At 59.2% G+C, this 107,039-nt stretch carries 97 protein-coding genes, 4 tRNA genes and 2 pseudogenes (1 of these 103 running past the window's edge); 24 read left to right on the top strand and 79 right to left on the bottom strand.

Annotated features, from left to right (window positions below; genetic code table 11):
• Positions 1 to 145 precede the first annotated feature (145 nt).
• Complete coding sequence (gene thrH / locus AFK24_RS18530) at positions 146 to 763, bottom strand: bifunctional phosphoserine phosphatase/homoserine phosphotransferase ThrH (RefSeq protein WP_065834598.1); 618 nt, start codon at positions 761 to 763, stop codon at positions 146 to 148.
• Positions 764 to 923: 160 nt separating this feature from the next.
• Between thrH and AFK24_RS18525 the strand changes: the two genes are divergently transcribed.
• A complete protein-coding gene (locus AFK24_RS18525; protein WP_065834597.1) occupies positions 924 to 1,658 on the top strand; it encodes a phosphoadenylyl-sulfate reductase in 735 nt (244 codons plus the stop codon).
• 112 nt (positions 1,659 to 1,770) lie between these two features.
• Here the strand turns inward: AFK24_RS18525 and cysB are convergent, their stop codons facing one another.
• The 5 genes from cysB to AFK24_RS18500 all read right to left on the bottom strand — a co-directional run bounded on the left by cysB (position 1,771) and on the right by AFK24_RS18500 (position 5,722).
• Positions 1,771 to 2,745, bottom strand: coding sequence for an HTH-type transcriptional regulator CysB (gene cysB, locus AFK24_RS18520; protein ID WP_065834596.1), 975 nt, complete (start codon positions 2,743 to 2,745; stop codon positions 1,771 to 1,773).
• 121 nt (positions 2,746 to 2,866) lie between these two features.
• Positions 2,867 to 3,379, bottom strand: a complete 513-nt coding sequence (locus AFK24_RS18515; RefSeq protein ID WP_065834595.1) for a universal stress protein — start codon at positions 3,377 to 3,379, stop codon at positions 2,867 to 2,869.
• Positions 3,380 to 3,473: 94 nt separating this feature from the next.
• Positions 3,474 to 4,379 (bottom strand): 5'-nucleotidase, encoded by a 906-nt coding sequence (locus AFK24_RS18510; protein ID WP_065834594.1) that lies wholly within the window; start codon positions 4,377 to 4,379, stop codon positions 3,474 to 3,476.
• Between the two features lie 20 nt (positions 4,380 to 4,399).
• Positions 4,400 to 5,356, bottom strand: coding sequence for a putative 2-dehydropantoate 2-reductase (locus AFK24_RS18505; protein WP_065834593.1), 957 nt, complete (start codon positions 5,354 to 5,356; stop codon positions 4,400 to 4,402).
• A gap of 30 nt (positions 5,357 to 5,386) precedes the next feature.
• Positions 5,387 to 5,722 carry a thioredoxin family protein gene (locus AFK24_RS18500; RefSeq protein WP_065834592.1) on the bottom strand — a complete coding sequence of 112 codons (336 nt, stop codon included), beginning with the start codon at positions 5,720 to 5,722 and terminating at the stop codon, positions 5,387 to 5,389.
• Positions 5,723 to 5,976: 254 nt separating this feature from the next.
• On the opposite strand from AFK24_RS18500, the gene AFK24_RS18495 reads away from it, so the two are divergent.
• On the top strand, positions 5,977 to 7,053 hold the full coding sequence (locus AFK24_RS18495) for a 3-deoxy-7-phosphoheptulonate synthase (protein ID WP_065834591.1): 1,077 nt from the start codon (positions 5,977 to 5,979) through the stop codon (positions 7,051 to 7,053).
• A gap of 72 nt (positions 7,054 to 7,125) precedes the next feature.
• Here the strand turns inward: AFK24_RS18495 and AFK24_RS18490 are convergent, their stop codons facing one another.
• Positions 7,126 to 7,407, bottom strand: a complete 282-nt coding sequence (locus AFK24_RS18490) for a GNAT family N-acetyltransferase (RefSeq protein WP_020289269.1) — start codon at positions 7,405 to 7,407, stop codon at positions 7,126 to 7,128.
• A gap of 607 nt (positions 7,408 to 8,014) precedes the next feature.
• Between AFK24_RS18490 and oprI the strand changes: the two genes are divergently transcribed.
• Positions 8,015 to 8,266: an outer membrane lipoprotei OprI gene (oprI, locus tag AFK24_RS18485; protein ID WP_002553018.1), complete on the top strand. Its 252-nt coding sequence runs from the start codon at positions 8,015 to 8,017 to the stop codon at positions 8,264 to 8,266.
• A 196-nt stretch (positions 8,267 to 8,462) separates the two neighbouring features.
• Here oprI and AFK24_RS18480 read toward each other — a convergent pair whose 3' ends face one another.
• From AFK24_RS18480 to AFK24_RS18470, 3 genes are all read right to left on the bottom strand, one after another.
• Entirely contained in the window at positions 8,463 to 9,425 is a 963-nt protein-coding gene (locus AFK24_RS18480) for a L,D-transpeptidase family protein (RefSeq protein ID WP_065834590.1), read from the bottom strand.
• Positions 9,426 to 9,507: 82 nt separating this feature from the next.
• Positions 9,508 to 9,801: a hypothetical protein gene (locus tag AFK24_RS18475; RefSeq protein ID WP_065834589.1), complete on the bottom strand. Its 294-nt coding sequence runs from the start codon at positions 9,799 to 9,801 to the stop codon at positions 9,508 to 9,510.
• Between the two features lie 56 nt (positions 9,802 to 9,857).
• Entirely contained in the window at positions 9,858 to 10,463 is a 606-nt protein-coding gene (locus tag AFK24_RS18470) for an arylesterase (RefSeq protein ID WP_065834588.1), read from the bottom strand.
• Positions 10,464 to 10,473: 10 nt separating this feature from the next.
• Between AFK24_RS18470 and AFK24_RS18465 the strand changes: the two genes are divergently transcribed.
• Positions 10,474 to 11,157 carry an ABC transporter ATP-binding protein gene (locus AFK24_RS18465; protein WP_065834587.1) on the top strand — a complete coding sequence of 228 codons (684 nt, stop codon included), beginning with the start codon at positions 10,474 to 10,476 and terminating at the stop codon, positions 11,155 to 11,157.
• Positions 11,157 to 13,670, top strand: coding sequence for an ABC transporter permease (locus tag AFK24_RS18460; protein WP_065834586.1), 2,514 nt, complete (start codon positions 11,157 to 11,159; stop codon positions 13,668 to 13,670). Before AFK24_RS18465 ends, AFK24_RS18460 begins: the two co-directional genes overlap by 1 nt.
• Positions 13,671 to 13,717: 47 nt before the next feature.
• On the opposite strand, the gene greB is transcribed toward AFK24_RS18460, so the two are convergent.
• The 5 genes from greB to AFK24_RS18435 all read right to left on the bottom strand — a co-directional run bounded on the left by greB (position 13,718) and on the right by AFK24_RS18435 (position 19,080).
• Positions 13,718 to 14,191, bottom strand: coding sequence for a transcription elongation factor GreB (greB, locus tag AFK24_RS18455; protein ID WP_065834585.1), 474 nt, complete (start codon positions 14,189 to 14,191; stop codon positions 13,718 to 13,720).
• 180 nt (positions 14,192 to 14,371) lie between these two features.
• Complete coding sequence (locus tag AFK24_RS18450; RefSeq protein ID WP_065834584.1) at positions 14,372 to 15,673, bottom strand: OprD family porin; 1,302 nt, start codon at positions 15,671 to 15,673, stop codon at positions 14,372 to 14,374.
• A gap of 269 nt (positions 15,674 to 15,942) precedes the next feature.
• On the bottom strand, positions 15,943 to 16,251 hold the full coding sequence (locus tag AFK24_RS18445; protein WP_065834583.1) for a hypothetical protein: 309 nt from the start codon (positions 16,249 to 16,251) through the stop codon (positions 15,943 to 15,945).
• Positions 16,252 to 17,124: 873 nt separating this feature from the next.
• Entirely contained in the window at positions 17,125 to 17,559 is a 435-nt protein-coding gene (locus AFK24_RS18440) for a DoxX family protein (RefSeq protein WP_065834582.1), read from the bottom strand.
• A gap of 96 nt (positions 17,560 to 17,655) precedes the next feature.
• A complete protein-coding gene (locus AFK24_RS18435) occupies positions 17,656 to 19,080 on the bottom strand; it encodes a transglycosylase SLT domain-containing protein (RefSeq protein ID WP_065834581.1) in 1,425 nt (474 codons plus the stop codon).
• Positions 19,081 to 19,271: 191 nt separating this feature from the next.
• Between AFK24_RS18435 and AFK24_RS18430 the strand changes: the two genes are divergently transcribed.
• From AFK24_RS18430 to AFK24_RS18420, 3 genes are all read left to right on the top strand, one after another.
• Positions 19,272 to 20,090 carry a TatD family hydrolase gene (locus tag AFK24_RS18430; RefSeq protein WP_065834580.1) on the top strand — a complete coding sequence of 273 codons (819 nt, stop codon included), beginning with the start codon at positions 19,272 to 19,274 and terminating at the stop codon, positions 20,088 to 20,090.
• Positions 20,091 to 20,188: 98 nt separating this feature from the next.
• Positions 20,189 to 21,670: a methyl-accepting chemotaxis protein gene (locus AFK24_RS18425; RefSeq protein WP_065834579.1), complete on the top strand. Its 1,482-nt coding sequence runs from the start codon at positions 20,189 to 20,191 to the stop codon at positions 21,668 to 21,670.
• 104 nt (positions 21,671 to 21,774) lie between these two features.
• Positions 21,775 to 21,990: a hypothetical protein gene (locus AFK24_RS18420; protein WP_065834578.1), complete on the top strand. Its 216-nt coding sequence runs from the start codon at positions 21,775 to 21,777 to the stop codon at positions 21,988 to 21,990.
• 179 nt (positions 21,991 to 22,169) lie between these two features.
• Here AFK24_RS18420 and AFK24_RS18415 read toward each other — a convergent pair whose 3' ends face one another.
• From AFK24_RS18415 to AFK24_RS18390, 6 genes are all read right to left on the bottom strand, one after another.
• Positions 22,170 to 22,964: an acyl-CoA thioesterase gene (locus AFK24_RS18415; RefSeq protein WP_065834577.1), complete on the bottom strand. Its 795-nt coding sequence runs from the start codon at positions 22,962 to 22,964 to the stop codon at positions 22,170 to 22,172.
• 124 nt (positions 22,965 to 23,088) lie between these two features.
• Positions 23,089 to 23,862: a CHAD domain-containing protein gene (locus tag AFK24_RS18410; RefSeq protein WP_065834576.1), complete on the bottom strand. Its 774-nt coding sequence runs from the start codon at positions 23,860 to 23,862 to the stop codon at positions 23,089 to 23,091.
• A gap of 19 nt (positions 23,863 to 23,881) precedes the next feature.
• Positions 23,882 to 25,885 carry a transglutaminase TgpA family protein gene (locus AFK24_RS18405; RefSeq protein WP_065834575.1) on the bottom strand — a complete coding sequence of 668 codons (2,004 nt, stop codon included), beginning with the start codon at positions 25,883 to 25,885 and terminating at the stop codon, positions 23,882 to 23,884.
• On the bottom strand, positions 25,882 to 26,865 hold the full coding sequence (locus tag AFK24_RS18400; RefSeq protein WP_080482202.1) for a DUF58 domain-containing protein: 984 nt from the start codon (positions 26,863 to 26,865) through the stop codon (positions 25,882 to 25,884). Before AFK24_RS18400 ends, AFK24_RS18405 begins: the two co-directional genes overlap by 4 nt.
• Positions 26,835 to 27,752: an AAA family ATPase gene (locus AFK24_RS18395; protein WP_047575775.1), complete on the bottom strand. Its 918-nt coding sequence runs from the start codon at positions 27,750 to 27,752 to the stop codon at positions 26,835 to 26,837. The genes AFK24_RS18400 and AFK24_RS18395 overlap by 31 nt, the downstream gene beginning before the upstream one ends.
• A 286-nt stretch (positions 27,753 to 28,038) precedes the next feature.
• Entirely contained in the window at positions 28,039 to 28,317 is a 279-nt protein-coding gene (locus AFK24_RS18390; RefSeq protein ID WP_020289290.1) for a hypothetical protein, read from the bottom strand.
• Between the two features lie 181 nt (positions 28,318 to 28,498).
• Between AFK24_RS18390 and AFK24_RS18385 the strand changes: the two genes are divergently transcribed.
• Positions 28,499 to 29,557 carry a patatin-like phospholipase family protein gene (locus AFK24_RS18385; protein WP_065834573.1) on the top strand — a complete coding sequence of 353 codons (1,059 nt, stop codon included), beginning with the start codon at positions 28,499 to 28,501 and terminating at the stop codon, positions 29,555 to 29,557.
• A 94-nt stretch (positions 29,558 to 29,651) separates the two neighbouring features.
• On the opposite strand, the gene AFK24_RS18380 is transcribed toward AFK24_RS18385, so the two are convergent.
• The 6 genes from AFK24_RS18380 to kdpF all read right to left on the bottom strand — a co-directional run bounded on the left by AFK24_RS18380 (position 29,652) and on the right by kdpF (position 37,665).
• The gene (locus AFK24_RS18380; protein ID WP_065834572.1) at positions 29,652 to 30,353 is read right to left on the bottom strand and encodes a response regulator; all 702 of its coding nucleotides are present in this window, start codon (positions 30,351 to 30,353) and stop codon (positions 29,652 to 29,654) included.
• The gene (locus AFK24_RS18375) at positions 30,350 to 33,052 is read right to left on the bottom strand and encodes a sensor histidine kinase (protein WP_065834571.1); all 2,703 of its coding nucleotides are present in this window, start codon (positions 33,050 to 33,052) and stop codon (positions 30,350 to 30,352) included. The genes AFK24_RS18380 and AFK24_RS18375 overlap by 4 nt, the downstream gene beginning before the upstream one ends.
• A 16-nt stretch (positions 33,053 to 33,068) precedes the next feature.
• The gene (kdpC, locus tag AFK24_RS18370) at positions 33,069 to 33,641 is read right to left on the bottom strand and encodes a potassium-transporting ATPase subunit KdpC (RefSeq protein ID WP_065834570.1); all 573 of its coding nucleotides are present in this window, start codon (positions 33,639 to 33,641) and stop codon (positions 33,069 to 33,071) included.
• A gap of 154 nt (positions 33,642 to 33,795) precedes the next feature.
• The gene (gene kdpB, locus AFK24_RS18365) at positions 33,796 to 35,856 is read right to left on the bottom strand and encodes a potassium-transporting ATPase subunit KdpB (RefSeq protein WP_080482208.1); all 2,061 of its coding nucleotides are present in this window, start codon (positions 35,854 to 35,856) and stop codon (positions 33,796 to 33,798) included.
• Positions 35,857 to 35,872: 16 nt separating this feature from the next.
• Positions 35,873 to 37,567, bottom strand: coding sequence for a potassium-transporting ATPase subunit KdpA (kdpA, locus tag AFK24_RS18360; protein ID WP_065834568.1), 1,695 nt, complete (start codon positions 37,565 to 37,567; stop codon positions 35,873 to 35,875).
• 8 nt (positions 37,568 to 37,575) lie between these two features.
• Positions 37,576 to 37,665: a K(+)-transporting ATPase subunit F gene (kdpF, locus tag AFK24_RS18355; protein ID WP_044901127.1), complete on the bottom strand. Its 90-nt coding sequence runs from the start codon at positions 37,663 to 37,665 to the stop codon at positions 37,576 to 37,578.
• Positions 37,666 to 38,042: 377 nt separating this feature from the next.
• Here kdpF and AFK24_RS18350 point away from each other — a divergent pair, with 377 nt between their 5' ends.
• The 4 genes and pseudogenes from AFK24_RS18350 to xopAW form a co-directional block, all read left to right on the top strand.
• Positions 38,043 to 38,258 (top strand): helix-turn-helix domain-containing protein, encoded by a 216-nt coding sequence (locus AFK24_RS18350; RefSeq protein WP_430962168.1) that lies wholly within the window; start codon positions 38,043 to 38,045, stop codon positions 38,256 to 38,258.
• Between the two features lie 163 nt (positions 38,259 to 38,421).
• Positions 38,422 to 39,174, top strand: coding sequence for a response regulator (locus AFK24_RS18345; protein ID WP_065834608.1), 753 nt, complete (start codon positions 38,422 to 38,424; stop codon positions 39,172 to 39,174).
• Positions 39,171 to 40,226, top strand: a complete 1,056-nt coding sequence (locus AFK24_RS18340) for a sensor histidine kinase (RefSeq protein ID WP_065834566.1) — start codon at positions 39,171 to 39,173, stop codon at positions 40,224 to 40,226. The genes AFK24_RS18345 and AFK24_RS18340 overlap by 4 nt, the downstream gene beginning before the upstream one ends.
• Before the next feature lie 117 nt (positions 40,227 to 40,343).
• Positions 40,344 to 41,051: pseudogene (gene xopAW / locus AFK24_RS18335) on the top strand (XopAW family type III secretion system calcium-binding effector); the annotation flags it as partial.
• A 343-nt stretch (positions 41,052 to 41,394) separates the two neighbouring features.
• Here xopAW and AFK24_RS18330 read toward each other — a convergent pair.
• The 9 genes and pseudogenes from AFK24_RS18330 to AFK24_RS18290 form a co-directional block, all read right to left on the bottom strand.
• Positions 41,395 to 42,441 carry an AI-2E family transporter gene (locus tag AFK24_RS18330; RefSeq protein WP_065834564.1) on the bottom strand — a complete coding sequence of 349 codons (1,047 nt, stop codon included), beginning with the start codon at positions 42,439 to 42,441 and terminating at the stop codon, positions 41,395 to 41,397.
• Between the two features lie 113 nt (positions 42,442 to 42,554).
• Complete coding sequence (locus AFK24_RS18325; RefSeq protein ID WP_065834563.1) at positions 42,555 to 43,373, bottom strand: DUF4892 domain-containing protein; 819 nt, start codon at positions 43,371 to 43,373, stop codon at positions 42,555 to 42,557.
• A 138-nt stretch (positions 43,374 to 43,511) separates the two neighbouring features.
• Complete coding sequence (locus tag AFK24_RS18320; RefSeq protein WP_065834562.1) at positions 43,512 to 44,366, bottom strand: alpha/beta hydrolase; 855 nt, start codon at positions 44,364 to 44,366, stop codon at positions 43,512 to 43,514.
• On the bottom strand, positions 44,363 to 45,172 hold the full coding sequence (locus tag AFK24_RS18315; RefSeq protein ID WP_065834561.1) for an alpha/beta fold hydrolase: 810 nt from the start codon (positions 45,170 to 45,172) through the stop codon (positions 44,363 to 44,365). The genes AFK24_RS18320 and AFK24_RS18315 overlap by 4 nt, the downstream gene beginning before the upstream one ends.
• 116 nt (positions 45,173 to 45,288) lie before the next feature.
• Complete coding sequence (locus AFK24_RS18310; protein ID WP_065834560.1) at positions 45,289 to 45,732, bottom strand: hotdog fold thioesterase; 444 nt, start codon at positions 45,730 to 45,732, stop codon at positions 45,289 to 45,291.
• A 117-nt stretch (positions 45,733 to 45,849) separates the two neighbouring features.
• Positions 45,850 to 47,118: pseudogene (locus tag AFK24_RS18305) on the bottom strand (AMP-binding protein); the annotation flags it as partial.
• Between the two features lie 195 nt (positions 47,119 to 47,313).
• On the bottom strand, positions 47,314 to 47,769 hold the full coding sequence (gene sixA, locus AFK24_RS18300) for a phosphohistidine phosphatase SixA (protein WP_065834558.1): 456 nt from the start codon (positions 47,767 to 47,769) through the stop codon (positions 47,314 to 47,316).
• Complete coding sequence (locus AFK24_RS18295; protein WP_065834557.1) at positions 47,766 to 48,110, bottom strand: DUF4389 domain-containing protein; 345 nt, start codon at positions 48,108 to 48,110, stop codon at positions 47,766 to 47,768. Before AFK24_RS18295 ends, sixA begins: the two co-directional genes overlap by 4 nt.
• Before the next feature lie 28 nt (positions 48,111 to 48,138).
• The gene (locus tag AFK24_RS18290; RefSeq protein WP_065834556.1) at positions 48,139 to 49,164 is read right to left on the bottom strand and encodes an NAD(P)H-dependent glycerol-3-phosphate dehydrogenase; all 1,026 of its coding nucleotides are present in this window, start codon (positions 49,162 to 49,164) and stop codon (positions 48,139 to 48,141) included.
• A gap of 249 nt (positions 49,165 to 49,413) precedes the next feature.
• Here AFK24_RS18290 and AFK24_RS18285 point away from each other — a divergent pair, with 249 nt between their 5' ends.
• The 5 genes from AFK24_RS18285 (at position 49,414) to AFK24_RS18265 (ending at position 55,198) form a co-directional block, all read left to right on the top strand.
• Complete coding sequence (locus AFK24_RS18285; protein WP_065834555.1) at positions 49,414 to 50,331, top strand: ABC transporter substrate-binding protein; 918 nt, start codon at positions 49,414 to 49,416, stop codon at positions 50,329 to 50,331.
• Positions 50,328 to 52,259, top strand: a complete 1,932-nt coding sequence (locus AFK24_RS18280; RefSeq protein WP_065834554.1) for a response regulator — start codon at positions 50,328 to 50,330, stop codon at positions 52,257 to 52,259. Before AFK24_RS18285 ends, AFK24_RS18280 begins: the two co-directional genes overlap by 4 nt.
• Positions 52,260 to 52,479: 220 nt before the next feature.
• Complete coding sequence (gene fabA / locus AFK24_RS18275) at positions 52,480 to 52,995, top strand: 3-hydroxyacyl-[acyl-carrier-protein] dehydratase FabA (RefSeq protein WP_020289312.1); 516 nt, start codon at positions 52,480 to 52,482, stop codon at positions 52,993 to 52,995.
• A gap of 11 nt (positions 52,996 to 53,006) precedes the next feature.
• Entirely contained in the window at positions 53,007 to 54,227 is a 1,221-nt protein-coding gene (gene fabB / locus AFK24_RS18270) for a beta-ketoacyl-ACP synthase I (RefSeq protein ID WP_020289313.1), read from the top strand.
• A 119-nt stretch (positions 54,228 to 54,346) separates the two neighbouring features.
• Positions 54,347 to 55,198, top strand: a complete 852-nt coding sequence (locus AFK24_RS18265; protein WP_065834553.1) for a pirin family protein — start codon at positions 54,347 to 54,349, stop codon at positions 55,196 to 55,198.
• A gap of 339 nt (positions 55,199 to 55,537) precedes the next feature.
• On the opposite strand, the gene AFK24_RS18260 is transcribed toward AFK24_RS18265, so the two are convergent.
• Positions 55,538 to 56,269, bottom strand: coding sequence for a dienelactone hydrolase family protein (locus AFK24_RS18260; protein WP_065834552.1), 732 nt, complete (start codon positions 56,267 to 56,269; stop codon positions 55,538 to 55,540).
• Positions 56,270 to 56,352: 83 nt separating this feature from the next.
• Complete coding sequence (gene htpG, locus AFK24_RS18255; RefSeq protein ID WP_065834551.1) at positions 56,353 to 58,257, bottom strand: molecular chaperone HtpG; 1,905 nt, start codon at positions 58,255 to 58,257, stop codon at positions 56,353 to 56,355.
• 480 nt (positions 58,258 to 58,737) lie between these two features.
• On the opposite strand from htpG, the gene AFK24_RS18245 reads away from it, so the two are divergent.
• Positions 58,738 to 58,995 (top strand): hypothetical protein, encoded by a 258-nt coding sequence (locus AFK24_RS18245; RefSeq protein WP_065834549.1) that lies wholly within the window; start codon positions 58,738 to 58,740, stop codon positions 58,993 to 58,995.
• A gap of 115 nt (positions 58,996 to 59,110) precedes the next feature.
• Here the strand turns inward: AFK24_RS18245 and brnQ are convergent, their stop codons facing one another.
• The 10 genes from brnQ to sdhC form a co-directional block, all read right to left on the bottom strand.
• The gene (gene brnQ, locus AFK24_RS18240) at positions 59,111 to 60,424 is read right to left on the bottom strand and encodes a branched-chain amino acid transport system II carrier protein (RefSeq protein ID WP_065834607.1); all 1,314 of its coding nucleotides are present in this window, start codon (positions 60,422 to 60,424) and stop codon (positions 59,111 to 59,113) included.
• A gap of 382 nt (positions 60,425 to 60,806) precedes the next feature.
• Positions 60,807 to 61,688, bottom strand: coding sequence for a succinate--CoA ligase subunit alpha (gene sucD, locus AFK24_RS18235; RefSeq protein WP_065834548.1), 882 nt, complete (start codon positions 61,686 to 61,688; stop codon positions 60,807 to 60,809).
• Positions 61,688 to 62,854 (bottom strand): ADP-forming succinate--CoA ligase subunit beta, encoded by a 1,167-nt coding sequence (gene sucC / locus AFK24_RS18230; RefSeq protein ID WP_020289320.1) that lies wholly within the window; start codon positions 62,852 to 62,854, stop codon positions 61,688 to 61,690. Before sucC ends, sucD begins: the two co-directional genes overlap by 1 nt.
• A gap of 221 nt (positions 62,855 to 63,075) precedes the next feature.
• Positions 63,076 to 64,512: a dihydrolipoyl dehydrogenase gene (gene lpdA / locus AFK24_RS18225; RefSeq protein ID WP_065834547.1), complete on the bottom strand. Its 1,437-nt coding sequence runs from the start codon at positions 64,510 to 64,512 to the stop codon at positions 63,076 to 63,078.
• A 173-nt stretch (positions 64,513 to 64,685) separates the two neighbouring features.
• A complete protein-coding gene (gene odhB / locus AFK24_RS18220) occupies positions 64,686 to 65,921 on the bottom strand; it encodes a 2-oxoglutarate dehydrogenase complex dihydrolipoyllysine-residue succinyltransferase (protein WP_065834546.1) in 1,236 nt (411 codons plus the stop codon).
• Between the two features lie 41 nt (positions 65,922 to 65,962).
• Positions 65,963 to 68,794 carry a 2-oxoglutarate dehydrogenase E1 component gene (locus AFK24_RS18215; protein WP_065834545.1) on the bottom strand — a complete coding sequence of 944 codons (2,832 nt, stop codon included), beginning with the start codon at positions 68,792 to 68,794 and terminating at the stop codon, positions 65,963 to 65,965.
• A 260-nt stretch (positions 68,795 to 69,054) separates the two neighbouring features.
• Positions 69,055 to 69,759: a succinate dehydrogenase iron-sulfur subunit gene (locus AFK24_RS18210; protein ID WP_065834544.1), complete on the bottom strand. Its 705-nt coding sequence runs from the start codon at positions 69,757 to 69,759 to the stop codon at positions 69,055 to 69,057.
• Between the two features lie 11 nt (positions 69,760 to 69,770).
• Positions 69,771 to 71,543, bottom strand: coding sequence for a succinate dehydrogenase flavoprotein subunit (sdhA, locus tag AFK24_RS18205; RefSeq protein WP_065834543.1), 1,773 nt, complete (start codon positions 71,541 to 71,543; stop codon positions 69,771 to 69,773).
• Between the two features lie 3 nt (positions 71,544 to 71,546).
• A complete protein-coding gene (gene sdhD / locus AFK24_RS18200; protein WP_065834542.1) occupies positions 71,547 to 71,915 on the bottom strand; it encodes a succinate dehydrogenase, hydrophobic membrane anchor protein in 369 nt (122 codons plus the stop codon).
• Positions 71,909 to 72,295, bottom strand: a complete 387-nt coding sequence (gene sdhC / locus AFK24_RS18195) for a succinate dehydrogenase, cytochrome b556 subunit (protein ID WP_020289327.1) — start codon at positions 72,293 to 72,295, stop codon at positions 71,909 to 71,911. The genes sdhD and sdhC overlap by 7 nt, the downstream gene beginning before the upstream one ends.
• Positions 72,296 to 72,647: 352 nt before the next feature.
• Between sdhC and gltA the strand changes: the two genes are divergently transcribed.
• Entirely contained in the window at positions 72,648 to 73,937 is a 1,290-nt protein-coding gene (gene gltA, locus AFK24_RS18190) for a citrate synthase (protein ID WP_020289328.1), read from the top strand.
• A 75-nt stretch (positions 73,938 to 74,012) separates the two neighbouring features.
• On the opposite strand, the gene AFK24_RS18185 is transcribed toward gltA, so the two are convergent.
• The 9 genes from AFK24_RS18185 to AFK24_RS18145 form a co-directional block, all read right to left on the bottom strand.
• Positions 74,013 to 74,621 carry an START domain-containing protein gene (locus AFK24_RS18185; protein WP_065834541.1) on the bottom strand — a complete coding sequence of 203 codons (609 nt, stop codon included), beginning with the start codon at positions 74,619 to 74,621 and terminating at the stop codon, positions 74,013 to 74,015.
• A 56-nt stretch (positions 74,622 to 74,677) separates the two neighbouring features.
• Positions 74,678 to 74,935, bottom strand: a complete 258-nt coding sequence (locus AFK24_RS18180) for a YkgJ family cysteine cluster protein (protein ID WP_065834540.1) — start codon at positions 74,933 to 74,935, stop codon at positions 74,678 to 74,680.
• 103 nt (positions 74,936 to 75,038) lie between these two features.
• Positions 75,039 to 75,758 (bottom strand): hypothetical protein, encoded by a 720-nt coding sequence (locus tag AFK24_RS18175; RefSeq protein WP_065834539.1) that lies wholly within the window; start codon positions 75,756 to 75,758, stop codon positions 75,039 to 75,041.
• A gap of 121 nt (positions 75,759 to 75,879) precedes the next feature.
• Positions 75,880 to 77,319, bottom strand: coding sequence for a PLP-dependent aminotransferase family protein (locus tag AFK24_RS18170; RefSeq protein ID WP_065834538.1), 1,440 nt, complete (start codon positions 77,317 to 77,319; stop codon positions 75,880 to 75,882).
• 205 nt (positions 77,320 to 77,524) lie between these two features.
• A complete protein-coding gene (locus tag AFK24_RS18165; protein ID WP_065834537.1) occupies positions 77,525 to 78,340 on the bottom strand; it encodes an OmpA family protein in 816 nt (271 codons plus the stop codon).
• The gene (locus AFK24_RS18160; RefSeq protein ID WP_065834536.1) at positions 78,337 to 78,690 is read right to left on the bottom strand and encodes a DUF4398 domain-containing protein; all 354 of its coding nucleotides are present in this window, start codon (positions 78,688 to 78,690) and stop codon (positions 78,337 to 78,339) included. The genes AFK24_RS18165 and AFK24_RS18160 overlap by 4 nt, the downstream gene beginning before the upstream one ends.
• A gap of 9 nt (positions 78,691 to 78,699) precedes the next feature.
• A complete protein-coding gene (locus AFK24_RS18155; RefSeq protein ID WP_065834535.1) occupies positions 78,700 to 79,530 on the bottom strand; it encodes a substrate-binding periplasmic protein in 831 nt (276 codons plus the stop codon).
• A gap of 124 nt (positions 79,531 to 79,654) precedes the next feature.
• Complete coding sequence (locus AFK24_RS18150; RefSeq protein ID WP_065834534.1) at positions 79,655 to 80,584, bottom strand: electron transfer flavoprotein subunit alpha/FixB family protein; 930 nt, start codon at positions 80,582 to 80,584, stop codon at positions 79,655 to 79,657.
• A 16-nt stretch (positions 80,585 to 80,600) separates the two neighbouring features.
• Complete coding sequence (locus AFK24_RS18145) at positions 80,601 to 81,350, bottom strand: electron transfer flavoprotein subunit beta/FixA family protein (RefSeq protein WP_065834533.1); 750 nt, start codon at positions 81,348 to 81,350, stop codon at positions 80,601 to 80,603.
• On the opposite strand from AFK24_RS18145, the gene AFK24_RS30840 reads away from it, so the two are divergent.
• Together AFK24_RS30840 and AFK24_RS18140 are read left to right on the top strand one after the other, a co-directional pair.
• On the top strand, positions 81,349 to 81,558 hold the full coding sequence (locus AFK24_RS30840; RefSeq protein ID WP_139110529.1) for a hypothetical protein: 210 nt from the start codon (positions 81,349 to 81,351) through the stop codon (positions 81,556 to 81,558). The two genes, AFK24_RS18145 and AFK24_RS30840, sit on opposite strands and share 2 nt — an antisense overlap.
• Positions 81,559 to 81,870: 312 nt before the next feature.
• Entirely contained in the window at positions 81,871 to 83,526 is a 1,656-nt protein-coding gene (locus tag AFK24_RS18140; RefSeq protein ID WP_065834532.1) for an electron transfer flavoprotein-ubiquinone oxidoreductase, read from the top strand.
• A 60-nt stretch (positions 83,527 to 83,586) separates the two neighbouring features.
• On the opposite strand, the gene AFK24_RS18135 is transcribed toward AFK24_RS18140, so the two are convergent.
• Positions 83,587 to 84,492, bottom strand: a complete 906-nt coding sequence (locus AFK24_RS18135) for an AraC family transcriptional regulator (protein WP_065834531.1) — start codon at positions 84,490 to 84,492, stop codon at positions 83,587 to 83,589.
• A 182-nt stretch (positions 84,493 to 84,674) separates the two neighbouring features.
• Here AFK24_RS18135 and AFK24_RS18130 point away from each other — a divergent pair, with 182 nt between their 5' ends.
• Positions 84,675 to 85,727 (top strand): NAD(P)-dependent alcohol dehydrogenase, encoded by a 1,053-nt coding sequence (locus AFK24_RS18130; RefSeq protein WP_065834530.1) that lies wholly within the window; start codon positions 84,675 to 84,677, stop codon positions 85,725 to 85,727.
• A 122-nt stretch (positions 85,728 to 85,849) separates the two neighbouring features.
• Here AFK24_RS18130 and AFK24_RS18125 read toward each other — a convergent pair whose 3' ends face one another.
• From AFK24_RS18125 to leuC, 10 genes are all read right to left on the bottom strand, one after another.
• Complete coding sequence (locus AFK24_RS18125) at positions 85,850 to 86,662, bottom strand: IclR family transcriptional regulator (RefSeq protein WP_065834529.1); 813 nt, start codon at positions 86,660 to 86,662, stop codon at positions 85,850 to 85,852.
• A gap of 65 nt (positions 86,663 to 86,727) precedes the next feature.
• Positions 86,728 to 88,038, bottom strand: a complete 1,311-nt coding sequence (locus AFK24_RS18120; RefSeq protein WP_065834528.1) for an MFS transporter — start codon at positions 88,036 to 88,038, stop codon at positions 86,728 to 86,730.
• A gap of 174 nt (positions 88,039 to 88,212) precedes the next feature.
• On the bottom strand, positions 88,213 to 89,361 hold the full coding sequence (gene dgoD / locus AFK24_RS18115) for a galactonate dehydratase (RefSeq protein WP_065834527.1): 1,149 nt from the start codon (positions 89,359 to 89,361) through the stop codon (positions 88,213 to 88,215).
• A gap of 64 nt (positions 89,362 to 89,425) precedes the next feature.
• A complete protein-coding gene (locus AFK24_RS18110; RefSeq protein WP_065834526.1) occupies positions 89,426 to 90,058 on the bottom strand; it encodes a 2-dehydro-3-deoxy-6-phosphogalactonate aldolase in 633 nt (210 codons plus the stop codon).
• A gap of 1 nt (position 90,059) precedes the next feature.
• On the bottom strand, positions 90,060 to 91,052 hold the full coding sequence (locus AFK24_RS18105) for a 2-dehydro-3-deoxygalactonokinase (RefSeq protein WP_065834525.1): 993 nt from the start codon (positions 91,050 to 91,052) through the stop codon (positions 90,060 to 90,062).
• A gap of 462 nt (positions 91,053 to 91,514) precedes the next feature.
• On the bottom strand, positions 91,515 to 92,627 hold the full coding sequence (gene asd, locus AFK24_RS18100; RefSeq protein ID WP_065834524.1) for an aspartate-semialdehyde dehydrogenase: 1,113 nt from the start codon (positions 92,625 to 92,627) through the stop codon (positions 91,515 to 91,517).
• Positions 92,628 to 92,696: 69 nt separating this feature from the next.
• Positions 92,697 to 93,779, bottom strand: a complete 1,083-nt coding sequence (gene leuB / locus AFK24_RS18095) for a 3-isopropylmalate dehydrogenase (RefSeq protein ID WP_065834523.1) — start codon at positions 93,777 to 93,779, stop codon at positions 92,697 to 92,699.
• A 51-nt stretch (positions 93,780 to 93,830) separates the two neighbouring features.
• Positions 93,831 to 94,595 carry a class I SAM-dependent methyltransferase gene (locus AFK24_RS18090; protein ID WP_065834522.1) on the bottom strand — a complete coding sequence of 255 codons (765 nt, stop codon included), beginning with the start codon at positions 94,593 to 94,595 and terminating at the stop codon, positions 93,831 to 93,833.
• Positions 94,596 to 94,747: 152 nt separating this feature from the next.
• Complete coding sequence (gene leuD, locus AFK24_RS18085) at positions 94,748 to 95,389, bottom strand: 3-isopropylmalate dehydratase small subunit (RefSeq protein WP_065834521.1); 642 nt, start codon at positions 95,387 to 95,389, stop codon at positions 94,748 to 94,750.
• 10 nt (positions 95,390 to 95,399) lie between these two features.
• Positions 95,400 to 96,824, bottom strand: coding sequence for a 3-isopropylmalate dehydratase large subunit (gene leuC, locus AFK24_RS18080; protein WP_065834520.1), 1,425 nt, complete (start codon positions 96,822 to 96,824; stop codon positions 95,400 to 95,402).
• Between the two features lie 142 nt (positions 96,825 to 96,966).
• Between leuC and AFK24_RS18075 the strand changes: the two genes are divergently transcribed.
• On the top strand, positions 96,967 to 97,845 hold the full coding sequence (locus AFK24_RS18075; protein WP_065834519.1) for a LysR family transcriptional regulator: 879 nt from the start codon (positions 96,967 to 96,969) through the stop codon (positions 97,843 to 97,845).
• 94 nt (positions 97,846 to 97,939) lie between these two features.
• Here AFK24_RS18075 and AFK24_RS18070 read toward each other — a convergent pair whose 3' ends face one another.
• The 11 genes from AFK24_RS18070 to uvrB all read right to left on the bottom strand — a co-directional run.
• A complete protein-coding gene (locus AFK24_RS18070) occupies positions 97,940 to 100,765 on the bottom strand; it encodes an Ig-like domain-containing protein (protein WP_065834518.1) in 2,826 nt (941 codons plus the stop codon).
• Positions 100,766 to 101,156: 391 nt separating this feature from the next.
• Complete coding sequence (locus AFK24_RS18065) at positions 101,157 to 101,624, bottom strand: Hsp20 family protein (RefSeq protein ID WP_065834517.1); 468 nt, start codon at positions 101,622 to 101,624, stop codon at positions 101,157 to 101,159.
• Between the two features lie 110 nt (positions 101,625 to 101,734).
• Positions 101,735 to 102,694 (bottom strand): tRNA dihydrouridine synthase, encoded by a 960-nt coding sequence (locus tag AFK24_RS18060; protein ID WP_065834516.1) that lies wholly within the window; start codon positions 102,692 to 102,694, stop codon positions 101,735 to 101,737.
• A gap of 28 nt (positions 102,695 to 102,722) precedes the next feature.
• Entirely contained in the window at positions 102,723 to 103,172 is a 450-nt protein-coding gene (locus AFK24_RS18055; protein WP_065834515.1) for an acyl-CoA thioesterase, read from the bottom strand.
• 83 nt (positions 103,173 to 103,255) lie between these two features.
• Complete coding sequence (locus AFK24_RS18050; RefSeq protein ID WP_065834514.1) at positions 103,256 to 103,795, bottom strand: TetR/AcrR family transcriptional regulator; 540 nt, start codon at positions 103,793 to 103,795, stop codon at positions 103,256 to 103,258.
• 192 nt (positions 103,796 to 103,987) lie between these two features.
• Positions 103,988 to 104,063: transfer RNA gene (locus AFK24_RS18045), tRNA-Glu, on the bottom strand.
• 76 nt (positions 104,064 to 104,139) lie between these two features.
• Positions 104,140 to 104,215: transfer RNA gene (locus tag AFK24_RS18040), tRNA-Ala, on the bottom strand.
• Positions 104,216 to 104,265: 50 nt separating this feature from the next.
• Positions 104,266 to 104,341, bottom strand: a tRNA-Glu gene (locus AFK24_RS18035).
• An 84-nt stretch (positions 104,342 to 104,425) separates the two neighbouring features.
• Positions 104,426 to 104,501: transfer RNA gene (locus AFK24_RS18030), tRNA-Ala, on the bottom strand.
• A gap of 172 nt (positions 104,502 to 104,673) precedes the next feature.
• Entirely contained in the window at positions 104,674 to 106,155 is a 1,482-nt protein-coding gene (gene gltX / locus AFK24_RS18025) for a glutamate--tRNA ligase (protein WP_065834513.1), read from the bottom strand.
• 167 nt (positions 106,156 to 106,322) lie between these two features.
• On the bottom strand, positions 106,323 to 107,039 hold the 3' end of the coding sequence (gene uvrB, locus AFK24_RS18020) for an excinuclease ABC subunit UvrB (protein ID WP_065834512.1). The gene runs 1,299 nt beyond the window's last position; 717 of the gene's 2,016 nt are visible here — the last part of the coding sequence; its start codon lies off the right edge, out of view — the gene reads right to left on this strand; its stop codon occupies positions 106,323 to 106,325.

The following is a 107,039-nucleotide window of genomic DNA, read 5'->3' as shown; positions in this document are numbered from 1 at the left end:
AAGTCCCCTCCTACCGGTTGTATGGCTCGGTAGGACCGGACTTGTCCGGGAAGGCGTCGGGTCTGCCGAGGAAGATCTTCAGCGTTCACACCGGCCTTTTCGGGGACAAGTCCCCTCCTACCGGTTGAGGTGTGAAGGGTGCTGCTTACACACTCAAATCCCGATTCGAGGCCTTGATGAATTCCTTTTTCAGGTCGTCAAAGGTATGCACCGCTGGGAACTGCGGGAATTCGCGGATCACGTTTTCCGGGGCGTGGAACAGAATGCCAGCATCGGCTTCGCCCAGCATCGTGGTGTCGTTGTATGAGTCGCCGGCCGCGATCACCCGGTAGTACAAGGTCTTGAACGCCAATACCGACTGACGCTTTGGATCTTTCTGACGCAGCTGATAGCTGACAACCCGGTCGGTCTCGTCGGTAATCAGGCGATGACAGAGCAAGGTCGGGAAGCCCAGTTGACGCATCAGCGGCTGGGAGAACTCATAGAACGTGTCCGACAGAATCACCACCTGAAAACGCTCGCGCAGCCAGTTGACGAACTCGATGGCGCCGTCCAGCGGCTTCAAGGTGCCGATCACTTCCTGAATATCCGAAAGCTTCAGGCCGTGCTCATCGAGGATGCGCAGGCGCTGCTTCATCAGCACGTCGTAGTCGGGAATATCCCGGGTGGTGGCACGCAACGATTCGATACCGGTTTTTTCAGCAAAGGCGATCCAGATTTCCGGGACCAGCACGCCTTCCAGGTCCAGACAGGCAATTTCCACAGGACACTCCTCGAGGGGACTTCATCGTCAAAAAGAACCGGCACTTTAGGGGCTGTTGCTGTTTCAGCGCAACAACAGCAAACCGGCCAACTCGGCGAAAGATTTTGTTAACATCCCCGTCATTACGAGCGCTTAAGCGCCAACTTTAGGAAACCGCCTGATGAGCCAACCCTTCGACGTCGTCGGTCTCGCCGCGACTTACGCCAACAAGTCCCCGCAGGACATCCTGAAACTGGCCTTTGAGCATTTCGGTGATGATCTGTGGATTTCCTTCAGCGGTGCCGAGGATGTGGTGCTGGTGGACATGGCCTGGAAGCTGAACAAGAACGTCAAGGTGTTCAGCCTGGACACTGGCCGTCTGCACCCGGAAACCTATCGTTTCATCGAGCAGGTGCGCGAGCACTACAAGATCGACATCGAGATCATGACCCCGGATCAGCAGAAGCTCGAACCCTTCGTCAAGGAAAAGGGCTTGTTCAGCTTTTATCGCGACGGTCATGGCGAGTGCTGCGGCATCCGCAAGATCGAACCCCTGCGGCGCAAGCTAGCGGGCGTAACCGCCTGGGCCACCGGGCAACGTCGCGACCAGAGCCCCGGCACACGCAGCCACGTCGCGGCACTGGAAATCGACAGCGCGTTTTCAACGCCGGAACGCACCCTGTACAAATTCAACCCGCTGGCGCAGATGACCAGCGAGGAAGTCTGGGGTTATATCCGCATGCTGGAACTGCCTTACAACAGCCTGCACGAACGCGGTTTCATCAGCATCGGTTGCGAGCCGTGCACGCGTCCGGTGCTGCCGAACCAGCATGAGCGTGAAGGCCGCTGGTGGTGGGAAGAAGCCACGCAGAAGGAATGCGGATTGCATTCGGGGAACCTGATCGCGAAGGTTTGAGTGCCACCAGCCCCGTTGGAGCGAGACTTGCTCGCGAAAGCAGTATTTCAGGTTAAAAACCTGCCTGATTTACTGACCTATTCGCGAGCAAGCTCGCTCCCACTTGATTAAATCAATGCACCGGCAATTCCACGCCGTCGAATAATTCTTCCAGCTCTTGCTTGTTGTGGCACTGAATCGCCTTGGCCATGACCTCACGGGTCAGGTGCGGGGCGAATTTCTCGATGAAGTCGCACATGAAGCCGCGCAGGAAAGTGCCGCGACGGAAGCCGATGCGGGTGATGCTGGCCTCGAACAGGTCACTGGCATCAAGCATCACCAGATCGCTGTCGAGTTTGGCATCCACGGCCATTTTCGCCACGATGCCGACACCCAGGCCCAGGCGCACGTAAGTCTTGATGACGTCGGCGTCGGCGGCGGTGAACACCACTTTAGGGGTCAGGCCGCGATGGCTGAAAGCCTCGTCAAGCTTGGAACGACCGGTGAAACCGAACACGTAAGTCACGATCGGGTACTCAGCCAGCACTTCCAGCGTCAGCTTCGGCACCTTGGCCAGCGGATGGCCTTGAGGCACGACGACGCAACGGTTCCAGCGATAGCACGGCATCATCACCAAATCGCCGAACAACTCCAGTGCCTCAGTGGCAATGGCGAAATCCACGGTGCCATCAGCGGCCATTTCCGCGATCTGCATCGGCGAGCCCTGATGCATGTGCAGCGCCACGTCCGGGTATTGCTTGATGAAATTGCTGATCACCGGCGGCAACGCATAACGCGCCTGGGTATGCGTGGTCGCAATCGACAGGGTGCCTTTCTTCTCGTTGGAGAACTCCTGAGCAATCTGTTTGATGCTCTCCACTTTGCGCAAGATCTCGCCGGCGGTGGTGATGATGCGTTCACCGGCCGGGGTGACGCGGGTCAGATGCTTGCCGCTGCGGGCGAACACTTCGACACCCAGTTCGTCCTCCAGCAGACGAATCTGCTTACTGATTCCGGGCTGAGAGGTATACAGACTCTGAGCCGTCGCTGAAACGTTGAGGTCGTGGTGCGCCACTTCCCAGATGTAGCGCAATTGTTGAAGCTTCATATGTATCCCTCAAAGCAGGAAGACGCCCAAGGCATCAGCGACGCTATATAACTGGATTAATGGTGAGAACAAGGCAACTAGAACTTTTTATCACTTTTGAGCGCCAAAGGCACGCTCGATTTTACGTCTGCGTCTCATCTCTCCGGCGCGCGCCCTTGCTCCACCCCGGCACCATGTAAACCGGAACCTCCGATAGCTGCAAAACCCTGGCCGCCGTGCGGCCAATCGGTGCAGTGGCTTCTGTTCCGTGACTGTGACTGCCCACTACCAGCAGGTCGACCTCAAGCTGTTGCGCCTGCTCCAGAATCACGTTGCATGGATCGCCCTGCACAACCCGCACGGTGCGGATCAAGGCCAGATCCTGATGCCCTTCCCCCAGTTCCTCCCGAAATCCGTCCAGTACCCGTTGCTCGATTCCATCCAGCACCGTGTTGAGCCCCTGGTGGTGCAGCTCTTTCAGCGCATCCTCGCTCAGATAACTTTGTAGTACAGATTCGGCAAACAACCCCATCGGCTCAACCACATGGATCACATAAAGCTCGGCGTTAAAGGTTCGAGCAAGTGCCAGCGCGTGCTGCATGACGTAGGGCGCATACAGACTCAGGTCAGTGGCATACAGCATCGAACGAATCATACGACCTCCCGAACAGCCAGAATGGCGGAGATGGATTCAGCTTAGCAGCGCGCCAAAAAGTGCGACGGTGATTACCCGTTCGAGCGGCAAAAGCTCAAAGTTTTATTTCGTTGCTGATGCCGTGCGGGACGTGGCCAGTGGCAACCACATCGCGGGCCTTTTCACAGTGACCGGGTTGATCATCGAAGAACACGTCGGCCGCGAAGGCTTCAAGAAACGCGGACTTCTCCAGCCCGCCCAGGAACAGTGATTCGTCCAGGCGAATGTCCCATTCGCGCAACGTACGAATGACCCGTTCATGAGCAGGCGCCGAGCGGGCCGTGACCAGCGCAGTGCGAATCGGACAGGCCTCTTCGGGGAACTCGCGCTGCAGCAGATTGAGCGCCGCCAGGAACGGTTTGAACGGGCCGCCGCGCAATGGCTCGCGGGCCGACTGGCGCTCACTGGCCTGAAAGGCTTCAAGACCGCCCGACTGGTAAACCCGCTCCGACTCGTCAGAAAACAGCACGGCATCGCCATCGAAGGCAATGCGCAGCTCCGCACTGGCCGCACGCCGTGCACCACCGGAGAGAATGGTCGCCGCCGCGAAACCGGCATCCAGCGCACTGCGCACATCCTCGGCGTGCGTCGAAAGAAACAGATGGCAACCGAAGGCAGCCAGATAAGGATAAGGGCTGCGACCGCCGACGAATGCCGCACGGGTAATGTCCAGGCCGTAATGCTGAATCGAATTGAAAATTCGCAGGCCGGTGTCGGCGCTGTTGCGGGAAACCAGAATGACCTCGACCCGCGCCTTGCTCATGCTCGCGTTGAGGCTCAACAGCTTCTGCACCAACAGAAACGCATCGCCGGGCTCAAGCATCTCGTCTTCATGAGCGATCTGATATTTGCGGTACGCCGCGACGCCGTCGGCCATGTAGATCGCATGACTGTCACGCAGGTCGAACAAGGCGCGGGAGGAAATCGCCAGGACCAGTTTGTTGCCTTGATCGTTTGCCATGATTTCGCCTTGCAGCCTGATCAGCTGTTTCGTGCATCGATAAAAGCCAGCGCCTGATACAGCATGCGCACACGCGGCATGTCACAACCCGCCTGCGCTGCCGCAGCCAGTGGTACGGCGTAGATAGCGTCAAGTTCGAGGGGGCGCTGCTCCCGAAAATCGTGATACATGCTGGGTCGATAATCCGGCATTTTCTCGGTGACCGCGAACAGATGGTCGGCGAAACCTTCGGGCAATACGTGACCGCACGCTTGAGCTCCCTGCACCACCTCGGCCATCAACGCCTGGATCAGCGCGCGACTCTGCGGGTCGGCCATCAGCGGTGTGGTGCTGGCTTGCAGCAACGCCGACAAACCGTTGTAGGGGATGTTCCAGACCAGCTTCTGCCAACGCGCCTGTTGCAGGTTGGGCATGGCGTGCGCTTCGAGGCCGGCGGACCGGAACAGGCTTGCCCCCTCCTCCACCAGCGCAAGTTGGCTGGCCGCATCGTCCGCCGCACCGCTGTGATAACCCAGATTCACTGCACCGAACGCCTGATGCGCGACGATTCCGGGTGCCGTGCGGTGCGCGCAGACGAAACACAGGCCGCCCAATAAATGCAGCGAATCAGGTAGCAGACTGCGCAGAGTGTCTTCGACGCCAAGCCCGTTCTGCAAGACCACCACCTTAGCGCCAGGCGCAGCGGTTTGAGCAATGGCGGGTGCCAGCGCGGCGTTGCTGGTGGCCTTGGCGCCCACCAGCAGCCAGTCGCAGCGCGGCATGTCTGCGGCAGAGGAATAGGCCTGAACCGGATTTAGCGTCAGTTCGCCAAACACCGCGCTGTCCACTCGCAAGCCGTGTTGCGTGACCGCAGCGAATTCACTGCGCAGCAAAAAATGCACATCGAAACCGGCCCGCGCCAGCATTACGCCATAAAAACCGCCGATGGCGCCGGTGCCGATAATTCCGATGCGGGGTCGCGTCACTTCATGGCTCATGCCGATCTCCTTGCTTGTTGATTGCCGGGCTCATGGCAGTTCATCGGGTTCACGGGTCAATCCCAGGTTCAAGGCGTCGCGTATTGCGCTGGCGGTGAGCGGCGTACGCAGCGCCCCGAAAAACTCGCCGTCGCGCACGATGAACAGTGCCGGCAAATGAAACACTTCATAACGCTCTACCGCCCCGCCGTTTTCCTCGGCATCGATCCAGCACAAGCGCTGCACGGGTAGATCCAGCCGGGGCAGCTGTTGCCGGGCATACCGGCAGCTTGCGCAACCGACGCTGGTGAAGATCAGCAGCGAAATACCCGCCAATTGCAGCAGTTGTTGGTCGACATCAAAGTCGCTCAGTTCAAGCTGATCCAAGAAAACGCCTCCTGTAAGGCAGCACACTATCCGTTTCCCCGCTGGCGCTTGCAAATATCCTTGTAACGCCCGCAGACGAAAAAACCTGCATTAACAGTGACCATCCAGCCATTACCAAGGGATAAAGCCGTGTTTGCCCATTGTCGAACAACGGCCTAACGCGCTAAGGTTCCGCTCCCCGCTGCGCTCCAATCATGCTGGCTTCGCCGCACGGGCTACGTTGGCGGCCAGCACCGTGACCTGATGAGAACACGATGGCTGATCTACCGATTGACGACCTCAACGTTTCTTCCAACGAGACTCTGATCACGCCGGATCAGCTCAAGCGTGAAATCCCGTTCACCGCTGCCGCCTTGCGCACCGTGAGCCAGGGCCGCGAAGTTATCCGCAACATCCTCGACGGCAAGGATCATCGCCTGTTCGTGGTGATCGGGCCGTGCTCGATCCACGACATCAAGGCTGCCCACGAATACGCCGAACGCCTCAAGGCACTGGCTGCGGAAGTGTCCGACACGCTGTATCTGGTCATGCGCGTCTATTTCGAGAAGCCGCGTACGACCGTCGGCTGGAAAGGTCTGATCAACGATCCGTATCTGGATGACTCGTTCAAGATTCAGGATGGCCTGCACATCGGTCGTCAACTGTTGCTGGACCTCGCTGAAATGGGTCTGCCGACCGCAACCGAAGCGCTCGACCCGATCTCCCCGCAATACCTGCAGGACCTGATCAGCTGGTCGGCCATCGGCGCACGCACCACCGAATCCCAGACTCACCGGGAAATGGCTTCGGGCCTGTCCTCGGCAGTCGGTTTCAAGAACGGCACCGACGGCGGCCTGACTGTGGCGATCAACGCCTTGCAGTCCGTTTCCAGCCCGCACCGGTTCCTCGGCATCAACCAGGAAGGCGGCGTCTCCATCGTGACCACCAAGGGCAACGCCTACGGTCACGTGGTGCTGCGTGGCGGTAACGGCAAGCCGAACTACGATTCGGTGAGCGTCGCGCTCTGCGAGCAGGCGCTGAACAAGGCCAACATCAAGCCGAACATCATGGTCGATTGCAGCCACGCCAACTCCAACAAGGATCCGGCCTTGCAGCCGCTGGTCATGGAAAACGTGGCCAACCAGATTCTGGAAGGCAACCAATCGATTATTGGCCTGATGGTTGAGAGTCATCTGAATTGGGGTTGTCAGGCAATTCCGAAAGATCTGTCGGAACTGCAATACGGCGTATCCGTGACCGATGCCTGCATCGATTGGGAAAGCACCGAAAAAACCCTGCGCAGCATGCACGCCAAACTCAAGGATGTGCTGCCCAAGCGCGAACGCGGTTAAGCCTGCACGCAAAACAAAAACGCCGAGCAAATGCTCGGCGTTTTTCATTGCACGGTCAGTCGAAGGCGTAAGTCAGATCTTGGCGGCCTGGCGCTGGTTACGTTCCATGTAACGCTCAACATAGGAACATGACGGAATCACGGTGTATCCCATTCTGTCGGCATAATCGAGCGCCTGCTCGGTAAGTGCCGCAGCAATGCCCCTGCCACGCAGGGCATTGGGTACGAAGGTCCGGTAAATATCCAGAGTCTGCTTACCCAGGTCCATATAGGTCAGGTAGGCACGGTGACCTTCAATATTGATCTCGAACTGGTGACCGTTCTGATCATGGTGGATGGACAACGCCTCGCTCATCACTACTCCTCGCGGGTCTTGGAATTGGACCCCTACCTTACCGATGTTTTTCCGGCGAAGGAACATCTACGCCACCCCGTGCCTGTTTTGGACACCGAGAAGAGCTTTGCTGATCCCAACAAAAGAGCACCTGCAAATAGTAGGCGTCATTGGGGAATATGCTCAAGCGTGTCGACCGCAAAAAATCGCGATTGAACATCTGATGACTCAGATAGTTATGCCGATCCTCACCGAACCTTGTCGATTGAGACGTGCGGGCCAATTGAAAGTCACCAGAACACTCGGTAAATACCGCGGAATTAGCCACAACCGTTAATGGCAAAACCCCAAGGCGTTGACTACCGTTGATTGAAGCACTTAGAGCGTGGTTTAAATTCTGCCGGCCCGGCGCCTTGGTCCGGGCTGAAGCCACGCCGAGTCGAACCTGGATATTTTTTAGACAAAAAACATGAGGAGTTGCCTCGAACACTTTCAAAGCCAAGAAATTTGTGTGGTTCTTGCGCTTGGTCAGTTTACTTACTACAAACAATGGGTAGTATGTACGCCGGTCATTTTCTCACTTTCGAGAGATGACTAAATTGAAAAAAAGTCCTTGAAGGGGAACACGATGAACAACGTTCTGAAATTCTCTGCTCTGGCTCTGGCTGCAGTTCTGGCCACCGGTTGCAGCAGCGTATCCAAAGAAACCGAAGCTCGTCTGACAGCTACCGAAGACGCAGCAGCTCGTTCGCAAGCTCGCGCTGATGAAGCCTATCGCAAGGCTGACGAAGCTCTGGCTGCCGCTCAAAAAGCTCAGCAAACTGCTGACGAAGCCAACGAGCGCGCTCTGCGTATGTTGGACAAAGCTAGCCGCAAGTAATAATCCCTCGGGATTATTGATAAGCCGACCCGGTTCCGGGTCGGCTTTTTTGTGGCTGCGATTTTGTCAACAAAGCCCATCCCCGTTGGAGCGAGGCTTGCCCGCGAAAAACGATAACGCGGTGCACTTGCTACACCGCGGCGCCTGGTTCGCGGGCTAGCCTCGCTCCAACGAGAGCCTGTAACCCGAGCCTGTTTTACTGCAACGGCACCGGATTGCTCGCAGCCACTGCCGAACCCGGCACCGCGATTTCTACCGGCATGCCATCTTCAGCGGCCACCACGTCGCGAACCAGATCCCAGTTCATGCGCAGGTTATTGGCGAGGTCTTCGCGCTTGAGCAAGGCGTTGATCACTGCCGTGTGCTTATCCACGATTGATGGATTGCCACTTTCGTCGAGGGGTGTATGCGCTTCGAGATAAACCTTGCCGCCGCTAATTCCAAATTTGTATGGCTCGCTCATGATCCGCACAGGCGTGCCAACGGGGGCCATGCCCGCCAGTTCGAGAACGTTGTTGTTGTACATGCGGAAGCAGCCATGGCTGGTGCGCATGCCAATCCCGAACTTCTTGTTGGACCCGTGAATCAGGTAGCCGGGCAAACCCAGGCCGAATTTGAAGGGTCCCAGCGGGTTGTCAGGCCCGGCTGGCACCACGCCCGGCAACGGATCGCCATCGGCGGCGTGCTCGGCACGGATCGAAGCCGGAGGCGTCCAGGTCGGGTTGGGCGTCTTGGCGATGATCTTGGTCAGTGCAATCGGTGAACCCCAACCCTCGCGGCCGATACCCAGCGGATAGGTGTGTACGACGTTCTGGCCTTTGGGATAGTAGTAAAGGCGGTACTCGGCGAGGTTGATGACGATACCTTCGCGCGGGCCCGGCGGCAGCACGAAGCGAGTCGGCAAGACGATTTGCCTGCCGGCGCCCGGCAGCCATGGATCTATGCCCGGGTTGGCCGCGATCATCTCCAGATAACCCAGATCGTACTGGGTACCCAGGTCGGCGAAGGTGTCTTCGTACCTGGCCGTAACCGTCTGCACCTGGCCGACGATATCTTCGCCAGGCGGAGGCAGAGGGAATTCCAAAGCGGAAACAGAGCCCGCCGCACACAGTGCAGCAAGCGACAGACAGCGGGTAACGGCTGGAATGCGCGACAACATCCGGGGAATCCTTGGCAACGACGGCGGGTAGAAAGAAGCGAATTGTACACCGCTGCCAAGGCAATCGGGAGGCGGCGTGCTATTACTCGTTGAAGCGCAATTCCGGCCAGATCGGCCGTGTCCCGCGCTTCTGCGCCTCGACGATGGCGCGGCACAAAGAGCACAGGCGCTCGTCGCGAAACACCGTCCGTTCCACCGCCGACCAGCGCGGCTGAGCCGGCAGCAACGTGCCGCACAACGTCCGGTCGATGGTGCCGCCCAGCTCAAGTTGCCGGGCAACCAGATGCACCTTTACTTCCTGGCACGCGAACAGGTCGAGCTGTTCATCAGGCTCGATCAGTTGATAGGCATACAGGGACCAGGCGGGACGGGGCATGGAGGGCTCCAGATAGGGGGCGCCACCTTAGCCGAAAGCCCCCCGCTAGAAAAGCCTCAAAGCAGCGGTTTTAGCGTCGGCCAGACATTTTCCAGCAACTTGCCCTGGGCTCCGGCAGCCGGATGCAGTCCATCGGCCTGCATCAACTCGGGAATGCCGCCCACGCCTTCTAGGAAAAACGGCACCAGCGGCACCTTTTTCTCTTCCGCCAGCGTGCTGTACACCGCTTTGAACGCATTGGTATAACGCGGCCCGTAGTTCGGCGGGATCTGCATGCCCAGCAGCAACACCTTGGCGCCCGCCTCCCGGGACTTGTCGATCATCGTTGCAAGATTTTGTTGCAAAGAAGCTGGCTGCTGGCCACGCAGGCCATCATTGCCGCCCAATTCGAGGATCACCAGTTCCGGCTTATGCTCTGCAAGCAGCGCAGGCAGCCGCGCCTGGCCTCCCGCACTGGTGTCGCCACTGATGGATGCGTTGACCACCTTGTCGGTAAAACCTTCCTGTTTCATGCGTTGTTCCAACAACGATACCCATCCCACGCGGGTATCCAGGCCGAAAGCCGCGCTGATACTATCCCCAACGATCAACACCGTGCCCGCCGCCGCTCCTTGTGACAGCAGCAGCAACCCCAGGCCAGCACTTAAAAACCACGCACGCATCGGATTCTCCATGAGTGAAAGTATTCTCAGTGCTCTGAGCCTCAGTAAAGTGGTCCCCAGCACCGAAGGTGACCTGACCATCCTGCACGAACTCTCTCTGGAACTAAACAAGGGCGACAGCCTGGCCATCGTCGGCGCCTCGGGTTCGGGCAAGTCCACACTGCTTGGTTTACTTGCCGGCCTCGACCTGCCCAGCGCGGGTGCCGTGGTTTTGGCCGGACGCAACCTCAGCGAACTGGACGAAGACCAGCGCGCCCGGGTGCGCTCCGAACACGTGGGTTTTGTGTTCCAGTCGTTCCAGCTGCTGGACAGCCTGAACGCGCTGGAAAACGTCATGCTGCCCATGGAACTCAAAGGCCGCAAGGACGCCCGCGAACAGGCCCGCGTGCTGCTTGAGCGGGTCGGCCTCGGCAAACGGCTGACCCACACGCCGCGCCAGCTTTCCGGCGGCGAGCAGCAACGGGTCGCCATTGCTCGGGCCTTCGCCGCCGATCCTGACGTGTTGTTCGCCGATGAACCGACCGGCAACCTGGACAGCCACACCGGCGAACGGATCAGCGATCTGCTGTTCGAACTGAACAAGGAGCGCGGCACGACCCTGGTTCTGGTTACCCACGACGAACGTCTGGCCCACCGCTGCCGACGCCTGATCCGTCTCGAAGGTGGCCGTCTGGTCGCCCCACTGGAGCCTTGATGGCACACCTGCCCTTTGCCCGCCTGCTGAACCTCGCTGTCCGCCAACTGCTGCGTGATGCCCGCGCCGGCGAATTGCGGGTGTTGTTCTTCGCCCTGTTGGTGGCCGTTGCCGCCAGCACCGCCATCGGTTATTTCGGCGCCCGCCTGAACGGCGCCATGCTGATGCGCGCCACGGAGTTTCTGGGCGCCGATCTGGTGCTCGAAGGATCAAGCCCGGCCAAGCCACAACAGATCGAGGCAGGCCAGGCGCTCAAGCTGGATCATTCCCAAGTGGTGATTTTCTCCAGCGTGATTGCCACTGATGCCGGCATCCAGCTATCCAGCGTCAAAGCCGTCGACACCGCTTACCCACTGCGCGGCGAACTGAAAAGCGCGGCCGATCTGTATCAACCCGAGCAAGTCAGCCAGGGCCCGAAGCCCGGCGAAGCCTGGGCTGAGTCGCGGATGTTTCCCGCCGTTGACCTGAAAATCGGCGACGACATTGATGTCGGTTCGAAAACCCTCAAGCTCACTCGGGTGCTGACCTACGAACCGGACCGTGCTGGCAATTTCTACAGCCTCACGCCGCGAGTGATGATCAATCTGGCGGATTTGCAGGCCACCGGCGTTGTGCAGCCGGGCAGCCGCGTCAGCTATCGGGAAATGTGGAGCGGCCCGCCCGAAGCCCTCGCCGCCTATCGCAAGGCCATCGAGCCGGGTATGGAACCCCATCAGGAAATCAAGGACGCTCGTGACGGCAGCCAACAGATCGGCGGCGCACTGGGCAAGGCCGAACGTTATCTGAACATGGCGAGTCTGGTGGCAGTCCTGCTGGCCGGAGTTGCCGTGGCATTGTCGGCATCACGCTTCGCCGTGCGGCGCTTCGATGCCAGCGCGCTGATGCGCTGCCTGGGCCTGTCGCGTAACGAAGCATTGCTGCTGTTCAGCCTGCAACTGGCGATGCTCGGGTTGCTGGCCAGCCTGAGCGGCGCATTGCTGGGCTGGGTCGCACAACTCGGTTTGTTTGCCCTGCTGCATGACTTGCTGCCTGCCGCCGTTCCACCGGGCGGCCTGATGCCCGCAGTGGCTGGCATCGGCACCGGACTGGTGGCACTGGCCGGCTTCGCCCTGCCGCCGCTCGCTGCTTTGGGTCGGGTTCCACCCCTGCGCGTATTGCGCCGCGACATGCTGCCGATTCCCGCCAGTTCCTGGCTGGTGTACGGCGCGGCGCTGTTGGCGCTGGGCTTGATCATGTGGCGGCTGAGCCTGGATCTGGTTCTGACGTTCGCCTTGCTCGGCGGCGGCGTGATTGCCGCCGTGGTCCTCGGCGGTCTGCTGTTGCTGGCCTTGAAAAGCCTGCGTCGCTTGCTGGCGGGCGCTTCGTTGCCGTGGCGTCTCGGCTTGGGTCAGTTACTGCGTTACCCACTGGCCGCAGCAGGACAATCCCTGGCCTTCGGCCTGATCCTGTTGTCGATGGGCTTGATTGCCCTGCTGCGCGGCGAGCTGCTCGACACCTGGCAAAATCAGTTGCCCAAGGACGCACCGAATTACTTCGTACTCAACGTGCTGCCCGATGACAAAGACCGCTTCAGCCAACAGTTGACGCAGATCTCGACCCATTCGGCACCGCTGTACCCCGTCGTGCCGGGCCGTTTGATGAACATCAATGACAAGCCGGTCAGCGATTTTGTCACCAAGGATTCCCGAGGCGAGAACGCCACGCGCAGGGACCTGAACCTGACCTGGGCCGCTGACTTGCCGGAAGGCAACAAGGTCACGGCCGGCAATTGGTGGCAGGCTCCGGCCGACGCCTCCGCCGCGACAACTCCAGGGGTTTCGGTCGAGGCCAGGCTGGCTGACAGCCTGAGCATCAAGCTGGGCGATCGCCTGAGTTTCAATGTCGGCGGGCTGACCCGTGACGCCGTGGTCACCAGCTTGCGGGACATCAACTGGGACACGTTCCAGCCCAACTTCTTCATCATCTTTGAACCCGGCACCCTGCAGGATCTGCCCACCACCTACATGACCAGTTTTTACCTGCCACCGGGCAAGGACAAACAGATTGTCGACCTGTCGCGCACGTTCCCGTCGATCAGCTTGCTGGGCGTCGAAGCGTTGCTGGCACAAGTGCGCAGCATCCTCGATCAGGTCACATTGGCGGTGCAGTTCGTCTTGCTGTTTGTGTTGGCAGCGGGCATCGCGGTGCTGTTCTCAGGCTTGCAGGCAACCCTCGACGAGCGCATCCGCCAAGGTGCGCTGGTCCGTGCGCTGGGCGCCGAGCGGGCATTGCTGGTCAAGGCGCGGCGTATCGAGTTCGGCCTGCTGGGCGCGGTGAGTGGTTTGCTGGCGGCGCTGGGTTGTGAACTGGTGAGCTTCGCGCTGTATCGCTACGCCTTCGATCTGGTCTGGTACCCGCACGCGTGGCTGCTGTTGCTGCCGGTGATTGGTGCGCTGCTGGTCGGTGGCGCGGGCGTGTTCGGTACGCGTCGGGCGCTGAATGTCAGCCCGCTGACGGTATTGCGCGAGGGTTGAATACTGAGGGGCTGCTTCGCTGATCGGGTTGATCAGCGAGGCAGCCATCAGCCGGGATAGGTGATGCTATTGATCCACCACACCATTTCGCCATTCGGCGTCTGCACCACGGCTTCATCGCCCTCTTCTTTCTTCAGCAGCGCGCGAGCCATCGGTGAGTCGATGGAAATGTAATCATTGCGACCGTAGATCTCGTCGTAACCCACCACGCGGAATTTCTTGATCTCCCCCGCTTCGTTCTCGATCTCGACCCAGGCACCGAAAAATATCCGGCCTTCCTGCTCCGGCGAATAGGCAACCACGCGCACGTCCTCAAGACGCTTGCGCAGGTACCGAACCCTGCGGTCGATTTCCCGCAGCAATTTCTTGTTGTATTGGTAGTCGGCGTTTTCACTGCGATCACCCAGCGACGCCGCCCACGTCACCTTGCGCGTGGTGTCCGGCCGCTTCTCCCGCCACAGGTAATCCAGCTCCTGCTTCAGCGCGTCATGCCCTTCCTTCGTGATGATGTTGGTGCTCAAGACGGTTTTCTCACTCTCGAAAATCTACAACCGGATCGGATCGCGATTCGGCAGCGAGTATAGATCACAGTCATCCTGCGGCAATGCAGTTGTCGCGTGGCTCGAGCAGGTTAAGAAAGTGCGCGAACGGATCAACGCAGACCGTCCCCCGCCCTTTTGCAGAGGACGACCTGCGACCGATCACAATACCGAGAAGTTGTAGCTCACAACCAAGCGTGTCTCATCCACATCCCGGGCAAACTTCTCGTAATTGGTGCGGTAGGTTGCATTACGCAAACGCAGACTGACATCCCTGAATGTTCCGCCTTGCACCACGTACTTGAGTTCGCTGTCGCGCTCCCACTCCTTACCCTCCTGCTCGCTACCCAGCACCTTGATGTGGTCACCGCTTACATAACGGGTCAGGAAACTCAGTCCTTTGATGCCGATGCCCTTGAAATCGTAGTCGTAGCGCAATTGCCAGGACCGTTCCTGAGCGGCAGCGAAGTCGTTGACCTGCACGTAATTGACCAGATACGGATTCGTCCCGTCCAGGTACGGCATGGAATTATCGCCGATCATGCGCTGCCAACCGGCGCTGAACGTGTGGCCGCTGATGGCATAGGCCAGCATGCCACTCAAGGCGCGGTTGTCGATGGAACCGGCGCGAGCATCGCCAATGTCGTCACTCTTGAGCACTCGCAAGTCAGCCTTGAGGGATCCTGCGCCCAGCGGCTGGGAAGCCAACAGGCCAACGAAATGCTGACGATAGATATCTTCCAGCTCCGCGTAATGGTACTGGGCAGTCAGTCGCTCGTTGATCTTGTAGTCGAAGCCGTACATGTCGAAATGATCGGCCGTGGTGTTGCAGGCATAGCGCTTATTCTTGCAGTGCACGCGGATGTCTTGGGAATCGGTGGAGTCCCGGGCAGTGTACTTGTCGAGGCGTGCGGCCATGACGGTCAGATTCGTCACCTCTCTGGACGTCAGCATTGCACCGTTGAACATCGTAGGCAGCAGGCGGCCGTCGTTGTACTTGAGCAAGGGAACATCCGGCAACAACGCGCCGTATTTCAGTACGCTGTCGGAGATGCGTAGTTTGCCGGTAAGCCCCAGTTTGGCGTACTGGTCTTTCGAGCCACGGGGGTTTTCACCCGAGGAAGGCAGTAAGCCGCTGTTGCTGCTGTCAGCGCTGGAATCAAGCTTGACCCCAAACATGCCCAACACATCAACACCAAAACCGACGGTGCCTTCTGTGTAGCCCGATTGCAGATTGAGAATGAAACCCTGAGCCGACTCTTCACGTTTGGAAGCGCCCTGCTCGGTGGACGTGTGCCCATCACGGAAATCGCGGTTGAAGTAAACAGTGCGCGATTCGACGTTCGCTGTTGTGTCGTCGATGAAGCCGCTTGCTTGAACCTGAGCGGAAAAACCGGCGTACAGAAACAAAGCGCCACAGCCGAGTGAACGGCGCGCTGTGATGAAAGAAAAAGGGGGACGCATTTAAAAGCTCCAACAATGCAGTGTTTGCGGCGAAGCGCAATAAACCAGATAAATAGCCTTCACCCGGACAACAAGTTGACCGGAATGAAGTGATTACACGAGGTGAGGCAGGATGATGGCAGAAGGCTTTTGGCCCTTACAGACGACTTTAGTCTGCAAGCGGCCCTCGGTCTTGATAGAGCCAAAACGCTCTATTCCGAGTGTTTCAGGAGGTCATGACACTGCACGCATCCAGTTCCAGAACTCGGCGCGCAATCGTCAAACGCCATTCAGCAACGGGTTATCAAACCCTGCCGCGCGATACGCGTCAGATGGCGAATCACCTCTTCGGCATGCTCTGCATCCGGCGCTTGCAACACCGCCAGATCGAATTGATCGTCCTTGAACTGCGCGAGGGACTGCAGGGTGTCGACGAACTGGATCAGGAATGCATGCGGCCCGCCATTACGTCGTGGCCAGCCATCCAGATAACGCAGCAATGTCGGCTGATGGGAACCGCCCAAGAGGATCTTTGGATTTTTACGCGCGAACTGAGTGGCAATGGGGGAAATGCGAACAACGGGATGCAGACGGGTCATGATGTTATGTCTCAGCCTCAATAAATCCGCTGGGCAGCGGTGAGAGGCAACACCGAACCAACGCTTTAGCGGTATTTCGAAGTCCTGAGACTTCTATCGGCAAGCATCATGCTCACCTGGCGCCCCGCAAGTAGTTGTTTAAATCGGCGCATGAGCAGCATCGTAGAGAAGCCGTCAGCTAATTGTCAAATGCCATCGTTCGGGGCGTCTCTGCCGGTTTTGTTGATCGGGATATATCTGTTGCTGAGGTAACGGCGGTTGGGGTTTCGATCAATAGCCGGCGCAAGCATGTTCCTGTGGAAGCGAGCTTGCTCGCGAAAAACGAATGGACACCGGGTTTATCCAGACAGCACGCGTCATCGTTGACGTCCTTCGCGAGCAAGCTCGCTCCCACAGGGGAAATGCGTACATATCCGTTGCTGCGGTAACGGCTACTCGGGGTTCCGCCCTTAAGCCTCGCGAATAAATTCGCTCCAGTTGAGATACGGTTCACACAGATTCAGCGCCGCTTTGGCTTTGGCTCTGTTTTTGATCTTGATCTTAAGCGCCCCGTCAAACCACGCTGGCCGAAATTCGATGTTGAGTTGGAGGGTAAACCGGCAGGACGCCGGTTTAGCCGCACTGGGCCAGGGATGGCCCTTTGCGGCGGCCCTCCAAATCAATGTCGGATTACGGGCATGCCGAGCCAAAGCGAGGGACCAAGTGGTGGGGCAAGAGCGCTTTGGTTACTTTCGCGCTTTTCGAAAGTGACGCGCCGTCAGGGCGCAACCATAGGCCGCCGTTACCATAGCAACGGATATGTACGCATTCCCCTGTAGGGGCGAATTTATCCGCGACACAGGTGGAATGCGATCCGCACAGGACGGGACCCAATCAGTCGCCGATGGCACGATCCACCGACACCTTGCCAGCACCCTCGATCAATACCGCAACAACCCCGCCCAGCAGCGCCAGGGCAAACTCATAACCATTGTTGGCCATGAACAACCCGTGGCTGATATGCACCGAGAAAATCGCCACCACCAGCGTCAGCGCAAGCACTACCGCAGCCGGGCGTGCCAACAGGCCGATCACCAGGCCCAGGCCGCCGAAGAACTCCGCGCTGCCCGACAGCAACGCCATCAGATAACCAGGGTTCAGACCCAGGCTGGACATGTATTGTCCGGTCCCTTCCAGGCCATAGCCGCCAAATGCGCCGAACAGCTTCTGGCTGCCGTGAGCGATAAAAATGATGCCGACCAGGATACGCACGATGGTCAGGCCGTAACCGGCACGGGTAGTGAAAACTGCTTTGATCAGAGGGCTCATGCTGTTCATTCCATTAGTGAAGTAATGGCGCCATCATGATCGGATATTCTCATATGATAAGCACATAAAACCCATCATACCTATCAGTAACTTCGATCACTTACTGACTGTCAGTTTTCCGGGTCGGGTGTCTTCCAAGGAGTCGCGCTCGCGATCAAACGCCAGATAATATTTGTTCACGCTATTAACGTAGCTCACCACGCCCATTCCAGCCTGTTCCATTGCCACCCGCTCGGTCTGGAAAAACCATTGATCCGGATTCAAGCCGCGCCGCTTGGCCTCGACACGCATGCCCTGCACACGCTCCGGGCCAAGGTTGTACGCCGCCAGGGTAAAAGCCATGCGTTCGCGCTCGTTGAAGCGGGGGCCGGCAAAAAACTTGCGGCGGATCAACGCGAGGTATTTGGCGCCGGCCTGAACATTGTTGTCCGCCGTCTGGATATTACCCACACCGACCCGCTGTGCCGCTGACGGGGTAATTTGCAGCAGGCCGGTGGCGCCGCCGCTGCCCTTGGCGCTCGGATCCAGCGCAGATTCCTTGAATGCCAGGGCCGCCAGATTCAGCCAATCCATCCCTTGAGCGTCAGCGTGGCGCTGCAACATCGGGCGCAATTCTTCCAGACGCTGACGATCTGCGCGAGCCAGAGGATTGTGTACTCGATAAAGATTTTTATAGGCCTTCTGGAACGCAACGTCCTGGTTGGCGGGCGCATGATAGGTCTTGAGAAAGCTGTCAATCGTGGCGTGCAACACCGACGCGTCCTGGCGCACGTACCAATTCATGTCGCTGCCGGTGCTCAGGGTCAACGCCCGGTCGACGCGCAGTTTCGGCATGACCCGCACCCAGCGCTCGGCAATCGGCTGCTCCACTACCGTCAGGTGAAAAATGCCCGCCTGGACCATTTCCAGCACATCTTCCACCGCCAGACTCGGATCAACCCACTCGATCTTCACCGGCGGCAGCTTGCGCAACGCCAGGCGCTGGTTCAATTGATGCACTGCTTCATCGGCCGCGCTGCCCGCAGACAGACTCAAGGTGCGGCCGGACAGTTGCTCCACATGTTTGAAGGCGCGCTCGCCCTTGACTCCGATCAGCACCAACGGCACCTGGCTGACGATGGGCGCGCTGGCCTCGATGCCCTTCACACCCGTGGCATCGAGCAGCTCACCCGGCGCAACCAGATCGCCCTCGCCGCGTCGCAATGCGCTGAGCAACTGAGTCTTGGCTTTGGGAATGATTTTGAAGGTGATCTGCTGGCCGTCACGGGAATGACTGTTGAGGTATTTCTCGAAGGCCTGGAGTCGGTGGTATTCGACGCCGATCTCTTCGCCCTGCACATCGCCGGAACTGTTGCGGCTCTGGTTGACCAGCACTCGCAAAACCTTGCTGCTGCGGATCGCGGCCAGATCCCGGACCTGGGTTTTGTGTTGCACCAGTTGCGGGCCAGCCTGACGCGCGCTCGCCGGGAACGGTGCCAACGCCAACAGAAAAACGACGGGGACAATCAAGGCTCGGATCATTCACTCTCCAGGGAAATGCCGGTCAATTAGCATGGAAAAAGCAGGGGAATTACAGACACGGGTTTAGCGCGACTGATGTCGAATCTATCAACCAGACTGAATAACAGTGCTCAATCAGTTGAATTGACTGGGTTTCTTATTAATTACCGAAGCTCTGATATCCTCAGCGGTCTCCGGCTTGAGGTAGCACCATGCAACTCATCGACATCGGCGTCAATCTGACAAATCCCAGCTTCGCCTCGCAACGACAGGCGGTTCTCGACCGCGCCTATGCTGCGGGCGTCTGCCAATTGGTCGTTACCGGCACCAGCATCGAGGGCAGCGAACAGGCTTTGCAGCTCTGTCACGAACTGGATGAAGATGCCCGGCACCTGTTCAGCACTGCGGGAATTCATCCCCATTCAGCGAGCGATTGGACCACCGATACCGAGCAACAGTTGCGTGCCCTGCTCAAAGAAAATCGCGTGCGCGCCGTGGGCGAATGCGGCCTGGATTTCAATCGCGATTTTTCTCCGCGTCCGCAGCAGGAAAAAGTCCTGGAGGCGCATCTGGCGCTGGCGGTCGAATTGCAATTGCCGGTATTTCTTCACGAACGCGACGCCAGTCAGCGTCTGCTGGAGATTCTGCGCGACTATCGCGATCGTCTGCCCGCCGCGGTCGTGCATTGTTTTACCGGCGAACAACGGGCATTGTTCAGCTACCTGGACCTGGACCTGCACATCGGTATCACCGGCTGGATCTGCGATGAGCGTCGTGGCACGCACCTGCATCCGCTGGTCCGCGACATTCCCCGTGGTCGTTTGATGCTGGAAAGCGATGCGCCGTATCTGCTGCCGCGTACCTTGCGGCCCAAGCCGAAAAACGGCCGCAACGAACCGGCCTATCTGCCCGAAGTGTTGCGCGAAGTGGCCCTGCATCGGGGCGAAACCGAGGAAGACCTGGCAGCACACAGCAGCCGCTGCGCACGCACTTTTTTCGACTTGCCCGAGCTTGCGGACGCTCACGTCTAACGTCCGCTTGACCCAAATCAACATATTCTCTGATCATTGGCTCATCATGGTGGCACCTTGCCGCACGTCTACCCACGACTAACCAAAGAAGACCTCTTATGGGCACCTGGCTTAGCAACCTTTCGCTGAAGTACAAGTTCTGGGCCGTGAACGCGGTCGCTTTCATTACCACGCTGTTGCTGGTGGTCTATGCCTCGCAACTCGAACAACAGGCACGCGTTGATGGCGCCCGCCAGTCCGCCCAGGCGCAAGCGCGACTGATCGGTTCGTGGCCCGCCGCGCAAGCGGTTCCCGCTGGCAACGATGTGTTGGTCATCCCTCAGGGCCAAACGCCGAAATTCAAGGATCAGTCACTGCCGCAGCTGGCCAGCGGCACAGGCTGGGTCGAGCTGAACCTGCAACCGTCGACGGATGAAAATACCCTGATCGGCGCTCAGGTCGTGGCGCGTGCCGACGGGCAGCGCATCGCGCTCCTGGCCTTCGCACCAAGCCTGACGCAAGTCCTGGAAGCTCGCTTCGTCAACTACGCCATTGCCGTGTTCGTCCTGATGCTGGCCATGCTCTGCGCGTCGCAGTTGCTGATTCGCTTCCTGCTCAGCCAGCTCAACACCCTCAAGGACGTCATGCTGCACGTGGAGAAAAGCGGCGATCTGTCGGCGCGCGTGCCGCTGACTGGCGATGATGAAGTGGGCCAGATGGCCAAGGCCTTCAACGCGATGCAGGCCGGTTATCAACGCGTGGTCAACACCGTTGCCCAGACCGCTGCACGTCTGGATCAGGGCGCTGCGCACCTGGCGGCCGGCATGAATGACGTGCGCCACGGCATGCTCGGCCAGCAGAGTGAAACCGATCAGGTCGCCACCGCGATCAACGAAATGTCCGCCACCGTTTATCACATTGCCCAACACGCCAGCACCACGCGTGACCAGTCGCAGACCGCCGATACCCTGGCGGGTGGCGGCAAGGCAGTGGTCGAACGGGTTCAATTGTCTATCGCTGGCTTGTCCACCGGCGTGCAGCAAACCGCCGAGATGATCCAGCGCCTGGCCGAAGACAGTCAGAAGATCAACGGCGTGGTCGGCGTGATTCACAGCATTGCCGAACAGACCAACCTGTTGGCGCTCAACGCGGCCATCGAGGCCGCACGGGCCGGTGAAATGGGCCGTGGCTTTGCCGTCGTCGCCGATGAAGTGCGCAACCTGGCCAAGCGCGTGCAGACCTCCACCGATGAAATCACCACCATGGTTTCTGCGTTGCAGGCCGGGACTCGCGACGCGGTGGATTTCATGCAGGACAGCTCGTTCAAGGCGGACGAATGCGTGCAGCAGGCTCAGGAAGCCGGCGATGCACTCGCCGCTATCGCCGGCGCGGTTGCGCAGATGCGCGAGAGCAACACGCAGATCGCCGTCGCCGCGCAGCAGCAAAGTCAGGTTGCCGAAGACATGAATCGCGCCGTGGTCAGCATTCGTGATGTGACTGAACGCACCGTGAACCAGACCGTGGATTCCGCCACCACCAGCAGCGAGCTCGCGACCCTGGCCGGTGAACTGAGCAAGGCCATCGGTCAACTCAAGCTGTAACGGCAACGACCCTATTGCACCGATAGTCAGGCTTGATTCGCTGCATTCGCGAGTCAGGCCTACTCTTCAGGTATCGATTTGATGCAGTGAAGAGGACAGCAGTAATGGCCAAGCGACTTTCCAATCTCCACACGTGGCAATGGCACGCCGATAATCACCGCCCTCCAGCCAACCTTGTGCTGAATGTCCTCGCACGGCCGCTGTTTATCCTTGCGGCGCTGCTGATCGTCGACGGCCTGATTTCCTGCAGCTTTTCGTCACTGGCAATTGGCGTGATCGGTTTGATTGCCGGGTTGGGGATTCAGCGGCACGGGGGTTGAATGGTTTGAATCCCGTGGGACCGGATTCATCCGGGAAGGTATTGGCAGCAGGCCCGTTGGAGCTAGGCTTGCCCGCGAAGGCTTTGTGGCAGGCGATCTATCTGCTGCGCCCGCTGCAACGCCTTCGGGAATAAATTCCCTCCTACACACGAGCGCGCGCCCTCGCCTCAACGAGTCTCCTACCCAAACACCGTCACCGTCTGCCGACTGATCGCCACCAGCTCCCCGGCTGGCGACCAGAGCATTGCGGCAGTGTGGCCGTAGCCATCGCGGGCATGTTCGATCACCGCGCGATACGTGCACCAGTCATGAATGCTCAACTGCGGTAGCGGCTGGACGAATTCGATGGTCCAGGTCAGCGAACTGCCCGGGGCCGGTTTGCTCAAATGCGGCAGCAGCGCTGGCGGCCAGGTGTCGACCAGGGCCAACAGATGCGCCTCGGTGAGCCGCCCTTCTTCGACCTCGCGAAAGCGCACATACCCGCCGATGGCAGGCGAAGGCGTGTTGCTGAATGGCATCCCGCCCAAGCCCCAACGCATGTCCATAAAGCGCAAATACTCAGGCATCACGCCGCTGATAAAGGGCAGCTGAGGGCATTCTGCGAAGGGTTTCAGGCTCGGTGCCGGATCGGCCTGCACGGCAATCACCGACTCCCGCGGCGCGCCGAAGCTGCCTTGCATCAGCGTCATGACCTGGCCGTTTTGCATGGCGCGACCCAGCACCTGGCTGACCGCCTTGCCTTCGCGCAGGACTTCGACTTCGAGCGAAATCGGCACATCCGGCTCCGCAGGCCCGACGAAGGTGATTGCCAGGGAGCGTACTGGCCGGTTTTCCGGGACCCTGGCGCGCATGGCTTCGTATTGCAAAGCGGCCATCAGGCCACCAAAACACGCCCTTCCCTGCCCCCACTCGGCCGGGATCGTGACAGACAGCGGGTTATCGTTGACTGCGTTGACCAACTCGGAAAAGTTCATGCGCACCACCAAAAATGAAGGATCTGAAAATCTGCAACGATCTTAACCAGCTGTTGATCGGCGTGCAGGCTCCATATCCGCCATTTCTGCGGGGTGATTGCAAAAGAGGTCAGTCAACAGCCATTCAAGACTTGCCGTTGAAGCACGCCTTCGCCAGACGTTTGAGTGATACGTCGGCCTTCTTCTCCGCGCGCACGATGCCCAGATGCCAACCGGCAATGCAGGGTGCCAGATCCCGTTGCTGCCCGGCCTGCGCGAGCCATTGCAGGTGATCGTGCCAGTTGCCCAATGTCCCTTGAGCATCCTTCAGGCGCGCCTGGGTCTTGGCCGATTGATGACTGAGTTGCGGGTAAGCTTCAGCGGCGTAGCGGACCCGTTTGATCAGCAAACGCAAACGATGTCGGTCATGGGCAGGATCGGCCATGGCTTCGCTGAGCTTTTTCCATTGTTTGTCGATGCGCTTTTCGATGCTTTGGCGCAAGCCACGCAACAGCTTCTGGCGCTGCTGGACGCGAATGAAACCCGGAAATTGATCAAGCATGCCAAACAGTCGATTGAGCTCCGTCGATTCAGCCACGCGCTGATAAGCCTGGCTGACTTGATCAGTACGCCAGCGCGCCGCTTCGGTCATGCCCAGTTCGGCGAGGTGTGCGGCCAGCACTTCCATGTCCCGCAGCGGCGTGGTCAATTGGCCTACCGCTCTGGCCGCCTCTTCCAGCTGCTCGACACCCGACAGTCCGCGCAACGGGCGCAGCAGGCTGCGTAGCCGACGCACCGTGGTACGCAAATCATGCAGCGCTTCGCTATCGGTGGAAGCCGTAAGTCGCGCATGGCAGGCAAGCAATTTGATGTCGAGGGTTAAAATCTCCGCGACCAGATGGTCGACCATCGATGACATATCTTGATCCTTATTCGGTTTACTCACTGATACCCTTGGCCGCCGACAGACGCCAGGGTAAACGACGCCGCAAACGTTTCAAACAGCGACGCAGCTCAGCGGACGAGGCCGTACGGCCCGCGTAGCGCAGCGCCTGAAACTCCTCGCAGAAGGCTTCGATCAGCTCCGCGTGTTCGGGAAGCGACAACCCGGCACGCCGCGCGAATTCCTGCACCCCTTCGCCGGGCATGCGCCGTAATCCACGCCGCGCCAGCAAGCGCTCGAACGCGTTGAACAGACGCAGTTGCGAGTCGCTTTCACGCTGCCATGGCTTGAAAATCCACAGCGCAGCCAACGCCAGCACCAATCCGGCCGCGCCAATAAACGCCGGAGCTTCCAGACCGGAGAACCAGCGATTGAACACTTGCAGCTGCTGTTGCCCTTGATACCCAAGGACCCAACGCTGCCAGCCGTAGTTCAAATTATCCCAACTCAAGCGCAGACCATTGATCCACGGCACGTTGCGATAGCGCAGCGCCGACATGGGCGAATCTTCGAGAAACGCCTCGTCGGCGGCCAGCGCCTGCTCAAGCCCCTGTTCGATACGTTGCGGCGCCACCGCTGCGGTCGGATCAACGCTGCGCCAGCCAATGCCCGGCTGCCAGTATTCGACCCACGCGTGCGCGTCGAACTGGCGCACGGTCAGGTAATTGCCGTCGGGATTCAGTTCGCCGCCCTGATAGCCCGCCACTACCCGCGCCGGAATCCCTGCCGCGCGCAGCACGAAGGTCATGGCACCGGCGTAATGGGCACAGAACCCACGGCGACTGTCGAACAGAAAACTGTCGATGCTCTCCGGCCCCAGCGTCGGCGGCTTGAGGGTGTAATGAAAAGACTCACGGCTGAAGTAACCGAGCATGGCGTCAACCAGCGCGTCGGGTTTGGGATGGTTGCGCAGCAGATCGCTGGCCCATTGCCGCGCCTGGGGATTGCCCTTGGGCGGAAGTTGCAAATCCTGCCGCTGGATATTTTCGCTGAGTTGCCCATCGCGGGTAGCGTCGGGCCAGGAACTGACGCTGTACAGCAACGACTGCTCCACCGGCCGCCGCCGTTGCAGGCGGAAGTCACTCATCTGGCGCACGTCCGGCAGGCTGGTCTCGCCGACGTCCAGGGTCGACAGCCAGGGACGCCCGCTGGGCTCCATGACGATGCTGTAATTTACGGTTTCGCCATGTTTTTGCCATTGCGGTAGCTGTACCGTTTGCGCGCGCCCGGCCTGGGACCAGCGCCGACCGTCGAACTGCTCAAGGGTCAACGAGCGCCAGTACAACTGATTGCGCGCCGGTATCGCGCCGTCGAAACTGGCACGAAAGACCAGCGCGGCGGATTTGCTCAGTTCGGCGATATCCCCCGGTGCCATGCTGTCGGAAAGCCCGGTCAGCGCCTTGTTGCTCGGTTGCGGCAACGACCACAGCGGCTCCAGCCGGGGGAAAAACAAAAACAACACCAGCATCAAGGGCACTGCTTGCAGTAACAACTTGAGCGCCAGCTTGAGGCTATTGGCGGGGTTGCCCGGCGCATCGGTCTGCTGCAAACCGATCAAGGCTGCCAGCAGCGTACTGACCGGCAACAGCGTAAATGCCGCCCACAGCAGGCTGTCTTCAAACAGATAACCCACCACCACGCAGAAAAAGCCGAGAAAGATCAGTACCAGCGCATCACGACGAGTGTGCATTTCCAGCATCTTCAGGATGAACGCGGCGATCAGCAGCGCCGCGCCGGCATCCAGTCCGACCAGACTGCCTCGGGCCAGATACACGCCGCCCGCCGTGCCCACCAGCAAGCCCGACTTGACCCAGGTGCCGGGAGGCCGGACACGCATGCGGAAAATCTGCACGCGCCACAGGCTGCACGCCAGCCACAACCCCAGAATCGACCAGGGCACGTGGGTAATGAACGGCACGATCACCAACGCCTGCGCCAGCAGCAACCACATCAGGCTGCCCCGAGGAATAGGCAGGCTCAGGCCGGAATCTGCGCTCATGACTGACTACCGTACAGCGCGAGGGCGCGCAGGCAGGTTTCGCGGTGCACTTCGCCACTGTCCGGCGGTGAGAAAAATCCCGGCAAGCGCAACGCAAACGGCTGATGACGTTGGGACAGGATCACCACCCAATAGCACAGCCGCGACAGACGATCTTCGATATCACCGCCCAGCGCCATGAAATCCAGGCACAGGTCGTGGCCGCTCAAGTCAGTGAAATCCTTGACCAGCAGACCTTGCCCACGGGACCAGGCTTTCCAGTGCATGCGCCGACGATTGTCGCCAGGCTGATAAGGCCGCAGGCCGTGATAATCATCCACGCCCGGCCGCTGGGTCGCTTCGCCCTCATCGTCGGCGTGAGGCTGAACGCCCTTGAGCAGCGGCATCGCCCCGCCAATCGGTCGAGGAAAAACCAACGCAGTCTGTTCCAGGTCAAGCCAGCTCCACGCGCGCAGCAGGCTCAAGGGGAATACGCTTTCGACCCGCAGTCGCGGCGCGCGCAACCAACCGCGATTTTCCGCAGGCAAGGTCAGCTCAATCTCGACAAGGCCGTCGGCCATGACATCGACTTTCTGCAACTGGCTGGCGTCCCAGCCCACGGCAATGGCCTGCCGGCTGTGCCCGGCGCTTTCCAGACGCAAGCGCAAATGCACGGCTTCACCGACGAACACCGAGCGTGCCACTCCGGCGCTGAGCATCAGCCCGCTGACGTTGCGGTAGGTGTGCAAAATACCCAGCACACTCATGGACATCAGCAGGAACGTCAGGCCATACGCCAGACTGTTCTGGTAGTTGATGGCGACCAGCAGCATCAAAAACAGCACCAGCGCGAACGTACCCCCGGTGCGCGTGGGCATGATGAAGATGCGCCGGTGATCAAGGGTGACGCGTGGCGCCGGGGGAATTCGCCGGGACAACCAGCGTTGCCAGATCGGTTTGAGCTGTTCGATCAAAGCACCGGCACCTCGCGCAATAGCCACTGGACCAGCGCCCCGCTGCCATGCCCGGTCGATTCGGATCGCTCGCGCAAACGGTGGCCAACGACCGAGGGCAGCACGGCCTGCACATCTTCGGGGATCACATAGTCGCGACCGATCAACAGCGCCCAGGCCCGTGCCGCCGACAGAATCGCCAGACTCGCGCGGGGAGAAAGCCCGTAGGCGAATTGCGGCTGACTGCGCGTGGCGTCCACCAGCCGCAGCACGTAATCCACCAACGCATCGCTGGCCCGTACTTGCCGCGCCTGAGCCTGCAACAACGCCAGCTCGGCATGGTTGAGCAGCGGTTGCAGGCGCGGCAGCAAATCACGACGCGATTCGCCCATAAGCAAGGCTTTTTCCGCCGATTTGGCGGGATAACCCAGGGAGAGCCGCATCAGGAAGCGATCGAGTTGCGATTCGGGCAAGGCGAAGGTGCCGCCCTGGCTGAACGGGTTCTGGGTCGCAATCACAAAAAAAGGATCGGGCAGCAGTCGCGTGGCGCCTTCGATGGTCACCTGCCCTTCTTCCATGGCTTCGAGCAAGGCGCTCTGGCTTTTTGGCGTGGCGCGATTGATTTCGTCGGCCAGCACCAGTTCGGCAAAGATCGGTCCTGGATGAAAGGTGAACTGCCCACTGTCGCGATCAAATACCGATGTGCCGAGAATATCGCCCGGCAGCAGATCAGAGGTGAATTGAATGCGCTGAAAGCTTAAGCCCAACACCTTGGCCAACGTATGGCTGAGCGTGGTCTTGCCCATGCCGGGCAAATCTTCGATCAATAAATGACCACCGCCGAGCAGGCACGTCATGGCCAGTCGGACTTGCGGTTCCTTGCCTAGCACCACCTCATTGATGGCGTTGAGGCACTCATCGAGTTTCCTGCCCATAGAAAAACACTCTCCAGGCGACTGCCTCTGACCCATTGGCTTGCGAACGACGCAACATATGTAGCCACTTTAAGGTCAGCGTAGGTCGTTTCGCCAGAGCGGGGAGGGAAAAGCTTGGAGATGAAGCGTTGGCAGGCCGTGCGGCGGGGAAAGCCAAGCGTGAAATCCCAATCCGTAGGAGCGAATTTATTCGCGAAGGGCCGATACATCCAACAGAGATTCAGCGCCTGAAACATTGCTTCGCGAATAAATTCGCTCCTACGGTGAAGGAGCGAACTGAAAAGACTTATCGCCCCGCGCGGGACTCACGGATGTAGAAGCGTGCTTTCTCGGCCTTGCTGGTGCAACCTTCGAAGGCTTCGAATTGCTGCTGGGTCTTGGCGCCGGTCAACAAGGACAGGGCTTTGGAATAGCTGACGGTTCCGGCGAAGCCTTCAGCCTTGGCCAGGTCCAGCTCGTGCCAGGCCGAGTCCAGCTGCGTGGCGCAGCTGTCGCGGTACCCGGTTTTGCCGGCGCAACCTGTTAAAACCAGAGCTAATAATGGCAGGCAGATCCAGGCTTTCATCGGTGTTACCTCGGGAATAATAATCGAATGTGCGACTTGGACGGTCCGGGCGTTTAAAAGTGCCGTGGCGCCGGGCAGCAAGAGTAACTGTTTTTTTGTCCGCAACAACGCTTCCCAGGCTGCCCATGAAGCCCGATCATGCCTATTTGCGCGTAAGACCCATCCTCTTCAGGAGCCCGACATGAAAAAACGCATCGCTTTGGTACTCGGCTCCGGCGGCGCGCGCGGCTACGCGCATATCGGCGTCATCGAAGAATTGGAGCGCCGTGGCTACGAGATCGGGTGTATTGCGGGATGTTCCATGGGTGCCGTGGTAGGCGGCATTTATGCGGCGGGCAAGTTGCAGCAATACCGCGCGTGGATCGAGAGCCTGGATTACCTGGATGTGTTACGACTGGTGGACGTCAGCTTTCGCCTCGGCGCCATTCGGGGTGAGAAGGTTTTCGGCCAGATCCGGGAAATCGTCGGCGAAATCAATATCGAAGACCTGCGCATTCCCTACACGGCGGTGGCCACCGACCTGACCAACCAGCAGGAAATCTGGTTTCAGGAAGGTTGCCTGCATCAGGCCATGCGCGCCTCGGCGGCTATCCCCAGTTTATTCACGCCGGTCATGCAGGATGGGCGCATGCTGGTCGACGGCGGCTTGCTTAACCCGCTGCCGATTGTGCCGGTGGTGTCCAGCCATTGTGATTTGATTGTCGCGGTGAACCTGAACTCCACTAATCAGGGGCATTACCAGTTGCCGGTCATCGAACGGGCGCCAGCGGTGAAAAAGCGTTTCGACAGCCTGATCAGCTCGCTTGGATCGCGCCTGCCGTTCCGCCGCAAGCTGGATACTGCGGGCGGTGATGTGCTGCGTCTGGAGCAGGACAGCCTCAAGGCCCGCGCCGCGACGATTGCCAACCCGTGGCTGGGCGAAGATTCGGCCGACCCGCAAGGGCAACAACCGGCGGCGGCTCCTCAAGGCGAGAGCGCGCCGAAATCTGCTACTGGTTCGATCATCATCGATAACGTCGGCCCGGCATCGCTGCTGGATCTGATCAACCAGAGTTTCGAAGTCATGCAGACCTCACTGGCGCAATACAAGATCGCCGGTTATCCGCCGGACATCCTGATCAACGTCCCCAAGCGGGTGTGCCGGTTCTTCGAGTTCTACAAAGCCCCGGAACTCATCGCGCTGGGCCGCGAGATCGCCAGCGATACGCTGGATCGGTATGAGGCCGAACGTAAGCGCTAATGAGTGACGTAGGACCGGCTTTAGCCGGGAGAGCGAAGGTTCTGACGACGGATCTGCTGCGGATGGACTGGCCTCCTCCCGGCTGAAGCCGGTCCTACGCAATACATCCTGGCATACGCAACCGATACCCAACCCCCGCCTCGGTGATGATAAACCTCGGCGCGGTCGGGTCGTCGGCGAGTTTCTGCCGCAGGTGGCCGACGACGATGCGCAGGTAGTGAGTGTCTTCGGTATGGGTCGGGCCCCAGATATCCTTGAGCAATTGCTGCTGAGTGATGACCCGGCCCGGATACCGCGCCAGTTGCGCCAGCACGGCGTATTCCTTGCGCGTCAGTCCCACCTCGACGCCGTCCAGCAACACCCGGCGATAGGCCAGATCCACGGTCAATGGCCCGAACTGCAACGCGGCGCTCTGTGGCTCGCCGCTGGGAGCCTGGCGCAGCAAGGCGCGAATGCGGGCGAGAAACTCCTGAATGCCGAAGGGCTTGGTCACGTAATCATTGGCGCCGCCATCCAGCGCCTCGACTTTCTGTGCTTCGCTGGCGCGCACCGAGAGCACCAGCACCGGCACACCGGACCACTCGCGAAACTCGCGCAGGACCTGCTGGCCATCCATGTCTGGCAAACCGAGATCCAGCACCAGCAAATCCGGTTTGTTCAAGGCCGCCTGGCTCAAACCTTCGGTGCCGGTCCCGGCCTCGATGACTTTGTAACCCTGTGACGCGAGGCTGATCCGCAGGAATTTGCGGATCTGCGGCTCGTCGTCAATTACCAGAATGGTTGCGGTCTGACTCATGAGTGCCTTGGCTGTGCAGTGGACGGAATGACGCCAAGACTATCAGACGGCGATTCTATTTCCGCTTCCGGTTGCGTCTGCAACGGCAAATGCAACGTGATGCAGGTGCCCTGCCCTTCGATGCCCGGTCCGACACTGATCCGCCCGCCATGGGCGCCGACCATGCCCTGACAGATTGCCAACCCCAGGCCGGTGCCCTGCCCGCCGCGATCACCACGGGCAGCGGTGTAGAACATGTCGAAGATCTTCGCCCGCTCGTCTTCGGGAATCCCCGGTCCTTCATCGCTGACCGAAAAAAACAGTTCGCTGTCGGTGGCACCGGCCTCCAGCTGCAAGCGGCCATTGACCGGCGAAAAGCGCGCGGCGTTTTCCAGCACATTGACCAGCGCCTGTTCGATCAAGGCCGCATGCACGTAGAGCAACGGCAGTTCGGCGGGCACCTGGACGCCGACTTGCAGCGATGCCAGCACCACGCGCAGCCGATTCAGCGCACTGCCGACAATATCGCCAGCCGATACCCAATCCCGCGCCAGTTTCAACGCGCCGTGGCCGAGCCGGGTCATGTCCAGCAGATTCTGGATGTAGCGATCCAGACGCTCGGCTTCGTCCCGGGTACCTTCCAGCAATTCGCGACGATCCTCCAGAGGAATGGCCTCGCCCAGCGACAACAGACTGTCGATGCTGCCGCGCATGGCAGTGAGGGGTGTGCGCAGGTCATGGGACACCGAGGCCAGCAAGGCGCTGCGCAATTGTTCGGTTTCGCCATGCAGACGCGCGGCTTCCAAATCCTCGGCAAGTTGTGCCCGGGCCAACGCCTGGGCCAGGGGCTGACTGAGGGCGGTCAGCAAACGACGACGCTGGGCGCTGAACGGCTGCCCTTCGCGAGGGCAAACGCCGAGCAACGCCAGCGGCCCTTGCTCCCCTGATAAAGGCCACCACCACCAGCGACTTGACGGCAAAGTGCCCGTGCCGTGGCCAGCCGCTTGGTCGTGCTGCCAGGCCCAGTCCGCCGCCGCCCGCTCCGGTTCAGACAATTGCACTTGAGTGCCGCTCGCCACTTTCCAGCCACCTTCGCCGTCGCGCTCGATCAGGCACACCTCCAACTCGCGCCAACCATTCAGGTGCTGGCCCGCCGCACTGAGTACCGCTTGCCGATCAGTGGCCGCTGTCAGTTTGCGCGACAGATCCAGCAGTTCGCTGGTTTCCTCCTGCGTGTCGCGCAGGGCCTGCAACTGCCGACGCTGACGCGCCGCGAGATTGCCGGTCAGGGCCGACATCAACAGGAAGAACAGCAAGGTCAGCACGTCTTCTTCGCGCTGAATGCTCAGGGAAAAATTCGGCGGAATGAATAAAAAGTCATAGGCCAGAAACGACAAAGCCGCGCAGGCCAACGCCGGCCCGACGCTGCTGCGCACCGCCACCAGCAAAACCGCAGCGAGAAACACCAGCGAAATATTCGGCAACGCCAGCACGCCAGACACCGCCCAGGCCAGCGCACTGGCCAACAGCGTGGCGAGTAATGCCAAGCCGTAATCGAACCAGAGGATTCTGCCTGGCGAGCGGATGCGCGGTTGATCGGCCAATGGTTCGCTGTCGAGCACGCTGACTTCCAGCCCGTGCGCTTCACGCAGCAGCCGCGCCGCAACGCCGCCACCGAATAATCGCCGACGCAAGCGAGGCCGCGACTGACCGACCAGCACCAGACTGGCGCGGCGCTCGGCGGCATGTTGAATCAAGGTTTTCGCGACTTCCCCCGCGCGCAGCAGCACCACTTCGCCACCCAGGCGCTCGGCCAGTTGCTGCGCGTTTTGCAAGCGTGTGCGGGTCTGTTCGTCGAAAGCCCGGCCGTTATCCACATGCACCAGACTCCAGGGCAGATGCCGCCGTTGCGCCACTCGGCTGGCGTGGCGCACCAGACGTTCGGCATGCATATCGCCGTCAATCCCCACCAGCAGACGGCCACGCACTGGCGGCGCGTCCCGGCCCAGTTGCCGATAGCCCTGGGTAAGGTCGTCGTCGACTTGCGCGGCGGCAGTCTGCATCGCCAGTTCGCGCAGCGCCGTGAGGTTGGTCTGGGTGAAAAACGCGTCGATGGCGGCCCGCGCCTGTTCCGGTACGTACACCTTGCCGTCGCGCAGCCGCTCCAGCAACTCACGGGGCGGCAGATCGATCAGCACCAGTTCGTAGGCTTCCTGCAAGACCCAATCCGGCAGGGTTTCCCGAACCTGCACGCCAGTGATGCCGCGCACCTGATCATTGAGACTTTCCAGATGCTGGACGTTGACCGTGGTGTAGACGTCGATGCCCGCGGCGAGCAGTTCCTGAATGTCCTGCCAGCGTTTGGTGTGACGACTGCCGGGGGCGTTGCTGTGAGCCAGTTCGTCGACCAGCACCAGTTTGGGCTTGAGCGCGAGCACACCGTCGAGGTCCATTTCCTCCAGGGTTACGCCCCGGTATTGCGAGCGCAGCGGCGGTTGTTGCGGCAGCCCGCCGAGCAAGGCTTCGGTTTCGGCGCGGCCGTGGGTTTCCACGACGCCGGCCAACACTGACACGCCTTGACGCAACTGGGTATGGGCGGCCTGGAGCATCGCGTAGGTCTTGCCCACTCCCGGCGCGGCGCCCAGAAATACTTTAAGTCGACCACGCCCGTCCTTGGGCATATCGGCTAATAACGCGTCGGCACGGCCGGAATCACTCATGGTTGCGGTTGCTCACTCAAAGCTGGGCATTACGTTGCGCAGACGGTAACTCATTCAACGCCTGATTCAAGGTCAATACGTTGACCACCGGCGGGCCGATCAGCGGCCGATAGGTGCTGGCTTCGATCAACCCCTGCACTTTATCCAGCGGCAACTGCCGGGCAGCGGCGACTCGCGCCGCCTGATAAGCCACGGCCGAGGGCGGCAGATGCGGATCAAGGCCGCTGCCGGACGTGGTCAGCAAGGCCAATGGCACCGGGCCTTGGCCTGGCACCGCTTCCTTGCCGACATCGTCAGTGATTCGGGCGGCCAGCGCCGGATTGCTCGGCGACAGGTTACTCGCACCACTGGCGACCGTGGCAAATGCCCCGGCCGAAGGGCGTGAATGGAACCATTCATCGCCAGTAAACGACTGAGCGATCAGTTGCGAACCGCGCACTTTGCCGGTCGCGTCATAAATCAGGCTGCCATTGGCCTGGGCCGGAAACGCCACCTGGGCAATCCCGGTAACCACCAGCGGATAGGCTGCGCCAGTGATGAGCGTCATCAAGACGAGCAGGCTCAGGGCGGGGCGGAAGAATGTGGACATGATGAAAATCCTCAAATGGAAAACGAAACATTTACCTGACTGGAAAAACGCGCCCTTGTGGGAGCGAATTTATTCGCGAAAAAGCCAGTACATCCACCACATATCTATTGGCTGACAAACCGTCTTCGGGAATGAGTTCCCTCCCACAGGCCCGTCAAACCAGGCCCAACCCCACCAACACCATGTCGATCGCCTTGATCCCCACAAACGGCACGACGATCCCGCCCAGCCCGTAGATCAGCAAGTTACGGCGCAGCAATTGCGCGGCGCTGGCGGCTTGCACGCGCACACCGCGCAGGGCCAGGGGGATGAGCACGACGATGATCAAGGCGTTGAAGACGATGGCCGACAGAATCGCGCTTTGCGGGCTGGCCAGTTGCATGATGTTCAGCACGCCCAGCTGCGGGTAAATCGAGGCGAACAGCGCCGGCAGGATAGCGAAATACTTGGCAATGTCGTTGGCGATGGAGAACGTTGTCAGCGCGCCACGGGTTACCAGCAATTCCTTACCGATCTGCACCACATCCAGCAGTTTGGTAGGGTCGCTGTCCAAATCGACCATGTTCGCCGCTTCCCGTGCCGCTTGGGTGCCATCGTTCATCGCCATGCCCACGTCGGCCTGAGCCAGGGCTGGCGCATCGTTGGCACCATCGCCGCACATCGCCACCAGACGGCCGTCGTTCTGCTCCATGCGAATACGTTCGAGTTTCTTCTCCGGCGTGGCTTCGGCCAGCACGTCATCGACGCCCGCCTCCGCCGCAATCGCCGCCGCGGTCAGCGGGTTGTCGCCGGTGACCATCACGGTGCGAATGCCCAGCTTGCGCAGTTCGGCAAAGCGTTCACGAATGCCCGGCTTGACCACGTCCTTGAGGTGAATCGCCCCCAGCAGCTTTTTATCGACGCAGACCAGCAACGGCGTGCCACCGGTCTTGGCGATCTTGTCTATTTCCCGCGCCAAGGCTTGCGGCAGATCACTGCGCTGCATGCCGACGAAGGCCAGCAGCGAATCCACCGCGCCCTTGCGATACACGCGCGCTTGAAAGTCCACGCCGGACAAGCGCGTCTCGGCGCTGAACGGCACGGCCGTCAGTTCGGTGGGCTGCGGCTCCAGCATCGGGTGCAGGTTGCGCAGGTATTCGACGATGGATTTGCCTTCCGCCGTATCGTCAGCCAATGAAGCCAGCAGCGCGCCCTCGCCGAGCTCTTTGGGCGAAACGCCCGGCGCGACGTACAGCGCGGTGCAACGACGGTTACCGAAGGTAATGGTGCCGGTCTTGTCCAGCAACAGCACATGCACGTCACCCGCCGCTTCCACGGCGCGCCCGGATTTGGCGATGACATTGAGGCGCACCAGCCGATCCATACCGGCAATACCGATGGCCGAGAGCAAGCCGCCAATGGTGGTCGGGATCAGTGTGACCAGCAGCGCCACCAGAAACACCAGCGGCAGGCTGCCACCGGCGAAGTGGGCGAACGGCTGCAAGGTCACCACCACCAGCAGGAAGATCAGCGTCAGGCCGATCAGCAGGATATCCAGCGCTACTTCGTTGGGCGTCTTCTGGCGTTTGGCGCCTTCGACCAGCGCGATCATCCGGTCCAGGGTCGATTCGCCGGGATTGGCGCTGATCCGCACCAGCAGCCAGTCCGAGACCAGCCGCGTGTTGCCGGTGACCGCTGAACGATCGCCGCCGGACTCGCGAATCACTGGCGCGGATTCCCCGGTAATCGCCGCCTCGTTGACGGCGGCGATGCCTTCGATCACCTCGCCGTCACCGGGAATCATTTCCCCGGCTTCGACCCGTACCACGTCGCCTTTGCGCAAGGCGCTGGCATTGACCATGCTGAACGCGCCCGCCTCGTCACGCCGCCGCGCCTTGAGCCCTTCGCTGCCAGCCTTGAGGCTGTCGGCGCGGGCCTTGCCGCGACCTTCGGCCAGGGCTTCGGCGAAGTTGGCAAACAACACGGTGAACCACAACCACAGGGCGATTTGCACCGCCACCGAAGTCGGCACCGCCGGATCGGGGATGACGCACAGAATCGTGGTCAGGATCGCGGTGAGCTCCACCACCAGCATCACCGGCGAGCGGACCAGCTGGCGTGGATCGAGTTTGACAAAGGCCTGAATCAGCGCCGGACGCCAGAGGGCGGAGAAGCGGGTTTTGCCCGGTTCGGTCGGCATGGATGATCCGACCGGTTTTGCAGCAGGAATGTGCATTGTCATGATCGGTTCCTCAGAAGCCCAGGCTCAAGTGTTCGGCAATCGGCCCCAGTGCCAGGGTCGGCAGGAAGGTCAAGCCGCCCACCAGCAAAATGGTCACGGTCAGCAAAGTGACAAACAGCGGGCCGTGGGTCGGGAAGCTGTTCAGGCCCAGCGGCGCGGTTTTTTTCATCGCAAGGCTCCCGGCCAGGGCCATGACCGGCAGGATGTAACCGAAGCGGCCGATAAACATCGCCAGGCTGAGCATCAGGTTATGGAACACGGTGTTGGCGCTGAAACCACCGAACGCCGAGCCGTTGTTGGCGGTGGCCGAGGTGTAGGCGTACAACAGTTGGCTGAAACCGTGCGGGCCGGGATTGCTCACCGACGCCAGCGGCCCGGGCAGACTGGCCGCCACTGCGCCGAGTACCAGCACGCCCACCGGCATGACCAGCAGCGTAGCGACCAGCAGCTTGACCTCAGGGGCCTGCAACTTTTTGCCGAGATATTCCGGGGTGCGGCCGATCATCAGGCCCGCCAGAAATACCGCGATCAACACGTTGAGCAGCATGCCGTTGAGGCCCACGCCGACGCCGCCGAAGATCACTTCGCCGACCATCATGTTGGCCAGGGCGACCATGCCGGTCAGCGGGTTAAGGCTGTCGTGCATGGCGTTCACCGAGCCGTTGGAAGCCGCCGTGGTAGCCGTCGCCCAGAGCACAGTCGCAGTGGTGCCGAAGCGACTTTCCTTGCCTTCAAGCGGCGCGGTCTGCTCCACGCTGGCGATGTTCAGCGTCGGGTTTGGCTGATATTCGGCCCACAGCGATACGCCGCCGCCGATCAACAGCAAGACCAGCATGCAGGCGACGATTGCCCGACTCTGCCGCAGGTCTTTCACGTAATGGCCAAAGGTGAATACCAGCGCCGCCGGAATCAACAGGATCGACACCAATTCGAACAGGTTGCTCCACGCCGTCGGGTTCTCGAACGGATGCGCCGAGTTGACGCCGAAGAAGCCGCCGCCATTAGTGCCCAATTGCTTGATCGCAATCTGGCTGGCAGCCGGGCCCATGGGCAGACTTTGATCGGCGCCTTGCAGGGTCACGGCATCAATGTAATGGGCGAAGCTCTGTGGCACACCCTGCCAGACCAGAAACAGCGCGAACACGATGCACAGCGGCAACAGCCCGTAGAGCGTGACACGGGTCATGTCCGCCCAGAAGTTGCCGAGGTTTTGCGTCGAGCGACGACTGATACCACGACAAAACGCGAGCAATACGGCGATGCCCGTCGCGGCACTGACGAAGTTCTGCACGGTCAGGCCGACCATCTGGCTCAAGTAGCTCAACGACGCTTCACCGCTGTAGCTCTGCCAGTTGGTGTTGGTGACGAAACTCATCGCTGTGTTGAACGCCAGCGACCATTCCATGCCCGGCAACTGTTGCGGGTTGAGTGGCAGCGCGCCCTGCCCGAGCAACATAGCAAACAACAGGACGAAACCGGCCAGGTTGAAGGCCAGCAGCGCGAGCAGATAGGTTTTCCAGTTCTGCTCGATCTTCGGATCAATGCCCGACAGGCGATAGCAGATGTTTTCCACTGGACGCAGCACCGGCGTCAGCCAGGTCCGCTCGCCTTCAACGACCCGATAATAGAAACGCCCCAGCAGCGGCGCGGGCAACAGCACCAGCGCCAGGAAAGCCAGGATCAATAGATAGTCATAACTGTGCATGGCTGCTCCTAAGTCCGGCCTGCGCGTAGCAGCGCAACCAGCAAGTAAATGAACAGCCCTGCCGCCAATAGCAGGGACACCCCATCCAGAACGCTCATCGAAATACTCCGTCGCTGCGGCGATTGCCGCGTGTGAGCCATTGTCGGGAGAGAGGGTGTAAAGGAACGAGATCGACGGGTGTGGTGCGGCGTAAAGAAGGCGTAAAAATGGGAGTGGAACGCTGCAAACCCGTTGGAGCGAGGCTTGCCCGCGAATCAGTCACCGCGGTGTGGCACATATACCGCGTTATCGTTCTTCGCGGGCAAGCCTCGCTCCAACGGATCTCTGGATTGCTGCCACCGTGCCACCTGTTACTTCTTACAGGTTCCAGATGCGGCACAAGGCGTTATCGTGACGAGGCGTAACACACGACATGGAGTCGACGATGAATCATTCAGCACAGAAAACCGCCCCCGCAGCGAACGCCCATTGGCACATGGGCACGCCGACCGTGCAATTGACCGCCAAGGAAATGGAAGTCCTGCAATGGGCGGCGCTGGGTAAATCCGCCTGGGAGATCTCGCGCATTCAGGATCGGACGGAAGCAGCGGTCAATTTCCACATGTGCAACATTCGCCGTAAATTCGGGGTTAATTCCCTCAGGGCCGCTTTGATCAAGGCCATTGAGCAGCGGGTAATTTTGCTGGAATGACACTCTGATGCGGGTCTTTGTACCATTCCCGATACATTCCAGACATTCCCCCGACATCCGATCACCCCACCCTTCCGCCGCGCCTCCCGGCGAAGTAGCATGCAGGGGCGTTGATCATCAATAGCGGCCAGTGATGGCGGCATCACCAGGCGGCAGTCGCATCATGCAAGCAAGCACCGACATTCCTACAGACAACGCGCCGATTGCAGATCAGCGCTGGAACACGCGCGCCTTGATCGTCGATGACGATGTACCCATCCGCGAACTGCTCTGCGACTACCTGGCACGCTTCAACATTCAGTGTCGGGGCGTGACCGATGGCACCGAAATGCGCAAGGCGTTGGAAGAAGAAACCTTCGACGTGGTCGTGCTGGACCTGATGCTGCCGGGCGAAGATGGCCTGTCGCTGTGTCGCTGGCTGCGCGGCACGTCGGACATCCCGATCCTGATGCTCACTGCCCGTTGCGAACCCACCGACCGCATTATCGGCCTGGAACTGGGCGCCGACGATTACATGGCCAAGCCGTTCGAACCTCGTGAGCTGGTGGCGCGAATTCAGACCGTGCTGCGCCGGGTACGCGACGACCGCAACGATCAGCGCTCCACCGTGCGTTTCGATGCCTGGCGCCTGAACAGCGTGCTGCGTCAGCTGACCGCCGCCGACGGCCTGGTCGTGCCGCTGTCCAACGCCGAATTCCGCTTGCTGCGGGTCTTTCTGGAACGTCCGCGCCGGGTGCTGAGTCGCGAACAGTTGCTGGATGCCGCACGCGGTCGTTCCATCGAAGCCTTTGATCGCAGCATCGACTTGCTGGTCTCGCGCCTGCGCCAGAAGCTCGGCGACGATCCGAAGAACCCGCAACTGATCAAGACCGTACGCGGCGAAGGCTATCTGTTCGACGCCAGGGACATTGGTTGATTCGCTCCGCAGATACCCTGTTCGCCCGCCTGTTCGGTGGGGCGTTGGTCGCTATTTTTCTGGCGCATCTGCTGGCGTTCACGTGGTTCACGATGTATGGCTTCCCGCCTCCGCCGCCTCTGGAGACTGCCAACCCTCAGCATCAATCTGCCGAATTTCAGGGTGAGCGCCCTGAGCCACGCACGCCCCAACGGAAACCACCGCTATTTGGTGGGCCTGTCGTGCCGCTGTTTTTTCAAACGATTACCCTGGTGATTGCTGCCTGGTACGGCGCCAAAGCGTTGAGCCGGCCGATCCAGCGCTTGAGCGAGGCCGCCGAGCGGCTCAGCGAAAATCTCGACAGTCCGCCACTGGAAGTCAGCGGCCCGCGCGAGGTGCGTCAGGCCGCGCAGACCTTCAACCTGATGCAGGAACGCATCCGCGATCAAGTGAAGCAGCGCGGCCGCATACTGGCGGCGGTGTCTCATGATTTGCGCACGCCGTTGTCGCGCCTGAAACTGCGAGTCGAGCAGATCGACGAACCGAAACTGCACACGCAGATGAGCCAGGACCTCAACGACATGATCGGCATGCTCGACGCTACGCTGACCTACCTCAATGAGCAGCGCAACAGCGAAGACCTGCAGCTGTTCGACCTGCAGGCGCTGATCGAATCCTTGACCGAAAACGCTCAGGACAATGGCGACGACGTGCAATGCAACGGCGGCTGCAAACCGTTGAAAATCCAGCCCATGGCTTTGCGTTCCTGCATCAACAACCTGATCGACAATGCCTTGCGCTATGCCGGGCAGGCGCGGGTCGATATTCAGGACCAGGACGATCACGTGACCGTTGCTGTGGTCGACAACGGGCCAGGCATTGCCGTCGAGCACCATGAGACGGTGTTCGAACCTTTCTATCGCCTGGAAGGCTCGCGCAATCGCAACTCCGGCGGCGTCGGCATGGGCATGACCATTGCCCGGGACGCCGCGCGGCGCATGGGTGGCGACCTGACCTTGGAACAAACACCCGGCGGCGGTCTGACTGTGCTCCTGGACCTGCCTCGTCGTTGATCCGCCCGTGTGTCTGGCGCGATACAAACCTTACATACCCTCGACAACTCCCGCCTTGAGTCTGCATAAGCCGGTGCACCGCCACCGGCCCAATCCAACCTGATGGGAGTTCGCCCGATGATCAGTGGCGTCAGTAATAGTTATTCGAGCTATACCAGCACGAGCGCGAGCGCAACCTCGAGCGCGAGCAGCAAGAAATTCCAGGAGCAGTTACTGGCCAAGCTCGACACCGACGGCGACGGCAGTATCAGCAAGGACGAACTGAGTTCGGCGGTATCGTCCTCCGACAGTAAAGACGGGATCACGGTCAGCCTGAGCAAAGCGTTCAGCGATCTGGACAGCAATGACGATGACAGTCTGGATGCCGACGAACTGGCCGCGATGGCACCACCGCCTCCACGGCAGATGGAACCGGACACTGACGTCGCCGAAAACCTGCTCAGTTCTCTGGACAGTGACGACGATGGCACGATCAGCAGCGATGAACTGACCGCCGGCCTGACCAGCGCCGGCAGCAGCGCCGACAGCTCCCAAGTGTTCGATGCGCTGGACACCAACGAGGACGGCACCGTCAGCCTCGACGAACTGACCGCCGCCCTGCAACCGCAGCAACCGCCACCGCCACCTCCGTCCGCCGCCGACACCAGTGCACAATTGATGAGCGCGCTGGACACCGACGGCAGCGGTGCCATCAGCGCCACCGAACTGACCAGCGCCCTGGACTCCGCAAGCAGCACGTCGAGCGATTCCAGCACTACGAGCACCAGCACGACCAATGCCAGCTCGCTGTTCAGCGCACTGGATTCAGACAGCAACGACAGTGTCAGCGTTGATGAACTGATGGCAGCGCTGTCGCCGCAGGACAGCAACCAGACCGGCAGCAAAGATGCAGCGGCTCAGGCATTGAGCAAGATGGTTGCGGCATTGAGCGAGCGTTATGACACTGAAGGTAGCAAGCCGGTTGGCAAATACCTGAACGTCGCGGCGTAAGGGGGGGATCACGGAAAAAACCAATCCCCGTAGATACCGTCTTGACCCTCATCACACAACCCGTAGGACCGGCTTTAGCCGGGAGGGCGGAGGGTCTGACGACGCAACTGCTGCGAATGTACCGGACTCCTCCCGGCTAAAGCCGGTCCTACGGGATCTATTCAACTTCGAACAGCGCTTAGCGCTGAACCGTCCGAGCCCCGCGTACCCAATCAGTCAACAAGCTATACGCCACCGCCAGCAACGTCGGGCCGATGAACAGGCCGATGAAACCAAAGGCCAGCAAGCCGCCAAAGACACCCAGCAACACGATCACCAACGGCAGGTTGCCGCCGCGACTGATCAGGTATGGCTTGAGCACGTTGTCCACGCCGCTGATGATGAACATGCCCCAAAGCCCGAGGAAAATCGCCATTCCGTATTCGCCATTCCACGCCAGCCAGGCGGTGGCCGGAATCCAGATCAGCGGCGGCCCCATGGGAATCAGGCTGAACAGGAACGTCATGATGCCCAGCACCAAGGCGCCCGGCACACCTGCGATCAAGAAGCCGATCAGCGCCAGGACCGCTTGCGCCGCCGCTGTCCCGATCACGCCATTGACCACGCGCTGTACCGTGCCCGCTACCAGTTCCAGGTAATACTCGGCGCGCTCGCCAATCAAGCGCTCCAGCAGGCTGAGCACGAATGCGGCCAATCGCGGCCCGTCGCGGTAGAAGAAGAACACGAAGACCAGACTCAAGGTCAGCTCCAGAATCCCTCCGCCAATCTGCGCGCTGCGTGCCAGCAACCAGTTACCTACCTGACCCAGATAAGGCCGTAGCGTGGTAATCATCGCCGCGCCCTGCTGATCGATGGTGTTCCAGAACGCCACCAGCCGCTCGCCCACGAACGGAACCCCGACCAGCCAGGTGGGTGGATCAGGTAAACCGTCGACCTGCACATCCTTGATGAAGGCCGTGGCGTCACGCACATGATCGGCCAGATTGAATCCCAGCCAGACCAGCGGCGCCGCGACCAGCAGCATCCAGCCCAGCGTCAGCACCAGCGCCGCCAGCGACTCGCGGCCCTTGAACCAGCGCGTCAACAGGCGCATCAGCGGCCAGCTGGCAAACGCCAGCACCGCGCCCCAGAACAACGCCGACCAGAACGGCGCCATCACCCAGACACACGCACTGAGCAACGCCAGGAGCAGGATCTGCACCAACAGGCGATCGTTATTGAGCATGGGTCTATCCAGTAAAAAGAAGATCAGAAGCGCAGAGCATAACGGCGAACACTGAACGCGTCAGTGTTCGCTGTGTGCAAAAGTGGATTCAGTGCCGGTTCAGGTGAGTTCGGTCAACGTATGACGTCGATGAACAGGCCCGGCTTGTCCCCCCCGCCCGCTTCGAGCCGCGCCGCGCGTACGCCTTTGGCAATCAATGCCTGACGCCACGCTTCGGCATCGGCGCCGCCAATGGTCACCCGCAATGAGCTGTCCAGATTCAGGCCTCTGGAAACCAGTGTCACCCAAATGTCCTGTGGCGCCCCGGCCAGCCGTGGCAGCGCCAGTTTGCCGGTGCTCTTGAGTTGCCGCAGCAGCGTCGCCGAGGTCGGCAACAGATCGCCTAACGGTGCGGCCGAATCGAACTGTTCGACATGCAGATACGCGCGGCGGTTGCCACGGGTGATGCTGTACAAGGCCACCAGCGTGTCACTTTTCGGCTCTGCCAGACGCAGCAGCAAGTAAGCTTGCTGTTCATCCGCCCCGTAGAGCTTGGAATTGCCGAATACTTCATTGGCCCACAGGCTGCTTTCGCCGCAATCGCGCGCCTGGCACCAGAACAGCAGTTCCGCGCCCTGGGCCTGGAGGGCTTCGCGAGCGGCGGTAAAGGCCTCATCGGAAGTGCGTTCGGCGGGCATTTGATAGGTCACGCCGGTGACATTGCCACGGGCGCTGACCTGACCATCAAAGCGCAGCTGACCGCTGATCTTGCGGATCGAGCCCATGGGATAGATACGTTCGAGCTCCGCAACCGGGCGGTAGTCGACAATTTCAGCGTCGGTCAGGCGCGGCACGATATCCAGATCGCGACTGCCCGGAACATCGGCAGCCCACACGCTCAGACTGAACGCCGAGGCACACAAGGTGAGTCCAAGAGCACTGGTAAAACCCATGACTGCTCTCATCGATGCGAGGTTAATTGAAGGAAATGGGCAGGTTTGCCAGGCAAGCGATCAGGTGAGGCGGTGCGGACATCCATCGATTTAACTCCTGTTTCAACCCGCCCAGCCTCGACAGTTGCCTGTCGCAAGTCAAGGAGCGGTAAAGAAGCGATTGAAACAGTCTGCGACAAGAACTGCACCGGCTTCGTCGTTCAAGTGCAAATGATGGCCGCCTGGCAGGCTCGTCACCTGAAAAGGCAGCGACGCCAGCAGCGCCTGATTTTTCGCCAGCATTCCCTCCTGCGCCACGATCAGTTGCGTCGGACAGCGGATTGCGGCAACGAACGCCAGCGCTTGCTCACGGGTGATGCGCACCGCCGAGGGTAAGGTCAGCCGGTTGTCACTGCGCCAGGTATAGCCACCCGGCACCGGCATCAAGCCGCGCTGGGCCAACAACTCGGCCGCCTCATGACTGACGGCAACCACGCCTTTCATGCGGGCGCGGATCGCGTGGTCCTGATCGGGATAGACCGGCTTGCGCTTGGCGCTCAGGTTTAATTGCGCCTGCAGCGATTTACCCAACTGTTCCGGGGCATTCTCGACCTCGCCGGTGGGCGGGATCAATCCATCGATGAGCGCCAGCCGCGTAACACGCTCGGGCAGCGCGGCGGCGAGAAATACCGAAATAATCGCTCCCAATGAATGCCCCAGCAGCGAGAACTGTTGCCAGCCGAGCTGCTCGGCAACCTGCAAGACATCGTGGGCGTAATCCGGTAATGAGTAGCCGGCGCCTTGCGGGCGATGCTCGGAATGGCCGTGACCGGCCAGATCCAGGGCGACGATGCGCAGGCCTTCAAGCCTGGGTGCCAGGCGGGCAAAGCTGTTGGCGTTGTCCAGCCAGCCATGCAGGGCGATGACCGGCTGGCCGTCTTCTGGGCCGAACAAATGCGCGGCCAGTTCGATATGCGGCAAGCTCAGCCGGACTTCTTCGACCGGACGGCTCATGCGCTGACCTGCACAGTGTCGAGCGCAGCCCAGCGGGCGAACAACGTCTTGAGCAGTTGCGCGGTGGCCTCGGGCTGTTCCAGCGGGAACATATGCCCACCGGGCATCGACAGATATTCACCTTGGGGCAAGCGCCGTACCGAACGCGCATGGTGACGCATCACCACCCGACTGTGCTCGCCGCGCACCATTGCCAAAGGGACCTTGAGCTGACGTGAACCGTCAGGCCGGGTATGCGGAACGCTGCGGTAGATACTGATTTCCGTGGCCGGGTCAAAACGCAGGCGCAGCTGTTCGCCATCTGTCTGCAACCCATGAACTAGATAGGCGTCGAAGCACTCGGGATCAAAACGCCGAAACAAGGTTTTGCTGGCGAAATAAAGGCGCGCGGCGTCAAGGTCGGCAAAGGCTTCGCGACGTCCCAGCGTACGGCCGGCAGGGGTAATACGGTCGATGAAACCAAAGCGTTTGGCAGCACGGATCATCCACTGATCGGCCAGGGTCAGCACCGGAGAATCCAGCATGACCACACCGCGATACAGCTCAGGACAGCGCAGCGCGGCATGAAAATGCAGCACGCCGCCCAAGGAATGACCGACTCCCCAGACCGGTTCGGGCTGTTCACGCAGGTGATGGATCAATTCGTCGACCAGATTCAGCCAGTTGTCATCGACCGGGAACCGCGGGTCATGGGCATGCTGCTCCAGATGGCTCACGACGTAATCCGGCGCCAGCGCCGTAAACAACTTGCCGTAAGTGGCCGACGGAAAACCGTTGGCGTGAGCGAAGAACACCTGTTGCGACATGCCGGCATATCCAGTGAGCAAACCAGTGATGATTGTGCGCAGTGGCTGTGCCTTCGGCAATGACTGGAAGTGCCATCGAAGATGACACTCCGGCCATGCACCGGCATAAAAGCGGCTTAGCGACTCGGCGCTTCCTGCCCCAGCGGCACCACGGCAATGGTCAGACGCGAAATGCAGCTGGTCTTGCCTTCGTCGCTGGTCAGGCGGATGTCCCACACGTGAGTGGTGCGGCCGATATGGACCGGGCGTGCCACGGCGGTGACCCGACCGCTGCGCAGGCCGCGCAGGTGGTTGGCGTTGACTTCAAGGCCTACGCAAAAGTATTTGCTGGTATCGATGCACAGATAGCTGGCCGTCGAACCGACGGATTCCGCCAATACCACCGACGCCCCACCATGCAGCAGGCCGTAAGGTTGGTGCGTGCGATGGTCGACCACCATGCTGGCGGTCAGCGAATCGTCGGTAAACGACTCGAAACGGATGTCCAGCCATTCGAGGATGGTGTTCTTGTTCAGGGCATTGAGTTGTTCGATGTTCGGTTTATCGCGCCACAGACCCATGTTCAATCCTTATTATTGGGCGCTCGTGGAAGCTGAGCGCCAGACGCCCAACTATCTTTCACCTCCATCCGCCTGCGCAAGCGCTGATGTTTTTTCAGGCTGGCGTTGACCCTGGGCTTCCTTGAGCCGCCCGGTCAGGCGCAGATTGCCCTGCTCGTCCAGCTCGCCCCTGTCCCCCGTGTGCAGGAAACCATCGGTCATGGTCTCGACGGTTTTCAGCGGTTGCTTGAAGTAACCGAGCATGGTCGCACCGCTACGCACCAGCAGCTCGCCATCTTCCGCCAGCCGCACTTCGACCTGCGGACACGGCTGGCCGATCCAGCCGCTCTTGTGCTGGCCTGGCCGGCAGATATGCGAGTAGCCGCAGTTTTCGGTCATACCGTACGCTTCGAGGACATCCAGCCCGAGCCGCTGATACCAATGCAGCAGGTTTTCTGACAGCGGCGCGGCGCCCGACACGGCAACCCGCAGCGCGTCCAGCCCAAGCCCCTTGCGAATCCTGCGTCCGACCAGTCTGCCGAGCAGCGGCACGCTTAACAGCACATCCAGGCGCGCAGCGGGAATCCTGCCGTGCACGCTCGTCTGGAGCTTGCTCCAGATCACCGGCACGCCAAACAGCGCCGTGGGCCGCGCGCGCTTCAGATCGTCGACAAAAGTGTCCTGGTTCTCGGCGAAAAATACCGTTTGCCCGGCATAGATCGACGCCATTTCCACGAACATTCGCTCGGCCACGCAGCACAGTGGCAGATAAGACAGCAGCCGGTCCTTTTCGCCCAGTCCGAAGAGGCGGCTACCATGGGTGACCGCAAAGGCCAGGGTGCCGAAGCTGTGCATGACACCCTTGGGTCGTCCGGTGCTGCCAGAGGTGTAGATAATGGTCGCCAACTGATCGTAGCGCCCAGTGGGGTTGTCCTGGATCGGCGACCAGGCCTGCAACTCATCCCAGCGAAAATCAAACGAACCTTCAGGGCTGAGAGGCAGCGCCACGGTCGGCAACCCGGCGCTGACACCGCAACTGACGCCCGGCCAGTCGTCCAGTCTGCCGACGAACACCATCGCCGCCTCCGAGTGCTCCAATACCTGAGCGACCGCTCCCGCGCTGAGGTGCGGATTCAACGGAACCGAGACATGCCCGGCCATCCAGATCGCCAGGTCGGCAATGATCCAGTGCGCGCAGTTTCTGGAAAGAATCGCGATGGAGCTGCCCTGCGGCAGTCCTTGCCGACGCAACCAGTGCGCAGCGCGGCGGGCCTGATTGCCGACCTCGGACCAGCTCAGCTTCTGAACCTGTCCTCCCGCCATCGGCTGGACCAGAAAACACTTGTCCGGATGACGATCCTCACGATCATAGAAACGGCTCAAGGGCAGACTAATGGCGGTAGTCATGGTTCATGTTCCTTATTGTTATTGGGCAAGCGTAGTCGACCAAGTATTTGCTCGGTGCTTGCGGGCCAATAAAACGGAGGAACGGTGCAGGGCCTGTTGGAGCGAGGCTTGCCCGCGAAGAACGATAACGCGGTGAATCAGGCCCACCAGGGCGTCTGGTTCGCGGGCAAGCCTCGCTCCAACGGGTTCAACGGTTCAAACGTGTCGAACGCTGTCCAGTTCCATGACCCCGGCCAACGGGAAATCACCCGAGAGTTCTGCCAGGCTTGCGGTGCTCATGGGCTGGGGCTGTTGAGTGCTGCCGTGAACAGCGAGGCCAATCAGTGCGCCCACCAGCGGCTGATGACTGACGAGCAGAACATCGTCGCTGGCATAAGCGTCCAGATGACTCAACACCTGGTGCGGATCATTGTCCGGTGTGAGCCAGGGCACGATAACGACCGGCTCGCTAAAACCCAGCGCTTGCCTGACCAGTTCGGCGGTTTGCCGGGCCCGCACATAAGGGCTGGCGAGAATGCGCTGCAAAGGCTGGCCCATCAAATGGGCCGCGCTGTGCAGCACTTGCTCACGACCGTTACGGGTCAGCTCGCGCTCGGCATCGCTGCGCGCCTGTGCCTGGGCCTCGCCGTGGCGCAGGACCCAGACCTTCATAACCTGGGCTCTTCGTCACGTACCGGGTGCGCAGCCGCCGGAACACTGTGCGGTGCTTCACCTTCGGGTGCGCGAGGCGCCGGCCAATCGGCAAACGGCCAGGGTTTCTGGTCGCTGTGAAAGGTGCCGTAACGACCGATCTGGGCCAGGAACTGGCTCAGACTGTCGCCGAAGTTCATCAGGCTGCCACTTGGCGCGCCGTAGATAAGCCGATAACACAATTGCACCAGCACCACGCCCGCCAGGACGACTTCGGCGACGTGCCAGACCAGCACAAACAGCACCATCCAGAGGACGCGCAGCAAAATCGACTCATGTTGCTTGAGTTTGAAATCGTTCAAGACACTCTCCCGCAAACAAAATAGGTATTCAGTTGAAACCGGTGGTGGAAATGAAGTCGACATCGGTCTTGGGTTCGGCACGCATAAGCTGCTCGATGACCTGTTTCAGGGTACGACCCTCGAAAAGGATAGCGTGCAACCCTGCGACCAGCGGCATATAGACCTGCAGCTCGTCCGCCTTGACCTTGAGCACCTTGAGGGTATTGACCCCTTCGGCCACTTCACCCAGACGGTTGACCGCTTCATCCAGACTCAATCCCTGCCCCAGGGCGAAACCGACCTGATAGTTGCGGCTTTTCGGCGATGAACAGGTAACGATCAGATCGCCGACGCCCGCAAGGCCGAGAAATGTCATGGGGTTCGCACCTTGATTGACCGCAAAACGGGTCATTTCCGCCAGCGCCCGGGTAATCAGCATGCTCTTGGTGTTTTCCCCCATTTCCAGCGCGACCGCCATGCCAGCGATAATCGCGTAGACGTTCTTGAGCGCACCGCCCAACTCCACGCCAAAGCGATCAGCGCTGGCATACACCCGGAATGTGCGACCGTGCAAGGCGGCCTGCACCTGCTGGCACAACTCCTCGTCTTCACTGGCAACCACGGTGGCGGTCAGCGCGTGCTCCGCGATTTCCCGGGCCAGATTCGGCCCCGACAACACGCCAATCCGCGCTTGCGGCGCGATTTCTTCGAGAATCTGGCTCATCAGTTTGAAGGTATGCGCCTCGATACCTTTGGTCAGGCTGACCAGCATCTTGCCGCTCAGGCGCTGCACATGAGGCACCAGGACCGAACGCAAGGCGCTGGAAGGCAACGCCACGAAGACCAGCTCGCTGCCGTCGAGCGTGGCGGCCAGGTCTGTGGTCGGCTCGACTTCAGGACGAACCTTGATGCCTTTGAGGTAGCGAGGATTCTCGCGGTTGACGCGAATCGCCTCGGCCTGTTCCGGATCGCGCATCCATTGACGGACCTGACGCCCGTTTTCTGCCAACAGGTTGGCAATGGCCGTACCGAAGCTGCCGCCGCCTAGAACCGCGACTGGTTGCTGTGTGGTCATAAAACCATCCATCTAGAGCCATCTGATTTTGGCGATGGCGGCATTATACGGAGCGTTGCAGTGTCAGCCAGCGACAAACTGTGTCATCGCGCCGCTCATTAGCTGTATTTCATCCCCGCCGCGCCGACGACCGGGGGCAAGTTCCATGGAAATAAGCCACGTCTCGGTTACCATGCCCGACTATTACTGGAATCATTACGACCACCGGCGATTGGAAAACTTCGCTGCACGACAGAAATCACCGGGCGGATGAGTATGGATACAGCGTTGGGCTTATGGATTGGACATCTGGGCTGCATCGTCACCGGCCTGCTGCTGGCGAACAGCGCTTGCGCAGCTGACGTCCTGTTGACGGCCACCGAAGACAGCCCCGAGGTGCAGGCCTTTGTCAGCGACCTGGCCCAGCGGCGACCCGAGGATTCCGTGCGTTTTGCCACGACTGGCAGGCTGCCCGTGCCCGGCAAAATCCCGGAACATACACGCCTGATCCTGCTTGATCCGGGCAGCCTGGACTGGCGCCTGCTGGACAGCCAGGGCCCGGCGACGCTGGTGCTGCGCATCAGTCGGATCGAGGCCCATCAGCGCCTCGCAGAAAAACGCCCGCCAAATCTGAGCCTGCTGTGGAGCGACCCGCCCGTCTCGCGGCAGCTCAAACTGATCCGGCAACTGTTGCCGCAAGCCAGACAAGTCGGCGTGCTGTTCGACAGTGACAGCCAGTTCCTGCTCAAGGAAACGCGCCACGCTGCCGCGCCGATGGGCTTGAAGATCGTTTCCCAATCCTGGCGATCTGTCGCCGACAACCGCCCACTGAGCGCATTGCTGAACCGCAGTGACGTATTGCTCGGGCTGGACGATACCGAGCTGTACAACGCCAGGACCGCCAAGAACCTGTTACTCAGCAGTTATGCGCAACAACTGGCGCTGCTCGGCCCCAACGCAGGTTTCGTCACGGCCGGCAGCCTGGCCAGCACCTACAGCGACCAGCACGATTGGCTCGACACCCTTGATGAACTGCTGGATATGCCTCCCGCCAGCTGGCCACGCGCGTTCTATCCCCCGTACTTCAAGGTCGTGAGCAATCCTCGGGTCGCACGCTCGCTCGGCATCGCCCCCATCAATGACGCGGCGCTGACCGCGAGCCTGACCGATGCGGAGCGCCAACCATGAATAAACCCCGCCAATGGGACATCAACACCCGCACCCAGATGATCAGCCTCGGGCCTGCGTTGCTGTTGACACTGTTGCTGATCAGCTTCTTCACCTTCGTGCGAATCCAGGACCTGCGCCAGGAGGTCAACCACACCGGCCAGCTAATCGCCAACCAGCTGGCCCCCGCGTCGGAATACGGGGTTATCGTCGGCAATGACGAGGTACTCAGGGGGCTGATGCGCGCCACCTTGTCCACGCCTCATGTTCGTTTCGTTGAAGTGCAGGACAGCGCCAACAATGTCCTGGTGTTCGTCGAGCAACCCGGCAGGAATGGCGGCAACCCCAAACAGGTGGAGATTTTCCAGGCGCCGATTCGCTCCCAGCGAATCAAACTCAGCAACGACTTCCTCGGTGCTCGTGCAGAAGCGGCGAAGCCTGTGGAAGATTATCTGGGCCGGGTATTGGTGGGCATGTCCAACGACGCGTTCAGCCAGCGGCAGCAGGAGATCCTCCTCAAGGCCGGCATTCTGGCGCTGTTCGCGCTGCTGTTCACCTTCCTGCTGGCCCGCCGCCTGGCCTCCAGCCTGTCACAGCCGATCAGTGACATGGGCGATGCGGTCAAGGCGATCCAGCAAGGCGATTACAACACCCCGCTGCCGGTGCCCGACGACGCCGAACTGGGTGACCTGGCGCGACATATCAACAACCTGGCTTTCAATCTGGAAAAAGCCAGCCGCGAACAACAGCAATCCATCGATCAGTTGATTCAGGCCCGGGAAGAAGCCGAACGGGCCAACCGGGCCAAATCCGATTTTCTGGCGATGATGAGCCACGAACTGCGCACCCCCATGAACGGCGTGCTGGGCATGTTGCAGTTGCTGGAAACCACACGCATGACCGAGGAGCAGGTCGAGTACGCGGCGCTGGCGACCGAGTCCACGGAACATTTGCTCAAGGTCATCAACGATATTCTCGACTTCTCGCGGATCGAACGTAATGCCCTGCAAATGGAGAACATCGCGTTCAATCTCGCCGAGGTAATGACCACTTCGACCCAGGCGTTCCAGCACAACGCCCAGCAACGGGGCCTGTCGCTACAACTGGACCTGCAGGCCGGACTTGGCTCTTTCAATGTGTCAGGCGACCCGACCCGGCTGCGCCAGATCCTGGTCAACCTGATTGGCAACGCCCTGAAATTCACTGAAACCGGCAGTGTCTGTATCCAGGCCGGTTGCCAGGAACTGGAAGCGCAGCGGGTGTTGTTCACCTGCACGGTTCGCGACAGCGGCATCGGGATTTCGGCAGATCGCCTGGAATCGATGTTCGATGCTTTTCAGCAAGCCGACAGTTCAATCTCCAGGCGCTACGGCGGCACGGGCCTGGGCCTGCCGATTGCGCGCACCCTGGCCGAACGCATGGGCGGCGTCCTCAGCGCCAGGAGCGAGGAAGGCCTGGGCTCGACCTTCACGCTGGAGCTCGCGCTGGCACGCTTGCCGGTGGAGGTCGCCGATACGGCCGGCGCGTTGGCTGGCCCGCAAGATGACGACGGCGAGGACCGTTGCGTGTTGCTGGTGGAAGACAATCAGGTCAATCGCACGGTGGTTCAGGCAATGTTGCACAGCCTAGGCTTTCAGGTGCACGCCGCTACCGATGGCGCCCAGGCCGTGAGCATGGCGGGCAGCGGCAATTACGCAGTGATTTTCATGGATTGCCGACTGCCGGTCATGGACGGCTACGAAGCAACTCGGCGGATTCGCCAGCTTCCGGGGCTGGAGCAGGTGCCGATTATCGCCCTGACCGCCAACGCATTGCAGGGTGATCGCGACGCCTGTTTACAGGCGGGGATGGACGATTACCTCGCAAAACCCTTCAAACGTACTGATTTACAGCAGGTTTTACAGCGCTGGCTGTCCTTTCGGACATCTGCGACTGGCGATAAATGCTAAATTGCGGCAGTCTTGGTAGCCGTATCGACAATCGAAGTCGGCCGGATGATAAATTTCAGTGCACAAGTGTGCTTTCATTTCCCTTGTGCTGTGACTTTCACTACAACGCAATAGTCTATGAGTAGGCTGCCGGCAGAGTCCTGGCGAGTCAGCCGGCCAGGACTGGATCCTGGGGCAAATGGCGCCCCACCCTGCCGCACCAGATTATTGAGGAGCTCGCATGACCAAACAAAACGCCTTTACCCGGGAAGACCTGCTGCGTTGCAGTCGCGGCGAGCTGTTCGGCCCAGGTAATGCGCAACTGCCCGCCCCCAACATGCTGATGGTTGATCGCATCACCCACATCAGCGAAGGCGGTGGCAAGTACGGCAAAGGTGAATTGGTCGCCGAGCTGGATATCAATCCAGACCTGTGGTTCTTTGCGTGTCACTTCGAAGGCGACCCGGTAATGCCAGGCTGCCTGGGCCTCGATGCCATGTGGCAGCTGGTCGGTTTCTTCCTCGGCTGGCAGGGTTTGCCGGGCCGCGGTCGTGCATTGGGCTCGGGCGAAGTGAAATTCTTCGGCCAGGTGCTGCCAACTGCAAAGAAAGTCACCTATAACATCCAGATCAAACGCGTCCTCAAAGGCAAGTTGAACCTGGCCATCGCTGATGGTTCGGTCACTGTCGACGGTCGCGAGATCTACACCGCCGAAGGCCTTCGGGTCGGCGTCTTTACCTCCACTGACAACTTCTAAGGGTTATCCGCATGCGCCGCGTCGTTATCACTGGTCTGGGCATCGTTTCGTGCTTGGGCAATGACAAAGAGACCGTCTCCGCCAACCTGCGTGCAAGCCGCCCTGGCATCCGTTTCAATCCGGAATATGCCGAAATGGGTCTGCGTAGCCAGGTTTCCGGCTCCATTGACCTCAACCTCGAAGAGCTGATCGATCGCAAGATCTATCGCTTCGTCGGCCATGCGGCAGCTTATGCCTACCTGGCCATGAAAGACGCCATCACCGATTCGGGCCTGACCGAGGAGCAAGTCTCCAATCCGCGCACCGGCCTGATCGCCGGCAGCGGCGGCGCTTCGACACTGAATCAGATGGAAGCGCTGGATATCCTGCGCGAAAAAGGCGTCAAGCGCGTAGGTCCGTATCGCGTTACGCGGACCATGAGCAGCACGGTTTCAGCCTGTCTGGCCACGCCGTTCAAGATCAAGGGCCTGAACTACTCCATCGCATCTGCCTGCGCCACCAGTGCTCACTGCATCGGCAACGCCATGGAACAGATTCAGATGGGCAAGCAGGACATCGTTTTTGCCGGCGGTGGCGAAGAAGAGCATTGGAGCCAGTCGTTCCTGTTCGACGCCATGGGCGCACTGTCCAGCCAGTACAACGAAACTCCGGAAAAAGCTTCCCGTGCCTACGACGCCAAGCGTGACGGTTTCGTCATCGCGGGCGGTGGCGGCATGGTCGTGGTCGAGGAGCTGGAACACGCTCTGGCGCGCGGCGCGAAGATCTACGCCGAAGTCGTTGGCTACGGCGCTACGTCCGATGGCTACGACATGGTTGCGCCAAGCGGCGAAGGCGCCATCCGCTGCATGCAGATGGCCCTGTCCACAGTGGAAGGCCCGATCGACTACATCAACACTCACGGCACTTCGACTCCGGTCGGTGACGCGAAAGAGATGGAAGGCGTGCGCGAAGTGTTCGGCACCAACGCTCCGGCGATCAGTTCCACCAAGAGCCTGTCCGGTCACTCCTTGGGCGCCGCCGGCGTTCACGAAGCGATCTACTGCATGCTGATGATGGAAGGCAACTTCATGGCCGGTTCCGCCAACATCGACGAACTGGACCCGGTTGTCGCTGATATGCCGATCCTGCTCAAGACCCGGGAAGATGCAAAAATCGACCAGGTCATGAGCAACAGCTTCGGCTTCGGCGGCACCAACGCCACGCTGGTGATGAAGCGCTGGCAGGGCAAGTAATTCGCCCCGCTTCGCAGCTGTCAGAAAGGCGCCTCTCGAGGCGCCTTTTTTATTGGGTCGATTCAGCCTATGCAGGTAGGATATTTCCTTTTGCATGCGCGCCCAGTCGAGAAACCCTGATGCTCACGATCAAACCCCGCGCCGAAGACGTCGAAGGCCAACCCATCCTGCGCCCCCTACCCTCGGCCAAATGCCGCAGCGTCGGGCCGTTCGTGTTTTTCGATCACATGCTGGAAACCGCCTACGCGCCGGGCACCGGCATGAACATTCGCCAGCACCCGCATATTGGTCTGTCGACCCTGACTTACCTGTTCGAAGGCCGCCTGTTGCACAAGGACAGTCTGGGCAGCGACCAACACGTTCATGCGGGCGAAGTCAGCTGGATGACTTCAGGCGCGGCCATTGCCCACATCGAACGCACGCCCGACGATCTGCTGGCCAGGGGCTCCAGGATGCACGGCCTGCAAATCTGGCTGGCGTCGCCCAAGGCTTTTGAATCAGGCGCAGGTCATTACAGTCATCATCCGGCCAGCAGCCTGCCGGTCAGTGATGAGATGGGCATCCGGATCCGCATGATTGCCGGCAGCGGTTTCTGCCTGACCTCGCCGGTGCCAGTATTGTCACCGACGCTCTATGCCGAACTGCACATGCAGACCGCCACGACGCTGCTGATCCCCACCGAACATGCAGAACGGGCGCTGTATGTGCTCAGTGGCGAAGCATCATTAGATGGCGAAGCTGTAGAAACCCGCAGCCTGATCGTGCTTGATGCTGGCCAGGAAGTGACGCTGTGCGCGGAGAGCGAATGTCACGCGGTACTCATCGGCGGCGCCCCGCTGGACGGCCCACGGCGCATGAACTGGAACTTTGTCGCCAGTGATCCGGCGTTGATTGAAGCAGCCCGCAAGCGTTGGGCGGCAGGAGATTGGCCAACGGTGCCGGGGGAAAGTGGCAGGATTGAATTGCCGTGAACGCCGAAGCGCCGTGGGAGATTTATTCGCGAAAGATTATAAGGCGCAAAGCGTTCCGTTAAAGCGAGGTTTGCCCGCGAAGAACGATAACGCGGTGTATCTGATTCACCGAGGCGCCTGATTCGCGGGCAAGCCTCGCTCCAACGGGTTCAGCGCCGTCCTCGTAGGAGCGAATGAATTCGCTCCTACGATTTCGAAATCGGCGCGATTCTGTAGGACCGGATTTATCCGGGAGGACATCGGCTCAGACAACTCATCGGCGGCGTCTGAGGGTTGCCGCCAAACATAGAATCCCCCTCAGGTTCGTCACCAGGCGTACACCATACCGGCGAAACTGAATCAGTCCTTGAACACTTCATCCAGCAGATTATGCATCGATGCGAACGCACGTTTCGCCGTCCTGGCGTCGTACATCATTTTGCCTGGAGTCTGAGCCTCGGGATCGGTGAACGAATGCACCGCGCCGCCGTAGCTGGTCAGCTGCCAATCGATGCCTGCTGCGTCCATCTCGGCTTCGAAGGCGGGCAGTTGCTCTTTTGGTACCAAGGGATCGGCAGCGCCGTGCAGAACCAGAACCGAGCCTTTGATGTTGTTCGCATCAGCCGGATTCGGCGTGTCCAGCGTGCCATGGAACGACACGGCGGCCTTCAGATTAGCGCCGGTGCGAGCCAGTTCCAGTGAGCAGCAACCACCGAAGCAGAAGCCGAACGTGGCGACTTTGTCGGCATCGACCGGCGCGTCGGTCTGGCTCAGCAGTTGCTCAAGAGCCGCCTGCATGCGCTTGCGCAGTTCAGCGCGATCATTCTTGAGAGGCATCATCGCGGCGCCCGCTTCATCAGCGTTCTGCGGGCGTGCGCCCTGCCCGTAGAGATCCACCAGCAATACCACATAACCTTGCTCGGCCACGGACTGGGCGATTTTCTCGGCACCTTCGCTGACACCCATCCAGTTGGGCGCCATCAACAGGCCCGGACGCGACGAAGCATCGCCGGAGTCAAATACGAGACGGCTTTCGTACGGCTGGCCATCAATCTGGTACACCACGGAACTGACAGTAACGTTGCTGCTCATCGCTGACTCCTCAATCATTGAAAGAAAAATGCACGGACCAAAATCAGAAAACCCGCCGAAGCGGGTTTTTGTAACACGTCGTGTTAAACCGACAGTTCAACGAGCAGCTTGTTCAGCCTGCGCACGTAAGCAGCCGGATCTTTCAGGCTGTCACCTGCGGCCAGTGCCGCCTGATCGAACAGGATGTGCGACAGATCGCCGAAGCGCTCTTCGCTCTGCTCGGCGTCCAGCTTGCCAATCAGTGGGTGCGCCGGGTTGAATTCGAAAATCGGCTTGGAGTCCGGAACCTTCTGCCCGCTGGCTTCGAGGATCTGGCGCATCTGCATGCCCAGATCAGCCTCGCCAATGGCCAGGATTGCCGGAGAGTCGGTCAGACGATGGGAAACCCGCACTTCACTGACGGACTCGCCCAGCGCGGCTTTCAAACGCTCGATAAGACCTTCCTTATCCTTGGCGATTTCTTCCTGAGCCTTCTTGTCCTCTTCGGAATCAAGCTTGCCCAGATCCAGATCACCACGCGCCACATCGACAAAACCCTTGCCGTCGAAGTCGCTGAGATAGCTCATCAGCCACTCGTCGATGCGATCGGTCAACAGCAGTACTTCGATGCCTTTCTTGCGGAAGACTTCAAGGTGCGGGCTGTTTTTGACCTGGGCGTAGGTCTCGCCGGTCAGGTAGTAAATCTTGTCCTGACCGTCCTTGGCGCGAGCCAGGTATTCGGCCAGGGCAACGACTTGCTCGCCGCTCTCTTCGTGAGTCGAAGCGAAACGCAGCAGGCCGGCGATTTTTTCCTTGTTGGCGAAATCTTCTGCCGGGCCTTCTTTCATGACCTGACCGAAGTTCTTCCAGAAACCCTTGTATTGCTCAGGCTCGTTCTTCGCCAGTTTTTCCAGCATGTCCAGCACACGCTTGGTCAGCGCGGACTTCATCGAATCGATGATCGGGTCTTTCTGCAGGATTTCCCGGGACACGTTCAGGGACAGGTCATTGGAGTCGACCACGCCCTTGATGAAGCGCATGTACAGCGGCAGGAACGACTCGGCCTGATCCATGACGAATACGCGCTGCACGTACAGCTTCAAGCCACGCGGCGCTTCACGTTGATACAGGTCGAACGGAGCACGGGCCGGCACGTAGAGCAGCGAGGTGTATTCCAGCTTGCCTTCAACCTTGTTATGGCTCCAGCTCAGCGGGTTCTCGAAGTCATGGGCAACGTGTTTGTAGAATTCCTGGTACTCCTCGTCCTTCACTTCAGTGCGCGAACGGGTCCAGAGTGCGCTGGCGCGGTTGACGGTTTCCCATTCAACGGCAGGCACTTCTTCACCTTCGGCAGCGGCCTGTTCTTTCGGCAGCTCGATCGGCAAAGCGATGTGATCGGAATATTTCTTGATGATGTTGCGCAGACGGTAACCGTCGGCGAATTCATCTTCAGCACTTTTCAGGTGCAGGACAATACGCGTACCGCGCTCGGCTTTTTCCAGGGTAGCGACTTCAAACTCGCCTTCGCCCTTGGAGGACCAATGCACGCCTTCGCTGGCAGGCGAGCCGGCACGGCGGCTGAACACTTCGACTTGATCGGCAACGATGAAGGCCGAATAGAAGCCCACGCCGAACTGACCGATCAGGTGTGAATCCTTTTTCTGATCGCCAGAAAGGTTTTTCATGAAATCTGCAGTGCCGGATTTGGCGATGGTACCCAGATGGGTGATCACATCTTCCCGGCTCATGCCAATGCCGTTGTCTTCGAGGGTGACGGTTTTCGCGTCCTTGTCGAAGCTCACACGGATTTTCAGCTCGGCGCCGCCTTCAAGCAGGTCCGGTTTGGACAGTGCTTCGAAGCGCAGTTTATCGACGGCGTCAGAGGCGTTCGAGATCAATTCGCGAAGGAAAATTTCCTTGTTGGAATACAGCGAATGGATCATGAGGTGCAGCAGCTGCTTTACCTCGGTCTGGAAGCCCAGGGTTTCCTTTTGAGTTTCCACACTCATGGTCATCAAACTCCAATCAGATGGCAAAGCCACCAGACAAGACATGAATCTGTGTCGGGCGGCGGGTAGTCATCAAAGTGGGGGCTGGGACCGGGATTTCAAGGGCGCGCAATTCAGCTTCGGCAATTCTTCGAGCGCAGCCCACGCAATGAACGGCAAGACGAGGCCAATCCCAATGATTTTCTCGGAATAAGCCAGCACCGGCGTCATGCCATTTGTGTCGGCACGCATGACGCCCGAACGGAAACCGGACAAGCGGGCAACGCCGCAGGGGAACGCTTGGCACGCTCAAGTACGACGGTTTCACGCATGTGCGACTTTCATTTCCCGGCTGCAGTAGTTGCAAAATGCTTCGGTGCCGTCGCGGACTCAACGCGAAGCCCTTGATACGCAAACACAATCTATCTGAACGATGGCTGGAACTTAATGAAAAGCCCAATGCTCGAAGGCTCGTAGATATTCAATAAGGAGAAATACCCCATGCGCAAATCTTTAGCTTATGCCTTGATGCTTTCTGCCACTTTGGGCCTTGCCGCCTGTGACAAGAAGTCCGAAAACACCCAGCAAGATGCCAACAAAGCTGCACAGGAATCCCAGGAGTCGATGGCGAAGGCTCAGGATAAAGTGAACGACGCCGCTAAAGAAAGCCAGGAAGCTGCACAGAAAAATGCAGAAGCCGCTCAACAGCGCGCAAAAGAAGCCAATGGTCAGGCCCCGGCGCCAACCACGACCAAGTAAGCTGAGAAGTCTTCAGATAATAAAGCCCGCAATTGCGGGCTTTATTAGTTTTTGGCAGATGACTTTCAGATCGCGTATTGGCTAAACATCAGCCTTCCGACCTTTGGAATACGTGTCATGCCAGCGCTTCGCTTCGCTTGCCCAGCGCACGATCGATCACGAACGCAACAACCAGCATCATCAAGGACGGCACCAGCCAGGCCAGGCCTTGATCGCTCAGCGGCAGATTTGCCAGGGTGTGCGGCATGCGGTCAGCAAAACCTGCGCCCTTTATCGCATCGATAACGCCAAACACCGCTGCCACCAGCATGACTGGCGCGACGATCCGGCTTTGGGATTGCCAGAAATCCTTGCAGAAGCTCAGGGCCACAAGAACGATGCAAGGCGGGTAAATAGCCGTCAGCACCGGGATCGAGAACATGATCAGCTTGGTCAGGCCCAGATTAGATACCAGCAACGAGAACAGCGCCAGAATCAAAACCAGGGCTTTATAGGACAACGGCAGCACCTGACTGAAATACTCGGCACAGGCGCAGGTCAGGCCCACGGCGGTCACCAGACACGCCAGGGAAATCAATACCGCCAGGAAGCCGCTGCCCAAGGAGCCGAAGGTGTGTTGCACGTAAGCATGCAGCACCGCCGCGCCGTTGCTCGCCCCGGCCGCCACCGCGTGACTCCCGGAACCGAGGCGGAACAGACTGATATAAACCAGCGCCAGCCCTACCCCGGCGATCAGGCCGGCGATGATTGCGTAACGGGTGATCAAGGCTGGCGACTCGACACCACGTGAGCGAATGGCATTGACGATGACGATCCCGAAGACCAGCGCGCCAAGCGTGTCCATGGTCAGGTAGCCGTTGATGAAACCTTGGGAGAACGGAGCCGCAGCATACGCAGGCTCGGCAATCCCGACATCCCCGGCAGGCAGCGCGAAGGCCGCAATGCCCAGCACCGCGAGAGCGATGATTTTCAAGGGCGCCAGAAAGCGGCCCACGGTATCCAGCAGACGCCCCGGATACAGCGAAACCCAGAACACCACCGCGAAATACACCAGACTGTACAGAAACAACGCCATCGGGCTGTCGCCTGTCAGAGGCGCGAGGCCTACTTCAAACGAGACAGTGGCCGTTCGCGGCGTGGCGAACAGCGGACCCACCGCCAGATAGCACACCGCTGCGAGAATCCCACCGGCGACCTTGCCAATCGGGCTGCTCAACGCATCCATGGCGCCGCCGACCTTGGCCAGAGCGATGATCGTGATCACCGGTAGACCTACCGCAGTGACCAGAAAGCCGAGCGCAGCCATCCACACATGGGGACCAGCCTGCAAACCAACGATCGGGGGGAAGATGATATTGCCAGCCCCGACAAACAGGGCAAACGTCATAAAACCAAGTGCCAGGATGTCCCGGCCTTTCAACACTTTCATCAGAAGGAAACCACACATTCAAATCGAAATTTAGAGGAGATTTCCCGGCGGATAAGGGAAATGCTGCCAGCCCTTTTAGGACCGACCTGACTGTGCGGTGACTCCTTGTGAGAACCACCCTGCACAAAATGGCCGCTAGCCTAACCAATTTGCGTGTGTTTTGCACTGATAGAGGGCGCACCGGGCGATGAACGCACCTTTTCTGAACGCTGGAAATCCGTTGGCGAGGCCTGCCCGCGAAGCGGTTCCCCTACCAGCATTGCGGTCGGCTGAACGAACGCCTTCGCGGGCAAGCCTCGCTCCAACAAGTGCTATATCCCATAACGCACAAAGGCCACCCGAAGGTGGCCTTTGTCGATTGCTCGATCAGGTAAGCAGAAGCTTACTTGACAGCCCAACCAGTCAGCTCGGCCAAAGCCTTACCGATGTCAGCCAGGGAACGCACGGTTTTCACGCCAGCGTCTTCCAGTGCTGCGAACTTCTCGTCTGCAGTACCTTTGCCGCCGGAGATGATTGCGCCAGCATGGCCCATGCGCTTGCCCGCAGGGGCAGTCACACCAGCGATGTAGGAAACAACCGGCTTGGTTACGTGTGCCTTGATGTAGGCAGCCGCTTCTTCTTCAGCCGAACCGCCGATCTCACCGATCATGACGATCGCTTCGGTCTTCGGGTCTTCCTGGAACAACTTCAGGATATCGATGAAGTTGGAACCAGGAATCGGGTCACCACCAATACCAACGCAAGTCGACTGACCGAAACCGGCGTCAGTAGTCTGCTTCACAGCTTCGTAAGTCAGGGTGCCGGAACGCGACACGATGCCTACTTTGCCTGGCAAGTGAATGTGACCTGGCATGATGCCGATCTTGCATTCGCCCGGAGTGATCACGCCTGGGCAGTTAGGGCCGATCAGGACCACGCCCAGCTCGTCGCACTTGACCTTGGCATCCAGCATGTCCAGGGTAGGAATGCCTTCGGTGATGCACACGATCAGCTTGATGCCGGCGAATGCTGCTTCAAGGATGGAATCCTTGCAGAAAGGAGCAGGAACGTAGATTACGCTGGCAGTAGCGCCAGTGGTTTCTACCGCTTCTTTCACAGTGTTGAACACTGGCAGGTTCAGGTGCGTGGTGCCGCCTTTGCCTGGAGTCACGCCGCCAACCATTTTGGTGCCGTAGGCAATGGCTTGCTCGGAGTGGAAAGTACCCTGCGAACCGGTGAAGCCCTGGCAGATTACTTTGGTGTCTTTATTGATCAGGACGCTCATTACTTGCCCTCCGCAGCTTTGACAACTTGTTGAGCAGCGTCGGTCAGGCTGGTAGCTGCGATGATGTTCAAACCGCTTTCTGCCAGTACTTTAGCGCCCAGTTCAGCGTTGTTGCCTTCAAGGCGAACAACAACCGGGATTTTAACGCCGACTTCTTTCACTGCACCGATGATGCCTTCGGCAATCATGTCGCAACGAACGATGCCGCCGAAGATGTTGACCAATACTGCGGCGACATTGCTGTCGGACAGGATGATCTTGAACGCTTCGGTAACGCGTTCCTTGGTTGCGCCGCCACCAACGTCGAGGAAGTTGGCAGGTTTGCCGCCATGCAGGTTGACGATGTCCATGGTACCCATGGCCAAGCCAGCACCGTTGACCATGCAACCGATGTTACCTTCCAGCGCCACGTAGTTCAGTTCGAACTTGGCAGCATGGGCTTCACGTGGATCATCTTGCGATGGATCGTGAAAAGCCTTCAGCTTTGGCTGACGGTACATGGCGTTGGCGTCAATGTTGATCTTGGCGTCCAGGCAGTGCAGATCGCCGTCAGCCTTGATAACCAGCGGGTTCACTTCCAGCAGAGCCAGGTCATGGTCCTGGAACAGTTTGGCCAGACCGGTGAAGATCTTGGCGAACTGAGTGACCTGCTTGCCTTCCAGACCCAGCTGGAAAGCCAGATCGCGACCCTGGAATGGCTGAGCGCCAACCAGTGGATCGATAGTGGCTTTGAGAATCTTCTCAGGAGTGTCGTGAGCGATTTTCTCGATGTCCACGCCACCTTCAGTGGAAGCCATGAACACGATACGACGGCTCGAACGATCCACTACAGCGCCGAGATACAGCTCTTTAGCGATGTCGGTGCAGGACTCAACCAGGATCTTGGTCACTGGCTGACCGTTGGCGTCGGTCTGGTAAGTCACCAGACGCTTGCCCAGCCATTGCTGTGCGAAGGCTGCCGCGTCTTCTTTGCTGCGAACCAGCTTGACGCCACCCGCTTTACCGCGACCACCAGCGTGAACCTGGGCTTTGACAACCCATTCAGTGCCGCCAATCTTGTCGCACGCTTCTGCTGCTGCTTCCGGGGTGTCTACTGCGTAGCCTTTGGATACTGGCAGGCCGTATTCAGCGAACAGCTGCTTACCCTGATACTCGTGAAGATTCATGCTTATTACCGTCTTCGTTAGGTACTGCGCATTCGGTGCTGCACGTCTGGCGTGCCGCACCACCTGTGACCGCTACTCCCGGCGGCCCCGAAACCTGGCAAACCGCGTGGGTCCGTCAGGTTTCAGAGAACACCTCAGAGGTCGAGTCCGGCGGACATTCCGCGGTGAGTCTTGCTCGCAAGGCTCACGACGGGCAGTCCGTCGTGGTTTCTCTTATTGTCTTAGCGTTTTTTGCGGTTCTGGATGTGGATGGCACCGCCATTCACAGCCAGAGCAGCTTCATGCAATGCTTCGGACAGCGTCGGATGGGAGAAAACCATCATGCCGATGTCTTCGGCACTGCTGCCGAATTCCATCGCGATCGCGCCCTGCTGTACCAATTCCGCAGCGCTCGGACCAATGACGTGAACGCCCAATACGCGATCAGTCTTGGCGTCAGCGATGATCTTGACGAAACCGCCAGTATCGTTGGCTGCCATTGCGCGGCCGCTGGCTGCGAATGGGAAGGTGCCGACGTTAACTTCAACGCCTTCAGCCTTCAAGGTCTGCTCGGTTTTACCAACCCATGCGATTTCCGGGTGGGTGTAGATAACCGAAGGAATCAAATTGTAGTTCATCTGAGCCTTGTGGCCCTTGATACGCTCGACAACCATGATGCCTTCTTCCGAGGCTTTGTGGGCCAGCATCAGACCACGAACCACGTCACCGATTGCATAAACGCCAGGAACGCTGGTGGTGCAGAAGTCGTCGACGTAGATGAAACCGCGCTCATCCAGGTCCACGCCGCTGTCCGCAGCCAGCAGGTCGGTGGTCACCGGACGACGACCAACGGCCACGATCAGGCGGTCGAAAGTGATCGATTGCTCGCCCGCTGCGTCGGTGTAGCTGACAACCACTTCTTCGCCGTTAACCTTGGAACCGGTCACGCGAGCGCCCAGCTTGATGTCCAGGCCTTGCTTGGTGAAGGTTTTCAAGGCTTCTTTGGAAACGGCTTCGTCAGCGGCCGGAATGAATTTCTCCAGCGCTTCCAGAACAGTGACCTGAGCGCCCAGACGAGCCCATACCGAGCCCAGCTCCAGACCGATAACGCCAGCGCCGATAACGCCCAGACGTTGTGGAACCTGTTGGAATTCCAGGGCACCGGTAGAGTCGACGATAACTTTCTGATCGACCGGAGCCGGTGGAATGTCGATCGGACGCGAACCCGAAGCCAGGATCACGTGGTCCGCTTCGATGATTTCAACGGTGCCGTCAGCGCCAGTCAGTTCGACTTTCTTGCCGGCCAGCAACTTGCCGTGGCCTTGCAGGGTGGTCACGCCATTGGCCTTGAACAGGCTGGCAACGCCGCCGGTCAAGCCTTTGACGATGGTGGACTTGCGACCAATCATGGCCGGAACGTCCATCGATACGTCGGAAGTCGAGATGCCGTGGATCGCGAAACCATTCTTGGCTTCGTAGAATTTCCAGGAGCTGTCCAGCAGCGCCTTGGAAGGAATGCACCCTACGTTCAGGCAAGTACCGCCGAGAGCCAGTTTGCCCTCCTTGTCCTGATATTTCTCGATGCAGGCAGTCTTGAGACCAAGTTGCGCAGCCTTGATGGCGGCTACATAACCGCCAGGGCCTGCGCCAATCACTACCACGTCGAATTTCTGGGACATAAAAAAGAGTTCCTCTTTAGCTGCGAGCTTCAAGCCACAAGCTGCAAGCCGGTCTGTGATGTTTTACAGACGAGCGTTGCAACCTGTTCATTAGATGTAATTTGCAAAACCCGAGCTGTACGCCTGGCTGCCTTTCTTTTGCAGCCAGCGGCTTGCAGCTAGGGGCTGCCTCATCAAATATCCAGCAGCAGACGAGCCGGATCTTCCAGCAGGTTCTTGATTGTCACCAGGAACGTCACGGCTTCTTTACCATCGATCAGACGGTGATCGTAGGACAGCGCCAGATACATCATCGGACGGATAACTACCTGACCGTTGATTGCCATCGGACGTTGCAGAATGTTGTGCATGCCCAGGATAGCCGCTTGCGGCGGGTTGACGATCGGGGTCGACATCATCGATCCGAAAGTACCACCGTTGGTGATGGTGAAGGTACCACCGATCATCTCTTCCATGGACAGCTTGCCGTCACGGGCTTTCTTGCCGAAAGCAGCGATGCCGCCTTCGATTTCAGCCAGGGTCATCTGTTCTGCGTTACGCAGCACAGGAACCACCAGACCACGATCGCTGGACACAGCAACACCAACGTCGGCATAGCCGTGGTAAACGATGTCGGAGCCGTCGATCGAGGCGTTGACAGCCGGGTAGCGTTTCAGCGCTTCGGTGGCAGCCTTGACGAAGAACGACATGAAGCCCAGACGTACGCCGTTGTGAGACTTCTCGAACAGATCCTTGTACTTCGAACGCAGCGCCATGACTTCAGTCATGTCGACTTCGTTGAACGTAGTCAGCATCGCCATGTTCGACTGAGCTTCAACCAGACGCTTGGCCACGGTGGCACGCACGCGGGTCATCGGCACACGCTTCTCGATGCGGTCGCCAGCAGCAAACACTGGAGCAGCAGGCGCGGCGGCAGGCTTGGCAGCCGGTGCAGCAGCAGGAGCGGATTTCTTCGCTTCAACCGCAGCAACCACGTCTTCCTTGGTGATACGGCCGTCTTTACCGGTGCCCTTGACGCTGGCCAGGTTGATGGCGTTTTCTTCAGCCAGTTTGCGCGCAGCCGGTGCAGCGATGGAATCTTCGTCGCCAGCAGCAGCGGCCGGAGCCGCCGCCTGGGCCGGTGCGCCAGCAGCTGGAGCAGCGGCGGCTGCAGGTGCTGCCGAAGCAGTACCACCCGCATCCAGCGTTGCAATCAGTTCGTTGGACAGGACAGTTTCACCCTCACCTTTCACGATCGATGCCAGCACGCCGTCAGCTTCTGCCAACACTTCGAGCACGACTTTGTCGGTCTCGATGTCGACCAGAAGCTCGTCACGTCTTACCGCTTCGCCCGGCTGCTTGTGCCATTTGGAAATGGTGCCATCGGCAACTGATTCCGGGAAAGAGGGGGCTTTGATCTCGATAGCCATTATCTGTAATTCCTTAATTCGGTTTCTAATGCGCGAAGGCGTTAAACAGTGAAGGCATCTTTGAGCAGTTTTTCCTGCTGCTCAGCGTGCATCGAAGCGTAGCCACAAGCGGGTGCTGCAGAGGCGTCACGACCGGCATACTCGAGCACGAGGTTGCGGTTGTGATTGCCAACGCTGCGACGCAGATGATGCTGGCTGCTGTACCAGGCGCCCTGGTTCATCGGCTCTTCCTGACACCACACTGCATTTTGCAGATTGGTATAAGGAGCAAGCGTTTCCATCAGGTCGTCTTCAGGGAACGGATACAGCTGTTCAAGACGCACGATGATGGTGTCTTCACGGCCTTCGGCACGGCGTTTTTCAAGCAGGTCGTAGTAGACCTTGCCGCTGCACATCACCAGACGCGTAACCTTGGCGGCATCGAGGGTATCGATTTCCGGGATAACGGTCTGGAACGAGCCTTCGGCGAGATCTTCCAGGGTCGACACGGCCAGTTTGTGACGCAGCAACGACTTCGGAGTCAGCACGATCAACGGCTTGCGCAGCGGACGAATCACCTGACGGCGAAGCAAGTGGTAGATCTGCGCAGGGGTAGTCGGCACGCACACCTGAATGTTGTGCTCGGCACACAATTGCAGGTAACGCTCGAGACGCGCGGAGGAGTGCTCCGGGCCCTGACCTTCATAACCGTGTGGCAACAGCATGGTCAGACCGCACAGACGGCCCCACTTGTGCTCGCCGCTGGTGATGAACTGGTCGACAACAACCTGTGCACCGTTGGCGAAGTCGCCGAACTGGGCTTCCCAGATAACCAGTGCATCTGGCTGGGTCGTCGAGTAGCCGTATTCGAAAGCCAGTACGGCTTCTTCCGACAGGAAGGAGTCATACAGGTCGAAACGTGGCTGACCGGCATACAGATTCTGCAGCGGGATGTAGGTCGTGGAGTCTTTCTGGTTGTGCAGCACGGCGTGACGGTGCGAGAACGTCCCGCGGCCGATGTCCTGGCCGGTCATGCGAATCGGGTGACCTTCGAACGCCAGGGTCGCGTACGCCATGGTTTCAGCGTAACCCCAGTTGATCGGCAGGCCGCCGGCTTGCATCTTCTGACGGTCTTCGTAGATCTTCTGCACCTGACGCTGAACCACGAAGCCTTCTGGCAGCTCCATGAGCTTGGCGGACAGTTCCTGCAGGGTTTTCAGATCAAAGCGGGTGTCATGACGCGCAGTCCAGGCGTGGCCCAGGTATGGACGCCAGTCCACGAACAACTCTTTGTTCGGCTCCTTGACCAGGCTTTTTACAACATGCAGACCGTTGTCCAGCGCGTTGCGATAGTCATCGATTTTCGCCTGCACGCGGGCGTCATCGAGTACACCGGCCTTGATCAGGTTTTCAGCGTACAGCTCGCGGGTGGTGCGCTGCTTGGCGATCTGCTGGTACATCAACGGCTGGGTGCCGCTCGGTTCGTCCGCTTCGTTGTGGCCGCGACGACGGTAGCAGACCAGATCGATTACCACGTCACGCTTGAACTGCATGCGGTAGTCGATAGCCAGCTGGGTCACGAACACGACGGCTTCAGGGTCATCGCCATTTACATGGAGAATCGGCGCCTGAATCATCTTGGCAACGTCGGTCGCGTACTCGGTGGAGCGCGAGTCTTCCGGGTTGCTGATGGTGAAACCAACCTGGTTGTTGATGACGATGTGGATCGTGCCGCCCGTCTTGAAGCCGCGAGTCTGCGACATCTGGAAGGTTTCCATGACCACGCCCTGCCCTGCAAAAGCAGCATCGCCGTGGAGGGAAATTGGCAGAACCTTGTCACCGTTCGGATCGTTACGACGATCCTGACGCGCGCGCACAGACCCTTCGACCACCGGAGAAACGATCTCCAGGTGAGACGGGTTGAATGCCATGGCCAGGTGAACTTCACCGCCTGCGGTCATCACGTTCGACGAGAAACCCTGGTGATACTTCACGTCACCGGAGCCCAGCTCGACTTTTTTCTTGCCTTCAAACTCGTCGAACAGGTCGCGCGGGTTCTTGCCGAAGGTGTTGACCAGGACGTTCAGGCGACCACGGTGGGCCATGCCGATCACGATTTCCTTGGTGCCATACGAACCGGAACGCTGGATCAACTCATCCAGCATCGGGATCAGGCTTTCCGCACCTTCCAGACCGAAACGCTTGGTACCCGGATATTTTGTACCCAGGTATTTTTCCAGACCTTCAGCCGCAGTTACGCGCTCAAGCAAGTGGCTCTTGATATCGGCGGAGAAATCCGGACGACCGCGAACACTCTCAAGGCGCTGCATGAACCAGTTGCGCTGCACGGAATCGACGATGTGCGTAAATTCAGAACCGATGGTGCGGCAATATGTCTGCTGCAACGTTTCGTGAATTTCGCGTAGGCTCGCTTCCTCTTTGCCGATGAACAAGTCGCCAGCACGGAAAGTGGTATCCAGATCAGCGTTGGTCAGCCCGTAGTGATTGATCGACAGATCGGCAATCACAGGACGCTGCCACAGGCCCAGCGGATCGAGCTGGGCTGCCTGATGGCCACGCATACGGTAAGCCTGGATAAGTCGCAGTACCTCGACCTGCTTCTTCTCGTGTTCGCTGCTCACGCTTCCGGCGGACACCGGTTGAGCGCGGCGCTGGTTTTTAGCCAGCAACACGAAATGATCGCGGATCGTAGAATGCGATACATCGGTGGCAGTGCTGCCGTCAGCGGGCAACTTCTGAAAGTAGGTGCGCCACTCTTCTGGCACAGCGTTAGGGTCGTGCAGGTAGAGCTCATAGAGCTCTTCCACATAGGCAGCGTTACCACCGGAAAGGTGGGCACTGTTCCACATGCGCTGCATCACGCTTTCTTGCATGCTTGGTCACCCTCGGTAAGGGGACACCACCGGCGAAGACACCACAGCAAACCTGAGATAGTCATGTGCAGCGACTGTATCAAGCCACTAAGGATCACGCAGATAGTCCGGGTACCAGCCCGGATGCCCCTGCTGGTCTCATTTCTTCAAAATAAGAGCCGCAGCATTACAAGCTGCTGCTCAGGTTAAAACTACGGCGCCGGTTGAAGCCTGCGCCGCAGCGATTTCGGTGAAGCAGTGTAACGGGTACAACAGTCGAATCAGACGCCGTTTTGCAGAAGCATGTTGCGAACGTGACCGATAGCCTTGGTTGGGTTAAGGCCTTTCGGACAGACGTTGACGCAGTTCATGATCCCGCGGCAGCGGAATACGCTGAACGGATCGTCCAGTGCCGCCAGACGTTCGGCGGTCTGGTTGTCACGGCTGTCAGCCAGGAAACGATAGGCTTGCAGCAATGCAGCCGGACCAAGGAACTTGTCCGGGTTCCACCAGAAGGATGGGCAGGAAGTCGAGCAGCAGGCGCACAGGATGCACTCGTACAAGCCGTCGAGCTTCTCACGTTCTTCCGGAGTCTGCAGACGCTCGATGGCCGGAGCCGGAGTGTCGTTGAGCAGATATGGCTTAACCTTCTCGTACTGCTTGTAGAAGATGCTCATATCGACGACCAGGTCACGAATCACCGGCAAACCAGGCAGTGGACGAACCACCAGCTTGTTCTTCTTGACCACGGCAGACAGCGGCGTGATGCACGCCAGGCCGTTCTTGCCGTTGATGTTCATGCCATCGGAACCGCAAACGCCTTCACGGCAAGAGCGACGATAGGAAAAGCCTTCGTCCTGCTCTTTGATCAGGGCCAGGACGTCCAGGACCATGATGTCTTTACCACCGGTATCGATCTGGAATTCCTGCATGAACGGCGCTGCGTCCCGATCCGGGTTGTAGCGATAAACACTGACTTGCAACATATCGGCCACCCTTAGTAAGTCCGAATCATGGGTTCGAAAGTCGGAACAGTCTTCGGCGAGAAGTTCACGGCACGCTTGGCTACGCGTTTTTCACCCGGGAAATACAGGGTGTGGCACAGCCAGTTCTGGTCGTCGCGATCTTCGTAGTCTTCACGGGCGTGAGCACCGCGGGACTCTTTACGAACTTCGGCGGCAATCGCCGTTGCTTCGGCCACTTCAAGCAGGTTTTGCAACTCAAGCGCTTCGATTCGAGCGGTGTTGAACGCCTGGCTCTTGTCGTTGATCTTGACGTTGGAAATGCGCTCGCGCAGGCCCGCCAGTTGAGCGATACCTTTCTGCATGTATTCACCAGTCCGGAATACACCGAAGTAGTTCTGCATGCAGCTTTGCAGTTCTTTACGCAGGGTAGCCACGTCTTCGCCGGTCTCACGAGCGTTGAGGCCCGCCAGACGCTCAAGGGCGAAGTCAACGTCGGTTTCGGTGGCCCGACGGTAGTCGACACCTTCACGCAGGCTTTGTTCCAGATGGATACCCGCAGCACGACCGAACACCACCAGGTCGAGGAGCGAGTTGCCGCCCAGACGGTTGGCGCCGTGAACCGATACGCAGGCCACTTCGCCTACAGCGAACAGACCCGGAATGATCTGGTCGACGCCAGCGGCGTCCTGGGTGATCGCCTGACCATGAATGTTGGTGGCAACGCCGCCCATCATGTAGTGGCAGGTTGGTACAACCGGGATCGGCGCAACGGCCGGATCGACGTGTGCGAAGGTCTTGGACAATTCCATGATGCCTGGCAGACGGCTGTGCAGTACTTCTTCGCCCAGGTGATCGAGCTTGAGCATCACGTGATCGCCATCAGGACCACAGCCGTTACCGGCAATGATTTCCTTGACCATCGAACGCGCTACAACGTCACGACCGGCAAGGTCCTTGGCGTTCGGAGCATAACGCTCCATGAAACGCTCGCCGTGCTTGTTGATCAGGTACCCACCTTCACCACGGCAACCTTCCGTGACCAGTACACCTGCACCGGCAATGCCGGTTGGGTGGAACTGCCACATTTCGATGTCCTGAACCGGAACACCTGCACGCAATGCCATGCCGACGCCGTCGCCGGTGTTGATCAGGGCGTTGGTCGTGGAGGAATAGATGCGGCCAGCGCCGCCGGTAGCCAGTACAGTCGCGTTAGCGCGGATGTAGGAGGTTTCACCGGTTTCGATGCAGATAGCGATGATGCCGACAAACACGCCATCCTGGTTCTTCACCAGATCCACTGCGTAGTATTCGTTGAGGAATACGGTGCCGGCTTTCAGGTTGGCCTGGTACAGAGTGTGCAACAAGGCGTGACCGGTACGGTCGGCTGCTGCGCATGTACGTGCTGCCTGACCGCCCTTGCCGAAATCCTTGGACTGACCGCCGAAAGGACGCTGATAGATGCGGCCTTGTTCGGTGCGCGAGAACGGCAGGCCCATGTGTTCGAGTTCGAACACGGCTTCCGGACCTACGGAACACATGTACTCGATAGCGTCCTGGTCACCGATATAGTCGGAACCCTTGACGGTATCGTACATGTGCCAGCGCCAGTCATCGTTTGGATCTGCCGAAGCGATGGCGCAGGTGATGCCACCCTGGGCAGAAACGGTGTGGGAGCGAGTCGGGAACACCTTGGTGACCACGGCGGTCTTGTGACCACCTTGTGCCAGCTGCAATGCCGCGCGCATGCCAGCACCGCCGCCACCGATGATGATGGCGTCAAAAGAAAGCGTATTAATGTTAGCCATGAATCAGATACCCCAAAGAATCTGCACGCCCCAGACGAAGTAAGCGAACATCGCAACGCCGCAGACCGCCTGGAAAAGGAAACGGATCGCAGTCGCCGGCTTGCCCAGCGCCATCGGCGTCAGGTAGTCGGTCGCAATGGTCCACATGCCGACCCAGGCGTGAGCGCCCAGGGCAACGAGGGCCAGCAGACTGAAGATACGCATCCCGTTATGCGCGAACAGACCATGCCATTGGGCATAGCTCAGACCTGGGTGCGCGATGATGTATCCGATCAGGAAAATGAAATAAGCCGCGAGCACGACCGCAGATACGCGCTGCGCCATCCAGTCATAGAGGCCCGAACGCGACAGGTTAGTGACGTTGGTTACCATATCCAAACTCCCGCCAGAACGATCAGCACCGCAGACACGGCGATAACGATTTTCGAGCCCAGCTTGCCGCCTTCCAGCGTTTCACCGACACCCATGTCCATAACCAGGTGGCGAATACCGGCCACGAGGTGATACAGCAAGGCGGAGAACAGACCCCAGGCGACGAACTTGGCCAGCGGACTGGTCATGCATGCCTTCACCTCGTCAAAACCCTCTTGCGAACCCAGCGATTTGCTCAATGCCCAAAGCATGATTGCAAGACCGAGGAAGAGAATGATGCCGGAAACACGATGAAGAAATGACGTAACGCCGGTGATGGGGAGTTTGATGGTCCTTAGATCTAGGTTTACAGGTCGTTGGCTATTCACGGCTTTTTTCACACTGAAGAGCCCCTAACAATCAGGGCAAGTTGTTGGGAAGTGCACTGGTCAGGTACCCACTACCCAGGAAGTGACGACCCCCAGTAAAACAGGCCCTAAAAGCCCCTGGCGGTCGGACGCCGAGTATAGACAGTTAGGTCGCTAATGACAACGCGAAGACCTACCGCTAATAGCGGATTGCTTTAGTAGGATAAAAGGCGTAAACGGCAGGTATTTTCGAGGAAAAAGTAGCCCTGTAAGCCTTCTGGAACACGACTTTAGGCAAATTGACTTTAGAATTTATCTCACTATAGTGGTGCGGGCCCTGCGTGGGGGGTCTGTCTGATGATTTGAAGCATAAATAGGAGGCCACATGGCTGACAAAAAAGCGCAGTTGATCATCGAGGGCGCAGCCCCCGTCGAGCTGCCCATTCTGACCGGCACCGTAGGTCCCGATGTAATCGACGTACGCGGTCTTACCGCCACCGGCCGCTTCACATTTGACCCTGGTTTCATGTCGACCGCCTCTTGCGAGTCGAAAATCACCTATATCGATGGTGACAACGGTATCTTGCTGCATCGGGGCTATCCGATCGAGCAACTCGCCGATCAGTCCGACTACCTGGAAACCTGCTACCTGCTGCTCAATGGCGAACTGCCAACCGCCGAGCAGAAGGCCCAGTTCGTGGTAATCGTCAAGAACCACACCATGGTTCACGAGCAGTTGAAGACCTTTTTCAACGGCTTCCGTCGCGACGCCCACCCGATGGCCGTCATGTGCGGCGTAGTCGGCGCACTGTCGGCGTTCTATCACGACTCTCTGGACATCAACAATCCACAGCACCGTGAAATTTCGGCGATCCGTCTGGTCGCGAAAATGCCGACCCTGGCAGCAATGGTTTACAAGTACTCCATGGGTCAACCCATGATGTACCCGCGCAATGACCTGAGCTACGCGGAAAACTTCCTGCACATGATGTTCAACACCCCGTGCGAGATAAAACCGATCAGCCCGGTATTGGCCAAGGCGATGGACAAGATTTTCATCCTCCACGCCGATCATGAGCAGAATGCCTCGACGTCCACCGTACGGATGGCAGGCTCCTCGGGTGCCAACCCGTTCGCCTGTATCGCTGCCGGTATCGCTGCGCTCTGGGGTCCGGCACACGGCGGCGCCAACGAAGCGGTATTGTCCATGCTTGACGAGATTGGCGATGTTTCGAACATCGACAAGTTCATCGCCAAGGCCAAGGACAAGAACGATCCGTTCAAGCTGATGGGCTTCGGTCACCGGGTTTACAAGAACCGCGACCCGCGCGCCACTGTGATGAAGCAGACCTGCGACGAAGTCCTCAAGGAACTGGGCATTACCAATGACCCACAACTTGAACTGGCCATGCGCCTGGAAGAGATCGCCCTGACCGACCCGTACTTCATCGAACGCTCGCTGTATCCGAACGTCGATTTCTACTCGGGCATCATCCTCAAGGCTATCGGCATCCCGACCAGCATGTTCACCGTGATCTTCGCCCTGGCGCGGACTGTCGGCTGGATTTCGCATTGGAAGGAAATGCTCTCCAGCCCGTACAAGATTGGCCGTCCACGCCAGCTGTACACCGGCTACGTATCACGCGATATCGTGCCTCTGGAAGAACGCAAGTAAGCTCACCGCCGAAAGTGAAAAAGGGCTGCCATTGGCAGCCCTTTTTGCATGTGCGCTATCGCCAATCAATCCAGATCATTTCTTCTCTGCGCGATCCTTCAACGCCTTCAAGGTATTGAAGGGCGCGTCGACCACGAACTTGTTTGCCAACCACGAAGGCACACTACCACCCGGTTCGGTGTGGACCTGGTAAGTGACTTGCGTCCTGTCAGCGCCCAGCGGCAGAAATTTCCAGAAACCCTCTACCTGAGCAACACGCACAAAGCCTTGCTCTTCGGGGATGTACTTGGGCTGTCCTTCCAGTTTGCGAGTCAGGCTGCCATCCGCGCCCTGCTCGGTCGTCACTTCAAGCACCGAGTCGCGCGGCGTCACCGGCCAGGGCGTATTGAACTGGGTGTAGGTCCAGGCCTTGTTGCCCTCATGCTTGAGCAGCTTCTGCGATTTGCACTCATGAACCCAGGCACAGGCGCCGACTACGTCTTCCTGTAACCCGCGCAGCTTGGCGATACTGGCATTGATCACGGTCTCGCCGCGATAAGCCTTGTATTTGGAGCCCGCCACGTCACTCAGGGAGACCTTGATCCCGCCCTCGTCCTTGGCGACTTGCCAGTCTTCAGCCTGGGCAGTTGCTGCCATCAGCACCGTAAATCCACAGACGACCGCTATTCGATGCAGCGAACCCATTGTTGTATTCCTTATTGTTGGAAATTCGATAAATCACTTCTGCCGAACAGCGCTTTTCATGCAACTGCTGTCGCCGCCTCCCACCAATTGATGATGCGAATGGCGTCAGCCTGATCAATCCCACAGACATCGGCTGCTGCCTTGAACTGGCTGCACACCGCAGGCCGCTCGGGCTTGCCAAACAAGCCACATAGCGCTTCGACCGATAAATGCAGGCAACGTTCTCCAGCGGGCTTACCTTCTGGCATGCCCGGAATGGGAGAACTGATGGAAGGAGCAATACAGCAGGCACCACAACCGGAGCGGCATTCCATGACTCATACACTTTGCAAAAATGACGAGCAGATAGTAACCGCTGAAACGACTGTTTGAAAATGATTGGATTCCGGGTGGCCCACGCAGGTGCGCGAAACCCGACTATTGCTTGAACTTGAAGTCCAGCGCGGCACCCTCGACATCGCGCCGATTGTCATTGCGCATCTGCAACTGCATTTCATTGCTCAACAGTCGGCCATTGAGCTCAAACGGTCCTCCACCCGAGGAGCCATCACCAAACATCTGCGGCAATACCGGCTTGCGCGTCGAAGTGATCACCGATTTAGGCGGCGTCATCTGCTTGACCAGCTCCGGGGGCAGACTCAGATCCAGCTTGGGTGAGTTCAGACGCGTATCTTTAGTCACTTCGTTCTTCGCCGTGACGGTTTTCTTACCCCCCTGCTCGCGCTTGAGGGTAAGCGTGGACTCAGCTTTGGTCTTGGCGATGGGAATGGTGGATGCAGGCGCTTTGGCGTTGCCATCCTTGGGCAACGCTGCCTGGATATCCACGGGCGCCTTGGCAGCGCGGGACCCGCCGCCTTTGGTGACGACTACCGGCACCACTCCAACGTTGGGTTTCAACTCATGCACCGCTGGCCGCGACGGTTCGGCCGGCGACACCGTCGCTTCGACAATCTTGGACTCGGGCTCGACGATAGCCGCCGGTGCTTCAAGAGCCGGAGTCAGATTCGGGGTCAGGACGGCAGACGTTTCGACTTTCTTTTCAGCAGCAACTTTCGGCTTGGGTACAGCAGCGTCCTGAGAATCACAGGCACTCAGCAGAAAAATGATCAACAATCCGACACAGCGAAAGGCATTCATAGGCAACGGCAGTCAAGGTTGAGAATCATATGCTGGCCTCTTGACTTGCCCGTGACAAGCCAAGAGATCCAAACGGACACAATTTGCGACGTTTACGCGAGCTAGAGCCTTGCGCGCCCCTTCAATACGGTTCGACCGCTTCCTGACAGAGTTGTTTCGCCAACATTCCCAAGGTCATCAAGGCGCGTTCAGCCTCACGATTCCAAGGGACGCCACAGTTAAGACGAATGCAGTGGTTAAACTGTTCTGTATTGCTGAAGATCAGCCCTGGAGCGATGCTGATGCCCTGCTCAAGCGCCCGGACATGGAGATCCTGGGTGTTCACCCGCCCCGGCAAACTCACCCAAAGGATAAATCCACCGGTTGGACGACTCATTTGCGTGCCTTCGGGGAAAAACTGCTGCACCGCCAACTGAAAGGCGCTGAGGTTTTTCCGGTATTCAAGGCGAATGAAGCGCAAATGCCGGTCATAACCGCCGTTTTCAAGGTACGCCGCTACACCCATCTGCGTGACACTGCAGGCTGAATGAGTACTGAATGTCTGGAGACGCTGAATTTCAGGCTGATATTTGCCGGCAATCATCCAGCCAATACGCACGCCCGGCGACAAGGTCTTGGAAAAGCTGGAGCAGTAAATCACCCTGCCCAACCGATCAAATGCTTTCAACGCCTTGGTCCGGCCCAGCTCGAACATCAGCTCGCCATAGATATCGTCTTCAACGATCTGGATATCAAAATCGGAGGCCAGGCGCAGCAGGTGTTTTTGCCGCTCTTCCGGAATGGTGCCACCCAATGGATTGCTCAGCCGGGAAGTCAGCACCAGCGCCTTGATCGACCACTGGTTGGCCGCCAACTGCAAGGCTTCCAGGCTGATTCCTGTGGCCGGGTCACTGGGAATTTCAATAACCTTCAGGCCCAACAGATCCGCCAACTGCAACAGGCCGTAATAGGTGGGTGACTCGGCGGCGATCAGATCGCCAGGACGCGTCAGAACCCGAAGCGACATCTGCAGGGCATCAACGCAACCGTGGGTGATAACCACTTCAGACGGATCGACTACGACACCAGCATCACGCATTCGAATTGCAACCTGACGGCGCAACGGCTCGAATCCGGGGCTGAACATATAGCTGAAGGCACGCGGGCTGTGAAAACGGGTGACCTTGGCGATCTGCTGGTGCAAGGCGCGGACCGGCAGATAATCGACGTGGGGCACTGCCGCTCCGAGAGGGAACACACCTTCGCGCCGCGATTCGACCAATACCTGTTGAATGATGCTGCTGCGGGTAACCAGACCCGGCCGCTCGACACGGGCAATATCAGGCGTCGGCGCGGTGAGCGCGGGCGTCTGGTGTACGTAATAGCCCGACTGCGGCCGCGCGCGAATCAAACCCTGGTCTTCCAGATTCGCATAGGCCTGCAGAACGGTTGCATGGCTGACGTTAAGCTGCGAACTCATCTTGCGCACCGATGGAACGCGCTCGCCGGGCTGATAAACACCACGACGAATGTCTTCGGCCAATTGCTGGGCGATTCTTTGGTAAAGCAGAAGATTGGTCATCGAACGGCCTCATTGCTGCCGGCGACTTATTTTTATAGAGGAATAAATCGAGTAGTCACCAGAACAGTTTCGAAGTGTACTGGGACAGTTTGCTTATCCGCCAGTCCTGAAGCGATTGAATTAAATAATGACCGGGTGTAGCGGCCAATTGAAACGCTGAATCGGACAGATATCCGCTGCCCGAATCTCGGGCAGCGGCTTTATTTCAGCGAGCAGCGCCTAAACGACCGTTGGCGTCGGAAAAAACGATTTCCACACGGCGGTTCTGCGCCCTGCCCCGCTCGGAGGCGTTCACTTCGACGGGATACTGAGCCCCATAGCCCTGAACTTCGACGCGTTTATCGTCGATTCCCAGGTCAGTCAGCACATCGGCGACCGATTGAGCCCGATCTTTGGAAAGTTGCAGGTTGGCCTGCTCGTCGCCGGTGTTATCCGCGTAACCCTCGATGCGCACCACACGCTGCGGATTGAGCAGCAGAAACTGCACGACCTTGAGTACGGTGCGATTTGCCGAGTTCTTGAGTTCCGCATGCCCGGTATCGAACAGAACATCGCCCAACGTCATGACCAGGCCGCGCTCGGTCTGGGTCGTGGCCAGACTGACGATTTGGTCTTCAAGCCACTTGCCCTGCTGTTGAGCGCTGGCCAGCTTGGCTTCACGCAACGCCAGTTGCAGACGCTGGCGGTCCATCTCCATCTTGGCCAGGCGCTCTTGATTGAGCAGCAGATTGCTGTTTTCCTGTGCTATTTCGCTGTAGCGACTGCTGAGATAGGCGTAATGCGCGACGTCATCACCACTGCCCACATAGCTGGAAAGCCGTTCGGCACGACCAAGCAATTCTCCGGCCCGGATCACATCTCTGGGTGCACTGCGCAACACGTCGGTATCTTCGCGAACCTTCTGAAAGTCAGCACTGGCTTGCTGTAATGACTGCCCACTGCTCGGATGACCGGCGCAGCCGTAAAGCCCGGCAGATCCCAGCAGCAGACACAGACTCAACAGACGTGGCAGACGATTCATTGCGTCACCCCCAACTGTTTGCGCAAACGATTGAGTCGGGTGTTGAGCTGAGTGATCTGTTCCTGGCTTTTCGCCGTCAGGACTCGCGCTTCGGCCAACCGCGCATCCAGCTCCGCCTGTTCAGCGCTCATGCGCGCCTGCTTGTAGGATTTGTTAGCCATGTCAGCGCGAACCTGGATCAGCTTCTCTTCCGCGGTTTGCAATTCGGGTTGCTCGTCGGTGGCGCCGACCGCCTTCGCTTGCTCGACGGCTTTTTCAGTCAGTTTCAGTTGTTCGATCGGCGCCGGATCGCTGGCGCAGCCAACTAACGTGGCGACCGCCAGAGCGGCAAATAATGGGCGAATACTCACAAAACATTCCTACTTGTTTGGGGCGCTGACGCTGGCCGGTTGCAGTAGCTGCGCTTTCCAGAGTTCCAGATTGCGCGTCACCGCTTCGCCCGACAGGTCGGAGGCGGCCGATTCTGTCATCTTTTTCGCCAGCTGTCCGCGCAGCCATGAATCGTTACAGGCCGAATTAAAAGAAAGCGCCAGGTATAGACCCGGCTTGTCCACGGCTGTCGGTTGGGCAATCAGGTCCTGGGAAAGCCCCAGAGTCTGGACCATCGCCATGCCGGCATAGCGCCCGGCGAGGACATAATCCACCTGCCCCAGCATCAGCTTTTGAAAAACCTCGGTCAGTCCTGGCAGGCGCTCAACGCTCAGGTGTTCCTTGACTGCCGCGCTGAACGGCGAGGTCAGGCGGATTCTTTCCGAGGCCGCGCCCCGATGACCCGCCAGATCGGTGAGAGCACTGAACGGCTGCGCCTGATCACGCCGATTCCAGATCATGATGTCGTTATGGCTGATAGGCGGATGAACGTAGTCCAGCGAGTCCAGCTCTGCGACATTCAACGGCGCATCCACCAGCAGATCCATGCGCCCGCTGCGCACTTCGTCCACCGCTTGGCTGCGTTTGCCGGCGTACAGCAGCTCGACTTTGATGCCAATATCCGCCGCTGCCCGCTTGAGCAAATCCGCGTTCGCACCGATCAGATGTTTCGGATCCTGCGGATCACGCCATAGGAATGGCGGTGCGTCCGGACTGCCGGTGGCGATCAGGCGCTCACATTTTCCTGCGGCAAAAGTCAGGCTCGGGCCGAGCAACAAGCCCAGAAGAAGCGATGACAGCAGCCACTTGGGCTGACCCATGAGAGCATCCTTTTTAAAATCCAATAAAAAACCCGCCTATCCAAACCGCACAAGCCCGCAGCAACCCGCCGCAGTGCTCATCCAGCCCGAATAGACGGGTCTCTTTATAAGTGAAGCGTCTGGATTAAACCAGCTTCTCCAGCTCAGGTATTGCTTCGAACAGATCAGCTACCAGACCGTAATCAGCCACCTGGAAAATCGGCGCTTCTTCGTCCTTGTTGATCGCAACGATCACCTTGGAGTCTTTCATGCCGGCCAGATGCTGGATCGCGCCGGAAATACCGACCGCAATGTATAGCTGTGGCGCGACGATCTTGCCGGTCTGACCGACCTGCATATCGTTGGGTACGAAGCCTGCATCAACCGCAGCGCGGGAAGCGCCGACAGCTGCGCCGAGTTTGTCCGCCAGAGCGTACAGGTGCTTGAAGTTGTCGCCATTCTGCATGCCGCGACCGCCGGAAACGACGATTTTGGCAGCGGTCAATTCAGGACGATCAGACTTGGCCAGCTCTTCGCCGACAAAGCTTGATTTTCCTGCATCGTGAGCCGCGGAAACCGCCTCAACGGTAGCCGAACCACCTTCAGCGGCAACCGGATCGAAACCGGTGGAACGCACGGTGATGACTTTTACCGCAGCGGAGGACTGAACCGTCGCAATGGCGTTACCGGCATAGATCGGACGCTTGAAGGTGTCCGGCGATTCTACCGAGATGATTTCGGAGATCTGATCCACATCCAGTTGCGCCGCAACGCGGGGCAGGATGTTTTTGCCGTTGGAAGTTGCCGCAGCCAGGATGTGGCTGTAGCCCGCAGCCAGCTCTACCACCAGCGGCGCGATGTTTTCCGGCAACTGGTGCGCGTAGGCTGCATTGTCGGCCGACAGCACTTTACTCACGCCAGCGATCTTTGCAGCGGCTTCAGCAACAGCGCCTGCGCCAAGACCGGCAACCAGCACGTGAATGTCGCCGCCGATTTTGGCCGCAGCGGCCACGGTGTTCAGGGTAGCCGGAGCCAGCGTCGCGTTGTCGTGTTCGGCGATTACTAGGATAGTCATAGTCAGGCTCTCCAATTCAAAGCACCTTCGCTTCGTTTTTCAGTTTCTCAACCAGTTCAGCAACCGACTTGACCTTGATGCCCGCGCTGCGTGCAGCCGGCGCTTCGACCTTGAGGGTCTTGGTCGTGGAGGCAGTGGAAACACCCAGGGCGTCCGGAGTCAGGACTTCCAGCGGCTTCTTCTTGGCCTTCATGATGTTCGGCAACGACGCATAACGCGGCTCGTTCAGACGCAGATCAGTGGTCACGATGGCAGGCAGGCTCAGGGAAACAGTCTGCGCGCCGCCGTCGATTTCACGGGTCACCGCAACCTTGTCGCCACTCACTTCGACTTTCGAAGCGAACGTGCCCTGACCATAACCGCTCAACGCCGCCAGCATCTGGCCGGTCTGGTTGTTGTCGCTGTCGATGGCTTGCTTACCCAGGATCACCAGCTGAGGCTGTTCCTTGGCAACAACGGCGTTCAGCAGCTTGGCCACGGCCAGGGAGTTCAGTTCGTCAGCGCACTCAACGAGGATGGCGCGATCGGCACCCAGTGCCAATGCGGTACGCAGTTGCTCCTGAGCGGTGGTCGGGCCGATGGAAACGACGACGATCTCGGTAGCAACGCCCTTCTCTTTCAGGCGAACAGCTTCTTCCACGGCGATTTCGCAGAAGGGGTTCATCGACATTTTGACGTTAGCGAGATCGACGCCGGAGTTGTCCGCTTTGACGCGAACCTTGACGTTGTAGTCGACCACTCGTTTGACAGCTACAAGAACCTTCATGGATTCCTCGTTTCTCTCCGGTGAAAAGAAAGTCGCCAGGGCAGACCTGGGACTGGCAGCAAAAGCATTCTCGAATACGCTGCGATCCAGCGCTATTCGTAAAGACCGAAGGGTGGGTTCACAAACCAAAACCACCAAAATCTGGGATAAACGCCCCGGGCCGTACATCTGGCGTACACGGGTGTGTAAACTGCGCACCGCGCAATGACTGACCGTTCCGGGCTTGCAGCGCTTTAGAGCGCGAAACAAGTCGAGGATTCGACCACGGCAAGTGCAAACCGCCCGTATCTTGACCGCAACGTGATTTCTGGTCAATACGACAAAACTGCCAGTGATAAGCCGCGCGACCATGATTTGTCTGGCCTGCGGATAATTCAAACAAACGTTTGTATTGGACCTGTCGGGTGGTGTAGATATAATGCGCCGCATTTGATGGCGAGCAGGCAGTGAATGCCTCCGCACGTCGGTTTGTACGCTGCCTATAAAAAAATACTGATGAGCCTTGAGTAGGAGATAGCCTGTGGAACGCGAATTTATGGAATTCGACGTAGTCATCGTCGGCGCCGGCCCGGCCGGGCTTTCTGCCGCGTGCCGCCTGAAGCAGAAGGCCGCCGAAGCCGGTCAGGAAATCAGCGTCTGCGTAGTCGAAAAAGGCTCCGAAGTGGGCGCGCACATTTTGTCCGGCGCGGTGTTCGAACCCCGCGCCCTGAACGAACTGTTCCCGGACTGGAAGGAACTCGGCGCACCGCTGAATACCCCGGTCACCCGCGATGATATTTATGTCCTGCGCAGCGCCGAAAATTCGGTCAAGGTCCCGAACTTCTTCGTGCCCAAGACCATGCACAACGATGGCAACTACATCATCTCCCTGGGTAATCTGTGCCGCTGGCTGGCCCAGCAGGCTGAAAATCTGGGCGTGGAAATCTATCCGGGCTTCGCTGCCCAGGAAGCATTGTTCGACGAGAACGGCGTAGTGCGCGGGATCATTACCGGTGATCTGGGCGTGGACCGTGAAGGCCATCCGAAAGAAGGCCTCTTCACCCCCGGCATGGAACTGCGCGGCAAGTACACGCTATTCGCCGAAGGTTGCCGTGGCCATATCGGCAAGCAACTGATCAAGCGTTTCAACCTCGACACCGAAGGCGATACCCAGCATTACGGCATCGGCCTTAAGGAAATCTGGGAAGTCGACCCGGCCAAGCATGAGCCAGGCCTTGTGGTGCACACCGCCGGCTGGCCGCTTGATGACGACAACATGGGCGGTTCCTTCCTTTATCACCTGGAAAACAATCAGGTGGTGGTCGGTTTGATCATCGATCTGTCCTACAGCAATCCGTACCTGTCGCCGTTCGACGAGTTCCAGCGCTACAAGCATCACCCGGTGGTCAAGCAGTACCTGGAAGGCGGCAAGCGCATCAGCTACGGCGCACGTGCGATCTGTAAAGGTGGCCTGAATTCCCTTCCGAAAATGGTTTTCCCCGGCGGCGCACTGATTGGCTGCGACCTGGGCACCCTGAACTTCGCCAAGATCAAAGGCAGCCATACCGCCATGAAGTCCGGCATGCTCGCTGCTGACTCGGTGGCCGAGGCGCTGCTGGCTGGTAAGGAAGGTGGCGACGAGCTGCACGCATACGTGGAGTCGTTCAAGTCCAGCTGGCTGTACGAAGAGCTGTTCGCCAGCCGCAACTTTGGCCCGGCGCTGCACAAATACGGCGCGATCATGGGCGGTGCGTTCAACTTCCTCGATCAGAACTTCTTCGGCGGCAAGCTGCCGTTTACCCTGCACGACACCCAGCCGGATTACGCCTGCATGAAGCTCGCGGCCGACTCGAAGAAGATCGACTACCCGAAACCCGACGGCAAGCTCAGTTTCGATAAGCTCAGCTCGGTGTTCATCTCCGGTACCAACCACGAAGAGGAGCAGCCTTGCCACTTGAAGCTGACCGATCCGAGCATTCCCATCGGTACCAACCTGCCTCTGTACGACGAACCGGCCCAGCGTTACTGCCCGGCGGGCGTTTATGAAGTGGTGACCAAGGAAGACGGCGAGAAGCGCTTCCAGATCAACGCCCAGAACTGCGTGCACTGCAAGACCTGCGACATCAAGGACCCTTCCCAGAACATTACCTGGGTAGCACCTGAAGGCAGCGGCGGCCCGACTTACCCGAACATGTAATTGAGTCGCTGCTAGCTGAAAACCAGAAAGCCCCTTCGGGGGCTTTTTTGTGCACGCTCGTCAGGCAGGAATTCTCAGGCTGATGCCCTCTTCGCCCGGGCTGCGGTTGAAGTACCGTTTGTATTCGCGGCTGAACTGCGAGGTGCTTTGATAGCCCACGCGATGTGCAACCTGCGCGACACCCAGGCCTTCGGCGACCAGCATCTGTTGCGCCTTGAGCAAGCGCAGGCGCTTCAGATACTGAACTGGCGACAGCAAGGTGCTGCGCTTGAAATACTCATGGAACGTGGAAGCGCTCATGTTCGCCTGGCGGGCCAGGATGTCGACATTCAGCGGCTCGTCATAATGACTGTGCAGATAGGCCAGGGAAGCGGCGACACGGGCGAAATGACTCTGCTGGGCCACCAGCGCCCGCAGCACACCGGCCTGCGGCCCACGCAGCGCCGCATACAGAACCTCGCGCAGCCGCGACTGGCCCATCACCTGACACTCAAGGGGATCGTGCAGGCAGCGCAACAAGCGCTCCACACTCTCACGCATCGGTGAATCCAGCACGGCTGAAGTCATGGACTCCGGTGTCTGGGCCTCGACGATCAGATCCGGCGTCGTGCCTATGGCTTGCACCAGCTCACCGAGCATCACTCGATCGATCGCCACCGACACGCCGAACAACGGCGCTTGCGGCGTCGCGAAGGTCTCGCACATGAACGGCACCGAAAGCGCCTGCACCAGATAATGACCTGCGCCATAGTCCAGCGTGCGCGAGCCCAGGCTGGCCAGTTTGCCGCCTTGGGCGATGATCATCAGGCTCGGCTCGTAGATTTGCGGGCTGCTGGCCACATAGCTGTGCATCGACACCACGTGCACCTCCGGCAACAGCGTCGACACAAAACCTGCGCGCGTCGCCAGGGGTTTGATCAGGGCGACAAGGGCGGCATTGGCATCGGAATGATGGGCTAACGACATGAGACACCGAGCAGAGGATTAGACACTTGCATCATCGCAGATCTCTATTGCATGCAGGTTGGAGGCAGGCCAGTTCCGGAGGATTAGGCATGAATTGCGCAGGAATGACCATGGTCGTCATGGCTGCACGCCCGGACAATGCCCCACATCTTTACCCGCCACCTTTTTTGTGAGGTTCATCCATGATCAAAGCCATCGGCTATGCCGCCCAATCGGCTACCGCCCCGCTCGCCCCCATGAATTTCGAACGTCGCAGCCCTCGGCCGGATGACGTCGCTATTGAAATTCTGTTCTGCGGCGTCTGCCACTCCGACATCCACCAGGCCCGCAACGAATGGGGCTTTGCTGCCTACCCGTTAATGCCCGGCCATGAAATCGTCGGTAAAGTCACTGCCGTCGGCGCTGACGTCAGCAAGTTCAAAGTCGGCCAGCTGGTCGGCGTTGGCTGCATGGTCGATTCGTGCCGCACCTGCGAAGCCTGTAAAGCCGATCTGGAGAATTACTGCCTGGAAGGCCCGACCCAGACTTACGCTTCCAAGGATCGCATCGATGGCACCCTAACCATGGGTGGCTATTCCAACAGCATCGTGGTCAGTGATCGCTTTGTCGTGAGCATCCCGGAGAAACTGGATCCGGCCGCCGCCGCGCCGATTCTGTGCGCCGGCATCACCACCTATTCGCCACTCAAGCACTTCGGCGTCAAAGCCGGGCATAAAGTGGGCGTTTTGGGCATGGGTGGCCTGGGCCACATGGGCATCAAATTCGCCAAGGCCATGGGCGCTGAAGTCACCTTGTTCACCCGCTCGGCGAGCAAGGCTGAGGAAGGTCGTCGTCAAGGCGCTGATCATGTGATCATTTCCACAGACGACGCGCAGATGAAGGCAGCAGCCGGTCACTTCGACTTCCTGCTGGACACCATTCCAGTACAGCACGATCTGAACCCGTACCTGGAAACCCTGCGCTTTGACGGCGTGCACATCCTGGTGGGCCTGATCGAGCCGGTCAATCCGCCGCTGCACGCAGTCAATCTGGTCATGAAGCGTCGCGTGCTGGCCGGTTCAATGATTGGCGGCATGGCGGAAACCCAGGAAGTGCTGGATTTCTGCGCAGAACACGACATCACCTGCGACATCGAGATGCTGGATATCCAGAACATCAACGAGGCGTTCGAGCGGGTCGTCAAAGGCGACGTGAAGTATCGCTTCGTGATTGATATGGCGACGTTGAAGGCTTAAGGCGCTTTTGTAGGACCGAATTCATTCGGGAGTGGATTATTCAGACGATAGAGCGTCATTGTCTCTACCAGAGCCCTCCCGAATAAATTCGGTCCTACAGTTACCCTCAGCCGTAGAACACGCTACCCCCCAAGTTCAGCAGACAGTCGCGCCGCGGTCTGCTTGATCAGCGGGACCAGATCGGCCATTTTCTCCAGCGGCATGTAAGGCACGGTGCTGGCAATACTGATACCGGCAATGATCTGCTTGCTGGCATCGCGAATCGGTGCCGCCACACAGCGGATCGACGGCTCGTTGTCTTCCAGGTCGAAGGCATAACCGCCTTGCACGTACTCGCGCATGCGCTGACGCAACTCTTCCCACGACTGCTCCTGATGCGCTGGCCAAAGTGGATTCTTGCCACCCACTGGCAGGCTGATGGCATACAGGCGTTGCCATTCGGATTCGGCACTGTCGAGCAATAACGCCTTGCCGATGCCGGTGCGGAACAACGGCATACGGTGGCCGACCCGCGAACGCATTTCCGGGCCGTTGCGTCCCGGATTCTTGTGCAGGTACAGCACCTCGTCGTCATCGCGAACCGCCAGATGCACGGTATCGCCGGTCAACTCCGAAAGCTCATCCAGATACGGTCGCGCCAGCATGGCCAGCGGCACTTCTTCGCGCGCCTGAAAACCCAGTTCGATGAGCTTGGGGCCGAGCAGATAACCCACTTGTGGCAGCACCCGCAGATAACGCTCCTCCACCAGGCAACTCGCCAGGCGATGGGTCGTGCTGCGCGTCGTGCCGATCTGCCGGGCAATTTCCTTGAGGTCACGCGCGCCGCCGGCAACGGCCTGGATGACGCCCAGCCCGCGCAGCAGGGTTTGCGTGCCGGTGGGCGCCGAATCCTTCGTGGCGCTGCTGGTTGCAGGATGGTCGGAAACTGGCTGCATATCAGGCCTTATAAGATCAGAAAGCTGGCGGCATTATCGTCGCCAGCTCTTGTGCATGCCAGTGATCAAATTTCGATCCGCTCAACCTTACCCACCAACAGGATGTAGGACAGCGCCCCGATCAGTGCCAGCACAGAGATATAGGTGATGGCCGGTGCGAAGGAGTCCCCGGATACCAGGAAGCCGATCACGATAGGTGTGGCGATTGCAGACAGGTTGCCGATGAAGTTGAAGGTGCCGCCGGTCAATCCCAAAAGCCGCGCCGGAGCCAGGGTCGACACCAGCGACCAAGTGATCGAGGCCAGCCCGTTGCCGAAGAACGCCAATGCCAGAAACGCGATCACCAGCGGCGTCGAGTCGACGAAGTTAGCGCCAATGATCGACGTGGAAATCAACAAGCCGGCAATGATCGGCAGCTTGCGCGCGAAGCCCACGGTGTGACCCCGACGAATCAGCCAGTCCGAGAAAAATCCGGAGCACAGCACACCGACGAACGCGGCGAGAAACGGCAACGAAGCCAGCAGCCCGGACTTGATGAAATCCATGCCCCGGTACTTCACGAGGTAAGTCGGGAACCAGGTGAGGAAGAACCACAGCGTCGAGTTGAGGCAGAATTGCCCCAGATAAATGCCCCACAGCTTGCGTTTGGTGAGCACGATGCCCAAGTCCAGCCAGCTGAAGCCGCGTTTGCTTTTCTCGGTATCGGCCTGAATATCCACCAGCCCGCCACCTTCGCGAATCAGCTGGATTTCCGCTTCGTTGACGCCTTTGAAGTCACGTGGCTCGCGATAGACCATGTACCAGATCGCCGCCCAGATCACGCCGATTGCGCCGGTACTGACGAAGACCATGTGCCAGCCGTAAGTCGCCTGCAGCCAGGCCAATACCGGAGTCAGGAATGCCAAACCGACAAACTGCCCGGACGTATAGAAACCAATCGCCGTGGCGCGCTCGCGTTCCGGGAACCAGGTGGTGACCACGCGACTGTTGATCGGATAGGCCGGGGCTTCCAGCGCGCCGACGGCCATGCGCAGCACGAACAGCGCGATGAAGCTGGCGGCAAAGCCCAGCATGATGGTGGCAATGGACCAGAGCAGCAGCGCTGCGGTGTAGAGGATGCGCGGCGGAACCCGGTCAACCAGCCAGCCACCGGGCAATTGCATGGCGGCGTAAGTCCAGCCGAACGCCGAGAAGATCAGCCCGACGTGAATCGGATCAATACCCAGTTCGCTGGTCAGCGCCGGCGCGGCAATCGACAGGTTGCTGCGGTCCAGATAGTTGATCACCACGGTGATGAACAGCAGCACCATGATGAAGTAGCGTTTGCGGGTCGGCGTCACTAAAGACGCCGCGCCCTCAAGGATTCGGGTTTGCATGGAAGTGCCTCTTTTTATGTTTATTGAGGTCATGAGGTAATGTTGACTAGCGAGTACTCGTAGGACCGGCTTTAGCCGGGAGGACGCCGCAACATGCGCTGCATCTGCTACGTCAGAAATACCGCTCTCCCGGCTAAAGCCAGTCCTACGGGATTGCCGGTGGACGCATGTCCATCACCACTCCGCAAAACTCCCATCGGCATGGCGCCAGATCGGGTTGCGCCAGCGGTGGCCGATGGCGGCGCGTTCCTTGACGTATTCCTCGTTGATCTCGATGCCCAGGCCCGGGCCGTTGGGGATCTTCACCATGCCTTTGTCGTAGTCGAACACCTCGGGATTCTTGATGTAATCCAGCAGGTCATTGCTCTCGTTGTAGTGAATGCCCAGGCTTTGCTCCTGAATGAACGCGTTGTAGCAGACCGCATCCAGTTGCAGGCACGCCGCCAGGGCAATCGGGCCGAGCGGACAATGCAGCGCCAGGGCCACGTCGTAGGCTTCGGCCATGTTGGCGATCTTGCGGGTTTCGGTGATGCCGCCGGCGTGGGACGCATCCGGCTGGATGATGTCGACGTAGCCTTCGCTCAACACGCGCTTGAAGTCCCAGCGCGAGAACAGCCGCTCGCCCAGAGCAATCGGCGTGCTGGTCAGAGGCGCCAGCTCTTTGAGGGCTTCGTAGTTTTCGCTGAGCACGGGTTCTTCGATGAACATCAGCTTGTACGGGTCCAGCTCTTTCATCAGCACCTTGGCCATAGGTTTGTGCACCCGGCCATGGAAATCCACACCAATGCCGACGTTCGGCCCGACCGCATCGCGCACCGCAGCAACGTTGGCCAGGGCGAGGTCAACCTTGTCAAAGGTGTCGAGGAATTGCAGCTCTTCGGTGCCGTTCATCTTGATCGCCGTGAAACCACGCGCCACCGCTTCTTTCGCGGCGCGGGCGGTGTCGGCAGGTCGATCACCACCGATCCACGAATAGACACGAATCTTGTCCCGCACCTGGCCGCCTAGCAGGTCGCTGACCGACACGCCCAGATGCTTGCCCTTGATGTCCCACAGCGCCTGATCGATGCCGGCCAGGGCGCTCATGTGGATGGCGCCGCCACGATAGAAGCCGCCGCGATACAGCACGGTCCAGATATCTTCGATGTTGCGCGGATCCTTGCCGATCAGATAATCGGAAAGTTCTTCGACAGCCGCCGCAACGGTATGCGCGCGGCCTTCAACCACGGGCTCGCCCCAGCCGGTGATGCCCTGGTCGGTTTCAATTTTCAGGAAACACCAGCGCGGCGGAACGATAAAAGTCGTGAGTTTGGTGATTTTCATGGGTGCGATTTCTCTTGTTTGAAGTGGGCGTCTCGTGCGCCGATCAGTTCAACGGTCGATCAGTTCAATTAGCGGCGGCAGTCAGCTGCGTCCAGGCCGCGACATAAGCCTTGGCCCGCTCGGCGACGTCTTCCGCGCTCATGCCGGGTTTGAATAACCCCGAGCCCAGGCCGAAGCCTTTGACGCCGGCATCGAGGAAGACTTTCATGTTGTCGGGGCTGATGCCACCCACCGGGATCAGCGCGGTGCCTGCTGGTAGAACCGCGAGCCAGGCCTTGACCACCGCCGGGCTCATTTGCTCGGCCGGGAACAATTTGAGTACGTCAGCGCCTTCGGCCAGCGCGGCAAAGGCTTCGGTCGGCGTGGCCACGCCGGGTGAAAGGAACAGCCCGGCAGCCTTGGCGGCACGCAGGACCTTGGCGTCGCTGTGCGGCATGACGATCACCTGACCGCCCGCCTCTTTCACCAGCTCGACTTGCTCCGGCGTCAACACCGTGCCCGCGCCAATCAGGCAATCGGCGGGCAGGCTTTGGCGCAACAGACGGATGCTGTCGTAGGGCTGTGGGGAATTGAGCGGTACTTCGATGACGCGGAAACCGGCCTGATACAACACGTCGCCAATGGCGGGCGCCTCTTCGGGACGCAAACCACGAAGGATAGCGATCAGACCGTTCTGGACCAGCGCTTGCTTGAGCATTTCAAACCTCTGCTTGAGTGGATGCGAGCAAGCCGGCCTTGACCGCTACTTGCCATAAACCGCGCTCGGTGGCTTGTTCGGCCACCGTCACGTGAAGAAATCCGCAGGCCTTCAGGGCGCGGCCATAACGCAGGCAAAGTTGCTCGCCGCCAATCAGGATGACGGCGGGGAGTACCTCATGAAGATTGCGTTGCAAGCCGGCAAGGGTCGCCAGCTCATGCCCGATCAGCAAGCCCGACAGATAATCAGGCTGCGCCGCCGGGGACAGCTGGCCGGTCAGGCCAAGCGTGCGGCAACTGAAGATAGTCGACAGCGGCCCTGCTGCGCCGTCGGCGGACAGCGCAACGGATACGCCACGATCGAACGCGGCCTCGTCGAAAGCATCGCTGCGCTGCATGGTGCGGCCGAGGATCGTGTGAGCGCTCAGCGCAGCGAAGACCTCGCCGGTCATGAAGGTGTCGAAGTGGACAATGCAGCCGTCAGCCGCCTGCACCCATTTCGAATGGCTGCCGGGCAGACCGATCAGCAAGGGTTTGCGGGTTTCCGCCTCGGGCAGCGCCGCGAGGACGCCGAGCACCTGGGTTTCTTCGCCACGCATGACATTGGGCAAGGTCGAACGCTGCAAAACCCCGGGGATGATGTGGATGTCTACGCCACGCTGGCTGCGCACAGTTTGCAGCGCCGAGCTGAGACCAGCGACGCTGGCGGGCGTCTCGCGATAAGCCGCCTCGCGCCAACCCTGGGCGCTGCCGACCATGCCGCAGGCGATCACCGGCAGATCGGGCTGGGCGTCGAGCCAGTCACCACAGGCTTCATCCAGCGCCAGTTCAAAACCGTCGTTGCACATCACACCAGCAATCAGCCGCGGTGTGCTGGGCAGTTGCATGATGCCCGCGCTCAAGGAGCGCTGTTCCAGAACCCGGCCGTGTTCGCCGAGTCGATAAGCACGAAGTGAGGTTGTTCCCCAATCGAGCGCGATCAATTGCGCCTGCATCGCTTCACCTATTATTTTTTGAGCAGTGAGTGCGCAGCGACTATAAGCCGATCAGTTGGTAAATCTCAATATGTAATTTCACATCCCATATTTAGGGATTGTTGATTGCCGGAGCAAGGCTTGCTGTAGGACCGGCTTTAGCCGGGAGGGCAATTGGCGCTCTCGCGACTAAAGTCGCTCCTACGGCCGATTCGCGGGCAAGCCTCGCTCCAACGGGTGCCGGTGTTTGCTGTGCGACAGCGCGGCGTCGAAGACGGGGCGGAACCTCCCACAGTACGCGTTGCTTTGGTAGGAGGGGACTTGTCCCCGAAGCGGCGGCGCAGGCAATGGGTTTTACAGGTAGATCAAGATGGCCCAACCGGCCGCTTCGAGGACAAGTCCTCTCCCACAAAGGACGGGATAACGCGCAAAAAAAAGCCGCCTCGAAGGGCGGCTTTTCACATCAACGCTGCAAGCAACGGATCAACGCTCCAGCAGAATTCGCAGCATGCGACGCAACGGCTCGGCAGCGCCCCACAACAGCTGGTCGCCAACGGTGAATGCGCCCAGGTATTGCGAACCCATGTTCAGCTTGCGCAGACGACCCACCGGAATGCTCATGGTGCCAGTGACGGCAGTCGGGCTGAGTTCCTGGATGCTGGCTTCACGATGGTTCGGCACCAGTTTGACCCAAGGGTTGTGCTGGCTGATCAAACCTTCGATGTCGGCGATTGGCACATCCTTGTTCAGCTTGATGGTCAGCGCCTGGCTGTGGCAGCGCATCGAACCGATACGCACGCAGATGCCATCGACCGGAATCGGGCTCTTGAAGCGACCCAGAATCTTGTTGGTCTCGGCCTGGCCTTTCCATTCTTCACGGCTCTGGCCGTTCGGCAATTCCTTGTCGATCCACGGGATCAGGCTGCCAGCCAATGGCACGCCGAAATTTTCCGTCGGGAACGCATCGCTGCGCATGGCTGCAGCGACCTTGCGGTCGATGTCCAGAATCGCGCTGGACGGGTTGGCCAGCTCGTCGGCGACTGCCGCGTGGGTGGCGCCCATCTGCTTGATCAGCTCACGCATGTTCTGCGCGCCGGCACCGGAAGCCGCCTGATAGGTCATGGCGTTCATCCACTCAACCAGACCGGCTTCGAACAGCCCGCCCAGGCCCATCAGCATCAGGCTGACCGTGCAGTTGCCGCCGATGTAATTCCTGGTGCCCGCGTCGAGTTGCTGATCAATGACCTTGCGGTTCACCGGATCGAGCACGATCACGGCATCGTCCTGCATGCGCAGGCTGGATGCGGCGTCGATCCAGTAACCCTGCCAACCGGCCTCGCGCAGTTTCGGGAACACCTCATTGGTGTAGTCGCCGCCCTGGCAGGTCAGAATCACGTCAAGGGTTTTGAGCTCATCGATGCTGTAGGCATCCTTGAGCGGCGCAACGTCCTTGCCCACGGCAGGGCCTTGGCCACCGACGTTGGAGGTGGTGAAGAATACCGGCTCGATCAGGTCAAAATCCTGCTCTTCCAGCATCCGCTGCATGAGCACGGAACCGACCATGCCGCGCCAACCGATCAGACCTACACGTTTCATCGCAACTACACCCTTTACAAAAAGTGGGCCGCTGCTTTCGATGTCGAAAGTCGCAGCGGACCCGAGATATTACAGATTGCGCAGCGCGGCGACTACCGCATCGCCCATTTCCTGCGTACCGACTTTGGCATTACCTGCCGACCAGATATCACCGGTGCGCAAGCCTTGATCCAGCACCAGGCTCACGGCCTTCTCGATGGCATCGGCGGCAACGGTCTGGTTGAAGCTGTAACGCAGCATCATCGAGACCGACAGGATAGTCGCCAACGGGTTGGCAATGCCTTGTCCAGCGATGTCCGGGGCCGAACCGTGGCACGGCTCGTACATACCTTTATTGTTGGCGTCCAGCGAAGCGGACGGCAGCATGCCGATGGAACCGGTGAGCATCGAAGCTTCGTCGGACAGAATGTCGCCGAACAGGTTGTCGGTGACGATCACGTCGAATTGCTTCGGCGCGCGCACCAGTTGCATGGCGGCATTGTCGACGTACATGTGGCTCAGTTCGACGTCAGGATAATCCTTGGCCACCTGCTCAACCACTTCGCGCCACAGCTGGCTGGAGGCAAGTACGTTGGCCTTGTCCACCGAGCACAGCTTCTTGCCGCGCACACGCGCCATGTCGAAACCGACGCGGGCGATGCGACGGATTTCGCTTTCGCTGTACGGCAGCGTGTCGTAAGCCTGACGCTCGCCGTTTTCCAACACGCGGGTGCCGCGTGGCGCGCCGAAGTAGATGCCGCCGGTCAATTCGCGAACGATCAGGATATCCAGCCCCGCAACGATCTCGGCTTTGAGGCTCGATGCTTCAGCCAGTTGCGGATACAGGATGGCCGGACGCAGGTTGCCGAACAGGCCCAGTTGCGCACGAATCTTCAGCAGACCGCGTTCCGGACGGATGTCACGCTCGATGGTGTCCCATTTCGGGCCGCCCACCGCGCCAAGCAATACGGCATCGGCAGCACGGGCGCGATCCAGGGTTTCGTCGGCCAGCGGCACGCCATGCTTGTCGATGGCCGCGCCGCCGATCACGTCGTGGCTGAGTTCAAAACCCAGCTGATACTTTTCATTGGCGAGTTCCAGCACCTTGACCGCTTCGGTCATGATTTCCGGACCAATGCCATCACCTGGGAGAATCAGAATCTGCTTGCTCATAACATCCTCAAATTTTTATTGCGGCGCTGTGCATCAGCGCCGCTATGAAAACTAGCGTTCGGCCCACAAAACCAGCACATCGGTACTGAATGAACCGTCGGCGGCAATCTCGAAATACTCGCGCACTTCGGCGCCCATCGCCTGCTGCAACTCGCGAATCGCCACGCGCAGGGCTTGCGGCGTGCGCATGCGCTCAACCCACGAACTGTATTCCAGGTGCAGACGCTGACGGCTGTGACTGCGGGTGAACAAGCCAGCTTCGCTGACCTGTCGCAGCCATTCACCTGCCGAGTAATCCCGCACGTGACTGGTATCGCGCAGCACTTCGACGGTCTGCAAATAAGTGTCCAGCAGCGGGCTGCCCGGCGACATGACATCGATGAACGCTGCCACACCGCCCGGTTTCAGTACCCGGCGCACTTCCCGCAAGGCCAGGCCAAGATCGCTCCAGTGATGCGCCGAATAGCGGCTGAACACGAAGTCGAACTCACCGTCCGCGAACGGCAAACGCTCCGCCGCGCCGCACACGGTGCTGATATTGCTCAGCCCGCGATCCTGTGCAGCAGCGGCGACCACATCGAGCATTTGCTGCGAAAGGTCATACGCTACCACTTCGCCAACCGCCGGGGCGACATGAAAGCTCACATGGCCAGCGCCGCAACCCAGGTCCAACACCCGCGCATCGCTGCGCCCCGCCACTTGCGCCTGTAGCAGCGCGAACTCAGTGCCCTGAGCGTGTACGGCACTGCTCAGATAGGCCGCGGCCTGTTCACCGAATTGACGTTGTACGACTTGCGTGTGGACGGTGCTGGTCATTGGCTGCTTCCCAAGAAAAATCTGGATATTCCCCGTTGGAGCGAGGCTTGCCCGCGAAGGCGGTGGGTCAGGAGATGACTATATCGCCTGACAGATCAATTCGCGGGCAAGTCGGAACGCCGCCCGCTCGCTCCAACGGTTACGTAGCTTTATCAGCCGCGAAACAACCACGGCTGGCTGGCGCGGTGCTTGCTCTCAAAGGTGGCAATTGCCTCGCCGTCCTTGAGCGTCAGGCCGATGTCGTCCAGGCCTTCGAGCAGGCAGTGCTTGCGGAACGCATCGATCTCGAAGCTCAAGACCTTGCCATCCGGGCGCGTCACGGTTTGCGTGGCCAGATCAACGTTGAGCTGGTAGCCGGGAGTGGCTTCCACCTGCTGGAACAGTTCATCTACATCGGCTTCGTCGAGAATGATCGGCAACAGGCCGTTCTTGAAGCTGTTGTTGAAGAAGATGTCGGCAAAGCTCGGCGCAATGATCGCGCAGAAACCATATTCTTCCAGCGCCCACGGCGCGTGCTCGCGGCTAGAGCCGCAGCCGAAGTTTTCCCGGGCCAGCAATACGCTGGCGCCTTGATAACGCGCGTCATTGAGCACGAAATCCGGGTTCAGCGGACGCTTGGAGTTGTCCTGATACGGTTGCCCGACATCCAGGTAACGCCATTCATCGAACAGGTTTGGGCCAAAACCCGTGCGTTTGATCGACTTCAAGAACTGCTTGGGAATGATCTGGTCGGTATCGACGTTGGCACGATCCAGAGGAGCGACAAGGCCGGTGTGCTGTGTAAAGGCTTTCATGCTGGGCTCCTCAGTGCTGAATCAAGTCACGGACGTCGACGAAACGACCATTCACGGCGGCGGCGGCGGCCATCGCCGGGCTGACCAGGTGCGTGCGGCCACCGGCGCCTTGACGACCTTCGAAGTTGCGGTTCGACGTGGAAGCGCAGTGTTCGCCGCTTTCCAGGCGATCCGGGTTCATCGCCAGGCACATCGAGCAGCCCGGTTCACGCCATTCGAAACCCGCCTCGATGAAGATCTTGTCCAGACCTTCCTTCTCGGCTTGCGCCTTGACCAGACCTGAACCCGGCACGACGATCGCTTGCTTGATGGTCGAAGCGACTTTGCGGCCTTTGGCGATATCCGCCGCTGCGCGCAAGTCTTCGATCCGCGAGTTGGTGCAGGAACCGATGAACACGCGATCCAGCTGGATATCGGTGATCGCCTGATTGGCCTTGAGGCCCATGTATTTCAAAGCACGCTCGATGGAGTCGCGCTTGACCAGATCCGCTTCCTTGGCCGGGTCCGGGACGTTCTGATCGACAGCAAGGACCATTTCCGGGGACGTGCCCCAGCTGACTTGCGGCTTGATCTGGGTCGCGTCGAGGGTTACCACAGTGTCGAAGTGCGCATCGGCGTCGGAAACCAGGTCTTTCCAGGCTTCAACCGCCATGTCCCATTGCTCGCCTTTGGGTGCGAAAGGACGACCCTTGACGTAGGCAACGGTCTTTTCATCGGTAGCCACAAGGCCGACACGCGCACCGGCTTCGATGGACATGTTGCAGATGGTCATGCGCCCTTCCACCGACAGATCGCGGATCGCGCTGCCGGCAAATTCAATGGCGTGGCCATTGCCGCCAGCGGTGCCGATCTTGCCGATCACCGCCAGGACGATGTCTTTGGCCGTCACGCCGAATGGCAGCTTGCCTTCGACCGACACCAGCATGTTCTTCATTTTCTTGGCGACCAGACACTGGGTGGCGAGCACGTGCTCAACCTCGGAAGTGCCGATGCCGTGGGCCAGCGCGCCAAACGCGCCGTGGGTCGAGGTGTGCGAGTCGCCACAGACCACGGTCATGCCCGGCAAGGTTGCGCCCTGCTCCGGACCGATCACGTGAACGATGCCCTGGCGCACGTCATTCATCTTGAATTCGGTGATGCCATATTCATCGCAGTTGTCGTCCAGGGTCTGAACCTGCAAGCGGGAAACCTGATCGGCAATGGCTTCGATACCGCCTTTGCGCTCAGGGGTCGTCGGTACGTTGTGGTCCGGGGTCGCGATGTTGGCATCAATCCGCCATGGCTTGCGCCCGGCCAGGCGCAGACCTTCGAAGGCTTGCGGCGAAGTCACTTCGTGGATGATGTGACGATCGATATAAATCAGCGACGAGCCATCGTCCCGTCGCTTGACTTCGTGGGCTTCCCAGAGCTTGTCGTACAGCGTTTTGCCGGTCATTGGCACATCCTCATCAGCGTATTTCTATGCTTTGGGCAATCGACTCGATGACCCTTTAGCTTGTGCGGACATGCTATGGAATATGCTTAAATAACTCAAATTCATATTTTTCATGCTTTGGATAACCAACTGGAATCTGACAATGGATCTGGCCAACCTGAACGCGTTTATCGCCATTGCTGAAACCGGCAGTTTCTCGGGCGCCGGCGAACGCTTGCACTTGACCCAACCTGCGATCAGCAAGCGTATCGCCGGTCTGGAGCAGCAGCTCAATGTGCGTCTGTTTGATCGGCTGGGCCGCGAAGTCAGCCTCACCGAAGCGGGACGAGCCTTGCTGCCAAGGGCTTATCAGATCATCGATGTGCTGGAAGACACCCGCCGCGCGCTGACTAACCTCACCGGCGAAGTGACCGGACGCCTGACGCTCGCCACCAGCCACCACATCGGCCTGCATCGGCTTCCTCCTCTATTAAGGGAATTCACCCGCCTGTACCCACTGGTGGCGCTGGATATTCAGTTTCTCGATTCGGAAGTGGCCTACGAAGAAATTCTCCACGGCCGCGCCGAGCTGGCGGTGATCACCCTCGCACCTGATCCGCACCACCTGATCAAGGCCGTGCCGGTCTGGGAAGACCCGCTGGACTTTGTTGCAGCACCGGAACATCCGCTGGCCAACAGCGGCCCGATGACGCTGGAAAACATTGTTCGCTACCCGGCGGTATTCCCCGGCAACAACACCTTTACCCACCACATCGTCAGCGGCCTTTGCGAAGCCCAGGGCCTCAAACCCGATATCGCCATGAGCACCAACTATCTCGAGACCATCAAAATGATGGTGTCCATCGGCCTGGCGTGGAGTGTATTGCCGCGCACCATGCTCGATGAGCAAGTTGCGCGCATTCCCCTGCCCGGCATCCAGCTGACCCGGCATTTGGGGTATATCCTGCATACCGAACGCACGCTGTCCAATGCGGCGCGGGCGTTTATGGGGTTGTTGGATGGGCAGGTCGGCGAATCCTGAATACGCTGTCACAGCTGACGAGGCTGAAGACAACCGATGCCTACAGACAGGAAAGCACCAGGCGCCCTCGACCGGGCGCCTGAGCGAATACGGCTCAGTTCCTGAGGCCGAAGCCATGGGCCGTTTCACCTGCCCGGCCGATGGGACCATAAGACTCGCCCTTCCAGACACTCTCATCAGCAAGCGACTGGGCTCTACCATCGTCAGGCCAGAATGACACTCGCTGGTAACCATCTGTAGTGGAGGTCCACACCCTTCGGTCCCATGCTCCACCACTTCCTTCAAAATAAGTAAGATTCAACTTTCCGCCACTCAGGGTCCGCATCGTTCTCCATTCGTCCAGGGTAGGAATTCGCAACCCGTTTTGCCTGGCGTCCTTGTTGCACGCCTCATAGGTATGGAAGCCTACGGGTATCTTCTCAAGTGCATGGACACCGGTAACGATAACCCGGTACGTCACCGTCGCCCCATCCTGATCCGTCACCATAATAATCGCGACGCCATTACGCAGGGCGCTGACTTTCCCCGAACCGGCATCAACCCGAGCAACCACAGGGTTACTGGACGAATAGCGATATGGAGGGCGGCCACCCGTCGCAGTGCGAATCGCAGTCGATTTGCTGGTGGGGTTGGCACGATACGCGTCATCAATCAGCGCGAAATACCCGCCCAGATTGAGATCATGTGAAGCGATACTCAGCGTAGTCCCAGACTGGGCACCCGGTTGCCTGATCTCGACTTCATACGCTGGAAACAGGCGAGCTTCAGTTTCATCGACGTCTCCATCCCATGCCACTTTGAACACGACCTTCAGACGGCTGCCATTCTTGAGCCGAGCAAACTCACTTTTGGCACTGGTGAAGCTGAGGCTACGCTGGACCTCAGCATCACTTAAGCCAGTTGCATGTGCGATGGTTACGACCAAAGGGGTACCGTCAGCGGCAACCCCTTCGAGCCTCAGCCAGACCCTTTGTCCTGGAGCGATATGCGGCCAACGCTCAATCACGACGTTGATCGGGTCAGCGGCAGTGGAAAGATCCAGCACGCTGTTAGGTGCCTGAGTAATTCGCGGCACAGTCAACTCTTCGTCGTAAAAACCAAGTTCGAGGATTAACCGGCTGGGTGAGTAGATAACTGTGGATTGCGAAGCTCGAATGACTTCATATGACACCAGAACGCGGTAGTCCACAGAGTAAGCGACCGCACTGGCCGGGACCTTGACCGAAAGCGGGCCAACCTTGCTGACTGTCACAGGAATACTGACGGTTCCGGGCCCTGGCCCGCCATCCCAGGTAACCTTGATCTGATCCCCGATCGCCATCGCCGGGTATGCAGGTACTTCGACCGTCGCGCCATCCAGCGCCTGCATCGGGTCGAGCTCGTCATCCTCGTTCGCTTCAATGACTCTGGGCGGCAATAGTTGATCGCCAGTGAGCGGCCCTACTCTGATATTCGTGTATGACGATTCCAGATAAGTGGGCTCGAGATCTCCCGGACGCTTGATGACGTAATAGATCGATGCACGTTTATTGACGGAGCTGTCCACCAAACTGGCCGGGGCGGTAAAAGTCAGATCCGAGTCGACGTTTTCCGCTGTCACAACCTGCGTACCGATTAGCTGACTGTCCTGCTCCCCCTCAATCCGCCAGTAGACACTGACTTCATCGCCTACCTGAGTAGCGGCGAACGGCACAACAAGCGTTGCATCCTTGACCGGAGTTGTATCCAGAACCCCGTCCGCAGCTTCCTTGACCTCTATCAGTCCAAGTCCTCCGGACTGAGTAAATGCCTGTTGCTCCTCGGCGGTACCCACGAAAAAATTCAGATCTGGTGATCGCAGGGTGACCGTTCGCCCGTTAATGAGACGAGTAATGGTGTAATAGACTTTAACCAACCGCCTTCTATTTGGACTGATAACATTTTCATATACGTCAAATTTCAGATCGCCATTGACGTTACGCGCAGTCACCGGCAACCGATCTCGCAGACTTCCGACTTCTCCCGCACCCACCCAATAAAAATTGACCATGTCGCCCACTAACGTTGCTGCAGGAGGGATATGAACGAAAACTTTTTCTGTATAAGAGCCGGGCTCAAGGCGCCCCTCTTTGACCTCATTGATGAACGGCGGTGATGCAACCAGGCTAGGTCCCACACGCAGAGTGATAACTTTTGAGATATAGGCCTGCTCGGGTTGCCCTCGATAAACTACATAGTGGACCGTCATGACATCACCGGTAAGAGAAACAAGATCGGCTTGTTTCCACTGAAACTTCAATGGTCGATTTCTCAGATTGCTATCGCTGATAGGAATATCTTCAACCGGATTACCATTACGGTAAACTTCAACGATATCGCCAAGTGCCATTCCTGGATAATCAACTGTCACCGTAGCAAATCGATTGCCTTGGGTGCCACCAAGTTTTTCCGGGTCTAGCGAGTCGCCCACGGCCTCGACTACCTGAGGCGCTTCCAGGATGAGCCCATCGATGGATATTTCCAGTACAGGCGAATGCAGAATCTTCCCCGGCTCCTGTGAATTGGGCCCTTGGGTTACCTGATAGGAAAAAAAAGCTTTACTACCCGCCAGCGCTTTAACCTTATCGGAAGGCACTTGAAATTCAAATGCCCGCGCAGGGGATCGATTGGTAATTTTCAACGCCTGGGACCAGCTGACTTCTACACCCTTACTGTCAACCCCCCGCCATAACACATCAATTTCATCACCATCATTAAAGTTGTTGCGCTCAACAGGCGCGCCACGCTCATCTACACCCATAGTTGCAGCGGGCACCATCGCCGCCAGACTTCTGTCACCAAGCCTGCTCAGCCTGATTAAACTTTCACCACCCACAGAATTAACTTCCATTAGCTCTACGAGCAAACTCGGAGCATTTACTGCCACAGGAAACCCAGCCATTACATCCTCCTTGATTTGAAGCCAACCCTTGATACGACATCGGAAATAGCTACGAAATCTGATTTATCAACAAAACACTATTAATTACAGCCAGCGGAAAACTGTATAAATCTGTCACCAATAAAGTAGTCATCCAGACTGAAACTACCCGTTCAACGAGTTAAGAATACACCCGATAGATACCGCTGCATTACAACGTTGGAATATCCCTTCAACCGTTAATTTCGCCCGGCGATAAACCCCAATAGCGCTGAAATCCGAAACGTTCTCATGACGCAGACGGGCGAAAAAACGCACCACGCCCGAGGATTGGCGAGATCAACTTCGACAGGTAATTGAAACCACAACTGAAAAAGGCGCCCGAAGGCGCCTTTCCCGACTGCACTATCAATCAACTGCCGTTGCTTTCCAAAACCTGCTGCCCATTGATAGGGATGCGTTTGGCCTTGGCTTCTTCAGGAATCTGCCGCAGCAGGTCGATGGTCAGCAGGCCGTTGGCAAGCCCTGCATTGCGAACCTCGATGTGGTCGGCAAGACGGAAGGACAGTTTGAACGCACGCTCTGCGATGCCTTGATGCAGATAAGTCACGTTGTCCTTTTCCTGGTTCTGCGCACCGTTGTCACGTTTCCCGCCGGCAATGGTCAGCACGCCTTTCTCAACCTGCAAGTCGAGTTCTTCCTCCTGGAAGCCGGCCACCGCAATGACGATGCGGTATTTGTCTTCGGCCAGTTTTTCGACGTTGTAAGGTGGATAGCCGCTGGCGCTGTCGTTACGGGCAGCCGATTCAAACAGATCGTTGAAACGATCGAAGCCCACGGAACTGCGGAACAGTGGTGCCAAAGAAAATGCAGTAGTCATGATCATTCTCCTGTTATCAGCGAGTGGTAATCCGCGACCCGAATCCGGCATCGCGCAACCCCCAAACTAGGGTCGGCCATTCGCGTTTCAAGAGGCTATTTTCAGATTTTTTATGACCGTTCGTCGGCGTCAACACCGAGCAGCAAACCGATGCGCTGGCAGTCGGTTTCCCGGCGCAGGGCGTCGAATAACGTGGTCGCCTCGGGATAGCTTTTGGTCAGCAACGCCAGCCATTGCTTGAGACGTCCGGGCGCCTGGATCAGGGTCATTTTCTTCACGCAGTGCTGCCAGAACACCCGCAGCATCGGTTGCAGCTCGGCCCAGGTCATGGGGATCACTTCTTCGCCCGCCTGCGCTGCTGCGATTTGCCGGGCCAGATCCGGGCGCGCCACCAGCCCGCGACCGATCATGATGTCCCTGGCGCCGCAGATTTCCCGGCAACGCCGCCAGTCATCCACAGTCCAGATTTCGCCGTTGGCGACCACCGGAACCTTGACCACTTCCTGAATGCGCGCGATCCACTCCCAGTGCGCGGGCGGCTTGTAGCCGTCGACCTTGGTGCGGGCATGCACCACGATTTGCTCCGCCCCACCGTCGGCCAGCGCCCGCGCGCAATCCAGCGCGAGGTCGGTGCTGTCGAAGCCCAGACGCATCTTGGCCGTGACCGGGATATGTTTTGGCACGCCGCGGCGCACGTGTTCGAGGATGGTGTGGAGTAGTTCGGGCTCTTTGAGCAGCACCGCGCCGCCTCGGGAGCGATTCACGGTCTTGGCCGGGCAACCGAAATTGAGGTCCAGCACCGGCGCGCCGAGTTCACAGGCGAAGGCCGCGTTTTCCGCCAGGCAGACCGGATCGGAGCCCAGCAATTGCAGACGCAGGGGCGTACCGGCCTCCGTCTTCGCGCCGTTATGAAACTCGGATGCGTATTTGTAGAAGTAGTGAGCCGGCATCAACCGCTCGGATACCCGGATGAATTCAGTCACGCACCAGTCGATGCCACCGACCTTCGTCAGAGCATCGCGCAGGATGTCGTCGACCAACCCCTCCATGGGCGCCAGAGCAATTTGCATGGGTCACACTCGAAAAAAGTCCGGCAGTTTACGGCGCGGCGACCGGATTGGAAACCATCGCCGGACCGTAGCCCTCGATGAATTCTGCTGGCATGCGCTTGGGCTTGCCGCTGGACAGCTCGATGCAGACAAAGGTGGTCTGGGCGCGCAGCAAGGTCAGGCCGTCGCTGGGGCGACGCAGTTGAAAGCACCGGGTCATTTTCAGGCGACGATCCCAATCGACGATCCAGGTCGCCAATTGCAGCTCATCGTCTTCGTAGGCACTGGCCAGGTAGTCGATTTCATGGCGGACCACGGCCATGGCGCGGTCCAGTCGCCGGTATTCAGTGAGGTCCAGCCCCAATTGTTGCGAGTGGCGCCAGGCGCAGCGCTCCAGCCAGGTCACATACACCGCATTATTGGCATGACCCAGACCATCGATATCGTCGGCTGCCACGTTGAGGTCGATGACAAACGGTGTCGCCCTATCCCAGACCATGCTCACTCCCTATCAGGCTGCTATCGATGACGTTGTTAAGCCAGCCAGTGTAACCAAAGTCTCGGGAGTTTAACGCCAGGCCATCAGATCACAGCCGACTTGGCCGCGCGCAAGACCCGATCCGACAGCTCGCCTCCGCCCAGTGCGCGAGCCAATGTCAGGCCGCCAACCATCAGCGCCACATCTGCCAGGACTTTGTCAGCCTCTTCAGGGCTTGAAGACAGTTGCGCCACCATCATCTCCAGGTGTTCAGCCAGAACCTCCTGAAAGCTCTCAGGCAAGCGCGACATCTCACCCACTGTTGATGGCAACGGGCAGGCGTTGTCGCTGCCGTCCCGATGCTTGCGGGACAGGTAAAACGCTGCAAGCAATGCTCGGCGCTCGTGCCCCGGGAGTTGATCATCGATCTGCGCCACCGAAGATTGGCGCTGCTTGAGAAGATGACGGAACGCTTCGAGCATCAGCGCTTCCTTGCTGTCGAAATGCGCGTAGAAGCCGCCGACAGTCAGGCCCGCCGCGCCCATGATCTCGTTGACGCTGGGCTGGCCGGGACCACGACAGATAAGGGCCGCACTGGCCGCATCGAGGATGCGCTCACGGGTCTTGGTTTTTTTATCGTTCATATCGATCTCCAGGATTACGGAGGTAATATTATCCCCATAATCCTGAAGAGCAAGCGCAATGATGTTTCGCCGGTCAAACGGCTGAAGCTACGGCATAAGGAAGGAGTAACAAGACGAGGGGAAAAAGCAGCACAAAAACAAAAGGGCCATTCAATAATCGAATGACCCTTGGTCTCGCAGAGCGAGAAATCGTGGCGTCCCCTAGGGGACTCGAACCCCTGTTACCGCCGTGAAAGGGCGGTGTCCTAGGCCACTAGACGAAGGGGACACAAAACCTTCTGCATATGATCAAGCGGACTTGATCGATTCAAGGCCAGTGTGGCCGAACCTTGAACCTTACAAATTGGTGGAGCTTAGCGGGATCGAACCGCTGACCTCCTGCATGCCATGCAGGCGCTCTCCCAGCTGAGCTAAAGCCCCGGATTTTTCGCCTCGCGGCGGAGCAAACCTTGCGGCGTGCTTCTTGAAAATGGCGTCCCCTAGGGGACTCGAACCCCTGTTACCGCCGTGAAAGGGCGGTGTCCTAGGCCACTAGACGAAGGGGACAAAACCTTCAGCAGATGACCGGAGCTGGAACCGGTAACCGTACCTTGTTTCAAGGCAGTGAAGCTGCGCCTTGAAACTCTAAATTGGTGGAGCTTAGCGGGATCGAACCGCTGACCTCCTGCATGCCATGCAGGCGCTCTCCCAGCTGAGCTAAAGCCCCACGTTGTGGACGGGGCGCATGTTAAGCGTGAGGCGGGGAGCTGTCAAATTTATTTTCAACAAATTTCAATATTTTCTGTCGGCATTACAACCACTTACCATTCAGCCCCCGGAAAACCGGGGGACTGAAGGCCGAGGCGGACTCACACACGGCCCCAGGCGTCGGGAGATGCTCAGGCGATGGCGCCGAGCAGCTTTTCCCATTCCTTGTTTTCTTTCTTGGAAACGCCGCCCAGCAGGTCGATGGCTTGACGCAGACGGAAGCGTGTCAAGTCTGGACCGAGGATTTCCATCGCATCGGTGACCGACACCGAGTTGGCCTGCCCGGTGATTGCCGCGAACATCAGCGGCATGGCATCGCGCAGCTTGAGTTCCAGATGTTCCACCACCGCCTGGATGCTGGCGGTGATTGGCTCCTTCTCCCACTGACGCAGGGACTCCAGCTTCCAGAGGATCAATTGCATCACCTGACGTACCTGATCGCTGGACAGCTTCTTGTGCTCGAACAGCTTGGCATCCGGCGTGACGCCGCCGGCAAAGAAGAACCCGGCCAATGGCGCGATCTGGCTGAAGGTCTCTACCCTGCCCTGCACATGAGGCGCGATTTTCATCATGTAGGCCGGATTCAGCGCCCAGTTCTGTACGCGACTGGCGAACTCTTCAACCGGCAACTCGCGCAGCCATTGGCCGTTGAGCCACGACAGCTTCTCGATATCGAAGATCGGACCGCCCAGGGAAACCCGGGACAGGTCGAAATGCTCGACCATTTCCTGCAGCGAGAACTTCTCGCGCTCGTCCGGCATCGACCAGCCCATGCGCCCCAGGTAGTTGAGCATCGCTTCGGGCATGAAACCCATGCGCTCGTAGAACGTCACCGAGGTCGGGTTCTTGCGCTTGGACAGCTTGCTTTTGTCCGGGTTACGCAGCAGCGGCATGTAGCACAACTGAGGCTTTTCCCAGCCGAAATATTCGTAGAGCAGGATCAGTTTCGGTGCCGATGGCAGCCATTCTTCGCCACGCAATACATGGGTGATACCCATCAAATGGTCATCGACGACGTTAGCCAGGAAGTAGGTCGGCAGGCCGTCAGTCTTCATCAACACTTGCATGTCCATGCGATCCCACGGGATCTCGACTTCGCCACGCAGCATGTCCGGCACCACGCAGACACCTTCGCTTGGCACCTTCATGCGGATCACATGAGGTTCGCCAGCCGCCAGGCGACGGGCGACTTCTTCTTTCGAAAGCAGCAAGGCACGGCCGTCATAACGCGGGGTTTCGCCCTTGGCCATTTGCTCGGCGCGCATCTGATCCAGCTCTTCAGCGGTGCAGAAACACGGGAAGGCATGACCCAGCTCAACCAGCTGTTTGGCGTACTTCTGGTAAATCTCGCCACGTTCGCTCTGCCGATACGGACCATGGGGACCGCCCACGTCCGGACCTTCGCTCCACTCGATACCCAACCAGCGCAAGGCATCGAAAATCTGCTGTTCGGACTCGCGGGTCGAACGCAGCTGATCGGTATCTTCAATACGCAGGATGAATTCGCCGCCGTGCTGCTTGGCGAAGCAGTAGTTGAAAAGCGCGATGTAGGCCGTGCCAACGTGAGGGTCGCCGGTAGGCGATGGCGCGATGCGGGTACGAACGGTGGTCATGGAAAATCCCGAATAGGTCAATCAAGCGGCGAATGTTAACAGGCGCGGGGGTGGCGCGGCACGCAAACCTTGTGGGAGCGAGCTTGCTCGCGAAGTGGCCAGTACATCCAGAATATCTTCGTAGCCAGACATATTGCCTTCGCAAGCAAGCTTGCTCCCACGGGTATTCAGACCACCAACAACCGCTCGCGCAATTTGCCGATCTCGTCGCGCATCTGCGCTGCCGCTTCGAACTCCAGGTCGCGGGCCAGTTGGTACATTTTTTCTTCCAGCTGACGAATGCGCTTGGTGATTTCGCTGGGTGAGCGCAGCTCGTTTTCGTATTTGGCATTCTCTTCGGCGGCCTTGGCCATGCCTTTGCGCTTCTTGCTGCGCGAACCCGGCACGGTGGCGCCTTCCATGATGTCGGCGACATCCTTGAATACGCCTTTGGGCGTAATGCCATGCTCAAGGTTATAGGCAATCTGCTTGTCGCGACGGCGCTCGGTTTCGCCGATAGCACGCTCCATGGAGCCGGTAATCCGGTCGGCATACAAGATCGCCCGGCCATTGAGGTTACGCGCGGCACGGCCAATGGTCTGGATCAGCGAACGCTCGGAACGCAGGAAGCCTTCCTTGTCGGCATCGAGAATCGCCACCAGGGAAACTTCCGGCATGTCCAGACCTTCACGCAGCAGGTTGATCCCCACCAAAACGTCGAAGGTGCCGAGACGTAAATCCCGGATGATCTCGACCCGTTCCACCGTGTCGATGTCCGAGTGCAGGTAACGCACCCGCACGCCGTGGTCAGCCAGGTAATCAGTCAAATCCTCGGACATACGCTTGGTCAACGTGGTCACCAGCACCCGCTCTTCCAGCGCCACACGTTTGCCGATCTCGGACAG

The sequence above is a fragment of the Pseudomonas syringae genome (assembly GCF_001698815.1).
Classification (GTDB): Bacteria; Pseudomonadota; Gammaproteobacteria; order Pseudomonadales; family Pseudomonadaceae; genus Aquipseudomonas; species Aquipseudomonas syringae_A.
The sequence above is the reverse complement of the archived record's forward strand: the minus strand, read 5'-3'. Positions and strand labels throughout refer to the sequence as shown.

What these genes read in the sequence shown, in the direction of transcription:
- AFK24_RS18525 (WP_065834597.1), top strand. Translation starts at nt 924, where the DNA reads ATGAGCCAACCCTTCGACGTCGTCGGTCTCGCCGCGACTTACGCCAAC.
- cysB (WP_065834596.1), bottom strand. Translation starts at nt 2,745, where the DNA reads ATGAAGCTTCAACAATTGCGCTACATCTGGGAAGTGGCGCACCACGAC.
- AFK24_RS18515 (WP_065834595.1), bottom strand. Translation starts at nt 3,379, where the DNA reads ATGATTCGTTCGATGCTGTATGCCACTGACCTGAGTCTGTATGCGCCC.
- AFK24_RS18510 (WP_065834594.1), bottom strand. Translation starts at nt 4,379, where the DNA reads ATGGCAAACGATCAAGGCAACAAACTGGTCCTGGCGATTTCCTCCCGC.
- AFK24_RS18505 (WP_065834593.1), bottom strand. Translation starts at nt 5,356, where the DNA reads ATGAGCCATGAAGTGACGCGACCCCGCATCGGAATTATCGGCACCGGC.
- AFK24_RS18495 (WP_065834591.1), top strand. Translation starts at nt 5,977, where the DNA reads ATGGCTGATCTACCGATTGACGACCTCAACGTTTCTTCCAACGAGACT.
- AFK24_RS18490 (WP_020289269.1), bottom strand. Translation starts at nt 7,407, where the DNA reads ATGAGCGAGGCGTTGTCCATCCACCATGATCAGAACGGTCACCAGTTC.
- oprI (WP_002553018.1), top strand. Translation starts at nt 8,015, where the DNA reads ATGAACAACGTTCTGAAATTCTCTGCTCTGGCTCTGGCTGCAGTTCTG.
- AFK24_RS18480 (WP_065834590.1), bottom strand. Translation starts at nt 9,425, where the DNA reads ATGTTGTCGCGCATTCCAGCCGTTACCCGCTGTCTGTCGCTTGCTGCA.
- AFK24_RS18475 (WP_065834589.1), bottom strand. Translation starts at nt 9,801, where the DNA reads ATGCCCCGTCCCGCCTGGTCCCTGTATGCCTATCAACTGATCGAGCCT.
- AFK24_RS18470 (WP_065834588.1), bottom strand. Translation starts at nt 10,463, where the DNA reads ATGCGTGCGTGGTTTTTAAGTGCTGGCCTGGGGTTGCTGCTGCTGTCA.
- AFK24_RS18465 (WP_065834587.1), top strand. Translation starts at nt 10,474, where the DNA reads ATGAGTGAAAGTATTCTCAGTGCTCTGAGCCTCAGTAAAGTGGTCCCC.
- AFK24_RS18460 (WP_065834586.1), top strand. Translation starts at nt 11,157, where the DNA reads ATGGCACACCTGCCCTTTGCCCGCCTGCTGAACCTCGCTGTCCGCCAA.
- AFK24_RS18450 (WP_065834584.1), bottom strand. Translation starts at nt 15,673, where the DNA reads ATGCGTCCCCCTTTTTCTTTCATCACAGCGCGCCGTTCACTCGGCTGT.
- AFK24_RS18445 (WP_065834583.1), bottom strand. Translation starts at nt 16,251, where the DNA reads ATGACCCGTCTGCATCCCGTTGTTCGCATTTCCCCCATTGCCACTCAG.
- AFK24_RS18440 (WP_065834582.1), bottom strand. Translation starts at nt 17,559, where the DNA reads ATGAGCCCTCTGATCAAAGCAGTTTTCACTACCCGTGCCGGTTACGGC.
- AFK24_RS18435 (WP_065834581.1), bottom strand. Translation starts at nt 19,080, where the DNA reads ATGATCCGAGCCTTGATTGTCCCCGTCGTTTTTCTGTTGGCGTTGGCA.
- AFK24_RS18430 (WP_065834580.1), top strand. Translation starts at nt 19,272, where the DNA reads ATGCAACTCATCGACATCGGCGTCAATCTGACAAATCCCAGCTTCGCC.
- AFK24_RS18425 (WP_065834579.1), top strand. Translation starts at nt 20,189, where the DNA reads ATGGGCACCTGGCTTAGCAACCTTTCGCTGAAGTACAAGTTCTGGGCC.
- AFK24_RS18420 (WP_065834578.1), top strand. Translation starts at nt 21,775, where the DNA reads ATGGCCAAGCGACTTTCCAATCTCCACACGTGGCAATGGCACGCCGAT.
- AFK24_RS18415 (WP_065834577.1), bottom strand. Translation starts at nt 22,964, where the DNA reads ATGAACTTTTCCGAGTTGGTCAACGCAGTCAACGATAACCCGCTGTCT.
- AFK24_RS18410 (WP_065834576.1), bottom strand. Translation starts at nt 23,862, where the DNA reads ATGTCATCGATGGTCGACCATCTGGTCGCGGAGATTTTAACCCTCGAC.
- AFK24_RS18405 (WP_065834575.1), bottom strand. Translation starts at nt 25,885, where the DNA reads ATGAGCGCAGATTCCGGCCTGAGCCTGCCTATTCCTCGGGGCAGCCTG.
- AFK24_RS18395 (WP_047575775.1), bottom strand. Translation starts at nt 27,752, where the DNA reads ATGGGCAGGAAACTCGATGAGTGCCTCAACGCCATCAATGAGGTGGTG.
- AFK24_RS18390 (WP_020289290.1), bottom strand. Translation starts at nt 28,317, where the DNA reads ATGAAAGCCTGGATCTGCCTGCCATTATTAGCTCTGGTTTTAACAGGT.
- AFK24_RS18385 (WP_065834573.1), top strand. Translation starts at nt 28,499, where the DNA reads ATGAAAAAACGCATCGCTTTGGTACTCGGCTCCGGCGGCGCGCGCGGC.
- AFK24_RS18380 (WP_065834572.1), bottom strand. Translation starts at nt 30,353, where the DNA reads ATGAGTCAGACCGCAACCATTCTGGTAATTGACGACGAGCCGCAGATC.
- AFK24_RS18375 (WP_065834571.1), bottom strand. Translation starts at nt 33,052, where the DNA reads ATGAGTGATTCCGGCCGTGCCGACGCGTTATTAGCCGATATGCCCAAG.
- kdpC (WP_065834570.1), bottom strand. Translation starts at nt 33,641, where the DNA reads ATGTCCACATTCTTCCGCCCCGCCCTGAGCCTGCTCGTCTTGATGACG.
- kdpB (WP_080482208.1), bottom strand. Translation starts at nt 35,856, where the DNA reads ATGCACATTCCTGCTGCAAAACCGGTCGGATCATCCATGCCGACCGAA.
- kdpA (WP_065834568.1), bottom strand. Translation starts at nt 37,567, where the DNA reads ATGCACAGTTATGACTATCTATTGATCCTGGCTTTCCTGGCGCTGGTG.
- kdpF (WP_044901127.1), bottom strand. Translation starts at nt 37,665, where the DNA reads ATGAGCGTTCTGGATGGGGTGTCCCTGCTATTGGCGGCAGGGCTGTTC.
- AFK24_RS18350 (WP_430962168.1), top strand. Translation starts at nt 38,043, where the DNA reads ATGGGCACGCCGACCGTGCAATTGACCGCCAAGGAAATGGAAGTCCTG.
- AFK24_RS18345 (WP_065834608.1), top strand. Translation starts at nt 38,422, where the DNA reads ATGCAAGCAAGCACCGACATTCCTACAGACAACGCGCCGATTGCAGAT.
- AFK24_RS18330 (WP_065834564.1), bottom strand. Translation starts at nt 42,441, where the DNA reads ATGCTCAATAACGATCGCCTGTTGGTGCAGATCCTGCTCCTGGCGTTG.
- AFK24_RS18325 (WP_065834563.1), bottom strand. Translation starts at nt 43,373, where the DNA reads ATGGGTTTTACCAGTGCTCTTGGACTCACCTTGTGTGCCTCGGCGTTC.
- AFK24_RS18320 (WP_065834562.1), bottom strand. Translation starts at nt 44,366, where the DNA reads ATGAGCCGTCCGGTCGAAGAAGTCCGGCTGAGCTTGCCGCATATCGAA.
- AFK24_RS18315 (WP_065834561.1), bottom strand. Translation starts at nt 45,172, where the DNA reads ATGTCGCAACAGGTGTTCTTCGCTCACGCCAACGGTTTTCCGTCGGCC.
- AFK24_RS18310 (WP_065834560.1), bottom strand. Translation starts at nt 45,732, where the DNA reads ATGGGTCTGTGGCGCGATAAACCGAACATCGAACAACTCAATGCCCTG.
- sixA (WP_065834558.1), bottom strand. Translation starts at nt 47,769, where the DNA reads ATGAAGGTCTGGGTCCTGCGCCACGGCGAGGCCCAGGCACAGGCGCGC.
- AFK24_RS18290 (WP_065834556.1), bottom strand. Translation starts at nt 49,164, where the DNA reads ATGACCACACAGCAACCAGTCGCGGTTCTAGGCGGCGGCAGCTTCGGT.
- AFK24_RS18285 (WP_065834555.1), top strand. Translation starts at nt 49,414, where the DNA reads ATGAGTATGGATACAGCGTTGGGCTTATGGATTGGACATCTGGGCTGC.
- AFK24_RS18280 (WP_065834554.1), top strand. Translation starts at nt 50,328, where the DNA reads ATGAATAAACCCCGCCAATGGGACATCAACACCCGCACCCAGATGATC.
- fabA (WP_020289312.1), top strand. Translation starts at nt 52,480, where the DNA reads ATGACCAAACAAAACGCCTTTACCCGGGAAGACCTGCTGCGTTGCAGT.
- fabB (WP_020289313.1), top strand. Translation starts at nt 53,007, where the DNA reads ATGCGCCGCGTCGTTATCACTGGTCTGGGCATCGTTTCGTGCTTGGGC.
- AFK24_RS18265 (WP_065834553.1), top strand. Translation starts at nt 54,347, where the DNA reads ATGCTCACGATCAAACCCCGCGCCGAAGACGTCGAAGGCCAACCCATC.
- AFK24_RS18260 (WP_065834552.1), bottom strand. Translation starts at nt 56,269, where the DNA reads ATGAGCAGCAACGTTACTGTCAGTTCCGTGGTGTACCAGATTGATGGC.
- htpG (WP_065834551.1), bottom strand. Translation starts at nt 58,257, where the DNA reads ATGAGTGTGGAAACTCAAAAGGAAACCCTGGGCTTCCAGACCGAGGTA.
- AFK24_RS18245 (WP_065834549.1), top strand. Translation starts at nt 58,738, where the DNA reads ATGCGCAAATCTTTAGCTTATGCCTTGATGCTTTCTGCCACTTTGGGC.
- brnQ (WP_065834607.1), bottom strand. Translation starts at nt 60,424, where the DNA reads ATGAAAGTGTTGAAAGGCCGGGACATCCTGGCACTTGGTTTTATGACG.
- sucD (WP_065834548.1), bottom strand. Translation starts at nt 61,688, where the DNA reads ATGAGCGTCCTGATCAATAAAGACACCAAAGTAATCTGCCAGGGCTTC.
- sucC (WP_020289320.1), bottom strand. Translation starts at nt 62,854, where the DNA reads ATGAATCTTCACGAGTATCAGGGTAAGCAGCTGTTCGCTGAATACGGC.
- lpdA (WP_065834547.1), bottom strand. Translation starts at nt 64,512, where the DNA reads ATGTCCCAGAAATTCGACGTGGTAGTGATTGGCGCAGGCCCTGGCGGT.
- odhB (WP_065834546.1), bottom strand. Translation starts at nt 65,921, where the DNA reads ATGGCTATCGAGATCAAAGCCCCCTCTTTCCCGGAATCAGTTGCCGAT.
- AFK24_RS18215 (WP_065834545.1), bottom strand. Translation starts at nt 68,794, where the DNA reads ATGCAAGAAAGCGTGATGCAGCGCATGTGGAACAGTGCCCACCTTTCC.
- AFK24_RS18210 (WP_065834544.1), bottom strand. Translation starts at nt 69,759, where the DNA reads ATGTTGCAAGTCAGTGTTTATCGCTACAACCCGGATCGGGACGCAGCG.
- sdhA (WP_065834543.1), bottom strand. Translation starts at nt 71,543, where the DNA reads ATGGCTAACATTAATACGCTTTCTTTTGACGCCATCATCATCGGTGGC.
- sdhD (WP_065834542.1), bottom strand. Translation starts at nt 71,915, where the DNA reads ATGGTAACCAACGTCACTAACCTGTCGCGTTCGGGCCTCTATGACTGG.
- gltA (WP_020289328.1), top strand. Translation starts at nt 72,648, where the DNA reads ATGGCTGACAAAAAAGCGCAGTTGATCATCGAGGGCGCAGCCCCCGTC.
- AFK24_RS18185 (WP_065834541.1), bottom strand. Translation starts at nt 74,621, where the DNA reads ATGGGTTCGCTGCATCGAATAGCGGTCGTCTGTGGATTTACGGTGCTG.
- AFK24_RS18180 (WP_065834540.1), bottom strand. Translation starts at nt 74,935, where the DNA reads ATGGAATGCCGCTCCGGTTGTGGTGCCTGCTGTATTGCTCCTTCCATC.
- AFK24_RS18175 (WP_065834539.1), bottom strand. Translation starts at nt 75,758, where the DNA reads ATGAATGCCTTTCGCTGTGTCGGATTGTTGATCATTTTTCTGCTGAGT.
- AFK24_RS18170 (WP_065834538.1), bottom strand. Translation starts at nt 77,319, where the DNA reads ATGACCAATCTTCTGCTTTACCAAAGAATCGCCCAGCAATTGGCCGAA.
- AFK24_RS18165 (WP_065834537.1), bottom strand. Translation starts at nt 78,340, where the DNA reads ATGAATCGTCTGCCACGTCTGTTGAGTCTGTGTCTGCTGCTGGGATCT.
- AFK24_RS18155 (WP_065834535.1), bottom strand. Translation starts at nt 79,530, where the DNA reads ATGGGTCAGCCCAAGTGGCTGCTGTCATCGCTTCTTCTGGGCTTGTTG.
- AFK24_RS18150 (WP_065834534.1), bottom strand. Translation starts at nt 80,584, where the DNA reads ATGACTATCCTAGTAATCGCCGAACACGACAACGCGACGCTGGCTCCG.
- AFK24_RS30840 (WP_139110529.1), top strand. Translation starts at nt 81,349, where the DNA reads ATGGATTCCTCGTTTCTCTCCGGTGAAAAGAAAGTCGCCAGGGCAGAC.
- AFK24_RS18145 (WP_065834533.1), bottom strand. Translation starts at nt 81,350, where the DNA reads ATGAAGGTTCTTGTAGCTGTCAAACGAGTGGTCGACTACAACGTCAAG.
- AFK24_RS18135 (WP_065834531.1), bottom strand. Translation starts at nt 84,492, where the DNA reads ATGTCGTTAGCCCATCATTCCGATGCCAATGCCGCCCTTGTCGCCCTG.
- AFK24_RS18130 (WP_065834530.1), top strand. Translation starts at nt 84,675, where the DNA reads ATGATCAAAGCCATCGGCTATGCCGCCCAATCGGCTACCGCCCCGCTC.
- AFK24_RS18125 (WP_065834529.1), bottom strand. Translation starts at nt 86,662, where the DNA reads ATGCAGCCAGTTTCCGACCATCCTGCAACCAGCAGCGCCACGAAGGAT.
- AFK24_RS18120 (WP_065834528.1), bottom strand. Translation starts at nt 88,038, where the DNA reads ATGCAAACCCGAATCCTTGAGGGCGCGGCGTCTTTAGTGACGCCGACC.
- dgoD (WP_065834527.1), bottom strand. Translation starts at nt 89,361, where the DNA reads ATGAAAATCACCAAACTCACGACTTTTATCGTTCCGCCGCGCTGGTGT.
- AFK24_RS18110 (WP_065834526.1), bottom strand. Translation starts at nt 90,058, where the DNA reads ATGCTCAAGCAAGCGCTGGTCCAGAACGGTCTGATCGCTATCCTTCGT.
- AFK24_RS18105 (WP_065834525.1), bottom strand. Translation starts at nt 91,052, where the DNA reads ATGCAGGCGCAATTGATCGCGCTCGATTGGGGAACAACCTCACTTCGT.
- asd (WP_065834524.1), bottom strand. Translation starts at nt 92,627, where the DNA reads ATGAAACGTGTAGGTCTGATCGGTTGGCGCGGCATGGTCGGTTCCGTG.
- leuB (WP_065834523.1), bottom strand. Translation starts at nt 93,779, where the DNA reads ATGAGCAAGCAGATTCTGATTCTCCCAGGTGATGGCATTGGTCCGGAA.
- AFK24_RS18090 (WP_065834522.1), bottom strand. Translation starts at nt 94,595, where the DNA reads ATGACCAGCACCGTCCACACGCAAGTCGTACAACGTCAATTCGGTGAA.
- leuD (WP_065834521.1), bottom strand. Translation starts at nt 95,389, where the DNA reads ATGAAAGCCTTTACACAGCACACCGGCCTTGTCGCTCCTCTGGATCGT.
- leuC (WP_065834520.1), bottom strand. Translation starts at nt 96,824, where the DNA reads ATGACCGGCAAAACGCTGTACGACAAGCTCTGGGAAGCCCACGAAGTC.
- AFK24_RS18075 (WP_065834519.1), top strand. Translation starts at nt 96,967, where the DNA reads ATGGATCTGGCCAACCTGAACGCGTTTATCGCCATTGCTGAAACCGGC.
- AFK24_RS18070 (WP_065834518.1), bottom strand. Translation starts at nt 100,765, where the DNA reads ATGGCTGGGTTTCCTGTGGCAGTAAATGCTCCGAGTTTGCTCGTAGAG.
- AFK24_RS18065 (WP_065834517.1), bottom strand. Translation starts at nt 101,624, where the DNA reads ATGACTACTGCATTTTCTTTGGCACCACTGTTCCGCAGTTCCGTGGGC.
- AFK24_RS18060 (WP_065834516.1), bottom strand. Translation starts at nt 102,694, where the DNA reads ATGCAAATTGCTCTGGCGCCCATGGAGGGGTTGGTCGACGACATCCTG.
- AFK24_RS18055 (WP_065834515.1), bottom strand. Translation starts at nt 103,172, where the DNA reads ATGGTCTGGGATAGGGCGACACCGTTTGTCATCGACCTCAACGTGGCA.
- AFK24_RS18050 (WP_065834514.1), bottom strand. Translation starts at nt 103,795, where the DNA reads ATGAACGATAAAAAAACCAAGACCCGTGAGCGCATCCTCGATGCGGCC.
- gltX (WP_065834513.1), bottom strand. Translation starts at nt 106,155, where the DNA reads ATGACCACCGTTCGTACCCGCATCGCGCCATCGCCTACCGGCGACCCT.